Origin of the sequence: Dongia rigui (assembly GCF_034044635.1) — a bacterium.
Lineage (GTDB): Bacteria > Pseudomonadota > Alphaproteobacteria > Dongiales > Dongiaceae > Dongia > Dongia rigui.
Genome location: NZ_JAXCLX010000001.1, coordinates 1,760,129 through 1,873,141, shown reverse-complemented (window position 1 = coordinate 1,873,141; position 113,013 = coordinate 1,760,129). Strand labels below are relative to the sequence as shown.

The 113,013-nt window shown below is 62.9% G+C and carries 108 protein-coding genes and 1 tRNA gene (1 of these 109 running past the window's edge); 49 read left to right on the top strand and 60 right to left on the bottom strand.

What is annotated here, in order from left to right; all coding sequences use genetic code 11:
- Window positions 1-173 precede the first annotated feature (173 nt).
- The gene (locus tag SMD31_RS08760; RefSeq protein ID WP_320500432.1) at window positions 174-749 is read right to left on the bottom strand and encodes an NUDIX domain-containing protein; all 576 of its coding nucleotides are present in this window, start codon (window positions 747-749) and stop codon (window positions 174-176) included.
- 110 nt (window positions 750-859) lie between these two features.
- Between SMD31_RS08760 and SMD31_RS08755 the strand changes: the two genes are divergently transcribed.
- Window positions 860-3,970, top strand: coding sequence for a phosphorylase family protein (locus tag SMD31_RS08755; protein ID WP_320501019.1), 3,111 nt, complete (start codon window positions 860-862; stop codon window positions 3,968-3,970).
- A 6-nt stretch (window positions 3,971-3,976) separates the two neighbouring features.
- Here the strand turns inward: SMD31_RS08755 and SMD31_RS08750 are convergent, their stop codons facing one another.
- The 4 genes from SMD31_RS08750 to SMD31_RS08735 form a co-directional block, all read right to left on the bottom strand.
- The gene (locus SMD31_RS08750) at window positions 3,977-5,035 is read right to left on the bottom strand and encodes a dipeptidase (RefSeq protein ID WP_320500431.1); all 1,059 of its coding nucleotides are present in this window, start codon (window positions 5,033-5,035) and stop codon (window positions 3,977-3,979) included.
- Window positions 5,036-5,310: 275 nt separating this feature from the next.
- On the bottom strand, window positions 5,311-7,149 hold the full coding sequence (locus SMD31_RS08745; RefSeq protein ID WP_320500430.1) for an ABC transporter ATP-binding protein: 1,839 nt from the start codon (window positions 7,147-7,149) through the stop codon (window positions 5,311-5,313).
- Between the two features lie 495 nt (window positions 7,150-7,644).
- Window positions 7,645-9,234 (bottom strand): ABC transporter substrate-binding protein, encoded by a 1,590-nt coding sequence (locus tag SMD31_RS08740; RefSeq protein ID WP_320500429.1) that lies wholly within the window; start codon window positions 9,232-9,234, stop codon window positions 7,645-7,647.
- A gap of 89 nt (window positions 9,235-9,323) precedes the next feature.
- Window positions 9,324-10,154, bottom strand: coding sequence for a hypothetical protein (locus SMD31_RS08735; RefSeq protein WP_320500428.1), 831 nt, complete (start codon window positions 10,152-10,154; stop codon window positions 9,324-9,326).
- A gap of 132 nt (window positions 10,155-10,286) precedes the next feature.
- Here SMD31_RS08735 and SMD31_RS08730 point away from each other — a divergent pair, with 132 nt between their 5' ends.
- On the top strand, window positions 10,287-11,468 hold the full coding sequence (locus SMD31_RS08730) for an amidohydrolase family protein (RefSeq protein WP_320500427.1): 1,182 nt from the start codon (window positions 10,287-10,289) through the stop codon (window positions 11,466-11,468).
- A gap of 7 nt (window positions 11,469-11,475) precedes the next feature.
- Here the strand turns inward: SMD31_RS08730 and htpX are convergent, their stop codons facing one another.
- The gene (htpX, locus tag SMD31_RS08725) at window positions 11,476-12,417 is read right to left on the bottom strand and encodes a zinc metalloprotease HtpX (protein WP_320500426.1); all 942 of its coding nucleotides are present in this window, start codon (window positions 12,415-12,417) and stop codon (window positions 11,476-11,478) included.
- A gap of 116 nt (window positions 12,418-12,533) precedes the next feature.
- On the opposite strand from htpX, the gene SMD31_RS08720 reads away from it, so the two are divergent.
- From SMD31_RS08720 to SMD31_RS08710, 3 genes are read left to right on the top strand one after another with little or no spacing between them, the layout of a single operon-like run.
- Window positions 12,534-12,692, top strand: a complete 159-nt coding sequence (locus SMD31_RS08720; protein ID WP_320500425.1) for a succinate dehydrogenase assembly factor 4 — start codon at window positions 12,534-12,536, stop codon at window positions 12,690-12,692.
- Window positions 12,693-12,752: 60 nt separating this feature from the next.
- A complete protein-coding gene (locus tag SMD31_RS08715) occupies window positions 12,753-13,712 on the top strand; it encodes a DUF1223 domain-containing protein (protein WP_320500424.1) in 960 nt (319 codons plus the stop codon).
- Window positions 13,709-13,909 carry a DUF1653 domain-containing protein gene (locus SMD31_RS08710; protein WP_320500423.1) on the top strand — a complete coding sequence of 67 codons (201 nt, stop codon included), beginning with the start codon at window positions 13,709-13,711 and terminating at the stop codon, window positions 13,907-13,909. The genes SMD31_RS08715 and SMD31_RS08710 overlap by 4 nt, the downstream gene beginning before the upstream one ends.
- A 130-nt stretch (window positions 13,910-14,039) precedes the next feature.
- Here SMD31_RS08710 and SMD31_RS08705 read toward each other — a convergent pair whose 3' ends face one another.
- From SMD31_RS08705 to tsaB, 6 genes are all read right to left on the bottom strand, one after another.
- Entirely contained in the window at window positions 14,040-14,858 is an 819-nt protein-coding gene (locus SMD31_RS08705; protein WP_320500422.1) for a lysophospholipid acyltransferase family protein, read from the bottom strand.
- A 36-nt stretch (window positions 14,859-14,894) separates the two neighbouring features.
- The gene (locus SMD31_RS08700; protein ID WP_320500421.1) at window positions 14,895-15,713 is read right to left on the bottom strand and encodes a GNAT family N-acetyltransferase; all 819 of its coding nucleotides are present in this window, start codon (window positions 15,711-15,713) and stop codon (window positions 14,895-14,897) included.
- Window positions 15,710-16,189: a Fur family transcriptional regulator gene (locus SMD31_RS08695; protein ID WP_320500420.1), complete on the bottom strand. Its 480-nt coding sequence runs from the start codon at window positions 16,187-16,189 to the stop codon at window positions 15,710-15,712. Before SMD31_RS08695 ends, SMD31_RS08700 begins: the two co-directional genes overlap by 4 nt.
- A gap of 333 nt (window positions 16,190-16,522) precedes the next feature.
- Window positions 16,523-16,999 (bottom strand): MucR family transcriptional regulator, encoded by a 477-nt coding sequence (locus tag SMD31_RS08690; RefSeq protein ID WP_320500419.1) that lies wholly within the window; start codon window positions 16,997-16,999, stop codon window positions 16,523-16,525.
- Window positions 17,000-17,173: 174 nt separating this feature from the next.
- A complete protein-coding gene (locus tag SMD31_RS08685; RefSeq protein WP_320500418.1) occupies window positions 17,174-17,671 on the bottom strand; it encodes a GNAT family N-acetyltransferase in 498 nt (165 codons plus the stop codon).
- Between the two features lies 1 nt (window position 17,672).
- Complete coding sequence (tsaB, locus tag SMD31_RS08680) at window positions 17,673-18,353, bottom strand: tRNA (adenosine(37)-N6)-threonylcarbamoyltransferase complex dimerization subunit type 1 TsaB (protein ID WP_320500417.1); 681 nt, start codon at window positions 18,351-18,353, stop codon at window positions 17,673-17,675.
- A 93-nt stretch (window positions 18,354-18,446) separates the two neighbouring features.
- Here tsaB and ddpX point away from each other — a divergent pair, with 93 nt between their 5' ends.
- Window positions 18,447-18,998 carry a D-alanyl-D-alanine dipeptidase gene (gene ddpX, locus SMD31_RS08675; protein WP_320500416.1) on the top strand — a complete coding sequence of 184 codons (552 nt, stop codon included), beginning with the start codon at window positions 18,447-18,449 and terminating at the stop codon, window positions 18,996-18,998.
- Window positions 18,999-19,116: 118 nt separating this feature from the next.
- Here ddpX and SMD31_RS08670 read toward each other — a convergent pair whose 3' ends face one another.
- The 5 genes from SMD31_RS08670 to SMD31_RS08650 form a co-directional block, all read right to left on the bottom strand.
- Complete coding sequence (locus SMD31_RS08670; RefSeq protein ID WP_320500415.1) at window positions 19,117-20,652, bottom strand: DHA2 family efflux MFS transporter permease subunit; 1,536 nt, start codon at window positions 20,650-20,652, stop codon at window positions 19,117-19,119.
- A gap of 153 nt (window positions 20,653-20,805) precedes the next feature.
- Complete coding sequence (locus SMD31_RS08665; RefSeq protein ID WP_320500414.1) at window positions 20,806-21,915, bottom strand: HlyD family secretion protein; 1,110 nt, start codon at window positions 21,913-21,915, stop codon at window positions 20,806-20,808.
- A gap of 10 nt (window positions 21,916-21,925) precedes the next feature.
- Complete coding sequence (locus SMD31_RS08660; protein WP_320500413.1) at window positions 21,926-22,414, bottom strand: MarR family winged helix-turn-helix transcriptional regulator; 489 nt, start codon at window positions 22,412-22,414, stop codon at window positions 21,926-21,928.
- A gap of 104 nt (window positions 22,415-22,518) precedes the next feature.
- Window positions 22,519-23,217 carry a hypothetical protein gene (locus tag SMD31_RS08655; RefSeq protein WP_320500412.1) on the bottom strand — a complete coding sequence of 233 codons (699 nt, stop codon included), beginning with the start codon at window positions 23,215-23,217 and terminating at the stop codon, window positions 22,519-22,521.
- A 16-nt stretch (window positions 23,218-23,233) separates the two neighbouring features.
- The gene (locus SMD31_RS08650; protein WP_320500411.1) at window positions 23,234-24,166 is read right to left on the bottom strand and encodes a LysR substrate-binding domain-containing protein; all 933 of its coding nucleotides are present in this window, start codon (window positions 24,164-24,166) and stop codon (window positions 23,234-23,236) included.
- Window positions 24,167-24,263: 97 nt separating this feature from the next.
- On the opposite strand from SMD31_RS08650, the gene SMD31_RS08645 reads away from it, so the two are divergent.
- Window positions 24,264-26,702, top strand: a complete 2,439-nt coding sequence (locus SMD31_RS08645) for a GcvT family protein (protein WP_320500410.1) — start codon at window positions 24,264-24,266, stop codon at window positions 26,700-26,702.
- A 13-nt stretch (window positions 26,703-26,715) separates the two neighbouring features.
- On the opposite strand, the gene SMD31_RS08640 is transcribed toward SMD31_RS08645, so the two are convergent.
- On the bottom strand, window positions 26,716-27,303 hold the full coding sequence (locus tag SMD31_RS08640) for a malonic semialdehyde reductase (protein WP_320500409.1): 588 nt from the start codon (window positions 27,301-27,303) through the stop codon (window positions 26,716-26,718).
- Window positions 27,304-27,459: 156 nt separating this feature from the next.
- Window positions 27,460-28,011, bottom strand: a complete 552-nt coding sequence (locus SMD31_RS08635; RefSeq protein WP_320500408.1) for a NifU family protein — start codon at window positions 28,009-28,011, stop codon at window positions 27,460-27,462.
- 242 nt (window positions 28,012-28,253) lie between these two features.
- On the opposite strand from SMD31_RS08635, the gene SMD31_RS08630 reads away from it, so the two are divergent.
- Both SMD31_RS08630 and SMD31_RS08625 read left to right on the top strand, forming a co-directional pair.
- On the top strand, window positions 28,254-29,702 hold the full coding sequence (locus tag SMD31_RS08630; protein ID WP_320500407.1) for an adenylate/guanylate cyclase domain-containing protein: 1,449 nt from the start codon (window positions 28,254-28,256) through the stop codon (window positions 29,700-29,702).
- 216 nt (window positions 29,703-29,918) lie between these two features.
- Window positions 29,919-30,134 (top strand): DUF1127 domain-containing protein, encoded by a 216-nt coding sequence (locus SMD31_RS08625; RefSeq protein ID WP_320500406.1) that lies wholly within the window; start codon window positions 29,919-29,921, stop codon window positions 30,132-30,134.
- Between the two features lie 54 nt (window positions 30,135-30,188).
- Here the strand turns inward: SMD31_RS08625 and SMD31_RS08620 are convergent, their stop codons facing one another.
- From SMD31_RS08620 to SMD31_RS08595, 6 genes are all read right to left on the bottom strand, one after another.
- Window positions 30,189-31,175: an aldo/keto reductase gene (locus tag SMD31_RS08620; RefSeq protein ID WP_407652105.1), complete on the bottom strand. Its 987-nt coding sequence runs from the start codon at window positions 31,173-31,175 to the stop codon at window positions 30,189-30,191.
- A gap of 124 nt (window positions 31,176-31,299) precedes the next feature.
- Entirely contained in the window at window positions 31,300-31,932 is a 633-nt protein-coding gene (locus SMD31_RS08615) for a DapH/DapD/GlmU-related protein (protein ID WP_320500405.1), read from the bottom strand.
- Between the two features lie 122 nt (window positions 31,933-32,054).
- Window positions 32,055-32,597, bottom strand: a complete 543-nt coding sequence (infC, locus tag SMD31_RS08610) for a translation initiation factor IF-3 (protein ID WP_320501017.1) — start codon at window positions 32,595-32,597, stop codon at window positions 32,055-32,057.
- A gap of 151 nt (window positions 32,598-32,748) precedes the next feature.
- Window positions 32,749-34,674, bottom strand: coding sequence for a threonine--tRNA ligase (thrS, locus tag SMD31_RS08605; protein ID WP_320500404.1), 1,926 nt, complete (start codon window positions 34,672-34,674; stop codon window positions 32,749-32,751).
- 100 nt (window positions 34,675-34,774) lie between these two features.
- Window positions 34,775-36,214, bottom strand: a complete 1,440-nt coding sequence (locus SMD31_RS08600; protein WP_320500403.1) for a sensor histidine kinase — start codon at window positions 36,212-36,214, stop codon at window positions 34,775-34,777.
- 53 nt (window positions 36,215-36,267) lie between these two features.
- Window positions 36,268-36,945: a response regulator transcription factor gene (locus SMD31_RS08595; RefSeq protein WP_320500402.1), complete on the bottom strand. Its 678-nt coding sequence runs from the start codon at window positions 36,943-36,945 to the stop codon at window positions 36,268-36,270.
- Window positions 36,946-37,105: 160 nt separating this feature from the next.
- Here SMD31_RS08595 and hrpB point away from each other — a divergent pair, with 160 nt between their 5' ends.
- Window positions 37,106-39,592 carry an ATP-dependent helicase HrpB gene (gene hrpB / locus SMD31_RS08590; RefSeq protein ID WP_320500401.1) on the top strand — a complete coding sequence of 829 codons (2,487 nt, stop codon included), beginning with the start codon at window positions 37,106-37,108 and terminating at the stop codon, window positions 39,590-39,592.
- 110 nt (window positions 39,593-39,702) lie between these two features.
- Here the strand turns inward: hrpB and SMD31_RS08585 are convergent, their stop codons facing one another.
- Together SMD31_RS08585 and SMD31_RS08580 are read right to left on the bottom strand one after the other, a co-directional pair.
- Entirely contained in the window at window positions 39,703-40,458 is a 756-nt protein-coding gene (locus tag SMD31_RS08585) for a GNAT family N-acetyltransferase (protein WP_320500400.1), read from the bottom strand.
- Complete coding sequence (locus SMD31_RS08580; protein WP_320500399.1) at window positions 40,455-40,997, bottom strand: NUDIX hydrolase; 543 nt, start codon at window positions 40,995-40,997, stop codon at window positions 40,455-40,457. Before SMD31_RS08580 ends, SMD31_RS08585 begins: the two co-directional genes overlap by 4 nt.
- 73 nt (window positions 40,998-41,070) lie before the next feature.
- Between SMD31_RS08580 and SMD31_RS08575 the strand changes: the two genes are divergently transcribed.
- Together SMD31_RS08575 and SMD31_RS08570 are read left to right on the top strand one after the other, a co-directional pair.
- On the top strand, window positions 41,071-41,871 hold the full coding sequence (locus tag SMD31_RS08575; protein WP_320500398.1) for an AzlC family ABC transporter permease: 801 nt from the start codon (window positions 41,071-41,073) through the stop codon (window positions 41,869-41,871).
- The gene (locus SMD31_RS08570) at window positions 41,871-42,194 is read left to right on the top strand and encodes an AzlD domain-containing protein (protein WP_320500397.1); all 324 of its coding nucleotides are present in this window, start codon (window positions 41,871-41,873) and stop codon (window positions 42,192-42,194) included. Before SMD31_RS08575 ends, SMD31_RS08570 begins: the two co-directional genes overlap by 1 nt.
- Here the strand turns inward: SMD31_RS08570 and SMD31_RS08565 are convergent.
- The 4 genes from SMD31_RS08565 to SMD31_RS08550 form a co-directional block, all read right to left on the bottom strand.
- Complete coding sequence (locus SMD31_RS08565) at window positions 42,191-43,195, bottom strand: cupin domain-containing protein (protein ID WP_320500396.1); 1,005 nt, start codon at window positions 43,193-43,195, stop codon at window positions 42,191-42,193. The genes SMD31_RS08570 and SMD31_RS08565 overlap by 4 nt on opposite strands.
- Before the next feature lie 70 nt (window positions 43,196-43,265).
- Window positions 43,266-43,676 (bottom strand): hypothetical protein, encoded by a 411-nt coding sequence (locus tag SMD31_RS08560; RefSeq protein ID WP_320500395.1) that lies wholly within the window; start codon window positions 43,674-43,676, stop codon window positions 43,266-43,268.
- Window positions 43,673-44,881 (bottom strand): phosphoglycerate kinase, encoded by a 1,209-nt coding sequence (locus SMD31_RS08555; protein ID WP_320500394.1) that lies wholly within the window; start codon window positions 44,879-44,881, stop codon window positions 43,673-43,675. Before SMD31_RS08555 ends, SMD31_RS08560 begins: the two co-directional genes overlap by 4 nt.
- A 131-nt stretch (window positions 44,882-45,012) precedes the next feature.
- On the bottom strand, window positions 45,013-46,140 hold the full coding sequence (locus SMD31_RS08550) for a dimethylsulfoniopropionate demethylase (RefSeq protein ID WP_320500393.1): 1,128 nt from the start codon (window positions 46,138-46,140) through the stop codon (window positions 45,013-45,015).
- Window positions 46,141-46,245: 105 nt separating this feature from the next.
- Between SMD31_RS08550 and SMD31_RS08545 the strand changes: the two genes are divergently transcribed.
- Window positions 46,246-47,220, top strand: a complete 975-nt coding sequence (locus SMD31_RS08545; protein ID WP_320500392.1) for a LysR substrate-binding domain-containing protein — start codon at window positions 46,246-46,248, stop codon at window positions 47,218-47,220.
- Window positions 47,217-47,993: an SDR family NAD(P)-dependent oxidoreductase gene (locus SMD31_RS08540; RefSeq protein WP_320500391.1), complete on the top strand. Its 777-nt coding sequence runs from the start codon at window positions 47,217-47,219 to the stop codon at window positions 47,991-47,993. Before SMD31_RS08545 ends, SMD31_RS08540 begins: the two co-directional genes overlap by 4 nt.
- Window positions 47,994-48,090: 97 nt before the next feature.
- Here the strand turns inward: SMD31_RS08540 and SMD31_RS08535 are convergent, their stop codons facing one another.
- Both SMD31_RS08535 and secB read right to left on the bottom strand, forming a co-directional pair.
- Entirely contained in the window at window positions 48,091-48,681 is a 591-nt protein-coding gene (locus SMD31_RS08535; protein ID WP_320500390.1) for a Smr/MutS family protein, read from the bottom strand.
- 28 nt (window positions 48,682-48,709) lie between these two features.
- The gene (gene secB, locus SMD31_RS08530) at window positions 48,710-49,237 is read right to left on the bottom strand and encodes a protein-export chaperone SecB (protein WP_320500389.1); all 528 of its coding nucleotides are present in this window, start codon (window positions 49,235-49,237) and stop codon (window positions 48,710-48,712) included.
- Window positions 49,238-49,447: 210 nt separating this feature from the next.
- Here secB and SMD31_RS08525 point away from each other — a divergent pair, with 210 nt between their 5' ends.
- The gene (locus SMD31_RS08525) at window positions 49,448-50,137 is read left to right on the top strand and encodes an SDR family NAD(P)-dependent oxidoreductase (protein WP_320500388.1); all 690 of its coding nucleotides are present in this window, start codon (window positions 49,448-49,450) and stop codon (window positions 50,135-50,137) included.
- 63 nt (window positions 50,138-50,200) lie between these two features.
- Here SMD31_RS08525 and SMD31_RS08520 read toward each other — a convergent pair whose 3' ends face one another.
- From SMD31_RS08520 to SMD31_RS08510, 3 genes are all read right to left on the bottom strand, one after another.
- Window positions 50,201-50,716 carry a GNAT family N-acetyltransferase gene (locus SMD31_RS08520; protein ID WP_320500387.1) on the bottom strand — a complete coding sequence of 172 codons (516 nt, stop codon included), beginning with the start codon at window positions 50,714-50,716 and terminating at the stop codon, window positions 50,201-50,203.
- A gap of 151 nt (window positions 50,717-50,867) precedes the next feature.
- Window positions 50,868-51,422 carry a histidine phosphatase family protein gene (locus SMD31_RS08515; RefSeq protein ID WP_320500386.1) on the bottom strand — a complete coding sequence of 185 codons (555 nt, stop codon included), beginning with the start codon at window positions 51,420-51,422 and terminating at the stop codon, window positions 50,868-50,870.
- Window positions 51,419-51,922 carry an FxsA family protein gene (locus SMD31_RS08510; RefSeq protein WP_320500385.1) on the bottom strand — a complete coding sequence of 168 codons (504 nt, stop codon included), beginning with the start codon at window positions 51,920-51,922 and terminating at the stop codon, window positions 51,419-51,421. The genes SMD31_RS08515 and SMD31_RS08510 overlap by 4 nt, the downstream gene beginning before the upstream one ends.
- 339 nt (window positions 51,923-52,261) lie before the next feature.
- On the opposite strand from SMD31_RS08510, the gene SMD31_RS08505 reads away from it, so the two are divergent.
- From SMD31_RS08505 to SMD31_RS08475, 7 genes are all read left to right on the top strand, one after another.
- A complete protein-coding gene (locus SMD31_RS08505) occupies window positions 52,262-53,050 on the top strand; it encodes a Tim44/TimA family putative adaptor protein (RefSeq protein WP_320500384.1) in 789 nt (262 codons plus the stop codon).
- A 35-nt stretch (window positions 53,051-53,085) separates the two neighbouring features.
- Window positions 53,086-54,261 carry a murein transglycosylase A gene (gene mltA, locus SMD31_RS08500; RefSeq protein WP_320500383.1) on the top strand — a complete coding sequence of 392 codons (1,176 nt, stop codon included), beginning with the start codon at window positions 53,086-53,088 and terminating at the stop codon, window positions 54,259-54,261.
- Window positions 54,262-54,267: 6 nt separating this feature from the next.
- A complete protein-coding gene (locus SMD31_RS08495; RefSeq protein ID WP_320500382.1) occupies window positions 54,268-55,065 on the top strand; it encodes a (Fe-S)-binding protein in 798 nt (265 codons plus the stop codon).
- Window positions 55,066-56,496, top strand: coding sequence for a lactate utilization protein B (locus SMD31_RS08490; RefSeq protein ID WP_456077527.1), 1,431 nt, complete (start codon window positions 55,066-55,068; stop codon window positions 56,494-56,496).
- Complete coding sequence (locus SMD31_RS08485; RefSeq protein WP_320500381.1) at window positions 56,493-57,164, top strand: LutC/YkgG family protein; 672 nt, start codon at window positions 56,493-56,495, stop codon at window positions 57,162-57,164. Before SMD31_RS08490 ends, SMD31_RS08485 begins: the two co-directional genes overlap by 4 nt.
- Window positions 57,164-58,030, top strand: a complete 867-nt coding sequence (locus SMD31_RS08480; RefSeq protein ID WP_320500380.1) for a helix-turn-helix domain-containing protein — start codon at window positions 57,164-57,166, stop codon at window positions 58,028-58,030. The genes SMD31_RS08485 and SMD31_RS08480 overlap by 1 nt, the downstream gene beginning before the upstream one ends.
- A gap of 74 nt (window positions 58,031-58,104) precedes the next feature.
- On the top strand, window positions 58,105-58,491 hold the full coding sequence (locus SMD31_RS08475; RefSeq protein WP_320500379.1) for a VOC family protein: 387 nt from the start codon (window positions 58,105-58,107) through the stop codon (window positions 58,489-58,491).
- A gap of 110 nt (window positions 58,492-58,601) precedes the next feature.
- Here SMD31_RS08475 and dnaQ read toward each other — a convergent pair whose 3' ends face one another.
- The 3 genes from dnaQ to coaE are packed head-to-tail and all read right to left on the bottom strand — an operon-like array spanning window position 58,602 to window position 60,790.
- On the bottom strand, window positions 58,602-59,291 hold the full coding sequence (dnaQ, locus tag SMD31_RS08470; protein WP_320500378.1) for a DNA polymerase III subunit epsilon: 690 nt from the start codon (window positions 59,289-59,291) through the stop codon (window positions 58,602-58,604).
- Entirely contained in the window at window positions 59,284-60,159 is an 876-nt protein-coding gene (locus tag SMD31_RS08465; RefSeq protein WP_320500377.1) for a glutamate racemase, read from the bottom strand. The genes dnaQ and SMD31_RS08465 overlap by 8 nt, the downstream gene beginning before the upstream one ends.
- Before the next feature lie 22 nt (window positions 60,160-60,181).
- A complete protein-coding gene (gene coaE / locus SMD31_RS08460) occupies window positions 60,182-60,790 on the bottom strand; it encodes a dephospho-CoA kinase (RefSeq protein ID WP_320500376.1) in 609 nt (202 codons plus the stop codon).
- Window positions 60,791-60,949: 159 nt separating this feature from the next.
- On the opposite strand from coaE, the gene SMD31_RS08455 reads away from it, so the two are divergent.
- The 4 genes from SMD31_RS08455 to SMD31_RS08440 all read left to right on the top strand — a co-directional run bounded on the left by SMD31_RS08455 (window position 60,950) and on the right by SMD31_RS08440 (window position 67,355).
- The gene (locus SMD31_RS08455; protein WP_320500375.1) at window positions 60,950-63,430 is read left to right on the top strand and encodes a cation:proton antiporter; all 2,481 of its coding nucleotides are present in this window, start codon (window positions 60,950-60,952) and stop codon (window positions 63,428-63,430) included.
- A complete protein-coding gene (locus SMD31_RS08450) occupies window positions 63,423-64,421 on the top strand; it encodes a DMT family transporter (protein WP_320500374.1) in 999 nt (332 codons plus the stop codon). The genes SMD31_RS08455 and SMD31_RS08450 overlap by 8 nt, the downstream gene beginning before the upstream one ends.
- Before the next feature lie 159 nt (window positions 64,422-64,580).
- Window positions 64,581-66,095 carry an aldehyde dehydrogenase gene (locus SMD31_RS08445; RefSeq protein ID WP_320500373.1) on the top strand — a complete coding sequence of 505 codons (1,515 nt, stop codon included), beginning with the start codon at window positions 64,581-64,583 and terminating at the stop codon, window positions 66,093-66,095.
- A gap of 138 nt (window positions 66,096-66,233) precedes the next feature.
- A complete protein-coding gene (locus tag SMD31_RS08440; protein WP_320500372.1) occupies window positions 66,234-67,355 on the top strand; it encodes a tetratricopeptide repeat-containing serine protease family protein in 1,122 nt (373 codons plus the stop codon).
- A 10-nt stretch (window positions 67,356-67,365) separates the two neighbouring features.
- Here SMD31_RS08440 and SMD31_RS08435 read toward each other — a convergent pair whose 3' ends face one another.
- From SMD31_RS08435 to SMD31_RS08420, 4 genes are all read right to left on the bottom strand, one after another.
- Entirely contained in the window at window positions 67,366-67,974 is a 609-nt protein-coding gene (locus SMD31_RS08435; RefSeq protein ID WP_320500371.1) for a GNAT family N-acetyltransferase, read from the bottom strand.
- A 381-nt stretch (window positions 67,975-68,355) separates the two neighbouring features.
- Window positions 68,356-68,790 carry a universal stress protein gene (locus SMD31_RS08430; RefSeq protein ID WP_320500370.1) on the bottom strand — a complete coding sequence of 145 codons (435 nt, stop codon included), beginning with the start codon at window positions 68,788-68,790 and terminating at the stop codon, window positions 68,356-68,358.
- Between the two features lie 69 nt (window positions 68,791-68,859).
- Complete coding sequence (locus SMD31_RS08425) at window positions 68,860-69,858, bottom strand: NAD(P)H-dependent glycerol-3-phosphate dehydrogenase (RefSeq protein ID WP_320500369.1); 999 nt, start codon at window positions 69,856-69,858, stop codon at window positions 68,860-68,862.
- Window positions 69,855-70,877: a proline racemase family protein gene (locus SMD31_RS08420; RefSeq protein ID WP_320500368.1), complete on the bottom strand. Its 1,023-nt coding sequence runs from the start codon at window positions 70,875-70,877 to the stop codon at window positions 69,855-69,857. Before SMD31_RS08420 ends, SMD31_RS08425 begins: the two co-directional genes overlap by 4 nt.
- A gap of 117 nt (window positions 70,878-70,994) precedes the next feature.
- Between SMD31_RS08420 and SMD31_RS08415 the strand changes: the two genes are divergently transcribed.
- The gene (locus tag SMD31_RS08415) at window positions 70,995-72,005 is read left to right on the top strand and encodes an ABC transporter substrate-binding protein (protein WP_320500367.1); all 1,011 of its coding nucleotides are present in this window, start codon (window positions 70,995-70,997) and stop codon (window positions 72,003-72,005) included.
- 5 nt (window positions 72,006-72,010) lie between these two features.
- Here the strand turns inward: SMD31_RS08415 and SMD31_RS08410 are convergent, their stop codons facing one another.
- The 4 genes from SMD31_RS08410 to SMD31_RS08395 form a co-directional block, all read right to left on the bottom strand.
- A complete protein-coding gene (locus tag SMD31_RS08410; RefSeq protein ID WP_320500366.1) occupies window positions 72,011-72,463 on the bottom strand; it encodes a hypothetical protein in 453 nt (150 codons plus the stop codon).
- A 133-nt stretch (window positions 72,464-72,596) separates the two neighbouring features.
- Window positions 72,597-73,730: an ABC transporter permease gene (locus tag SMD31_RS08405; RefSeq protein WP_320500365.1), complete on the bottom strand. Its 1,134-nt coding sequence runs from the start codon at window positions 73,728-73,730 to the stop codon at window positions 72,597-72,599.
- Window positions 73,727-74,671 (bottom strand): ABC transporter ATP-binding protein, encoded by a 945-nt coding sequence (locus SMD31_RS08400; RefSeq protein WP_320500364.1) that lies wholly within the window; start codon window positions 74,669-74,671, stop codon window positions 73,727-73,729. Before SMD31_RS08400 ends, SMD31_RS08405 begins: the two co-directional genes overlap by 4 nt.
- Window positions 74,668-75,657: an HlyD family secretion protein gene (locus tag SMD31_RS08395; protein WP_320500363.1), complete on the bottom strand. Its 990-nt coding sequence runs from the start codon at window positions 75,655-75,657 to the stop codon at window positions 74,668-74,670. Before SMD31_RS08395 ends, SMD31_RS08400 begins: the two co-directional genes overlap by 4 nt.
- A 119-nt stretch (window positions 75,658-75,776) precedes the next feature.
- On the opposite strand from SMD31_RS08395, the gene SMD31_RS08390 reads away from it, so the two are divergent.
- Window positions 75,777-76,508: a GNAT family N-acetyltransferase gene (locus SMD31_RS08390; RefSeq protein WP_320500362.1), complete on the top strand. Its 732-nt coding sequence runs from the start codon at window positions 75,777-75,779 to the stop codon at window positions 76,506-76,508.
- Window positions 76,509-76,520: 12 nt separating this feature from the next.
- On the opposite strand, the gene gstA is transcribed toward SMD31_RS08390, so the two are convergent.
- Entirely contained in the window at window positions 76,521-77,129 is a 609-nt protein-coding gene (gstA, locus tag SMD31_RS08385) for a glutathione transferase GstA (RefSeq protein WP_320500361.1), read from the bottom strand.
- Window positions 77,130-77,268: 139 nt separating this feature from the next.
- Here gstA and SMD31_RS08380 point away from each other — a divergent pair, with 139 nt between their 5' ends.
- A complete protein-coding gene (locus SMD31_RS08380; protein WP_320500360.1) occupies window positions 77,269-77,742 on the top strand; it encodes a MarR family winged helix-turn-helix transcriptional regulator in 474 nt (157 codons plus the stop codon).
- A gap of 58 nt (window positions 77,743-77,800) precedes the next feature.
- Window positions 77,801-77,877, top strand: a tRNA-Arg gene (locus tag SMD31_RS08375).
- Window positions 77,878-77,956: 79 nt separating this feature from the next.
- Here SMD31_RS08375 and SMD31_RS08370 read toward each other — a convergent pair.
- From SMD31_RS08370 to SMD31_RS08360, 3 genes are all read right to left on the bottom strand, one after another.
- The gene (locus SMD31_RS08370; RefSeq protein ID WP_320500359.1) at window positions 77,957-78,280 is read right to left on the bottom strand and encodes a type II toxin-antitoxin system RelE/ParE family toxin; all 324 of its coding nucleotides are present in this window, start codon (window positions 78,278-78,280) and stop codon (window positions 77,957-77,959) included.
- On the bottom strand, window positions 78,267-78,512 hold the full coding sequence (locus tag SMD31_RS08365) for a type II toxin-antitoxin system ParD family antitoxin (protein ID WP_320500358.1): 246 nt from the start codon (window positions 78,510-78,512) through the stop codon (window positions 78,267-78,269). The genes SMD31_RS08370 and SMD31_RS08365 overlap by 14 nt, the downstream gene beginning before the upstream one ends.
- 92 nt (window positions 78,513-78,604) lie before the next feature.
- On the bottom strand, window positions 78,605-80,740 hold the full coding sequence (locus tag SMD31_RS08360; protein ID WP_320500357.1) for a heavy metal translocating P-type ATPase: 2,136 nt from the start codon (window positions 80,738-80,740) through the stop codon (window positions 78,605-78,607).
- A gap of 48 nt (window positions 80,741-80,788) precedes the next feature.
- Between SMD31_RS08360 and SMD31_RS08355 the strand changes: the two genes are divergently transcribed.
- Complete coding sequence (locus SMD31_RS08355; RefSeq protein ID WP_320500356.1) at window positions 80,789-80,932, top strand: hypothetical protein; 144 nt, start codon at window positions 80,789-80,791, stop codon at window positions 80,930-80,932.
- A 276-nt stretch (window positions 80,933-81,208) separates the two neighbouring features.
- Complete coding sequence (locus SMD31_RS08350; protein ID WP_320500355.1) at window positions 81,209-81,664, top strand: MerR family transcriptional regulator; 456 nt, start codon at window positions 81,209-81,211, stop codon at window positions 81,662-81,664.
- A 59-nt stretch (window positions 81,665-81,723) separates the two neighbouring features.
- On the opposite strand, the gene SMD31_RS08345 is transcribed toward SMD31_RS08350, so the two are convergent.
- The 3 genes from SMD31_RS08345 to SMD31_RS08335 all read right to left on the bottom strand — a co-directional run bounded on the left by SMD31_RS08345 (window position 81,724) and on the right by SMD31_RS08335 (window position 83,977).
- A complete protein-coding gene (locus SMD31_RS08345; RefSeq protein WP_320500354.1) occupies window positions 81,724-82,767 on the bottom strand; it encodes an ABC transporter permease in 1,044 nt (347 codons plus the stop codon).
- 13 nt (window positions 82,768-82,780) lie between these two features.
- Complete coding sequence (locus SMD31_RS08340; RefSeq protein ID WP_320500353.1) at window positions 82,781-83,521, bottom strand: ATP-binding cassette domain-containing protein; 741 nt, start codon at window positions 83,519-83,521, stop codon at window positions 82,781-82,783.
- 288 nt (window positions 83,522-83,809) lie between these two features.
- Window positions 83,810-83,977: a hypothetical protein gene (locus tag SMD31_RS08335; RefSeq protein WP_320500352.1), complete on the bottom strand. Its 168-nt coding sequence runs from the start codon at window positions 83,975-83,977 to the stop codon at window positions 83,810-83,812.
- A gap of 96 nt (window positions 83,978-84,073) precedes the next feature.
- Here SMD31_RS08335 and SMD31_RS08330 point away from each other — a divergent pair, with 96 nt between their 5' ends.
- The 3 genes from SMD31_RS08330 (at window position 84,074) to SMD31_RS08320 (ending at window position 88,275) form a co-directional block, all read left to right on the top strand.
- A complete protein-coding gene (locus tag SMD31_RS08330; protein ID WP_320500351.1) occupies window positions 84,074-85,063 on the top strand; it encodes a substrate-binding domain-containing protein in 990 nt (329 codons plus the stop codon).
- Between the two features lie 280 nt (window positions 85,064-85,343).
- Window positions 85,344-86,114, top strand: coding sequence for a FadR/GntR family transcriptional regulator (locus tag SMD31_RS08325; RefSeq protein WP_320500350.1), 771 nt, complete (start codon window positions 85,344-85,346; stop codon window positions 86,112-86,114).
- Window positions 86,115-86,445: 331 nt separating this feature from the next.
- Window positions 86,446-88,275, top strand: a complete 1,830-nt coding sequence (locus tag SMD31_RS08320) for an IlvD/Edd family dehydratase (RefSeq protein WP_320500349.1) — start codon at window positions 86,446-86,448, stop codon at window positions 88,273-88,275.
- A gap of 81 nt (window positions 88,276-88,356) precedes the next feature.
- Here the strand turns inward: SMD31_RS08320 and SMD31_RS08315 are convergent, their stop codons facing one another.
- Window positions 88,357-89,631 carry a cystathionine gamma-synthase family protein gene (locus SMD31_RS08315; protein WP_320500348.1) on the bottom strand — a complete coding sequence of 425 codons (1,275 nt, stop codon included), beginning with the start codon at window positions 89,629-89,631 and terminating at the stop codon, window positions 88,357-88,359.
- 197 nt (window positions 89,632-89,828) lie between these two features.
- Here SMD31_RS08315 and SMD31_RS08310 point away from each other — a divergent pair, with 197 nt between their 5' ends.
- The gene (locus tag SMD31_RS08310) at window positions 89,829-92,003 is read left to right on the top strand and encodes a catalase (RefSeq protein WP_320500347.1); all 2,175 of its coding nucleotides are present in this window, start codon (window positions 89,829-89,831) and stop codon (window positions 92,001-92,003) included.
- A 57-nt stretch (window positions 92,004-92,060) separates the two neighbouring features.
- On the opposite strand, the gene SMD31_RS08305 is transcribed toward SMD31_RS08310, so the two are convergent.
- Both SMD31_RS08305 and SMD31_RS08300 read right to left on the bottom strand, forming a co-directional pair.
- On the bottom strand, window positions 92,061-93,155 hold the full coding sequence (locus tag SMD31_RS08305; protein ID WP_320500346.1) for an asparaginase: 1,095 nt from the start codon (window positions 93,153-93,155) through the stop codon (window positions 92,061-92,063).
- A gap of 87 nt (window positions 93,156-93,242) precedes the next feature.
- Window positions 93,243-93,851, bottom strand: coding sequence for a CGNR zinc finger domain-containing protein (locus tag SMD31_RS08300; RefSeq protein ID WP_320500345.1), 609 nt, complete (start codon window positions 93,849-93,851; stop codon window positions 93,243-93,245).
- An 83-nt stretch (window positions 93,852-93,934) separates the two neighbouring features.
- Between SMD31_RS08300 and SMD31_RS08295 the strand changes: the two genes are divergently transcribed.
- The 8 genes from SMD31_RS08295 to SMD31_RS08260 all read left to right on the top strand — a co-directional run bounded on the left by SMD31_RS08295 (window position 93,935) and on the right by SMD31_RS08260 (window position 101,251).
- Entirely contained in the window at window positions 93,935-94,795 is an 861-nt protein-coding gene (locus SMD31_RS08295; RefSeq protein WP_320500344.1) for a DMT family transporter, read from the top strand.
- A gap of 40 nt (window positions 94,796-94,835) precedes the next feature.
- Window positions 94,836-95,408 carry an RNA methyltransferase gene (locus SMD31_RS08290; protein WP_320500343.1) on the top strand — a complete coding sequence of 191 codons (573 nt, stop codon included), beginning with the start codon at window positions 94,836-94,838 and terminating at the stop codon, window positions 95,406-95,408.
- A gap of 127 nt (window positions 95,409-95,535) precedes the next feature.
- Entirely contained in the window at window positions 95,536-96,069 is a 534-nt protein-coding gene (locus SMD31_RS08285) for an invasion associated locus B family protein (RefSeq protein ID WP_320500342.1), read from the top strand.
- 34 nt (window positions 96,070-96,103) lie between these two features.
- A complete protein-coding gene (rlmN, locus tag SMD31_RS08280) occupies window positions 96,104-97,258 on the top strand; it encodes a 23S rRNA (adenine(2503)-C(2))-methyltransferase RlmN (RefSeq protein WP_320500341.1) in 1,155 nt (384 codons plus the stop codon).
- 48 nt (window positions 97,259-97,306) lie between these two features.
- On the top strand, window positions 97,307-98,335 hold the full coding sequence (locus SMD31_RS08275; protein WP_320500340.1) for a tetratricopeptide repeat protein: 1,029 nt from the start codon (window positions 97,307-97,309) through the stop codon (window positions 98,333-98,335).
- A gap of 535 nt (window positions 98,336-98,870) precedes the next feature.
- Window positions 98,871-99,392, top strand: coding sequence for a hypothetical protein (locus SMD31_RS08270; protein WP_320500339.1), 522 nt, complete (start codon window positions 98,871-98,873; stop codon window positions 99,390-99,392).
- A gap of 240 nt (window positions 99,393-99,632) precedes the next feature.
- The gene (locus tag SMD31_RS08265) at window positions 99,633-100,844 is read left to right on the top strand and encodes an argininosuccinate synthase (RefSeq protein ID WP_320500338.1); all 1,212 of its coding nucleotides are present in this window, start codon (window positions 99,633-99,635) and stop codon (window positions 100,842-100,844) included.
- An 86-nt stretch (window positions 100,845-100,930) separates the two neighbouring features.
- Window positions 100,931-101,251 carry a heavy metal-binding domain-containing protein gene (locus SMD31_RS08260; protein ID WP_320500337.1) on the top strand — a complete coding sequence of 107 codons (321 nt, stop codon included), beginning with the start codon at window positions 100,931-100,933 and terminating at the stop codon, window positions 101,249-101,251.
- 4 nt (window positions 101,252-101,255) lie between these two features.
- On the opposite strand, the gene SMD31_RS08255 is transcribed toward SMD31_RS08260, so the two are convergent.
- On the bottom strand, window positions 101,256-103,136 hold the full coding sequence (locus tag SMD31_RS08255; protein WP_320500336.1) for a sugar-transfer associated ATP-grasp domain-containing protein: 1,881 nt from the start codon (window positions 103,134-103,136) through the stop codon (window positions 101,256-101,258).
- Between the two features lie 360 nt (window positions 103,137-103,496).
- Here SMD31_RS08255 and SMD31_RS08250 point away from each other — a divergent pair, with 360 nt between their 5' ends.
- The 5 genes from SMD31_RS08250 to SMD31_RS08230 are packed head-to-tail and all read left to right on the top strand — an operon-like array spanning window position 103,497 to window position 110,279.
- Entirely contained in the window at window positions 103,497-105,407 is a 1,911-nt protein-coding gene (locus SMD31_RS08250; protein ID WP_320500335.1) for an LTA synthase family protein, read from the top strand.
- Entirely contained in the window at window positions 105,404-107,209 is a 1,806-nt protein-coding gene (locus SMD31_RS08245) for an LTA synthase family protein (protein WP_320500334.1), read from the top strand. The genes SMD31_RS08250 and SMD31_RS08245 overlap by 4 nt, the downstream gene beginning before the upstream one ends.
- Before the next feature lie 55 nt (window positions 107,210-107,264).
- Complete coding sequence (locus SMD31_RS08240; protein ID WP_320500333.1) at window positions 107,265-107,759, top strand: GNAT family N-acetyltransferase; 495 nt, start codon at window positions 107,265-107,267, stop codon at window positions 107,757-107,759.
- Window positions 107,760-107,802: 43 nt separating this feature from the next.
- Window positions 107,803-109,275, top strand: a complete 1,473-nt coding sequence (locus SMD31_RS08235; RefSeq protein WP_320500332.1) for a sensor histidine kinase — start codon at window positions 107,803-107,805, stop codon at window positions 109,273-109,275.
- On the top strand, window positions 109,272-110,279 hold the full coding sequence (locus SMD31_RS08230; RefSeq protein WP_320500331.1) for a glycoside hydrolase family 5 protein: 1,008 nt from the start codon (window positions 109,272-109,274) through the stop codon (window positions 110,277-110,279). The genes SMD31_RS08235 and SMD31_RS08230 overlap by 4 nt, the downstream gene beginning before the upstream one ends.
- Here the strand turns inward: SMD31_RS08230 and SMD31_RS08225 are convergent.
- Window positions 110,254-112,122: a HAMP domain-containing sensor histidine kinase gene (locus tag SMD31_RS08225; protein ID WP_320500330.1), complete on the bottom strand. Its 1,869-nt coding sequence runs from the start codon at window positions 112,120-112,122 to the stop codon at window positions 110,254-110,256. The genes SMD31_RS08230 and SMD31_RS08225 overlap by 26 nt on opposite strands.
- Before the next feature lie 66 nt (window positions 112,123-112,188).
- On the bottom strand, window positions 112,189-113,013 hold the 3' portion of the coding sequence (lpdA, locus tag SMD31_RS08220) for a dihydrolipoyl dehydrogenase (RefSeq protein WP_320500329.1). The gene runs 579 nt beyond the window's last position; 825 of the gene's 1,404 nt are visible here — the last part of the coding sequence; its start codon lies off the right edge, out of view; it ends in the stop codon at window positions 112,189-112,191.

The window sequence follows — 113,013 nt, the reverse complement described above, 5'->3', positions numbered from 1 at the left end:
ACCCGTCATCCCCGCGAAAGCGGGGATCCCTGGGTGTGACGGCGACACCCCCTCACCCCAACCCTCTCCCCGCTATCGCGGGGCGAGGGAGTTCCGGCCGAGCCTGGCGTCTTGCCCCTCGCCCCGCTTGCGGGGAGAGGGTTGGGGTGAGGGGTTTCTGAAGCGACGGGCCTTTACCCCATCACGCCATTCAGCGCCGCATACTGCAGCAGCATCACCGTCTTCGCATCACAGATGCGCCCGTCCTTCACCTGGGCCAGCGCTTGCGTCAAGGTCATCTCGATCACCTCGATATCCTCGCCCTCATGTGCCAGGCCCCCGCCATCGCCGGTGCGCATCTCGGGCGTGTATTCGGCGATGAAGAAGGTCAGGCGCTCGGTGACCGACCCCGGGCTCATGAAGCATTCAAACACCCGCGTCGGGTTGGTGACGGTGACACCGCATTCCTCCGCCGCCTCCTTGACGATCGCCGTCTCCGGATCATGCTCATCCAGCAACCCCGCGCATACTTCAATGAGCGGCTCAGGATGCCCATTCACATAGGCCGGAAAGCGAAACTGCCGCGTCAGCAGCACGGTCTTGCGCTTGGGGTCATAGAGCAGAATGCAACACCCATTCCCCCGATCATACGTCTCCCGCGTCGTCGTCACCCAAGACCCGTCGCGGCGCTGAATCTCGAAGGTGGTTTTCTTGAGGAGATAGTAGTCGTCGGATAGAACGCGGGAGTCTTTGATGCGGATTACCGTCATTGCTTTCACTCGCCGTTAATTTAAGATAGCATTACAATATGGTGTTTCTTCTTTAAAGAGAGGCTGCTTTGGGTGCTTCTGCAAGAGGTGTGGATCGCGCATACGTGGATATGCTCGTCGTCATCCCACTCGAGGAAGAGCTACTGCAATTTCAGCAGGCCTTCGGAGTGCTTGAGGATATGTGTACAAGCACGACCGTGCGATATCGCTTTTCAACACCGTCCGAGGAGCTCAAATGCATAGTCATACTGCAGGAGGAGATGGGAAAGAGTTCTGCAATTCATGCTGTAGAGAGCTTTCTTGCAGAATATGAGGTCGGTCTAATTGTTTGCTTGGGAATCGCGGGAAGTGTTTCTGCCGATTTGGGCTTGGGCGACGTTTGCTACTCCGGTAGCATTATTGACGTCTACGACAATAATAAAGCGCTCGATACCACCCACGGAACTATCGATATAGAGTTCTCACCGACGAACTATCAAACGCCGCGTAATCTAACAGCAGCTTTCAATATGGTGCGGACGCGTCCAGCGCTTCAGGGAAGTTATGCAGAGTGGCGTAAAGACCAAAAGCAGGCTTTTAAATCCATATGTGCCGATCTTGCACTCGATCTCGACGTAACCGATTTAGTGCAAGAAACGAAAGCACTAAACGGGATTGTAGCATGTGGGGTCGTAAGCAAGAGTTCCGCTTACAACGCGAAGCTCCGGTCTGTAAATCGCAAAGTACTAGCAATAGATACTGAATCGGGAGGCATCTTCCATGTCGCGGGATCTCACGAGATACCGGCAGTAACAATTCGGGGAATTTCGGACCGAGCAGACGGAGACAAATCCGCTTTAGAAGAGCGAACTAAAGGTGCAGTCAGAAAAATTGCAGCCTTGAATGCTGCTACTTTTCTAAAGCTCCAATTTCTAAATCCACAGTTCAAGAACTTCCTTGCAGATCGGCGAAGCTTTAAGGGAGCCAACGGGCAGATTGTCAGCCTTTCCCTCTCGTCTGATCAAGACGAGATTACTTCTCTAGTAGTTCGATCTGGTCAGTTGATTGATGAGAAGCTCCGGGAATTGTGTCCCGAAATTCGCCTTCAGCCTAAAGGATACCACCTCCCCACGCCACGAATGCGTCAATACGATTTCGCAAGTGGAGTCGGAGAAGAGTTAGAGTCTGACCCAGTCGATGTTTGCGACGCCTTGCGCGATCGCCAGGTGATTTTGATCAACATTCCGAGGACGTATCCCGACCAAAGCATAGCCTGGGTCATCGCCGATGATGTATTGGCGACAGTCATTGAAGATTTGCAGGCATTGCCAATAGTGATCGACGGAGAGTCTTTGCGGCCACCAAGCCGCGGCCTGATCGAGCTGGCCCAACGCGAAAGAATAGATCTAAGGCCCGATTTATCGGCGAAGATAGTTTTTATAGTCGATAACTTACCCTTCGCTTCGAAGAGCAATCTTGCATTCTTAATCGACCAGATAAAGGTATTTCCAAATTCAAAGTTTGTTTTTCTGTCACGCGTTGATGCAAATCTTGTTCGCGAAAGCGAATTTCTAGATTCCGTTCCAGCGGACACATTCGAGCTGTGTAAGATTTCGTTTGAAGAAATAGCGAATTTTCTCGAGAAGAATTTCGCGATGTCCGGATCCGAAGCCGGAGTAGTCGCCTTACGGCTTCACGAGACGTTCGATCAATTTGATCTCTCTGCACATCCAACATATTTCGCTGGAATCCCACGTGAGACTCTAGCCGCGCTACTTCAAGCAAATCGCCGCTCAGAACTTATACAGCTTGCTGTGGACGGATTCCTGTCGTTCGTGGTTGCAGATGATCCTTCAAATATCAATCTAAGCCGTACAACGCGCTCACGGTTCCTAAAGAAGTTAGCGGTATCTATTAATGTTCAGAAAATGAACTTTGGCCAAGAAGAGCTAGTCGGGTACACGAGAGAATTTGCGACGGCTTTCGATTTCAATATTAATCCACTAGTCTTCATCTCAGCATTCGTACAAAAGGGCATCCTTCACTTTGAAGGTGATAGAATTGCTTTCACATTACCCTTTATCGAGAGATACCTTCTGGCCCTGTCGCTATTAGATGACGAAGCTCTTGCCCTAAAATACTTCAACTTTGACGACCCAGACTTTGATTTTCCCACGTTCGACATCTATGCCGAAATAGGGGCGTCATCGAAAATAGTCGACAAGCTCAGGCAGCGCATTGCTCACTGCGCGAACCAATTGAGGCCGTCGCAAGCTGAGAAGCACATTCTGCTTTCCGATAGCGTCTTGCCGACAATGATGGGTAAGCCAGAGAGGCTACACTCTCTGCAAACTCGTCTTCGAAAAGCGATAGAAAATGTCCAGTCCAACAGGGACGATAAAAAGGAAAAGCAACGTCTCCTGGATATCTCCGACAAGATTCGTCGGCAGGCCTCCAAGAAAGCTAGAAGTTCGTCGGGAGACGCTAAGAAAACTCGCGACCAAGAGGTCGAGAGCTTGGAAGCAGCTGTTCAGATATGGAATCTCGGGACTGTCCTGTTGGGATCAGGAGCAGAGCATCTGAATGCGGAAACCAAACAGGAATTGGCGAGAGAGTTGATCGAATTTGCGACCACAATAATGCACTCCTGGACGCGTTTGAGAGCGGCAACAAATTTCGCAGAAGTTAAAGCTGAGCTTACCAAGGACTCTTTTGTCAGAGAGTTCATCGACAACAATGGCTCGAAACAATCGTTCGAGGAGACTAGAACGCTAATTGCTAGCTTAGTCGATGTCTTGGAGTACGGCTATTTATGTGAGCCGTTTAGACGGGTGGTCCATTCGCTATGCGAAGGCGCGCGGCATAAGGTTCTGGCAACTAGCGTAGAGAAAGCCAAAGTAGATTCGCTAATGGAAAGGGTAGTGCATGGCTCTTGGTTAGCGGATATCGACACTAGGCGGGGTCTAACGCTACTACGCGAGACAGTGAAGTCCCTTCCAAACTTGCCTTTCCTTAGGATTAATCTAGCCAATCATCTTTTGACTCGAGTGTACTGGAGTCAGTGGAGAGCTGAAGATCGTCTTGCCCTGCTTGACCTCGCAAATGAAACTATACAGCCAATTAAGGTCTCCGATGATCTTCGAGCTGGCAGCCTATCCTTCAATAAGACAAAATTGGCACGGATCATTAATCCGGGCTCCAAAAAGAAACGAAAGCGGACCAGAAAGCGGAAGACCAAGTAAAATCAATCAACTCCAGCACGCCTCCGCAACGCGCATGAAGTTGCCGCCCATGATGGCGGCCACATCCGCGTCCTTGTAGCCGTGCTTCAACAGCCCCGCCGCGATATCCGGCAATCGTTCGGGCGAGACGAAGCGCACGGTTGAGAAGTCGAAATCGACGCCTTGGACCTTGGGCCACCACAAAGCCGGGTCTTCGCCTTCGGGGAGGTCGCTGTGGTCCTGGTCGAAGGAATAGTCGATGCCGATGCCGACATGCGCCACGCCGATCTTTTCCACCATGTAATCGATATGGCGGATGATGGTGTCGGTGTCGATATCGGCGCCTAAGAACGGGCCGATGCCGGTGACGCAGACCATGCCGCCGGTTTCGGCGGCGCGTTTCATCTGCACGTCATCGATGTTGCGTGGGTGATCGCACAGGGCCTTCGCGTTGCTATGGCTGAAGACCACGGGCTTCGATGACACTTCCATCACGTCGAGGCTGGTCTGGCGCGCGGAGTGCGAGCAATCCATGGTGATGCCCACCCGGTTGCATTCCTTCACCACCTCGCGGCCCAGATCGGTGAGGCCCTGATTCTTGCCGAAGCAGCCGCCGGCGATATTGTTGTCGCGGTTATAGGCGAGATGCATCTGCCGCACGCCGAGATCGCGATAGACGCCCAGCATGGCGAGATCGTCCTCGATCATGGCCGAGCCCTCAAGGTCGAAGGCGACGGCAAGCTTCCCCTCGCGCTTGGCGCGGCGCACGTCGTCGAGCGTGTCGACCATGATGTAATGGTCGCTGTGCTTGCCGATCCAGTCACGGAAACCGGCGATGACGCGGATGCATTGCGCGAGCGGATTGAAATCCATGCCGACATTGACCGAGACGAAAGTGGCGCCGGCGGCGCGGTGCCGCTCCAACGCACTGCAATCGTAATTGGGGAGGAGCGGCAGGCAGGCATGGGCGTCCCAGATGATGCCGTCCTTGAACACCTGCGGCCAATCGCTTTTCGGCAACAAAGGTTCCGTTGCTTGCGTGCCCTTAGGCGCGAGAGTCGTCTGCGTCGTCACCGGCTTATTCATATTGGCAGCTCCAATCTTGCGTGCCGGCATCATAGCGGGGGTGTGGGCGAGGAGAAAGGTCAGCATGGGTGGGTTGCGCTCGTTGGATGGGTTTCTTCAGTCGCTCCCCCTCTCCCTAACCCTCCCCCACGTTGGGGGGAGGGAACTCCAGCGGGGTGAGTTCGGGCAGAGGAGCAAACTGGGTAGAACCCCCTCCCCCCGCCCGCCGACGAATGTCGGCATTCGCCGACGGTGGGGGAGGGTGGGGGAGAGGGGGTGGTTGGGCTGAGTCGGCTCTACGCCGCCTCGGTCTCGTCCTCGTCGATCAGTCCCAGCACCTGGCGGTCGAAGAGGCGGCGGTAGATGCCGGTCTCGTTGCCGATGAGGGTGGCGTGGCTGCCTTCCTCGACCACGCGGCCGCGGTCGAAGATGAGGATGCGCTCGAGGGCCCGGACCGTGGAGAGGCGGTGGGCGATGACGATGGCCGTGCGGCCTTCGATCAACCGCGCCGTCGCTTCCTGAATGAGATGCTCAGATTCCGAATCGAGACTCGAGGTCGCCTCATCGAGGATCAGGATCGGCGCATCGGCCAGGAACGCCCGCGCCAATGCGACACGCTGCCGCTCGCCGCCTGAGAGCTTCACCCCGCGCTCGCCGACAAGGGTCTGATAGCCCTTGGGCAAACGCTCGATGAAGTCATGGGCGTTGGCCAGACGCGCCGCCTGTTCGATCTCGGCCAGCGTGGCACCGGGCTTCGCATAGGCGATGTTCTCGGCAAGCGACCGGTGGAACAGGATCGGCTCCTGCTGCACCAGGGCAATCTGCGAGCGGAGACTCGATTGCTGCGCCAGCGCCACATTCTGCCCGTCGATGCGGATCTCACCCTTCTGGATGTCGTAGAGCCGCTGCACCAGCTTGACGAAGGTCGTCTTGCCCGATCCGGAGAGGCCCACAAGCCCCACCTTCTCGCCCGCTTTGATGGTGAGCGAGAAGTTCTCATAGAGCGGTGTGGCGTGACCCGCATAGTGGAAGGTCACGTCGTCGAACACGATCTCGCCCTTTGTGATGGCGATCGGCCGCGCCCAATGGCTGTCCTTGACGCCGAAGGGTGTCGCGTTGATCTCCACCAGTTCCTCCATATCGTTGACCGAACGCTGCAGGTCGCGGATGTAGAAGCCGATATCAAAGAGATAGCCGTGGATGACCAGATAGGCGGTCAGCACATAGACCACCTCGCCAGGTGTCGCGCGGCCTTGCCACCACAGCATCAAGGCCATGCCGATGATGCTGACACGGAACAGCAGCAGCATCGTCGCCTGGATCGTGCCGTTATGCGTCATGCGCATCCAGGAGCGGCGGCTGCGGCGCTGCCATTTGGCGATGACCTTGCCAAGGAGCGCGTCCTCGCGCGCCTCGGCGCCGAAGCTTTTCACCACGGCGTTGCAGGTGATGGAATCGGCCAAGGCGCCACCCATCTTCGTGTCCCACTGGTTGGAAAGCGATGCCGCCGGCCCCACGAATTTCAGCGACAGCGTCACCACCATGGCGACGTAGAAGACCGATCCCATCAGCACGGCCAGGCCCATCAGCGGCCAATGCCAGGCGAGCAAGGCGCTCGATCCCACCAGCACGACGAAGGCTGGGAAGAGCGCCAGCAGCACCGTGTCGTTGAGCGTATCCATCGCCCACATGCCGCGCGTGATCTTGCGCACGGTCGATCCGGCGAAGGTGTTGGCATGCCAGTCGGTGGCAAAACGCTGCACGCGCCAGAAGCTGTCGGCCACCATCCGCGACATGATGCGTAAGGAAAGGCGCACGATGCCGAGGAAGCCGAGGAAGCGGAAGGCGACGGCGACGATGCCAAGCCCGACGATGCTGGCGAGTGCCGTTATCGCATTGTCGAGCGAAGCCTGGTCGCGCGTCTCGCTCACCGCATCGATGAGATGGCCCGCGAAGACGGGGATGGCGATATCCATCAACGTCGCCGCCATCATGGCGCCGGCGGTCCACAACGCGCGCAGCCATTCACGCCGCCAATAGATGGCGGTGAACGCTGCCACCGCGGCAAAAGCGCTGCGTTTGCGGGGTTTCTCATGGGTCGCCGCCGGTGCGGGCGACAGGGCAAGGTCGGTCATGGTTTTGTCGGCAAGCTCTGCGCTCACCGCCTCTTATTTGTTTCCGGAAGGAAAGCGACGGGGGCGATGCGGAATCGCGGGCGCTTGAGCGCGGCGGCGATGGACCGGATGCAAAACCCCGAAACGCGATGGTTCCGGCTATATCAAACGCAAATTGGGAATGGAGAAGGCACAGGCCGTCTGACGGCCTGTGCGTCGGTGCTGGGACCTAGTGGAAGGACCGCATCGACGACAGGCCGGGAATGGCGTCTTGGAGCATGTATGTCATGCAAGCCTCCCGGCGTGTTGGGTTGAGGCGCACACTGTAACGCGCCTGCGACATTTTGGCAAGAGGGCGCGCGCGCGATGCGTGTGGGGAGTGCAAGAGCTCGTACGCTATCACTCTCTAAAGTGCGTCATGCCCGGGCTTGACCCGGGCATCCACTCTCGAAAGCGGCACCAGTGGATCCCCGGGTCAAGCCCGGGGATGACGGCATCAAATGCGACCATTCCAATTTAAGCAAACCACCAGCGTTCGAAGATATAGCCGCCGTCATGGTCGTAATTCGAATTGAGATCGCCGTGCGCCACCTTGTCGGAATGGGCCGAGGTGAAGTTGTTGAACATCAAGACCATGATGCCGCCATCGTCATGGAGGATCTGCTGCATTTCCTTGTACATGGCGGCGCGCGACGGCTCGTCGGTTTCGGCGCGGGCCTTGAGCAGAAGCTCGTTGAAACGGTCGTTCTTCCAGAAGGTGTCGTTCCAGGCGGCGTCCGCCGCATAGGCCGTGGTGAACATCCAATCGGCCGTGGGCCGGCCGCTCCAATAGGAGAAGCACCAGGGCTTCTTCATCCACACTGCGTCCCAATAGCCGTCATTGGCTTCCTTGATGACGTTGATGTCGATGCCGACCTTGGCGGCCGAATCCTTCATCAGCACAGCGGCATCGACGGCGCCGGCAAAGGCCGCGTCCGAGGCCGAGAGATCGACCGAGAGGGATGAGAGACCGGCTTTTTTGAGATGGAACTTCGCCTTGTCCGGATCATAGGAAAAGACCGGTTCGGGCTGGGTCGCGAATTTGATCGAGGGGGCGAGCGGGTTGTCATTCCCCGGCGTGCCGTGGCCGAGCAGCACCTTCTTCACGATCTCCTCGCGGTCGATCGCCCATTTCAGCGCCAGGCGCACATCGACATTGTCGAAGGGCTTGGCGCGCACATCCATCGGCGCCACGTAATGCGAGAAGCCGGTGATGTCGGTGATCTTGAGGCCGGGATTGCGCTGCAGCAGGCCCAGCGTCTTCAGATCGACGCGGTCGATGTAATCGACGTCACCCGTGATGAGGGCGTTCTGCCGCGCCGCCACGTCGACGATGGAGAGAATCTCGATCTCGTCGAAATAGGGACCGTCCTTGTGGAAATTCGGATGCCGCTTGCCGGTGAATTTGACGCCCGGCTGGTAATTCTCCATCACGAAGGGGCCGGTGCCAATGCCCGATTTCCAATCGATGCCGCCGCCATCGAGCGCGGCGAAGATCGGCAGGTGGTAATCGGTGGTGATATAGGGGAAATCGGCGCTGCCGGCCTTCAGGGTGAAGACCACCGTCTCGTCGCCATCGGCCTTGATGTCGGTGATGTCGGCCAAAGCGGGCTTGGCACCCGATTTCGAATTCTCGTCGCGGTGATAGTTATAGGTCGCCACCACGTCGGCGGCCTTCAGTGACCGGCCGTTATGGAATTCGACGCCCTTCTTCAGCTTGAAGACCCAGGTCTTGGCGCCGTCCGACGGCTCGAAGCTTTCCGCGAGATCGGGGATGACATTGTTCTTCTGGTCGATGCCGGTCAGGCAGGAGCCCAGCACGAAGCCGACATCCGCTGAAAAGGCATTGGCCCAGGTCGCGGGATCGAGACTGTCCGAGGTCTGGCCATGGCCGAGACCGGCGCGGAACTTGCCGCCTTTCTTCGGCTCGGCACGGGCGGCATTGGCAAAGAGCGTCTCGGCAGCCGTCACGGTGATACCGGCCGCCAGCGCCATCTGGATGAAATCGCGCCGGCCCATGCGGCCGCGGCCGGCCAGGGATTGCATCGTCTTGAGATCCATCGCCATCGCTTAAGCCCCTTTCGATCGCCATCTTTCCGGGAATGATCCGCCAGCGACGTTAACTTCTATGGCAATGGGCGCTCAACGTTTTTAATTCAAACACCTGGCGCCGGCAGGGCGGGGGCCAGCACCGTCATGCCGGGGAGGTGATGGCGCGCGGCATCGCGCAGGCGAGCCGGGTCGCCAAGCGTCGCCAGCCACAGCACGCCCTGGCGGCGTTGGCGCTTCACCGCATGGCGCGACATGGCCTCGGGCGAATCCTCGGCGATCACGACCGCCGGGGTGATGCCCCGCTCAGCCAGGACGGCAAGGGCGATCTGGGCCATCTCGCCCTTGCCATAAAGAACGATCTCGGCCCCCGCATACTGTGCGAGATAGCTCTCGAAGCTGGCCCGCAGGTAACGATAAAGCCGCAATTGTTCATGGGCATAGGCCTGGGTCAGGTCGCTGAGCTGGGCTTCTCCGACAGCGGTGAGGACATATTGAAGCCCGCTGCCGAGGCCCGCGGGCCGGTCGAGCTTGGCCAGCGCCCCTTGCGCCGATGCCCTGGCGGTATAGGCGTTGACGACCGCCAGCGAGACGTCCAATGCCGCGCCCAAGCGCCGTTGCGAGAGCAGCGGATCGGCCCGGTAGGCCGACAGGATCCGCAAGGCCAGTTCCCGCTCCACATGGCGCTTTTCCTGCCGGATCTTGGGCAACCCCTCTGGCCGAAGCAGGGGCGGGTCAGGGGGCTGAGGGCACAGCGTTTCGAGAAAGGCCAGCGCCCAGGCCTTGGCGGGTTCGAGGTCATCCTGGCCGGTGCTTTTGACCAGCGGCCGGGCGTTTCCGGGGCGGCGGAAGGCCGCCTGCCAGAAGCGCGTCGGCCGATCGGCACGCTTGAACAGCCGCACCGCCCGCCCGGCGAGGAAGACCGAGGTCTCAGTCATGGGTGTGTGCAAGGTGTGTGCATGTGGGCGAGAATATCAGATCGGACATCCGCCGCAATCGGTCGAAGGCGTCTGGCAAGCGCGGTTGTCATCGATTAGAAACAAAGCAGAACAAGGGGAAAAGGGAGCGCCATGTCCGGGGATTTGCTGCTGCGCAGCGTTAGGCTGACGAACGGCGAAACGGCCGATATCGCCATCCGCGGCGGCCTGGTCGCAGCGATCGGTCGGGACCTTACCGGCGACCAGGTGATCGAGGGGCGGGGCAGGTTGGCACTGCCGGCCCTGGTCGAGGCCCATGCCCATTTCGACAAGACGCTCTGGGGGACGGGGTGGCCCAGCAACAGCGCCGGGCCGACGTTGCGGGACTATATCGACAATGAGCGGCGCATCTTGCGCGATGTCAGAACCCCCATTGCCGACCGGGCGGGGAAGCTCATTGAAACCTGCATCGCCAAGGGCTCGCTGCATTTCCGCTGCCATATCGACGTCGATCCGGAATTCGGCCTCAGCCATGTCGAAGCCATGATGCGCCTGCGCGAGAAGTACCGTGGCATCATCACCATGGATTTCGTCGTCTTCCCGCAGACCGGGATGCTGATCCGCCCCGGCACGGTGGAGATCATGGAAGCGGCGCTCAAAATGGGGGTCGAAAATGTCGGTGGGCTAGACCCCTGCGGCATCGACAACGACCCGGTCCGGCATCTCGAAACGGTGTTCGGCCTCGCCCGGAATTATGATCGCGGCGTTGATATCCATCTCCACGACAAGGGCGAGCTTGGCCTGTGGCAAATCGAGCGCATCGCCGATTTCACGGTAGCCTACGGGCGGCAGGGGCGCACCGTCATCAGCCATGCCTATTGCTTAGGACAGGCGACGTCGGCGCGGCTGGAGAAGATCGCGGCGCGTCTTGCCGATAACGGCATCAGCATCATGACCACGGCACCGGCCGATACGCCGGCCCCGCCCGTCCTCGACCTGCGTGCGGCCGGGGTCAATGTCTGCATGGGGTCGGATGGCATCCGCGATGCCTGGTCGCCCCTGGGCACCGGCGACATGCTGGACCGGGCCCTGTTCCTCTGCCTGCGTTTCGACCTCGCCAAGGATGCTGAACTGGCCGCGGCCTTCGATTGCGTGACGGAAGGCGGTGCCCGCGCCATCGGCCTCAAGGATTACGGGCCGGCCGTCGGGCATCCGGCAAATCTGGTGCTGGTCGAGGCGGGGAATGTCGGCATGGCCATCGCCGAACGCCGCAGCGACCGCACGGTCATCGCGCATGGACGGGTTGTGGCAGAAAACGGCGCATTCCTGGGGTAAGCGCGTCTCAGCTCCACGGACCCTTCGGGCGATTAACGGTCGGGATCGAGGAACGGCGGGTTGCCGGACGCGGTGCTGCCGTGGTGGCCGAGAAGCCCGTGGCGATGCCGCCTGATTCCATCGCCAGTAGCCGCTCGATGCGGTTGGCGGTGGCGGGATGGGTCGAGAACAGGCTGTCGCCGGCGCGCCCATGCAGCGGGTTGACGATGAAGAGATGTGCCGTCGCCGGATTGCCTTCCGCCACCTCATTGTCGATCACCTCGGCGCCATGGGCGATCTTGTTGAGGGCGCTGGCGAGGGCCCGCGGCTGGCCGCTGATTTCGGCGCCGACACGATCGGCTTCATATTCGCGCCCGCGCGAAATCGCCATCTGCACCAGCATGGCGGCGAGTGGGGCGAGGATCATGACCACCAGCGCGCCGATGCCCCCCAGCGGGCTGTTGCGCTCATCGCGACCGCCGGCCAAGCCGATGAACATCAGCGAATTTGCCAGCATGCCGATGGCGCCGGCGAGAACAGCGGTGATGGTCATGGTAAGCGAATCGCGGTTCTTCACATGGGCCAACTCATGCGCCATGACGCCGGCGATCTCATCGCGGTTCAACATGCGCAGCAAGCCTGTCGTCGCGGCGACCGCCGCATTCTCCGGGTTGCGGCCGGTGGCAAAGGCATTGGGCTGATCGTTGTCGATGATATAGACCTTTGGCATCGGCAGGCCGGCGCGGCGCGCCAGATCGGCCACGATGCCTTCCAGCGGATGTCCGTCCGCCGGCTGCGCGCGGTACATGCGCAGGACGATCTTGTCGGCGTTCCAATAGGCGAACAGGTTCATCACCAGCGCCAGGCCGAAGGCGAAGACCATGCCCGTCTGCCCGCCGATGACATAACCCACCGCCAGGAACAGGCCGGTCATGGCGGCCAGAAGCAAAGCGGTTCGCATATAGCCCATAGTGCCGATCACTCCTTGCGATACACGGTGTCTAAAACCATGAGCGCAAGATTGTTATCAGCACTTTCCGAATCAAGACCTTGACGGCGCCGGTCGACGCTCTATCGTCCTAAGTCATGACAAAGCCTGAAGAAAAACCAGCCGCACCAACGACCCCCAGTCCTGCCGAGGCTCCCAAGGCGAAGCCGACACCCAAAGAAGTCGGTGGCCCCACAGGCCCGGAGCCGACGCGCTATGGCGATTGGGAGCGGAACGGACGCGTCAGCGACTTTTAAAGCGATACCGGCACGGGAAAGTGAGTGGCCGAGGCATCCCCCAGGCCTTAATTTAACAACATGATGCCTCGCCCGATCATCACCGCGCTGCTGGCGCTCTTTCTGGCCCTGCCCGTCCTGGCGCCCCCGGCGCTGGCGCAGAGCAGCGAGGGCTATATCCAGCCCTTTTCCAGCCCGAACGGCGGTGGCGCCGGCTTCGGCTTCGCCCCCAATGGTGCGCCCGGCGGCAATGCCGTGCCGGAGCTCGGCCTGCCCGAGACCGCACCACCCACGACCCTGCCGAGTGCGCTGAACCCGGCCATGCCGGTAGCGCCGCTGCCCGGTCCGGTCCTGACGCCGATCTCGCTTGAGACGCCGCCGGCGCCGATCGTGGTCGAGTTCTTTACCTCGGAAGGCTGCGCCACCTGCCTCCCGGCCAGCGACTATCTCAGGGAGTTGGCACAGCGGCGCAATATCCTGCCGCTCTCCTTCCATGTCGATTACTGGGATTATACCGGCTGGCAGGACCGCTTCGCCGACCCCGCTTTCGCCGCCCGCCAGCGCGCCTATGCCGCGGCCCGAGGCAAATCCATGATGTATACGCCGCAGATGGTCATCGCCGGTGCCATCGAAAGTCTGGGCACCGATCGCAAGGCGGTGGAGAAGGGCTTGAAGAAAGCCGACCGCCGCCACGCCATGTATACGCTGGGCCTCTCGAAGGATCCCAGTGGCGGCATCCATCTCAATCTGCCGCAGGCGACACTGTCCGTGCCGGCCAGCCTCTGGCTCGTCACCTATGCGTATGAAGGGGTAACCGACATCCAGGCCGGCGAAAATCGTGGCAAACGCATGGTCTCGGCCAATGTCGTGCGATCTTTGCGCAAGGTCGGCAATTGGACCGGCATGGCCGAGGACCGCCTGATCACCCTCACCGCCGACGAGATCGCGCGCAAACCCGATGCCTGCGCCATCATCGCCAACGAGGCCGAATTCGGTCCCGTCGTTGCCGCAGCGGCCTGGGATTTCAAGGATCTGTGGTGAGCGATTTCAAGGCGACCCACCGCCACTATAAGGGCGGCCTCTATCAGAAACTCTTCGACGCCACGCATAGCGAGACGGAAGAGCTGCTGACCATTTACCTGACATCGGATGGGAGGCCTTTCGCGCGGCCGAAAGCGATGTTCGATGGCCTCACGGATGACGGCCAGAGGCGGTTCGCGCCGATTGAGGAAGGTTGATTTTTTCTCGTGGGTGGTCGGCATAGGCCGACCACCCACGAGTTTGCGTTTGTCGGATACTACTTCGCTTCATAGAAATTCGTGGATGGTACGCCTTCGCGTACCATGACGATGGGGGTACTGGCAGCGACTAGCCCAGCTTCCCATGCAGCGCATCAGCCACACCGCCGGAGACGCGGGCGTAGCAATGCTGGGTCAGTTCCTTGCGCGAGCGGAAGTCGGCGATGGTGATGGGGTCGTGGAATTCCACCACGACACGGGCAGGACCCAGCCGCGCGAAATTCCACAGATGGTCGCCCAAGGTCATGTCGCCATACCAGGCGAGATAGGCACGGTTGCCGTAACCCATCGGCAATGAATTGAGCTTGGTATAGGTGACGGAGACTGGTTGCACGACGAGCTTGCCGCCCTTGGCCTCGCGTTCGGCGACGCTGAGAAGGGCCGAGCGGAACGGCAGCACACGATTGCCGTCGTTCGAGGTGCCTTCCGGGAACAGAACCAAATTATCGCCCGCGTCGAGACGCTTCTGCAGATCGTCGCGCTGCCGATGCGTGGTGCCGCGGCGCCGGTCGACATAGACGGTGCGCTGCATCTTCGAAAGCCAGCCGAAGACCGGCCAGGATCCGACCTCGGTCTTGGCCACAAAGCTGCCCTCGATGAGCGAGCCCAGCACCGGGATGTCGAAATAGGAGCTGTGGTTGCTGACGAAAAGCGTCGGCGTGGCCGTTGACATGCGACCGCGGATTTCGACGTCGAGGCCGATGATGCGGCAGGTCAGGCGATGATAGAGGCGCGGCAGTAGATGTCGCCCCCGCACGCGCAGCAGCAGGAATAGGAGCTGAACCGGGCTCAGAGCCACTGTGACGCCGAGATAGCCGGCGAGACGCAAGGCACCCCAGAAACTGGACCCAGCGTCGAGTTCGAAATGCCGGGCCGGACGGCGAGGCATGGTTAGAACTGGGACATGGCTATAGAGGCGCCATTGTCACGAATCGCCGCCGTAATCCGGGCGCGTGTAGTGTTTCATGTATTTGTCGGTGACCTCGGCGGTCACCACCACGATGGAAACGTCGACCGAGCCGAATTCGTGATCGATCACCGCGCCGTCGCCGACATAGCCGGAGAGGCGCAGATAGCCCTTGATGAGCGGCGGCAGCGAGGCGAGTGCGCGCCGTTCGTCGATATCGGCGAGCGGCATCATGTTCATGTCGACATAGCGCCCGGCCACGGCCCTGGGCCGAACCTGCGGCGGCGCCAGATGCCGGTGATGGAGATAGGAAAGCGCCATCCGGTGGGCTTCAGGGTCCGTGCCGGGGAAACTTGCGCAACCGAACATCACCTCGACCTTATGGAAGAGGATGTAGTCGGTGATGCCCTTCCACAGCAGCTGCATCGCCATCTTGTTGCGATAGGCGGGATCGACGCAGGAGCGGCCCAGTTCCAGGATCTCGCCCGGCCGGTTCACCAGCGGTGCGATGTCGTATTCGGCGATCGAATAGAAACGCCCGGCACGCCGTGCCGCTTCCCGGCGCAGCAGGCGATAGGTGGCGACGATGCCTTTGACGCCGGAGCCGCGCGTGCGGTCGACGACGATAAGATGGTCGCAATAGGGATCGAAGGAATCGAAATCGCGCCCCAGCTTGGTCATCTCGGCGCTGGGGATGGCCCCCGTCTCGCCATAGAAGACCCGATAGCGCAGTTCCTGCGCCGCCAGGATTTCAGCTTCGGTTTCCGCAAGCCGCGCTTCGAGATCGCCGACGATGACTTCGACCGGCCGCTCGCGCCGGGCCGCAGCGACAATCATTTGTCGCTGCCTCCTGCCGGCATGGCACGCTTGGCACGGCCGGACAGCGCGGTCTCGTCATCATTGTCCTTGGAGAGCGGCACGGCGTAGAGCTCCAGCCGGTGGCCCACCAGCTTGTAGCCGAGCTCGGCCGCGACACCCTTCTGCAGCTTTTCGATCTGCTCGTTGGTGAACTCGATCACGCGGCCGGACTGGATGTCGATGAGATGGTCGTGGTGGTCGTCCTTGGCCTCTTCATAGCGTGCGCGACCGTCGCCGAAATCATGGCGCTCCAGGATGCTGGCTTCTTCGAAGAGGCGCACGGTGCGATAGACGGTGGCGAGCGAAATGCCGGAATCGATCTGGGCCGCGCGCTTGTGCAGCAATTCGACGTCCGGATGATCCTGCGCTTCAGAGAGCACGCGCGCGATGATCCGACGCTGGTCGGTCATCTTCAGCCCTTTTTCGATACACAGCCGTTCCAGCCTTGATGGCACGCTTGCCTCACCTGTGTTTAATGTTTTCGTCAAATCCCTGACATCCCGTTTTGGGGCGGATATGGCGCTGCCCCGTTTCCGCTCAAGAGCCCTGATTTCAGAGCCGATTTCAGGGACCCGGTTTAACAGGACTGGCCGGCTGGGACCAGCCTGCTTGCATCTGGACAGGGACGCCGGTTCACCCAACCAATGGCCTCGTGTTGGGCTATTGTGCCTTGGTTAACCGCCGGTCGCCAAGGGCCTTGCTCATCCCAGGGGAAAAGAAACCATGACAAGGGGTTAGCTGGCGGCCCGCGACAAAGGGCCGGTTAATGACGGAATGAAGCGGGGATTCTAATTGCGGCGCCGGGTCGCACGTTTGCGGCCACCGCGGCCAAGGCCGAATTCGCGCGCCAGGGAGGAGCGCTTCTTGGCGTAATTGGGTGCCACCATCGGGTAATCGGCCGGCAGGCCCCAACGCTCGCGATATTGCTCGGGCGTCATGTCATAGGCCGTGCGCAGATGGCGCTTCAGCATCTTCAATTTGATGCCGTCCTCGAGGCAGATGAGGTAATCGGGTGTCACCGATTTCTTGACCGGGACCGCGGGTTCCCGCTCGGCGCGCAAGGTGCCATGACCCGCCGAAGGCCGCGCCAGATTGGCACCGCCCGGCAGCGTGCCGGCGGCATTGCCGCTATTGGCCAGGGCGGCCCGCGTCTCGGCGATAAGGCGCGGAATATCATTCATCGCAACGGTGTTATGTGACAGGTAGGCGACAACGATCTCTGTCACCAGGGGCAGCAGGGGATCGCTCTTGAGCGTGTCGCTCATGTCATTCCGTTCCTTATTTTAACGATGGATCGGTGGTGCTGAATGCCAGGCCTAAAGCCAAGCCGATGACCTGCGCCCGGCCCGCAAAAAGTGGCTGTGGATACATAGCCAGCGGCCCGAACATTGGCAATCAAACCAAGCTTATTATTTGCAATTCTCACACATATTTCAGCGTTATTGATGGCTTTTGTCATCAATACGGCACGAATTCAGGGCTCTCTCGTAAAGAATGGCGTCGGTTGGCCCTGGGTAATATTGCTTGCGGCGACCACAGATTGTGAAGCCGACCTTGGTATAGGTAGCGATGGCGGCGCGGTTCTCCGCCGCCACCTCCAGCAAAGCGCGCGCAGCCCCCCGTGACGCCGCCGCCGACAGCAAGCTGTCGAGCAGCATGGGCCCCAGCCCTGCCCCGCGTGCTTCCGGCAAAACGCCGATCAGCAGCACGTCGACCTCATCGACCGCCTGCAAGGTGATGCCGAAACCGACCGGTGCATCGCCGACGCTGAGAATCTGCCCCGCCGCACCCGGCATCGCCAACACATCGGCAAAGGATTTGGCGTTCCAGGGCCGGTCCCAGATCGCGGTAAAGCAGCGGTGGTGCAATTCGGCCAGAAGATCGACATCGAAAGGGCCGATCGGTTGCAGCACCGGCCCTGTCCTGTCAGCGGTCATGTCAGGGTGCCTTGGGCGCCGAAACGTCGGCGGGGCGCAGATAAAGCGGATCGGGCTTGGCGCTATATCTTTGGGCGGGATCGGCCGCGAGCGCAAGAATGCCGAGAGCATCGGCCGCGGCCGGGTGCCGCCCGGCGCCCGCGGGCCAGACGCCTTGCCACAGGCTGGTCCCGTCGCCGGTGATGACGGAAGGCGGATGCGCCGCCAAGTCGGAAGCGATTTCTGCAAGCGTCATGAAGCGCGGGGCGGTTTTGAAGAGAAGATCGGGATCGAGCCGCGCGACATAGGGTTCTTCGCGCCGGCTGTCGATCATGACCAGGATGTCGCCGTCTAATGGCCGCTGGTCCATCGGCAGCTGCCTTGCCGCAGCCTGGAAATTGCTGACGCCAAGGACTGGCTTCTCCAACGCCAAGCCCAGGCCGCGCGCCGTTGCCAAAGCGATGCGCAGCCCGGTGAAGCCGCCAGGCCCGTTGCCGACGGCAATCGCCGACAGATCGGCAAAGATGCGATCGGCCTGCGTCATCACCTTGTCGATCATCGGCACCAGGGCCACCGCATGGCCATGCTTCATCTCGGTCTTCTGCGACGCCAGCACGTCGAGGCCGGCATCGCTGGCACGGCCCAAGGCGACCGAGCAACTGTCCCCGGCGGCATCCATGGCAAGGATGAGGCGATCTGGCATCAGGAATTCCCGAACTGGCTGCTGGCCGGGCCTTGGCGGGCCGGCTGTCAATCTGCTAAAGGCGGTTTAGAACGCGCAAGGAGCGGTGGCAAGATGAGCCTTGTTGAAATTACCCCGGCGGAATACGACGTCGATATCGACCTGGTCTATGGGACCAAGGACAATTTGAGCGGGCACGTCATCTATCAGACGCCGCATTGCTACCTGCATGAGCGCGCGGCCGAGGCGTTGCGCCAGGCGGTGCATCTGGCCCGGCCCTTGGGATTGCGCTTCAAGATCTTCGACGCCTACCGCCCGTCGGAAGCGCAATGGGCACTGTGGAACGCGCTGCCCGACCCCGAATTCGTCGCCGATCCGCGCCGTGGTTCGCCGCATACCCGTGGTGTCGCCATCGATTTGACGCTGATCGACGACCAGGGGCGGGAGTTGGAAATGGGCACCGGCTTTGATGAGGCGATCCCGCAATCGCATCATGGTTCCATCGAGGTCTCGGTAACGGCGCAGCAAAACCGCTTTACCCTGCTCGGAATCATGATGGCGGCCGGCTGGGACAATTATAAAAACGAGTGGTGGCACTACCAGCTGTTCAACAGCCGCGATTATCCGCTGATCGAGCAGGCGCAATTGAAGCGCCCGATGATGTAAGGCCGAGCACCTACTTTATATCGTCATCCCCGGGCGAAGACCCGGGGATCCACTGATTGCCCGGATAGACTGGATGCCCGGGTCAAGCCCGGGCATGACGGTTCGTAGGTTGGTGCCCTTAGTCCGCCACGGCATGGAGTGCCGGCGCCGGCGTGCCGGCGACAGCGCGGGGTTTCCTGAGCAGCAGCAGCAATGGGACGGCGCACAGCGTCACCCACATCATCAGGACGAAATCGTCGATATAGGCGATGCTGGCGGCCTGCCGGTTGACCTCGGCATCAAGGGCGAGGAGGCCGGTCGTGGTGTCGAGTGACCAGCTCGGCGGCAGATAGGGGGCATGCATCAGCGGGTTGAAAATGCTGACATGCTCGCTCAATCCCGCGTGGTTGATCTGCGAATTGCGCGACAGCAGCGCGGTCACGATCGATATGCCGATCGAGCTGCCGATATTACGCATCAGGCTGAACATCGCCGCCGCTTCGGTCCGCAAGTGTGGCGCCAGGGTCGAGAAAGTGATCGTACTAAGCGGCACGAAAATGAGGCCAAGCCCCAAGCCCTGGATGACGCCGCTCTCCACCAGCATGAATTCGGTGACGTCGAGGCTGAAGCGCCCCATCTGCCACAGCGACAGCGAGGTAAGCGCAAGGCCGGCGAGGATCAGCAGGCGCGTGTCGATCTTTCCCATCACACGGCCGACCAGCATCATCGAGACCATGGTGCCGATGCCGCGCGGCGCCAGCAGATAGCCGGTGGTGACGACCGGATAGCCTTTGAGATGCTGCAGGAAGGGTGGCAGCAGCGCCATCGTCGCCAGCAGGATGATGCCGATGATGAAGATGAAGACGAGGCCCGTGACGAAATTGCGGTCGACGAAAAGATGCCGGTCGAGGAACGGCCGGTGATGCGTGAACATGTGGGCGATGAACATGTAGAGCGCCAAGGCAGCCACAAGCCCTTCGATCACGATCTCAGGTGATTCAAACCAGGCCTGCAACTCACCGCGGTCGAGCATCATCTGCAAGGCACCGATGGCGATGGCCAGAAATGCGAAGCCGAGGAAATCGAACGGGCGGTTGGGATCCTTGGGCGTTTCCGGCACGAAAGCAAGGATGCCGGAGAGCGCCAGGATGCCGAAGGGCAGGTTGATCAGGAACACCCAGCGCCAGTTGTAATATTCGGTGAGGAGGCCGCCCAAGGTCGGCCCCAAAATCGGGCCGATCATGACACCGACGCCCCACATGGCCATCGCCTTGCCGTGCTGCTCGCGCGGGAAGGTGTCGAGCAGGATCGCCTGGCTCAAGGGCACCAAGGCCGCACCGAAGACACCTTGCAGCAGGCGATAGAGCACGATCTGATTGAGCGTGAAAGCGGCGCCGCACAGCAATGAGGCCAGCGTGAAACCGATCACCGACCAGACGAACAGCCGCTTGCGCCCAAAGCGCTGCGACAGAAAGCCGGTGGCCGGCGTCATGATGCCGGCGGCGACGATGTAGGACGTCAGCACCCAGGAAATCTGATCCTGGGTCGCCGACAATGTCCCCTGCATATGCGGCAGGGCCACATTGGCGATGGTCGTGTCCAGCGCCTGCATGATGGTCGCCAGCATCACCGAGAAGGTGATCAGCATGGGTGATGATTTGGCGGAAATGGTCATCTGCGTGAACTCAGATCTCCCCTCACCCCAACCCCTCTCCCCGCAAGCGGGGCGAGGGGCTTTGGAGCGAGGCTCGCTAGAAACTCCCTCGCCCCGCGATAGCGGGGAGAGGGTGGGGGTGAGGGGCTAGACGCACGCCCTTAAAGCGTTGAACTACTCCACACCCACCCAGGCGGCGGCGGATTTGACGAAGCCTGGCAGGACGCGGTGATGCTCGGTGTCGATATCGACGACGACGCTCATGCCGGCGCGCAGTGGCGTGTCAGTGCCGTTGTCGGTGGGTTCGATATGGAGGCGCACCGGAATGCGCTGCACGACCTTCACCCAATTGCCGGTGGCGTTCTGCGGCGGCAGGGCGCTGAACTCGGCGCCCGTGGCGGCACCGATGCTGTCGACGATCGCCGTGAATTCGGTATCCGGATAGGTGTCGACGCTGATCTCGGCCTTTTGCCCGGGGCGGACATAGGTAAGGTCGGTCTCCTTGAAATTCGCCTCCACCCACAGCCCCTCTTCCGAGATCAGGCTGAACACCGGCCGGCCGGCGGTTGCGTAATCACCGGGGCGCAAATTGTCGATCTGCGAGATGATGCCGGTATCGGGCGCCAGGACTTCAGAGAGGCGCAAGTCACGCAAGGCTGAGTCGACTCTGGCCTGGGCGGCGCGGTATCTGGGATGGTCTTCGGCCTTCACCTCCGGATTGCCACCCAGCTCGGCCAGGATGCGCTGCATGTCTTCGCGAATGCCGGAGACCTGGCGCTGCGCCACGTCGCGCTCGTTGCGTGCGGCGTCGAACTCCGATTCCGAAATGACCTTGCCGGCGACCAGCTTCTGCCGCCGCTGATATTCGCGCTGCGCCATGCCAAGGGTCGAACTGGCGGCCTGCAGATCCTCCTCGCGCTGGCGATAGCTGGCCTTGAGGGCGGTAAGATCGTTGCGGACGGTCTCGCGATCGGCCTCGGCCTGTGCCAAGGCAATGTTGAGCGGCTCGGTATCTAGGCGCAGCAAGGGCGTGCCGGCCTTCACCACGTCGTTCTCATGCACCAGCACTTCCATGACGCGACCGGAGATGTCGGTGCTGACCTGAACCTTATGCGCCTTCACATAGGCATTGTCGGTATCGACGAAGCGCCCGCCGGTCACATAGACGTAGCCGGCCCCCACCACCACCAGCGCCGGGACGACGCCCAGCAGCAGGGTGCGGCGATAGCGCCGCCACAGGGCGGGCTTCGGCGCCATCACATTGCGGTCGTTGGCTTCGGACATTTGATTTCCATCAGGCATTTTCAGCTTCCGGGTAGACCTCTTCCGCCTCGGCGGGTTTGGTCGAACTGGTCAGATTTGCGCGCATGCGCAGCAGGTGTTCATACATCGTGGCCTGTGCTGCTTCGGGGATGCCGGCCATCATCACGTCGCGGGTCTCGGCACCCAGCTCCTGCATTCTGGCGAGGATCGGGTGCGTCTTCTCGGTGAGGTAGATGAGCCGCGCGCGGCGATCCTTGGGGTCCATGCGCCGCTCGATCCAGCCCGCTTCCTCCAGCCGGTCGAGGAGACGCACCAGGGTGATCGGCTCGACATCGAGATGATCGGCGATCGAAGCTTGGTTGGAACCTTCGTTGCGCCTGAGATGCGCCAGCACCGACCATTGCGCCCGCGTGAGGCCCAGCGATTTCGCGCGCCGGTCGAAATCCCGCCGCATCAGCCGCGCCGCGTCATAAAGCAGGAAGCCGAGGCTCGGCTCTTTAGCGTCGAATGGCTTGTTCAAAGGGCACCTCGTTACTAGTCGAGGTATAATATAAGCTAGCTTATTATATATTCAAGCACCTAGATAGCTTTCGCCTAACTATTTGATATTATGAAAATACCTCACTAAGGAGCGGACTGCTTGGCCTTGCAATGACCGATAAGGCGGGTCGTGCGGGACTTGTCCCGATTGCCATAGGAATCAAACTTCTCGTAGACCGCTCGCCAACTTTCCCGTGACCGGTCCCTGAGAAAGATGTCGACTGGCGCGCGCAGTTCAGCCGGCAATGTCCGCCAGTACTCGTCGATCGAGCACTCCACGACCTCCTGCGGATATTCGGCTATCTCGATGCCATCACGCTCCGCCACCACTTTCAGCAAGGTCATGCTGAAATCGCGATAGGTGCCGACGTCTCTGAATTGGTCGTAGAGGGCGTCAAAATAGATCGGCTCGCATTGGTGGAGGGCCGCTTCGACGGGGGCGGATGTCCAGATGGAGGAATGTGGATGGCCCAAGGCTGCTGCAATGGCGTTAAAGTTCTGCGTGTGATTGGCGCGAATGAAGGCGGCCACGGCAGCGTGCAGCTCGGGCGTTGAAGTCTTGATCATCTCATCTGCAAAGCAGGATTTGAATGCTGGCGGAAATCCAGCGCCCCGCTTCGGATTCCCTTCATTGGTCACTTCGAATGCCTTCACCCAGTAGGCGTGTTCATCCTTGAGATTGTTGAAAACACCTATGGTCAGCGGCGGCGACGGCGTGCTCGTGCAGGCAGTCCCCGCCAGTGCGAGGAGTGAGCCGATAATGACAAGCTGCATCAGCTTCATGGTCTGAAATCGCCTTTCATGCATGGAAGAATGCAAGCGCTGTGTCCGGTTCCTGAGCCAATAGCCAGTCGCGCAGGAGTTCGGCGCCGGGCTTGGGTGGACGGCTGGCGGGCATGACCAGATAGATGCTCTGGCCGGTCTTGTGGCTGACATCGAGGGGGCAGATGAGGCGACCGGCGGCCACATGGTCGCGCACGAGATGCTTCCAGCCCAAGGCGACACCCTGGCCCTGGACGGCCGCCTCGATCGAGGCGAGGGCGTCCGAGAAGACGAGATCCTGACGCAACCGGTCGGCCGAGACACCCTGCAGGCGCAGCCATTCGCGCCAGCCGATCCGCGTGCGGTAGCGCTCTTCGAAATGCAGCAATGTGCAGTCGGTAAGATCGCCCGCGCGGCGGATGGCGCCATGCTCCTTGAGATAAGCGGGGGAGCAGACGGCGAAGATCTCTTCCGTCACGAAATGCCAGGCATTGAGGCCGGGCCACTTGCCGTGCCCGAGCCGCGCCGAGAGGTCGATATCCTCCTGCTCGAGATCGGCGACATCGCGGCCGCTTTCCTCCACATGCAGTGCGACGTCAGGATGCGTTGCCTTGAAGTCCTTGAGGCGCGGCAGCAGAAAGAACTGCACGAAGGAGGCGGAGAAGGAGAGGCGCACGGTATCGCGCGAGTGTTTGCGCCGGAGGGTCGAGATGACCATGTGCAGCTGGTCGAAGCTTTGCTGCGTTTCCTGATAGAGCCGCCGCCCCTCGGCCGTGAGGTCGAGGCGGCGATGGTCGCGGTGGAAAAGCTTCAGGCCCGTCGCTTCCTCCAGAAGCCGGATCGTCTTGCTGACCGCAGGTTGGCTGATATTGAGTTCCTCGGCCGCCGCCGTGAAGCTTTGGCGCCGCGCCGCCGCCTCGAAGACGAAGAGGTAATTGGCGGACGGGACGAAGGCGCGCAGGCGATGCATAACTTCAGATTATGAAAAGCGGCAGCTTTGTCAATCTTCTGCCTAAATACCGGCTCTTTGTAATCTGACAACCAAAGCATTCTTGGGGGGAAAAGTTATGCAGAGTCACGCCCGGGCGGTGGTTATCGGCGGCGGTTGCGTCGGTGCCGGCATTCTTTATGGCCTGGCCAAGCGCGGCTGGCGCGACATCGTCCTGCTGGAGCGCACGCAGCTGACCGCCGGGTCGACCTGGCATGCGGCGGGCCTCATCCCGTCTTACGCCCGCAGCATCAATGTCGGCCGCATGATCGCCAAGAGCATCGAGATCTATGAAGGGCTACAGGCCGAAACCGGACAGAATGTCGGCTGGCATAAATGTGGACAGCTGCGCATCGCCAACACGCGCGAGCGCCTCGATGAATACAAGAGCTACATGTCCGTGGCCGCCGTCCAGGGCATGCGGGCTGAATTGCTGACGCCGGACGAGGCGCGGAAACTCTGGCCGCTGCTCCAGAACGACCACATGCTGGCCGCCCTCTACCATCCCGATGACGGCCATATCGCCCCCGCAGACGTCACCCAGGCGATGGCCAAGGGCGCCCGCGATCTCGGCGCCAAGGTCGAGCTCAATACCGAGGTGAAGGGGTTTGAGCAGCTCCCTTCCGGCGAATGGAAGGTGAAGACCAACAAGGGCGACATCATCTGCGAGCATGTCATTTCGGCGACCGGCAATTACGCGCGCCAGACCGGCGCCATGCTGGGCCTCGAGATCCCGGCCATTCCCATCATCCATCAATACTGGATCACCGATGCCGTGCCGGAAGTGGTGGAGCGCAAGCGTGCCGGCCGTCCGGAAATGCCGATCCTCCGTGACGAAGGCTTCGAAGGCTACCTACGCGAAGAAGGCGACGGGCTGATGTTCGGCCCCTATGAGCGGACCGAGAAGCTGAAGCTCTTTGCCGAGGACGGGGTACCCGCCTGGTTCGGCGCCGACTTGCTGGAAGAGGATTTCGAATCCGTCGCGTGGAATTGGGAACAGGCGATCAAGCTCGTCCCGCAATTGGGCCGCGTCGGCATCAAGGCCAATGTGCGCGGGCCGTTCCAGATGACGGCCGATGAATTGCCCCTCATGGGGCCGGCCTGGGGCTTGAAGAATGTCTGGCTGGCGGAAGGCGTGCCTGGCGGCATCCTCTGGGGTGGTGCCATCGGCTATTATCTGTCCGAGCGCATCGTCGAGGGTGGCAACAGCCTGGATACCTCCGAACTCGACCCGCGGCGCTTCGGTACCTATGCCAACAAGAACTGGACGCGGGAAAAGGTGCGCGAGGCCTGGGGCACCCATGCCGAGCTGCATTTCCCGGGGCAGGACATGCCGGCAGCAAGGCCGCAGAAGACGGCACCGTCATATGACCTGTTGACGGAGATGGGCGCCGTCTGGGGCGTCCTCAACGGCTGGGAGGTCCCCAACTGGTTTGCGCCCGAGGGTGTCGAGGCGAAGGATCGGTGGAGCTGGCGCTGGGCCGACAGGGGTAAATATATCGGTGCGGAAGCGACGGCCGTGCGCAATGGCGTCGGCCTCGTCGAAATGTCCTGCATGACGAAGTTCGAACTCAGTGGACCAAAGGCGGCTTCCTGGCTCGATCGCGTCTTGGCGAACAGCCTGCCCAAGATCGGCAAGGTGAAGCTCTGTCATCATCTGACGCTCAAGGGCGGCGTGCAGGCGGAATATGTCGTGGCGCGCCCGGCCGAGAACGACTTCTATTTGATCTCAACGCCGCGCGCCGAACGCTGGAATCTCGATGACCTCTCGCGCCTCCTCCCCGATGACGGCAGCGTCACGCTGCGCAATGTCAGCGACGAGCGCGGTTGCTTTACCGTGGTTGGCCCGAAGGCGCGCGACGTGCTGCAGCCCTTGACCGAAATCGATCTTTCCAACGAAGCCTTCCCGTGGTTCGGCATTCAAACCGGCACGGTGGGATTGGCCAGCGACGTGCGCATCTTGCGTGTCAATTACGAAGGCGAGCTCGGCTGGGAGCTTTATCACCCCATGGTCTATCAGCGGCATCTGCTGACGCTGATCCTGGAGGAGGGGAAGAAACACGGGCTGCGGCTTATCGGTCTGCAGGCGCTGGAACCCTTGCGCCTGGAGAAATCCTATCGCGCCATGTATCGCGACATGAATCCGGAACTCTCTGCCTGGGAGAGCGGCCTCGACCGCTTCATCAGCCTCGACAAGGGCGATTTCATCGGTCGCGATGCCTTGCTGGCGCAGAAGAGACAAGGTGTCGCCCGGCGCCTCTTCCCCATCGCCATCGATGTGACGGATGCCAGCGCCTTCGCCCATGAAGGCGTCTATCACCAGGGCGACCTGGTCGGGCGCATTACATCCGGCAGCTACTCCTATACCTTCAACCACGACATCGCGTTCGCGCTGTTGCCGGTAGCGCTGGGGAAGCCTGGGACCGCGCTTGAAGTGCCGATCCTGGGTGAGCGCTGCAAGGCGCGCGTGCTGAGCGAGTCCCCCTATGACTCACAAGGATCACGGGGGCGGATGTAGGGTCGATCGATCCTTAGGCGATCTTGCAGCTCTCCGCAAAATCGAGGCGCGGGTTGCGGGGATGCAGAGCGGATTTGTCGCCATAGCCGATATTGCAGATGAAGTTCGAGCGCCAGGTGGTGCCGCTGAAGAAGACCGCATCCGTCTTCTGCTTGTCGAAGCCGGACATCGGTCCGCAATCGAGGCCCAATGACCGACAGGCCAGCATGAAATAGGCAGCCTGCAGCGTGCTGTTGCGGAAGGCGGTTTCCTCGATCGCCGCGGGCTTGCCGGCGAACCACGAGCGCGCGGTCGGATCGTGGAAGAGGCGCGGCATCAACTCATAGAATTCCATGTCCATGGCGAAGATCGCCGTGGCGGGTGCGGCCATGGTCTTGGCGCGGTTGCCTTCGGAAAGGCAGGGCTCGAACTTCTTCTTCGCTTCCGCGCTCGTCACGAACAGGATGCGCAAGGGCTGGCAATTGCCGCTGGTCGGTCCCATGCGCGCCAGCTCATAGGCTTGGCGCAGCAGGGCATCAGGCACTGGCTTCTCAAGCCATTTGGAATGCGTGCGCGCCTCGCGGAAGAGAAGGTCGAGGGCGGCATCGTCAGCGCGTTCCATGTAAAGACTCCATCTCTATTGTCATCCCCGCGAAAGCGGGGATCCATCGATCCAGCGGCTCGTTCCATGGATGCCCGCTTTCGCGGGCATGACAGGCGTGGTGAGAATCAAAAAGGGCGCCCTTTGGGCGCCCTTTATGGGTGACAATTGCAGGGATCAGACCGGCCGGACTTCGAGCACTTCCGGCACGTAATGGCGCAGCATGTTCTCGATGCCCATCTTCAAGGTCGCGGTCGAGCTGGGGCAGCCCGAGCAGGAACCCTGCATGTGCAGATAGACGACGCCGTCCTCGAAGGAATGGAACACGATGTCGCCGCCGTCCTGGGCCACGGCCGGGCGCACGCGGGTCTCCAGCAGTTCCTTGATCTGGATGACGATCTCGTCGTCATCGTCGTCGGCTGCCGCGGGGACGCTCTCGCCTTCGCCCAGCATGACCGGCTGGTTGGTGGTGAAATGCTCCATGATCACGCCGAGAAGGGCCGGCTTCAGCAGCGCCCAATCCTTTTCATCCGCCTTTGTCACGGTAACGAAGTCGCCACCCAGGAAGACGCGCTTGACGCCCTCGACACCGAACAGGCGCAAGGCCAGCGGCGAACGCTCGGCACCCTCCGCCCGGGCGAAGTCGGCGGTACCCTCACCCATGACGGTGCGGCCGGGCAGGAATTTGAGGGTCGCCGGGTTCGGCGTCTCTTCGGTCTGGATGAACATGGCGGAACTCCGCTAAGCTGAATGGGTGAGAAGCGTCTCTGCTGTCCAAGGTAGCGCGGGATCGCGCGCCTTCAACCCTTTTTTCCGCAATAGCTTTCATCCCCATGTTGCGTAGGGGTTCGAGGAAGAAAGGTGATAAGATGGCGAAGTAAGGTATAATTGCCCAGGACGACCTTTATGGCTGGCGCTTTTTACCCCATATACCGCGCTGCCAAGCGCAATAAGCCCGAACAAGACCGATAATGGCCACATCGCCACGACCGCATTTCCCTGCCAATGACGACGACCTCAGCGACGGTATGCCGCGCGCCGATGCCGTGCGCGCGGGCGTGCAGGCGGCGCAGTTGGATTCAGCGCAGGGCAGCCTTGCGCAGCGCGCAGAGGCAAGAAGCGGGGAATCGCGCGCGCGGCGCGAGGGCGATGGCCAGCCGCATGCCGACCCCGGCATCGCCGGACCCATGGTCGTGCCGCTGGTCGCGCGCGCCATGGCGGGCGAGGCGTGCCTGGGTTGTCCCGCGGTCGAGGCTGCCTTTCAGTGGCTGCTCGATGAGGGGCGGTTGATCGGCGATCTTGGGGAAATGGTCACCTCATTGGCCCACCTTCTGACCGACAAGGGATTCCCGCTGCTGCGCTTCTTTGTCTCGGTGCGTACGCTGCACCCGCAGATCGCCGCCATCGGCTATGCCTGGAGCCGCGGCGATGCAAAGGCCAAGCGTGTCGCCCGCGATCATGCCGTGCTCTCCAGCCAGGAATTCCTCACCTCGCCCTTGCGGGCGCTCTATCACGGCGATGAGCGCGAGATCCGACGGCGCCTGACCGGCCCGGACGCACGCTTCGATTTCCCCATCCTCGAGGACATGAAGAAGGCCGGCGCCACCGACTACGCCATCTTCGCCATTCGCCTGCCCGGCGGGGTGCGCTCATCCGTTTCGATCACGACCGATGCGCCGGACGGTTTTCTCGACGTGCAGATGGATGCCTTCCGCACACTCATCCCGCTCCTCAGCCTCATCATCGAGGCGCGGGAGTGGGCCTATATCGCGCGTTCCTTGATGCATGTGTATCTCGGCCAGGGTGCGGGCCAAGCCGTGCTGTCGGGCCAGATCCAGCGCGGCGACGCGCGCACGATTGCCGCTGCCATCTGGTATTGCGACTTGCGCAACTTCACGCAGATGTCGAACGAGCTGCCGCGCGATCTGGTGATCGCCACCTTGAACGACTATTTCGACACCATCGCCAAGCCGGTGGTGGAACGCGGCGGCGAGATCCTGAAATTCATCGGCGATGCGATGCTGGCGATCTTCCCGATGAATGACGATCTCGACCGCGACAACAAGATTCGCGTGGCACTTGATGCCGCCATAGGGGCACTTGAAGGCCTGCGCGACCTCAACGAGCTCAGGCTGGCGACGGGCCAGGCGCCGCTCCATGTCGGGATCGGGCTCCATGCCGGTTCCGTCTCCTACGGAAATATCGGTGCCGCCCATGGCGAGGATGCGCGCCTCGACTTCACCGTCATCGGCCCGGCGGTCAATCTGGCGACGCGGCTCGAAGGCCTCTGTCCGCTGCTCGACCAGCCGCTTCTTGCCTCGCGCCAGTTCGCCTCGGTCTGCGGCTCGCGTCTCAAATTTCTCGGCACCCATCCGGTCCGTGGGTTTGCTGACCCGCAGGACGTTTTCGGCCTGCCATAACAAGTTAACTCATATTCAGTTAACTTGCAGATTTGCTGCAACGCGGCATATTCCTTAACTATTTATTTACATGAATTCATATATTTAGCTGCCTGTGTCCACGGCAGAAACGTCAGCAACGCAGATTCATATTGCACTGCGGCAATTGTCTGACTATATTCTTCCCAGGTTCTGGGAGGCTGCTGAATGAAAAACCCAGTTTCAAGGATCAGTCACATGCAGCTTCTGTCTACGCTTGATCTCGCTTTCCGCCGCTGGCAGCGCTACGGCGAAGTGCGCCGTGAATTGGCGACCTATACCGACCGCGAGCTCGAGGATATGGGTCTCAACCGCAGCGACATCCCCTCGGTCGCGCGCGAAGCAGCCGCCCTCGTGCGCCCGGCCGCCGGTGTCGCCGGCCAGCCGCGTTTCGCCAAGGTCGCCCACTCTTAAAAAAAACCGGTCGCAATCTGCGACCGGCTTTTTTGTGGCAGTCATCGTCGACCGTCAGCGGTCGACCAGGCTCGCATGCATCGCGCCATAGCGCGGACCGGCGACACTGCCGGGTGACAAGGCGCCATCGAGTGCCGCGACATCTGCAGGCGCCAGCCTGATGGATGCGGCGGCGATATTCTCCATCAGGTAGCGCAAGCGCTTGGTGCCGGGAATGGGGACGATGAAATCACCCTTGGCCAGCAGCCAGGCAAGCGCCAACTGACCGGGCGTCGTGCCCTTGGCGGCCGCCATATCCTGCACCTGCTTCGCCGCAGCCATGTTGGCGTCGAAATTGGCGCCCTGAAACCGCGGATCGCCGCGCCGGAAATCACCTTCGGGATAGCTTTCGGCGCGCTGCGCCGTGCCGGTCAGGAAGCCGCGCCCCAGCGGGCTGAAGGGGACCAGGCCGATACCCAGCGCCTGCAACGTCGGGATGATCTCCGCCTCCAGGTTGCGCTCCCACAGCGAATACTCGCTCTGCAATGCCGATACCGGGTGAACCTTGTGCGCCCGCCGGATCGTGTTCGCGCCAGCCTCAGACAGGCCGAAATAACGCACCTTGCCGGCCTTCACCAACTCGCCCACCGTGCCGGCGACATCCTCGATCGACACGGCCTTGTCGACGCGGTGCTGATAGAGGAGATCGATATGGTCGGTCTGCAGCCGCTTCAATGAGGCATCGACCACGGCGCGGATATGCGCCGGCTGGCTGTTGGTGCCGTTGATCTTGCCGCCCTCGATATGAAAGCCGAATTTGGTGGCGATCGTCACCTGGTCGCGTCTGCCCTTCAGCGCGCGGCCCAGCAGTTCTTCGTTGGTATAGGGGCCGTAGACTTCGGCGGTATCCAAGAACGTGCAGCCCTCGGCAATGGCACGGTGCAGGACGGCAATCGATTCCTGCTCATCCGCCGGTCCGTAAGACTGGCTCATCCCCATGCAGCCAAGGCCGATGGCCGATACCTCGAGACCTTGCGAACCCAGTTTGCGTTTGGGGATCATCAGCGCACCTCCGCGGAAAAAATGAAACGTGCCGATCATATCTGACGGCACGTGGGCGGTTATTTTGGCGCAACGCGGCGCCGGATCAAGATCGCGTCCTTGCCCGAAACTCGCTGGCTTTGGCCTATTCCTGCCGCAGCGGGATTGCATTGGCCGGATGCTGGTCGACCAGCTGCAATCGGCCGATGAGGGTATCGGGTTTCAGGAAGGCGCCCGGTGCGATCACCGCATTGGCGCCGATGCGCACCCGGTCGCCGAGAACGGCCCCCGCCTTGTCGAGACCGGTATCGACCACGCCGGCAGGTGTCGCGATCAGGATGCGCTTATTGGCCATCTCGTTGCGGTAATTGGCGACGATGCTGCCCGCCTCCAGATTGACGCCTTCGCCCAGGATCGAATCACCGACAAAGTTGAAATGCGCCAGTTTGCTGCCCGCGAACATCAGGCTGGTTTTGAGTTCCGCGCCCGGGCCGATGATGCAGTTCTCCTCCAGCCACACGCCGCCGCGCAAGTAGGCGCTGCTTGCCACGAAGCAATGCGGGCCGACGATGGCTGGGCCCTTCACCACGGCGCCCGGCTCGATCTCGGCCGTCTCATGCACCGCGATATCGCCGTCCAGGCGATAGCCCGTCGGCAGGGCGCGCAGCTTCGCACGCAGGATCTCGGGAATCGCCGCAATGACGGGCCAGGGCGACGCAGCGGGGAGGAAGAAGGACGCATAGCGCGCTGCCCGGGCGACGTAATCGGTCAGTATCATGGCCGTCTCATTCCCTTCATGTCGTTGCCGTCACGCCATGCCGTCATCGGGATACCCGAAAATGAAACAGCGCGCCCGCTGGGAAGCGGACGCGCTGTGCCTTGCTCCTGACCTGCTGCCGGTTATTTCGGCGCGATGGTCATGATCATCTGGCGGCCTTCCAGCCTGGGATGGGATTCCACCTTGATCAGGTCTTCAAGCTCGACGCGCACCTTATCCAGAACTTTCATGCCGAGTTCCTGGTGCATCATCTCGCGGCCACGGAAGCGCATGGTGACCTTCACCTTGTCGCCTTCGCCAAGGAAGCTTTTGATCGCGCGCATCTTCACTTCGTAATCATGTTCTTCGATGCCGGGGCGCATCTTGATCTCTTTGACCTCGATGACCTTCTGCTTCTTCTTGGCTTCGTTCTTGCGCTTCTGCGCTTCGTATTTGAACTTGCCGTAATCGAGAATCTTGCAGACCGGGGGCACGGCCGTGGGCGAAATCTCGACCAAATCGAGGCCGGCATCGGCCGCCATGGTCAGTGCTTCGCGGGTGGAAACGACGCCGAGCATCTCGCCGTCTTCCTTCACCAGGCGCACCTCGCGCACGTTGATCTGATGATTGACGCGGGGGCCCTTGTCCTGGGTGGGCGCAGCTTCTTGGGACGGGAACCTAGCTATGGTCTTCTCCTGTCGTGGTTTGCCAGTATTGGCTTGAGGTTGCCCTTTAAAGGCAACGCACCCGTCGATGTTCCCATCGACGGGTGTATGCAGGTGATTATGCCAATAGAATCTTCATTTCGGCAAGATGCGCTGGGCACCTTCCTGCCGATTACCGGTCAAGCGGCGACTTTGCCTCTTGTTTCAGGGCGGCAACCGCCTCGGCCAGGGGGAAGGTTTTCTGTCCTTCTTCCCCTAAGCGGCGAATCGCCACGGTCCCAGCCTCTTCGTCGCGCTTGCCGACCGCGATGATCACGGGCGTCTTGGCGAGCGAATGTTCGCGGACCTTGTAATTGATCTTCTCGTTGCGGAAATCCGTTTCCACCACCAGACCGGCCGCGGTCAGCTGGCGCACAACTTCCTTGGCATAGGGTTCGCTGTCCGAGACGATCGGACATACCACCACTTGGGTGGGTGCCAGCCAGAGCGGGAACTTGCCGGCATGATGCTCAATGAGGATGCCGACGAAACGCTCCAGCGACCCGAAGATGGCGCGGTGCAGCATGACGGGGCGGTGCTTCTGCCCATCCTCGCCGACATAAGCGGCATCGAGGCGCTCCGGCAGCACGAAATCGGCCTGCAGCGTCCCGCATTGCCAATCGCGGCCGATCGTGTCCCGGAGGACGAATTCCAGCTTCGGCCCATAGAAGGCGCCTTCGCCGGGGTTGAGGGTGAATTCGAGGCCGGCGGCGGTCGTCGCCGTCTTCAGCGCATCTTCGGCCTTGTCCCAGATGGCGTCGGCACCGGCGCGTTTTTCCGGCCGGTCGGAGAATTTGACGCGCACGTCGTCGAAGCCGAAATCCTTATAGACCGACAGCAGAAAGTCGCAGAAGGCCTTGGTCTCGTCGACGATCTGATCCTCGGTGCAGAAGATATGGGCGTCGTCCTGCGTGAAGGCGCGCACGCGCATGATCCCATGCAGCGCACCCGACGGTTCGTTGCGATGGCAGGCGCCGAACTCGGCGAGGCGGATCGGCAGGTCGCGATAGCTCTTGAGGCCCTGGCGGAAAATCTGCACATGGCCCGGGCAGTTCATCGGCTTCAAGGCCAGCTGCTTGTCCTTGTGTTCATCATCGGGGATGACGAACATCGCCTCGCGGAACTTCTCCCAATGCCCCGATTTTTCCCAGAAGGAGCGGTCGAGGATCTGCGGGGTTTTCACTTCCTGGTAGCCGTTGATTTCAAGACGGCGGCGGATATAGCTCTCGAGCTTGCGATAGAGCCGCCAGCCCTTTGGGTGCCAGAAGACCGATCCCACCGCTTCTTCCTGCTGGTGGAACAGGTTCATCTCGCGCCCTAAGCGCCGATGGTCGCGCTTCTCGGCTTCCTCGAGCTGCGTCAGATAATCCTTGAGCTGCTTCTCATCGGCCCAGGCGGTGCCATAGACGCGTTGCAGCTGCGGGTTGTTGGCATCACCGCGCCAATAGGCGCCGGCGACCTTCATCAACTTGAATGCCTTGCCGAGCTTGCCCGTAGAGGGGAGATGCGGGCCGGTACAGAGATCGAACCACTTGCCCTGGTGATAAAGCGAGATGTCCTCATCGGCCGGAATCTCGTTAACCCATTCCGCCTTGAAGGTCTCGCCCAGCGCCTTGAAGCGCTTCACCGCTTCGTCGCGTGAGACGACTTCGCGCGTGATCTTCTCGTCGCGGTCGACGATGTCCTTCATGCGCTGCTCGATCGCCGCGAAGTCCTCCGGCGTGAACGGCTCGGCGCGGTGGAAGTCGTAGTAATAACCGGTCTCGGTGGCCGGGCCGAAGGTGATCTGGGTGCCTGGGAAAAGCTCCTGCACGGCTTCAGCCATGACATGGGCGGCATCGTGACGGATGAGATCCAGGGCATCGGGATGCGTTCGGGTGACGATCTCGACCTTCGCATCGCTGGTGATGACGGTTGCAAGGTCGCGGACCTTGCCGTCGAATTTGATGGCGAGAGCGGCCTTGGCAAGGCCGGCGCCGATGGAAGCGGCAAGTTCGGCGCCCGAAACCGGGCCCGGAAACTCGCGCTTGGCGCCATCCGGCAACGTGATCGTCAGCATGATACCCTTGAAACCGTTGATTTGGGTGGATTCCGGCCAAGAAATGGCCCGGAACGGGCGGACTTTAGGGGGATTTAGGGGGCTGTCAAGGATCGGCGGTCTATCCGAGGGGCATCGGCGCGGCCAGCGACAAAGGCGTCGGTTTGCCGCTGACCTTCCTCAGCATCAGGGTAAAGCGGGCACCGCCGCCCGGATTGTCGCCGATGCGCAGCGACCCGCCATGGGTTTCAGCAAGGCGCTGGGCGATGGCAAGGCCAAGCCCGGCGCCACCGCTGCTGCTGCTGTCGCGCCCCTGGCTGTCGCGCGGGCGCCGGCGCTTCCCTTGCCAGAAGCGGCGAAAGAGGACTTCACGCTCATCTGCCGGCACGCCGGGGCCGTGATCGCTGACCGAGACGCCGCCATCCTGGTCGACGGTGATCTCCACCTCGGTGCCGGGCGGCGTAAAGCGCAGGGCGTTCTCGACCAGGTTGCGGAGCGCCTGATGGATGGCGTCGCGATTGCCGCGCACGATGACCGGCTGCTCGGCACCGCTCACCCCCACGCTGCGCTGGCGCCGGATGGCAAGCGGCGCGAAGAGGGCCGCAAGGTCGATGGCGATATCCGAGAGATCGGCCGTTTCGCTGGCATCGATGGTCAGTGATTCGAGTTGTGCCACCAGCAGCAGCTGGTTGACCAGCCGCGTCATGCGCTCGACATCGCTCTTAAGCGCATCTGTTCCCTGGCCATCGCTGCCCTGGCTGCGTGGCAGGGTATCAAGATGCGCAGAAAGAATGGCAAGCGGCGTGCGCAATTCATGCGCTGCATCAGCCAGGAAGTCGCGCTGCGCCTGGAAGCCATGATCGAGGCGGTCGAGCGCGCGGTTGATGGCGAGCACCGGCGATTGCAGTTCCGAAGGCAGGTCATCCGTCGGCAGGCGCAAGCCCGTCTGCTGCGGGCCGATGCGGGCGGCAAGCCGCCGCAGATGCTCAAGCGGCCGCAGGGCCGAGCGCAGCGACAGCGTCAGCGCCACAACCAGCACGAGGAGCAGCGGTACGCCGACGGGCACGAATTCACCCAGCCATTCATAGGCCAAGGCATAAAGGCCGGAATCGGTTGGCGTGTCGATGTCGGCAAATTCCAGGATCAGGGGCCGGCCCTGGACGACGAGCGGGACCGAGATCAGATAGATGTTGTCCTCGGTCTTCTTGTCGATGAGCCAGGTCAGGGTGTAGCTGCCGGTGGGCATCGTCGTGACGCTGCGGGCCGCCGACAGCGTTTCGATGGCCGCCAGCGTATCCTTGTTGCCGCCACGCTCAATCTCGCTGCCGTCGGGCCGGCGCAGAATATAGGCCTTCTCATCGTAAAGCGTCAGGTCAGCGACGGTGAATTCGCCGTTCGGCCGCAGCACGATCTTGGGCGTGATGAAATCGATGTAGCCCAGCAGGCTGTCGGTCGGCAGCTCGGTATCGTCGGTGCGCGACAGCAGGAAGGTGGCAAGACCGGTGAGGAGGAAGGCAAAGATGAACACACCGAGCAGGCGCACGGTGAGTCGCGATTGCAATGATGAACTGGTCCTCGCCATGCGCGAGACTAGCGCCGTTGGGGCTTGCGAATCTAGTTGGCGGGTTCCATCACCATGTAGCCGACGCCGCGCACGGTGTGAAGGTTGATGTCCGCCCCCAGCCCGCCCAGCTTCTTGCGCAAGCGCGATACCAGCACTTCCAAAGCGTTGGAGCCCACCTCGTCGCTGAAGCTGTAGAGCCCCTCCTCGATGGCGCCGCGGGCGATCACCTTGCCGGGGCGGCGCAGAAGAATCTCCATCAGCGCCAATTCGCGGCGGGTCAGTGTCGCGGTACGCCCATCGATCATGAAACTGGGACCGGCGGTGTCGAGACAGATGTTGCCAAGCGTCAGCTGCACGCCCAGGGCAGCACCCGGGCGGCGCAACAGCGCTTTGACGCGCGCCACCAATTCCTCCATGGCGAAGGGCTTGGCGAGGTAATCATCGGCACCGGCGTTGAGTCCGCCCACCCGGTCGGACAAGCCGTCGCGGGCGGTGAGGATCAAGACCGGCGTGCGGTCGCCCCCCGACCGGCGGTCTTTGAGCAAGGTCAGGCCGTCGCCATCGGGGAGGCCGAGATCCAGGATCACGGCATCGAAATGGCTGGCATCGAAAGCGGCCGCCGCCTCGGCAAACGTGCCGGCCCGGTCGACCGCAAAGCCCGCATCGCTGAGGCCCTTTTCCAGGAATTCCGACAGGCGGTCATTGTCTTCGATCAGGAGCAGGCGCATGGCTTTGGTACTCTTCGAATCCGTCGCGGGGGCTGGGGAACGACTGCACCCTATTTCCCTCCGCTGACAGGAACCTGACAAGTTGACAGAATGTTGCCGCGTCACCGGCGCGTTGACATTTGTCGTGTCAGAATAGGCATTTAGGTGGTATTGAGCGGGCATGATCGCGCGTTTTGATCCCCTTTTGCCTATTGCCGAGGTGCTGGCCGAGATCGGCCGGGCGCTCGAGGCCGGCCCCAATCTGGTGCTGGAAGCCCCGCCCGGCGCCGGCAAGACGACGCAGGTCCCCTTGGCCCTGCTCGATGCCTCCTGGCGCGGCGACGGCAAGATCATCCTCCTCGAACCGCGGCGCCTCGCCGCCCGCGGTGCCGCACATCGCCTGGCAGCACATCTCGATGAAGCGGTCGGCGAAACCGCCGGCTACCGCGTGCGGCTGGATCGGAAGATTGGCCCGAAGACACGGATCGAATGTGTCACCACCGGTCTCTTCCTGCGGCAGCTGCAGGGCGACCCGGAGCTCAAGGGTGTGGCGGCGCTCATCTTCGACGAGTTCCACGAACGCAGCGTCGAAGCGGATCTTGCCTTGGCCTTCGCTCTCGAAGCGCAAGCGAGCCTCAGGCCGGATCTCCGCCTTGTCGTCATGTCGGCGACCCTTGATGGTGCGGCGATCGCTGCTCTGATGCCGACGGCGCGCCGCATCACCAGCGAAGGCCGCGCCTTCCCGGTGACCACGCATCACTTAGGAGATGACAGCGCCACCTGGATCGAGAAGCAGATGGCCGCCGCCATCCGCCGCGCGCTCGCCGACGAAGCCGAGGGCGACGTCCTGGCCTTCCTGCCGGGTCTTGGCGAGATCCGCCGCACCGAGCGTGAACTGGGTGGCTTAGCGGATGCCATCGTGCTGCCGCTTCATGGCGACCTGCCGCTCTCTGACCAGGACCGGGCGATCCAGCCGGACCCGCAGGGCCGCCGCAAGATCGTGCTGGCGACCAGCATCGCCGAAAGCTCGCTCACCATCCAGGGCATCCGCATCGTCATCGACAGCGGGCAGCGCCGTGTCGCGCGCTTCGATCCGGCCACCGGCATGACGCGGCTGACGACCACGAAAGTATCACTCGCCAATGCCGATCAGCGGCGGGGTCGCGCCGGTCGCTTGGGGCCGGGCACGTGCTATCGCCTGTGGAGCGCCAACAGCGAACGAGCGCTCGCGCCGCAGCCAGCCCCCGAGATTATCGAGATCGACCTTGCCCCGCTGGCCTTGGAGCTTGCCGCCTGGGGCATCGACGACCCGTCGAACTTGCCCTTGCTCGACCCGCCGCCCGCCGCCGCCCTGGCGCAGGCGCGTGAACTGCTGCGCGAATTGGGGGCGCTTGACCCGTCGCACCGCATCACGGCGCATGGTCGCGCCATGGCGGAACTGGGCCTCCATCCACGTTTGGCACATATGCTGCTGATCGCAAAATCGCGCGGGCTGGGCGCTTTGGCCTGCGACATCGCGGCGATTCTCACTGAGCGTGACATCATCGGCGGCCCCGGCCGCAGTGCTGATCTTGGCGAACGACTGGAGTTGCTGCAATCGGGTGGCGGCGATCGTGGCGCCCGTGCCCGCATCCAGCAAGCGGCCAAGGATTGGCGCCGGCAACTCGGCATCGCCGCCGAACGCGATGGCAGCCGCAGCGAGGCCGGCAGCATCGTGGCGCTTGCTTATCCTGACCGCCTGGCGCAGCAGCGTGGCGGCAAGGGGCAGTACCGCCTCGCTTCAGGTCGCGGCGCTGAACTGGCCCTCGATGATCCGCTGTCACGCGAATCCTATCTTGCCGTGGCGACGCTCGATGCCGGGCAGAAATCGGCCCGCATCTATCTTGCCGCGCCCATTTCGCTGGCCGAGATCGAAGTGGATTTCGCGAGCCTCATCACGAGCGCCGAGCAGGTCGCGTGGAATGCGCGCGAGGAATTCGTCGAGGCCAAACGCGAAAGGCGGCTGCTTGCCTTGGTGCTCGAAGAAAAACCGCTGCAGAAGCCGGATCCGGATCTGTTGCGCGCGGCGACGCTGGACGGCATCCGACAGATGGGGCTCGACGTTCTGCCCTGGAGCAACACGGCGCGAACGCTGCGCGCGCGTGTCGCCTTCCTGCGCCGCGTGCTGCCGGAAAAGGATTGGCCCGATTGGTCCGACGATGCGTTGCTGGCATCGCTGCCCGATTGGCTGGGGCCGCATCTTACCGGCATGTCGCGCCGCGCCCATCTCGACCGGCTGGATCTGCATGCAGCCCTTACCGACAGCCTCGACTGGCAGCAGCGCCAGGCGCTGGAGCAATTGGCGCCGACGCATCTCGACGTTCCCTCCGGCTCGCGCGTGCCGCTGGATTACGAGACGGCCGAACAGCCGGTGCTGGCCGTGCGCCTTCAGGAAATGTTCGGCGCCACCGAAACGCCGCGCATCGCCGGCGGGCGGGCACCGGTGCTGCTGCATCTTCTCTCACCCGCGCGCCGCCCGGTCCAGGTGACCCAGGACCTCGCCAGTTTCTGGAAGGGCGCCTACAAGGCGGTGAAATCCGACCTCAAGGGCCAGTATCCGAAACATTACTGGCCGGACGACCCGCTCATCGCCGAACCGACGGCCCGCGCGAAGCCACGGCCGCGGTAGCGAATCTGCCTTTGATCGTCATGGTCGGCGAAGGCCGACCATCCACGAGTTTGTTGGCTCCTGATGAAAGAAACTCGTGGATCCCACGCCTTCGCGGGGGATGACGGTTATCACGGGGCAGATCGCCAATACCGGTACCGATAGAGCTCGCGCGAAAATCCCATGCCGCGATAGAGGCGGATCGCGGGTTCATTGTCAGCGACGACCTGCAGACAGGCACCCTCGACACCCTGGGTGATGCCGAAGGCGAGCATGGCGCCCACCAGGCGCTTGGCATGGCCTTGCCCGCGATGCGCCGGATCGGTGATGAGCGATTCGATGCACAGCAGCCGATCGTCGATCGCAACGAACCCCATCGCCACCAGCGCGCCGCCGATATTGAGTGCCATGAAGGCAGATGGAACATCGAGTGCGGCGACGATGGCGCGATAGGTCGCGCGGTCCTTGGCACTGAGGTCTTTCAAGGCCCAGATCCGCTGCAGCCAATCTTCCGTCGGCGCCGGGGCGATCAGGACATCCGGGTCGCGCCGCATATGCCCTGGCGGCAGATCGCAATAAAGCGTCAGCGTCTCGCCTTCCGAGGCGAAGCCGCGCGCGGAGAGGTCTCGTTCGACGCTGGCATCGAGCAATGCTGGCACGCGCACCAGCACCGGCAATCCATGGCGCGGGTAGGCCGCATCCGCCGCTTGCAGCATGGCGGAAACGTCATCGGCCTCCGGTCCCAGCGGGTTCGCCGAATTGCCGCGGCGGCTGAGGCCGTTCGAAAAGCGGAATACCCAATCGCCATGCCTCTCTTCATCGAGAGACGGCCAGGCATGGTGGCAGAGGCGCTCGACGCGCCAGTTCAACACCGCATCAACGCTCAAGGATGATGGTCCCCGGTTTCGCCCGGTGGGTTGCCGAAGGCGGGAAAGACGCTGAGATGCCGCACGCTGGCGAATTGGGTGAGCGCCCAGTTGACCGATGGAAAGGCGAGCTCGTCCCAGGGAATGTCGGCATAGTCGAAGAGCCCCACTTCCAGGCTCTCGACGCCTGCGCTGATCGCCGGGTCGATGAGGCGGGCGCGGTAGATGAGCTGCACCTGGGAAAGGCGCGGGATGGTATAGGCGGCGAGCAGCGCCTCGATCTCGATCTTCGCATTGGCCTCTTCAAGCGCCTCGCGCGCGGCACCTGTTTCGGCGCTTTCATGCAGTTCCATGAAGCCCGCCGGCAGGGTCCAGAAGCCTTTTCGCGGATTGATGGCGCGGCGGCACAGCAGGATCTTCTCGCCCAAAGTCACCACGGCACCGACGACGACCTTCGGGTTCTCATAGGCGACGAAGCCGCAATCGGTGCAGACCTGGCGCAGCCGGTTGTCACCTTCCGGTATGATCGCTGCAAAACTGGGGTCTTTGCTGGTCGGCATGGCTGTCATTCTTGAATAGGAGCCTGAATTCTCATCTGCGTTTCCGTCATGGCTCAACTGTGGCGGAAGGCGGGTGACGCCGCAAGGTGTCCTCGCCTATCTTGCCCGCGCCATGACCACACCCCTTCCCGATACGACCGCCAGCGCCGCTTGGACCGAGGATTTCGGCTCGCCCCAGGGTGCCTATCGCGCCGCCATGCGCGCGGCCATTGGCGCGCCGGCCCTGGTGCTGGGGGCAAGCTATGTCGGTTTCGGCGCTTTCGTGCATCAGTCGGGCCTCACCCTGTTGCAAGGATTGGGCTCCACCGTCACCGGCTGGGCGCTGCCTGGCCAGATCGCCCTGGTCGAGATCTTCGCCGTGGGCGGGTCGATCCTCGCTGCCGCCATCGCCGTGGGTCTTGCCAATGCGCGCCTGCTGCCGATGGTGGTGACACTTCTCCCTATCCTGCGCCAGGGCGATGGCCCCGCGAAGCCACGGCTCATCCATTATATCGCCGCCCATTTCATCGCGCTGACCGGCTGGGCGGTCGCCATGCAGCGCGCGCCTGACATGCCGCCCGAGCAGCGCCTGCCCTTCTTCCTCGGCTTCACGACGGTGATCTGGTCGGCGACGGTGCTGGCGACGGCCTTGGGGTTCTTCCTGGTGGGCGTGCTGCCGACACCCGTGACGCTGGGCCTCGTCTTTCTCAACCCGCTCTATTTCATGCTGCTCTTTGCCGGCGACCTGGTGCGCAAGGAACGCGGCCTTGCCTTGGTTATCGGCGCCGTGACGGGGCCACTGTTCCATCTCGTCAGTCCCGAATGGGGATTGCTGGTGACTGGCATCGGCGGTGGTACCGTGGCCTTTCTCATCATCCAGCGCGGGCGGGCCTGATGTCGAGCGCGTGGTGGTTCATCCTGGTGGGCGCTCTGGTCACCTATGCCTGGCGCGGGGCGGGCGTGGCCCTTTCCGGCCGCATCGATCCCAATTCGGCCCTGATGCGCTGGACCTCCTGCGTCGCCTATGCGTTGCTTGCCGGCCTCATCGCCCGCCTCATCGTCTCGCCGCAAGGTGCCGTTGCCGCAACGGCGCTGTGGATGCGCCTCAGCGCGGCGGGGGTGGCGGTCATTGTCTATCTGCTGTGCCGCCGCTCGATCCCCTTTGGTGTCGCGGCAGGGGCCGGCTGGTTGATGCTGATGAGCGCGCTCGTCCCTTAAGTCTTCGCCTCGCCGTCCCAATAGCGGCGGCGGGCCGCCATATCAAAGACGCAATCCTCGCTGCGCAGGGCGTTCAACGCCATCTTGTTGGAATCGGGGTACACGCAGACATCATGCGGGCTGCGTTCGCCGACCATCAGATAACGGCAGGGGCCGCTGCCGATATTCATGAAGGAATGGCCGATCTCGACCCCCGCCGGAAAGAAGACATAGTCGCCAGGCTTGAGGTCGTGCTGCCTGTCGCCCAGCAGCAGGCGCACCTCGCCCTCCAGGATCAGCGCCTGCTCCTCTTCCACCATGTGATAGTGGCGTGGTGCCAAACGCTGGCCCGGACCCGGCGCCTCGATCATGACGCCGACATGGTAGCTGCGTCCGACGGCCGCCATGGTCAGGTGCTTCGCCTGGCCGCCGAAACGCGCGTCGATCTGCTGATCTTCCCAGGCGATATCGCGCATGTTGATCGGCGGATGCGGTCTATCAGCTGATTGCAAAGCGGGCGCCGGCGATGCCTGCGATCTTTGTCCTGCCGGCAGGCCGGTGTCCTCGCCATCCCAATAGTGACGGCGCGCGGAAAGATCGAGCACGCTCCGTTCCAGCGCGCGCACCAGGACCTTGTTCGAATCGGGATAGACGCAGACCTCGTTCGGGTTGCGCTCACCGATGACGACGTAGCGGCAGGTTGCGTCGCCCTCATTGATGAGGCAATGCCCGGCCTTCTGCCCCGCCGGAAAGCAGACGTAATCGCCGGGCGACATCTCGTATCGCGCCATGCCGAGGCGCAAGGTCACCCTGCCTTCCAGGATGAAGAGATGCTCTTCCTCCAGAATGTGATAGTGAAACGGTACACTGCGCATGCCTGGCGGCAATTCCTCGATCGCCATGCCGACATGATAGTCGCTCCCGGTCGCAGCGCGCGTCAGGTGCTTATAGCGGCCGGTAAAGTTCGGGATGTCAGTCCATTCCTCCCATGCCATGTCTTGGGTCGAGATGGGCGTTGGCATGCTGCGTTGATCCGACGGCATCTATCGGTATCCTCCGTGGCCTGACCGCTACGCTTCTGATCCTTGGCGCTCAGTCGCTCTCCAGCAGATCGCCGGCGTCGTCCATCTCCATCGCCGCGAAATTGGCGGTAAGATGCCGGTTCTTCCCGATGCCGCCGATGTTGAACTCGACCTCCAGCCGGAACGGTCGCTGCGCATCATCTGTTTCCGTCACGCGCAATTCGGCGATGCGCAACCCGTCGCTGATATCGACATCCCAGCGCAGGCTGCCGGTGTTGTAGAAAGTGAAGAAGCAGGGCCGGGCGCCCGGATAATCCGGCCGCCCTTCGAGATTGGCATAAAGATCATCGATCATGATCTGCAGGATCTGGCTGGTCGCCTCGACGACCAGGTGATCGACCACGGCATCGTTGAGATGGCCATGGGCGCCGAAGAAGCCGACGGGATCGTCGATGCTTTCGCTCTCTGCTTCGAAACTCATGATTTGAGCGCCGTCACGTTGAGTGCTGTCACGCCTGGCAATTCCTTGCCTTCGAGCCATTCGAGAAAGGCGCCGCCGGCCGTCGAGATGTAGGAGAAGTCGCCCTCCGCCCCGGCATGGGCGAGCGCCGCCACGGTATCGCCGCCGCCTGCCACCGACAGCAGCTTCTTTGCTTTCGACAGCGCCGCCGCATGTTTGGCGACCGCGACGGTGCCCTTGTCGAAGGGGTCGATTTCGAAGGCACCCAAGGGGCCGTTCCAGACCAGCGTCTTCGATTCATCGAGATGCCGGTTGATCTCGGCGATCGATTTCGGCCCCACATCCAGAATCATCTGGTCGCTTGGCACGGCCTTCACATCGACAACTTTGTTGGCGGCACCGGCTTTGAATTCGCCGGCGACAACCGCGTCGATCGGCAGAACGATGGTGCAATTGGCGGCCTTGGCTTTTTTCAGAATGTCGCGCGCCGTGTCGGCGAGATCCCGTTCGGCCAGCGACTTCCCGACCTCGATCCCTTGGGCAAAGAGGAAGGTGTTGGCCATGCCGCCGCCGATCACCAGCCGATCGACCTTGGTGACCAGATTGCCGAGAAGGTCGAGCTTGGTCGAAACCTTGGCCCCGCCCACCAGCGCCGTCACCGGCCGCTGTGGCTTTTCAAGGGCCGCCCCCAGATGATCGAGTTCCTCCTGCATCAACCGGCCGGCCGCCGCCGGCAGCAGATGCGCGATGCCTTCCGTCGAGGCATGGGCGCGGTGGGCGCAGGAAAAGGCATCGTTCACATAGATGTCGCCAAGCTGGGCCAGGGCTGCCGCGAAGCTCTTGTCATTGGCTTCCTCGGCATCGTGGAAGCGCAGGTTCTCCAGGAGCGCCACCTCGCCGTCCTTGAGGCTGGCCACCACGTCCTCGGCCGCCTTGCCGATGCAATCCTCGGCGAAGGCGACGTGTCTGCCCAAGGCCTTCGCCAACGGCTCGACCAGCGGCTTGAGCGAGAACTCCGCCGCGCGCTTTCCCTTCGGCCGGCCGAAATGCGACAGGATGATGACCTTGGCGCCCTTCGACGACAATTCCTTCAGCGTGGCGGCGGAGCGCTCGATGCGGGTTGCATCCGTCACCTTGCCGTCCTTCATCGGCACATTGAGGTCGCAGCGCACGAGCACGCGCCGGCCCGCGAGTTGAAGGTCGTCAAGGGTGCGGAACTGGGGCATTTGGATATGGGTCCTCAGGGTTGCTGGGAACGGTGAAGCACATGGCTGTGAGGTGCCATAGCTCCATCCCGAATGCAACCCGGTCCCCGGTTCGCCGGTCACCGGCCACCCGTCCGGCGCCGGCCGGCGCGCTACGATCTGGCGAAGGGCAGGGGCGATATCACACCGCGCCGCAGGCCGGCCGGTGTCTCGACCACAACCACGCCGCCCGGCTCCCAATGGCCGCGTTCCAGCATCGCAAAGGCCAGGCTGGCGCCAAAATCGGGCGAATAGGCTGCGGACGTCACGATGCCGACCTTTTTGTCCTCGACGCGGACAGGCCACGGCGCGACACAGGCCGGCGGCGCGCCACCCTCCAGGCGCAGGCCCATGATTTTTCGTGCAGCACCCTCAGCCGCGATGCGGCGCAGGGCGTCGCGACCGATGCAGGACGTGGCGGAATCCAACTGACAGTATTTATCAAGGCCGCATTCCAGCGGGTTGTTGGCGATTGTCATGTCATTGCCATAGGAGAGAAGGCCGCTTTCGATGCGCTCAATGAGATTGGGGCAGCCCGGGCCGACGTCGAGATCAGCGCCTGCTGTCATGCAGGCATCCCACAAGGGCAGCCCCAGATCGGCACGGTCGAGATAGATTTCGAAGCCGCCTTGCTTGCTCCAACCCGACCGCGCAACGATCAGCGGGTGCCCGTGAAAGGTGAGGGTACGGAAGCGGAAGAAGCCGATGCCGCGCACCTCCTCGCCGAAGATGCGGCTCGCGAGAACTTCCGCCTTCGGTCCCTGGATGGCCAGCGGCCACACATCCGGCTCGCTGACCACGACGTCAAGCCCGCGGCCAAAGGCCAGTCCCTTGGTCCACAGCAGCACGTCCGAATCCGCAACCGATATCCAGAAACGATCCTCGGCCAGTTTCAGGATGACCGGATCGTTGAGCAGCATGCCGTCTGCGTCGACCAGCGGGGCGTAAAGACATTGCCCGATCTTTGCTTTGGAAAGATCGCGCGGTGTCATCATTTGCACCAGTCGCGCGGCATCCGGTCCTTTGACCTCAACCTGTCGCTCGCAGCCCACATCCCAGACCTGCACATGGGTTTTGAGATGCTGGTAATCGGCCTCGACCGAGCGGAAGGCGGTCGGCAGCAGCATGTGGTTGTAGACGGTATAGCCCTGGACACCCGAAGCCTCGACGCGCGGCGTGAAAGGCGTCGATCGCGTGCGCCGCGAGATGGCGAGAATGGGGCGCGGGGTGGGCGACGGCATGGGCAGGGGCCTTTGATCAATTGATTTTAGGCATGATCATCGGTTTGACGGCCCGTAAAAACGGGCATAATGTTGATACGTTCATCAATTAAATCGATGATAAAAATGCGCCACCTGCCACCCTTGCGGGCGATCCGCGCCTTTGAAGCCTGCTATCGGCTCGGCAACTTTACCCGCGCGGCAGCGGAGCTCAATGTCGGCCAACCGGCGATCAGCCATCAGATCAAGTTGCTCGAAGAAGATCTCGGTGCGGCGCTGTTCGAAAAGCGGGGACCAGCTTCACGGCCGACCGCCATCGCCGATGAATTCTATGGCCAAGTCGCCTTGTCCCTCTCGAGCCTCGCGGAAGCGAGCCGCCGGATTCGCCGCCGGGGCGCGCAAGACATGTTGACCATCGCGACCTATCCAGGCATCGCCGCCTTCTGGGTTCTGCCGCGCCTCGCCGCGCACCGCACCGGCGCCGATCCGGCCGATCGTTCCGCCCTCTCTTGCCGCGTGGTGACGGCCGAGCGCGACGCCGATATCGACATTACCGAGGTCGACGCAGCGATCCTCTTTGGCGAGGGCAACTGGCCTGGGTTCGAAAGCCGCCTGTTGCTCCCAGAGCGCGTCGTGCCGGTGGCAAGCCCCAGCTTGGCGCAGCAGCTCACCTCAAGGAGCGCCGCTGACCTGCTGCAGGCCGGCCCGCTCATTCATCTCGAAGACCCCGAACAGCGCTGGTTCACCTGGCGCGACTGGCAGAAGCGCTTTGCGCCGAAAGCGCGATCGATCGACCACAGTCTTGTCGTGACCAATCACGGTGTCGCCATCTATCAGGCCTTGCAGGGGGCGGGCATTGCGCTGGGCTGGCAGGGCGTCATTGCCGACCTCCTTGCCAGCGGGCTACTCGTGAGCCTCCATGACGACGTCCTCGACTCACCGCGCGGCTATCATTTGGTGAGCCGCCCAGGTTGGCTCGATGGGCCGGTCGGCCGTCGCCTCCTTGCCCAGCTTGCGCCGCAGCCCCATAAAAGTTGGCCAGCTTCTGATTCTGGCCTAGACTCACCAGCCAATATCCGCGGTGGAAAAGAGCTTTCATGAGCTATCAATCTGCCCTCATCACCGGGGCGTCCTCAGGGATCGGCAGGGCCTTTGCCCGCGCTTTGCCGCGCGCCACCGCCTTGCTGCTCCATGGCCGCGACCGTGACAGTTTGAACGCGCTCGCCCAGGAACTGGCCTTGAACGGTCGCCAGGTGCGGACCGTGGTGGCCGATCTTACTGACCCGGAAGGGCGCCACGCCGTCATCGGCGCGGCGGAAATGGCGCGGGTCGATCTCGTCATCAACAATGCCGGCATCGGGCAGCTGGGTCGCGTCATCGACAATTCGGAACTGCGCGAGATGGAAATGGTGCAGGTGAATGTCGCGGCACCGGTCGAAATCACGCGCGGCCTTTTACCCATGCTGCTGCGCCACGCGCATGAGGGTGCGACGCGTGCCGGCATCATCAATGTGGCGAGTACCGCGGCCTTCGCGCCGATGCCGCTCTTTGCCACTTACGCCGCCACCAAGACCTTCCTGCTGAACTATACCGAGGCGCTGGCCGAGGAACTGGCACAGGAGCCGATCGATATCCTGGCGCTTTGCCCCGGCGCCACCGAGACGCGCTTCTTTGAGCGCGCCGGTGCCGGCAAGCCCAGCATGACGACGATGCACAGCGCCGAACGCGTGGCACAAGAAGGCCTGCGCGCCTTGGGTCAGGAACGCGTGCATGTGGTGGGGCCCACCAATTATCTGGCCAGCATCGCCATGCGCCTGCTGCCGCGCCGCTTCGTGACCGCCGCGGCGGAAGCGACCTTGCAGAAGTGGAAGTAAGTCGACGTCGTCATGTCCGGGCGAAGACCCGGGCATCCAGTCTCTCAAGTGTTAGCAGTGGATCCCCGGGTCTTCGCCCGGGGATGACGAATGGCAATTACTTCTGCCGCTTCAGCAGCACATAGAGCGCGCCTTCGCCCCCATGTTCGGGGCGGGCCTGCGAGATCGCCAGCACCAGGCGGCGGAAGACCGGCTCGTTGAGCCAGCGCGGCACATTGGCTTTCAAGATGCCCGATTTCGACTGCGTCATGCCCTTGCCCGTAATGACCAGCAGCTGACGCTTGCCGTGTTTGAAGGCGCGCTCCAGGAAATGGAGCAGGGCGTCATGCGCCTCGGTCTGCGTGCGGCCATGCAGGTCGATCTTGCCCTCGATGGCGAGCTGCCCGCGGCGGAAGCGTTCGGATTGGCGCTTGTCGATTCCCGGCATGGTGCCGGGGGCGGGATAAGGGGTGAGCGGCGGCAGCTTGGGCGCCGCCGTGGCCACCGGTTTGGGCGCTGGTGGCGGCCCTTTGGGCGGCGATTTGGGACGCTTGGCAGGTGGCTGGGGGCCGGCCGGCTTGGTTTCCGCCACCGCCTCGGCCTTGAGGGCCGCCTTCTTCTGGCGTTTGGGCTTGAGCGGCGTCACCGTCGTTGCGACAGCCTGCCACAAGGCAAGCTCCTGCTCGGTGAGACGCCGCTTCCCAGCCATCAATCGGGGGCCACGGTTGGGGCGGAAATCAGCTGGCGGCGCCGGCCGCCTTCTGCGCTTCGGCCTGCTTCAGCATTTCCTCGCGGCGCTCGCGGTACATGGCGACGAAATCGACCGGGTTGATGAGGAGCGGCGGGAAGCCGCCGGCTGCCACCGCATTGGCGATGATCTGGCGGGCGAACGGGAACAGCAGGCGCGGCGCCTCGATCATGACCAGCGGCAGCACGTGTTCCTGCGGCACGCGGCCCAGGCGGAAGGTGCCGGCATATTCGCATTCGGTGAGGTAGACCGACTTGTCGCCGATCTTGGCATCGACCGACATGAACAGCACGACTTCGATGTCGGGCGGGGTCAGGGGCTTTACGCGCACATCGACCCGGATCATGCCGGTGGGGGCTTCGGTCAGCGCCTTCGGGGTGTCGGAGCCAAGCGGGTTCTCGAAGGAAAAATCCTTGAGGAACTGATGCATAACCACCAAGGCCGGACCCGAATCAGCCTGGGCATCCGCTGCTGCATCGGCGCCGTTTGCGGCCGGGTTCTGGTTCTGGTCGGTCATGAAAGGCTCCTATAGGGCATAGATCGAAAGAAAAGGTCGGCGTTCCGCTACCATCCTTTGCCAGCCCAGGCAACCGTCAAGCCAGGCGGCGCGGAAACCCAGCGCGCAATCGTTGTGACCGTTCCGCGTCATCACGTCATATGCTAGACCCTGAAGATGGGCCTTGCGCAATCTGGGGCGCCAACGGCGAATGAAGGAAAACCCCGACACATGACACGGTATGCGATCATCGTCGGCGCCGGCAGCGGCCTCTCCGCCGCCATCGCCCGGGCCGCCGCCGCCGATGGATTCAAGCTGGTCCTGGTCGCGCGCGATATCGCCAAGCTGGCCCCCATGGTGGCTGAACTGGGCGCCCGCGCCATCGCCTGCGACGCCTGCGAACCGCATGCGGTCGAGCGCCTGTTTGCGGTGGCCGAACGCGATTTCGGCGTGCCGGAACTGGTCGTCTTCAATGCCGCCTACCGGGCGCGGGGATCGATCATCGATATCGACCCCGCCGAGGTCGAAGCGGCGCTGCGCAACAATGCGCTGGCCGGGTTCCTGGTGGGGCAGGGGGCGGCAAGGCTGATGCTGCCCGCGGCCAAGGGCTCGATCTTCTTCACCGGCGCCACGGCCGGGGTCAAAGGCTTTTCGGGTTCCGCCCCCTTCGCCATGGGCAAGTTCGCGTTGCGGGGCCTTGCGCAAAGCATGGCGCGTGAGCTCGGCCCCAAGGGCATCCACGTCGCCCATTTCATCATCGATGGCGGCATTGCCGGCACGCGCGGATCGCGCGCCGTCAATGAAGACGACGTGCTGCTCTCGCCCCAGGCGATCGCCGAGACCTATCTCAGCGTCCACAAGCAGCACCGCAGCGCCTGGACCCAGGAGATCGATTTGCGGCCCTGGAACGAGAGTTTCTAGGGACGCTTCCTGCCCCTTGGTCTTGGCACTCTTTCTCCGTCAAGCCCGGGGATGAAGTCTCGCCTAAGCGCCGCGTTGCTTTCTCAGGGCCAGATAGACGCTGTCGAACGACTTGCCGCCGATCTCGAACGTATCCTTGGCAAAGCCTGTGCGGATGAAGCCGTTGCGCGTCAAGAGGCGCAATGAGGATTCATTGTCGGGATCGACATCGGCCGTGATCTCGTCGAAACCCAGCGTGTCGAAGGCATAGGCGATCATGGCCTTCAGCGCTTCGCTGGCGAAGCCCTGCCCCTGACAGGCGGGATCGAAGAAGAAGCCGATCTCCGATCCTTGCCAGAACGCCATGCGGCCGACAACTTTGCCGTCATGAAGCACGGCGAAATCATGGGCCGCTCCTTCCGCCTGCGCCTCGACGCTGACGCGTATCCAGGCCTCCGTCTCCGCCAATTCCTTATGCGGCAAGGTCGACCAGAAGCGCATGACCTCGGGATCGGACATCCAAGGATGTAGCGCCGGCGCGTCTTCCATCGCCAGCGGCCGCAAGGTGAGGCGTCTTGTTTTTAGTGTGGGCAATGGCATGCAAGTGGACTCCGAAGGCCCCTCACCCCAACCCCTCTCTCCTGAGGGGCGAGGGGCTTGAAGCAAGTTCGGCCAGAAGCCCCTCGCCCCGCCCCGCCGACGAAGGTCGGCATTCGCCTCCAGGCGGGGAGAGGGGTTGGGGTGAGGGGTCTTACGCTCTGACCCGCGCTTTCCGTTCCTGGGTGGGGTCGAAGGGCACCAGTTCGGCATTGACGGCGGAATGACCGGTCAGCTGCAGGATGAAGCCCCAATGGCTCACCACCGCGACATGCTGCCAATCGGGCAAGGCGGCGGCGCGGCGGTGAAAGATCTGGCAGCGCTGTTCCACCTGGTCGCGTGTCTCGTTGAGATTGGGCCACCATGTCTCGTCGATGTGATCGAAGGCAAGAGTCGGCCAACGCTCCTTCAGCCGGCTGCGCGGGGTGCCGATGTCGCAATGGTAATGCGCATGCTCGTGTACGCTGTGCTCGATCTCGATCGGCACGCCCAATGTGCCGGCCACGATCTCGGCGGTCTGGATGGCACGGGTATAGGGGCTGGCAAGGACACGACGGATCGGATGCGCGTGGCCCTTGAGCTTCAGCGCGGATGCTTCGACCTGCCGGCGCCCCAATTCGGTCAGCTGCGGGTCGGGAATGCCGGGGTCGCGGCCCGTGAGGTCGTGATGGGCGTTGAATTCGGATTGGCCGTGGCGGATGAGGATCATGGGTTGTCGCTGCGCTGGTCGATGATGAGCGGGTTGGGTCGGTTCGTTTGCGGGCGCTCCGAGGTGTCGTCGGGCTCGACAATCTCGTATTCGCCCTCGATGACGGTCGTGCGGGTGCCGCCTTGGGGGCCGGAACGATAGACGCGGGTGTCGAAATGATGCGCCGCATGCCGCAGCAGGAAATTGCGGCTGAAGGGCAGCAGCAGGATGAGGGCGAGGATATCGCTGACGAAGCCGGGGACGATCAGCAGCAGGCCAGCCGTGACCATCACCGCCCCGTCGATCAGCGTGTGGCCAGGCTCGCGCCCTTCCTGCAAGGCCGTCTGCAGCTTGATGAGCGCATTGAGCCCGCCATGGCGGATGAGCGCCATGCCCGCCATGCCGGCCGCCAGCAGCCAAAGCAGGGTGAAGCCGAGGCCGATCCGGCCGCCGATCACCACGAAACCGGCGATTTCCAGCAGCGGCAGCGCGCAAATGAGGGCGACCAGCACCCGCATCATGACTCGCTGCCCCTCAAATCGGCAAAATCGGCGTTAAACCAGCCCTTTGCCGGCCGGATATGGGTTAAAATGCTCACGTTTCGCCTTGTCTGCCCGACCTGATACGGTCGGCCGCTACCGCGACTTGCTGTAACTGCACCGACTTCCTATGTAGAATGCCGTATCAACGCTTTAGCCCAAGGTCGGGAGCCGGTCCAGCCATGCTGTGCCACCTCAAATCGCTGAACCATCAGGCGGCCATCGGGTTTAAGGCGACGTGGGTTTAATTAGGTGACTAGGTGGTGGGCCAGCGCCAAGGGCGCAAGGTCGGCAGCCGCCAGGCAACGAGGATTTGGGTTCTTGCAACATCTCGATATCGTCTTTTTCGCCATCGTCGCCGTTGTCCTGGGCTGGAAGCTCTATTCCGTCCTCGGCCGCCGCACCGGCAATGAGCGCCGCGTCGACCCGTTCGCCAGGCCCGACCCCAAGGATCTCGCCAGCCGTCGCGGGGGCCCCCGCGACGATGCCGATGCGCCGGTCCAGATCGGCACCCGCCGCCCGACCATCGTCCGGCCGGAAAGCGATGCACCGGCGGAGGCTCCTGCCGCCAATGGCCAGCGCGATTACAGCGGCCGTAATGGCATGTCGCCGCGCGAGCGTCGCCAGATCGAAGCCGATATCGCCCGCGCGCCCGATGACGTGCGCGATGGGCTTGCCGCCATCGCCAAGGCGGATCCCAGCTTCAATCCGGCAGATTTCATCGGCGGTGCCAAGATCGCCTTCGAAATGATCGTGCAGGCTTTTGCTGCCGGCGAAACCAAGGCCCTGCAATCGCTGCTGGCGCGCGACCTTTATGAAAGCTTCGCCGCTGCCATCGCCGACCGGCAGGGCAAGGGCTGGAAGCAGAAGACGGTCGTCATCGGCATCACCCAGGCGCAAATCATCGCGGCCACCCTCAGCAACAAAGAGGCGCGTGTCACCATGAAACTGGTCAGCGAACAGACCAGTGTCACCGAGGATGCCGGCGGCAATGTGATCGAGGGCGACGCCGCCCATGTCGACAGCATCATCGACATCTGGACCTTCGCCCGCGACACCAGCTCGCGCGATCCCAATTGGCAATTGGTGCAGACCGACCAGCCGAGCTAAACGCACAATTGGGCTTCGGGGGAAGCAATCAGGGGATGCGGGGGATATACAGGAAGCAACGGCATGGCATTGGCGCCTGGTCGCGCCATGCGGTCGCCTGCCTCAGCCTCGCCTTCCTTACCGCCTGCACGCCGCCCGAAGTGCCGCCGGGCCTCAAGGTAAGCCCGGCCAGCTATTCCATGTTGCCCGGCTGGGGTGACGACACGCTGGAGGGCGTGCTGCCGGCCTTGCTCAATTCCTGCAAGGCGATCGGCAAGCAGCCCGATGATGCGCCGGTGGGGCCCAAGGCCCTGGCCGGCAATGCCGGCGATTGGCGCGCACCCTGCGCTGCGGCCAAGGAGGTCGCCACCGGTGCCGATGCGACTGTCGTGCGCAGCTTTTTTGAGCGCTGGTTTGTGCCCTTCCAGGCCGAAGATATGCGCGGCAATACCGGCCTCTTCACCGGCTATTACGAGGCGGAGCTTGAAGCCTCGCGCACGCCGGATTCGCTCCACATGTACCCGCTCTACCGCGCACCCAGGCAACCGACGCGTCTTACCCGCGCCGAGATCGAGGCCGGTGGCTTGCGCGGTCAGGGTCTTGAATTTCTCTGGGTGAAAGATCCGGTCGACGCCTTCTTCCTGCAGATTCAGGGCTCGGGCATCGTCAAGCTCACCGACGGCTCGGAAATCCGCGTCGGCTATGCGGGCAATAACGGCCAGGCCTTCGTGGCGATCGGCAAGCTGATGATCGCTGAGGGCATCATCGACAAGAACAGCGCCTCGATGCAGTCGATTCGCACCTGGCTCCGCGCCAATCCGGCTGAGGCGCGGGTGATGATGAACCGCAACCCGCGCTTCATCTTCTTCCGCGAGGTCAAGGAAAATGGCCCTGTCGGCGCCATGGGCGTGACGCTGACGGCCGGGCGCAGCCTTGCCGTCGATCCCGCTTTCGTGCCCTTGGGCCTGCCGCTGTGGCTCGATACCACCTGGCCGGTGGGGCATGGCGTGATTAAAAAAGGGGCACCGCTTCGCCGCCTGATGCTGGCCCAAGACGTAGGGACGGCGATCAAAGGCCCGGTCCGTGGTGATTTCTTCTGGGGCAGCGGCGAGGAAGCGCTGGCTTTCGCTGGCGCCATGAAGAATCCGGGGAAATGGTTCATGCTCTTGCCAGTGACCGCTGCAGCGCGCAAAACTCTCGACGTCGTCGATATCGTCAGCAGCCTGAAGTGAGTACGCGTGTCCAGCCAGCCTGAAACGGCCCAGCCAAGAGTGCAACCCGGCGCCAATGTCGCCCTGTTCGTCACCTGCCTCGTCGATCTCTTCCGCCCCAGCGTCGGCTTTGCCGCGGTGAAGCTGTTGGAAGAGGCCGGTTGCCGGGTGCATGTGCCCGAGGCGCAGACCTGCTGCGGGCAGCCCGCCTATAATTCCGGCGATCGCGAGATGGCGGTGGAACTGGCCAAGCAGACCATTGCGGCGTTTGAAGGGTTTGACTTCATCGTGGCGCCCAGCGGTTCATGCGGCGGCATGATCAAGCATCACTACCCGCAGCTCCTTGCCGAAGACAAGGAATGGGGGCCGCGCGCCAAGGCGCTGGCCGCACGGACCTTCGAACTGACGCAGTTCCTGGCCGAGCAATGCGGCCGTGTCGATTTCGGCGCGCAGCTCGACGGTCACGCGACCTATCACGATTCGTGCTCATCCTTGCGCGAGATGAATGTGAAGACGGCGCCGCGGCAATTGCTGTCCAATGTGGATGGCCTGACGCTGACCGAGATGCAGGAAACCGATGCCTGCTGTGGTTTCGGCGGCACGTTCTGCATCAAGTTCCCGGATGTCTCCAATTCCATGGCGGCGCGCAAAGTGGCGACGATCAACGAGACCGGGGCCGACTTGCTGCTCGCCGGTGACATGGGCTGCCTGATGAATCTCGCTGGCAAGATGCAGCGCGACGGTTCGAAGGTGAAGGTGCGTCATGTGGCCGAAGTCTTGGCCGGCATGACGGACGAACCGGCGATTGGTGAGGAGACCCGCTAGATGAGCATGGTCCCCACCAGCAATGCCTTCAAGGACAATGCGACCGGTGCGCTCAAAGACGCACCACTGCAGGAAGCACTCGGCATCGCCCGCTCGCATTCCATCCAGACGCGCCTCAACACGGTGGCGAAGCTGCCGGAATTCGAGCAGTTGCGTGACATCGGCCGCGACTTGAAGAATCACGTCATCGCCAATCTCGATTCGTATCTGCTGCAGTTCGAGCAATCGGTGATCGATCGCGGCGGCCATGTGCATTGGTGCCCGGATGGTGACTCGGCGCGCGCCAAGGTGCTGGAGATTTGCCGCAGCGTGAACGCCAAGACCGTCACCAAGGGCAAGACGATGATCGGCGAGGAGATCGGCATCAACGATTTCCTCTTTTCCAACGGCATCGAGCCAGTCGAAACCGATCTAGGCGAATACATCATTCAGCTGAGGGGCGAGACGCCCAGCCACATCATCGGCCCGGCGCTCCATGTCACCAAGGCGCAGGTCGAGGAAACCTTCCGCAAGGCCCATACCGAGCTTGACCCCAACCGTAATCTCGACGACGCCGCGACCCTGATGGCCGAGGCGCGGGAAAAACTGCGTGCCGGTTTCTTGAAGGCCGATGTTGGCATCACCGGCGCCAATTTCCTCATCGCCGACGAAGGGGCGACGACCATCGTCACCAATGAAGGCAATGGCGATCTGACGCAGACCCTGCCGCGCATCCATATCGTGCTGGCCTCGATCGAGAAGGTGGTGCCGAGCCTCAAGGACGCGATGACCCTGCTGCGCATCCTGGCGCGCTCGGCCACCGGCCAGGAACAATCGGTCTACACCACGTTTTCCAGTGGCCCGCGCCGGCCGGACGACCTCGACGGGCCGGAAGAATTCCACGTCGTCCTCATCGACAATGGCCGCTCGTCTTACCTCGGCACCGAGTTCGAGGAGATGCTGCGCTGCATCCGCTGCGGCGCCTGCCTCGATCATTGCCCGGTCTATCATTCGGTCGGCGGCCACGCTTATGGCTGGGTCTATTCCGGTCCCATCGGCTCGCTGCTGACCCCCGCCATCATGGGCGTCGAGAACGCCAAGCCCTTGCCCCATGCCTCGAGCCTGTGCGGGCGCTGCGAAGCCGTCTGCCCGATGCGCATTCCGATCCCCAAGATGCTACGGCATTGGCGCGAGACGGAATTCACCCGCGCCATCACACCACCCACGGAACGCTCCGGCATCCGCTTCTGGGCCTTCGTGGCGCGTCGGCCCAAGCTCTATCGCCTTGCCACCCGTATCGGCGCGCGCGTGCTCAAAGGCATGGCGGGCTCTCGCGGCCGGCTCGTTTCGGCACCGCTGGCCGGCGGCTGGACCAAGCACCGCGATCTGCCCGCCCCGCAGGGGAAGACCTTCCACGACCTCTGGAAAGAGAAGCAGGGAGACCGCGCATGACGACTGGTACAGGGCGCGACCGCATGCTGGCCTCGATCAAGGCCGGTATTTCCCGTCAGGCCGAACGCCGTCATGGCTCGGCGGGTCCCGCCAAGCCCGCACCGATCATCCCGGCACGGGCCACGGCACCCGGCGTCGATGTGGTGGATCTCTTCCGCACCATGCTCATTGCCGCCAAGGCGACGCTGGATGAGGTGAAAACCCGCGACGACGTGCCGGCAGCGGTGCAGAAATATCTCGCCGCCAACAATGCCGAAGCCCGCATTCGCCTCTCACCCGACAAGCGCGTCAGTTCCATAGCCTGGGACAAGGTGCCGCTCCTCGAAATCTCCAGCGGTCGCTCGCATGGCAAGGACCCGACCAGTGTGACCCCCGCTGTCGCCGTGGTCGCCGAAACCGGCACGGTGATCCTGCAATCTTCGAGTGAGACGCCGACCACGCTTCATTTCCTCCCCGACCAGCATGTGGTCGTCGTCGCGAAGAGCCAGATCGTCGGCACCTATGAAGATGCCTTGGCGCGCGTGAAGCGCGGCCCCGACGGCGGCCTGCCGCGGACGGTCAATTTCGTGACTGGCCCATCGCGTAGTGCGGATATCGGCAAGATCCTGCTGATGGGCGCCCACGGCCCGAAGAAGCTCCACGTCATCGTGGTGGATGAGGAACTCTGATGGGGCAACGCCTCCGCAGGCTCGGTGGGGCGACGCCTGGCGGGTCCTGGGAGGCGGTGTTTGCCACACCCGATCCGCGCCTCAAGGCGGTCGTGCTGGGGGATTACGCCGGCTGGGTCGAGCGCGGTAATCTCCCCGTCCTGCGCCGGCATCTGCCCAATGTCATGGTGCCAGTCATTTTGAATTTGGGGCCATTGTGGCGGGTCACCTCGCCGGCGCTCGCGGATGGTGAAACCGTCGCGGTCGATTCCTTCCTCGCTGGCATGCATGACCGCTTCGCCACCAGCTATTCCGACGGCAACAGTTTCTGCCTGCAGATCAATTTCACGCCGCTCGGTGCCCATCGCCTGTTCGGACTGCCGATGGCAGAACTCACCAACACCATCGTCGATTTCGTCGATCTGCTGGGCAAGGATGCCGCGCTGTTGCTGGCGCGCCTGCGCGACTGTGATGATTGGGCGGCGCGTTTCACGATCCTCGAGACCTTTCTCCTTCAGCGCTTCGCCGATGGACAGGAAGGGCGGCGCGAAATCGCCTGGGCGCTGCGGCAGCTGGAGCGGAGCGGCGGCTCTGTGCCGATCGGCGACCTAGCAACCGAAATCGGCTGGAGCCGCAAGAAACTCATTCACAGCTTCCAGCGGGAGACGGGGCTTGCACCCAAGGGCATCGGCCGCATCTATCGCCTCAACCGCATGCTGTCGCTGCTGCAGGGCGCTGCCCGGTCCAGCCTCGCCGAACTGGCGCAAGAAAGCGGCTATTATGACCAGGCCCATTTCAACCGCGATTTCCGCGACTTTGCCGGCCTCACCCCACGCGATTACCTCGCTGAAATCGCGCCGGACGCTTTGCGTGGTGCTGCCGGCTAGCGTCGGGAAAATTCGTCCAAGACCGGAAGCCGGGCTTCCCGCTAACGTCCTCTCATCACACATCGGAGGACGACATGACTGCCAAAATTTTCCCCGCCATCAAGTATGACGATGCGCCAGAAGCGCTGGGTTGGTTGAAATCCGCCTTCGGCTTCGAGCCCCATGCCGTGCACAAGGACGATGCCGGCGATATCCAGCATGCCGAGATGAAAATGGGCGAGGCGATGATCATGTTCGGCGGCAAACGCGCGCCGGACAAAACCAATCCCTGGTGCACCGAGCCGATGGGCGTCTATGTCTGCGTCGACGACATCGAGGCGCATTACGCACGGGCGAAGGCTGCAGGCGCCGAGATCGTGCGGCCCTTAGCGGATACGTTCTATGGTTCCCGCGAATATTCCGCGCGCGATTGCGGCGGGCATTTGTGGTCCTTCGGGACCTATGATCCGTGGAATGTTTGAGTTGTTGTCTCTGCCGTCATGCCCGGGCATGACCCGGCCATCCACTCTCTCAACTGCACCAGTGGATCCCCGGGTCTTCGCCCGGGGATGACGGTAAAAATCGCGGGGACTTACTGCAGCCAGATCGCGTCTTTGAGCTTGCCGATGAAGCTCTTATGCGCCGCCAATTCGTCGTCGGTCGCAACATGCGGGCGCGGTTCGCGGATGGGGCGGTTGCCGGCGGTGGTGCGCTTGGCAAAGTTGAGGTCGCTGCTGGAAGCCGTCTCGGCCGCCAGCACCAGGCCGGTTTGTCGGCCACCCAGCAATTCCATATAGACATCGGCAAGGAGCTGCGCATCGAGGAGCGCCCCGTGCAGGGTGCGGTTCGAATTGTCGATGTTGAAGCGTTTGCACAAAGCGTCGAGTGAGGCGGGCGAGCCTGGAAATTTGGTGCGCGCCATTTTCACCGTATCGATCGCGCGCTGGAAGGGGATCGCCTTGCGACCGTTCTTCTCAAGCTCATAATTGATGAACTTCATGTCGAATTCGGCGTTGTGGATCACCAGCGGTGAATCGGCCACGAATTCGAGAAACTCGTCCATGATGGCGGCGAATTTCGGCTTGTCGGCCAGGAAGGCGGTGGAAAGACCGTGGATGCGGAAGGCCGCGTCCGGCACCTCGCGCTCCGGGTTGAGATAGCGGTGGAAGTTGCGGCCGGTCTGGATGTGGTTCTCAAGTTCGATGCAGCCGATTTCGACCAGGCGGTCGCCGGTCACCGGATCGAAGCCGGTGGTTTCGGTGTCGAGCACGATTTCACGCATGATGTCGGATCCGGCTGGAGTGATTGGGCAGTGACTGCCAGGGAAGATGCCGGGGAAAGAACCGGCTGGCAAGCTGGCCGACCAAGGTGGGATCGCCCGTCGTATAGGCGCGGATTTCGGCCGGCAGGGTCCCGAAGCGCTTCATCTCCGGATGGCGGAAGAGATAGGCGGTGAGCGCCTCGGCCGTGCGCAAAGGCTGCGACAGGATGCGCACATTTTCCGGCAGGTGGGCGCGGAACAGCGGCTCAATCAGCGGGTAATGGGTGCAGCCCAAAACGACACTGTCGAGTGGCGCACCATCCAATTGTGCCTGCAGATCGGCGACGTATTGCGCCACCATGGCGTCAAGTTCGGCTTCATCGGCGCCGGCTTCGATGCGCCCGGCAAGATCCGGGCAGGCCTGCTGGAAGATGCGCACGCGCGGCGCCCGCTTTTCGACCTCGTGGCGATAGGCGCCCGATGCCACCGTGGCGCGGGTCGCGAACACGCCCAGGGTCTCAGGTGCGCGCGCCCAATCGCTGGCGGTCGCCTCGGCATGCCAGGGATTGTGCGCGATCTCCTCGACCATGGGGACGAGGACGCCGAGGCAGCGGTGATGCGGGAAATGCTGCGGCAGCCAATCCTGCTGCAGGCGACGCAGTGCCACGGCCGCCGCCGTGTTGCAGGCAAGGATCACCAGCGTGCAGCCCAGCGCAAAGAGGCTCGCCACCCCGTCCTGCGTCAACTGATAGATTTCGTCCGGTGAGCGCTGGCCGTAAGGCGCGTTGCCATGGTCGCCCAGATAGATGAAGCCCTGGCGCGGCAAGCGGTGATGCAGGGCATCGAGGATGGTCAGGCCGCCATGGCCGGAATCGAAAACACCTATCATCGCTTTTGTCGATCAAACCCCATTATCGTGATCGATTAAATCGATCTGACTTTAGCTCCCGCACGACGCGCGCCAAGGCGGCCAGTGTTGGCCGGCGCCCGAGCCCCGTATCCACCACCCAATCCGCCCGGCGCCGCTTCTCGGCATCCGGCATCTGGCTCTTGAGGATCTGGCGAAAGCGCTCGAGCGTCATGCCCGGCCTCTTCAATACCCGCTGACTTTGGAGGAATTGTGGCGCGGTCACGACCACGACCCCATCGCAGCGTTTTTCGCCGCCGGTCTCAAAGAGCAGGGGGATATCGAGCACGACGACGTCATGCCGCTCCTGGCGGCATTGTGTCAGGAAATCGCGCTCCGCCCGGCGCACCAGCGGATGCAGGATGGCCTCCAGGCGCTTCAGTTCGGTCTTGTTACCGAAGACCTTGGCACCCAGCGCTTTGCGATCGACGGCGCCGTCCTGGACGACGCCGGGAAAGGCCCGCTCTACCGCCGTCACCGCCTTGCCGCCCTGGGCCAGCAGGTTGTGGACGGCGGCATCGGCATCATGCACCGGCAGACCTAAGCTCCGCAGCATTTCCGCCGCGGTCGATTTCCCCATGCCGATGGAACCGGTAAGACCCAGAATACGCATCTTCTCCGATTGGCCCGCCGGCTGAGTCGTGTCAAGGCGGGCCGTATTGTGCCAGCCGTCACCAAACCTGCGGAAGGCGTTTGGACCCGGCGCCGATTCATGGGCTATAAGGGGCGGAAACCTGCCGATTTTGCCCCTTCGTAAAGGCGTCCAGCGTTTATGACCTCCATCGGTCTCGTTGTCTTCGGCCTCGTCAGCTTGCTGGCGCTGATGAGCCTGCTGCCGCCCTTGGCCGGCCGGCTGCGGCTGCCCTATTCGGTGCTGCTGGCGGTCGTGGGCGTGATATTGGGCCTGGCGGTGACCCTGCGGCCGGACCAGGCCATCCCCTCGCCGGCGCTCCATGATATTTTCGATGCGCTGGCCAGTGTCGAGATCTCGTCCGAATCCTTCATCCTCATCTTCCTTCCCACGCTGCTGTTCGAGGTGGCGCTGGCGATCGACGTGCGGCGGCTGCTGGACGATATCGCCCCCGTCCTCACCATGGCGGTGGTGGCGGTCGTCATCTGCGCGCTAACAGTCGGATTCACCCTGTCGATGGCCTCACCCGTGGGCGTCATCGCCTGCCTGCTGCTGGGCTCCATCGTTGCGACCACCGACCCTGCGGCCGTCGTCGGCATCTTCCGCGAGGTGGGTGTCCCCAAACGCCTCACCACACTGGTCGAGGGCGAGAGCCTCCTCAACGATGCCGCCGCCATCGCGCTCTTTGCGTTGCTGCTGCCGATGTTGCTCTCAGGGGGCGAGGGCAGCATCTCGGGCACCGTGCTCCGGTTCCTGATCAGTTTCGGCGGTGGGGCGCTTGCTGGCTTCGTCATGGCCTGGGCGGCCTGCATGCTGTTTCCCGTCCTCAATGGCTGGCCCAAGGCGGAAATCACCCTCACCATCGCATTGGCTTACTTGAGCTTCACCTTGCCGGAACATTATTTCCACGTCTCCGGCGTCGTCTCCTGCGTCGTCGCAGGCCTGGTCCTGGGCTCGGCCGGCAAGACGCGCATGCGGCCCGGGACGTTCGAACAGATGGAAGGTGTCTGGGGCCAGTTGGGCTTTTGGGCCAATTCGCTGGTCTTTCTGCTCGCTGCGATGTTCGTGCCGCGCATCATGGAAGGCACCAGCCTTATCGAGATCGGCTTTATCCTGCTGGTCTATGTGGCGACCCTCACGGCCCGCTTTGTCACGGTCTTTGCCCTGCTGCCGCTGCTCACCCATCTCGGCCTCATGCAGCGCATCAACAACCGCATCAAGACGGTGATCGTCTGGGGCGGCCTGCGTGGTGCCGTCTCCTTGGCGCTGGCCTTGGCCGTCATCGAGAACGAGGCGGTCCCTGCCAATATGCGCGATTTCATCGCCACCTCGGTCACCGGTTTCGTGCTGATGACGCTCTTTATCAACGGCATCACCCTGCGGCCGCTGGTCGGCTTCTTTCGCTTGAACCGTCTCAACCCCGTGGCGCGGGGTGTGCGCGACCGGGCCAAGCTGATGACCTTGACCGATGTTGCCAATGACCTTGCCGAGATCGCGCGGGCCGAGGGCATCGACCGCGATATCGCCGACAAGACCCTTTCCAGCATCGAGGCGCGCCTGGGTGTCGCGCGGGCGCGCTCCCATCGCGGCGTCGAGTTGATGGCCGACGAGATGGTCAAGGTCGGCCTCACCGTCGCCGCCGCCCATGAGGTCGAGCGCTGCTTCGACCTCCTCAACGAACGCATCGTCGACCGGCGCATTGCCGAAATGCTGCTGCGCGAGGCGCAGCATGTGCGCGAAGCCGTGCGCGGGACGGGGCGCAAGGGCTATGTGATGGCCGCCGAACGCGGCCTCGGCTTCGGCCCCGCCTTCCGCTTTGCCATGTGGGTGCAGCGTACGATCAGGTTCGAAAAGCCCCTGGCGGCAGCGCTTGCCGACCGGTTCGAATTCCTGATGATGCAGCGCCAGGTGCTGTCCGACCTCGTCCCCTTCGCACGAGACCGCTTGCAGCCTTTGATCGGTGAGGAAGCGGCGGATGAGATCATCAAGCTGACGGCGCGGCGCATCGAGGCGGTCGACCAATCGCTCCTCGCCTTGAAGCTGCAATACCCCGCCTATGCCGCCGACCTGCAGCGGCAATATCTGGGGCGCATCGCGCGGCAGCGGGAAAGTGCCGCCTATCAGGCGCTGGCTGCCAATCTGGTGGTGAGCGGCGAGGTGGAGCGGGAACTGACCGCAGAACTGGAACGGCATTGGACCGGTCTCGACGGGCGACCCAGGCTCGATCCGGAACTCTCCGCTATCGATCTGGTGGCGCGCGTGCCGATCTTCCGCGACCTCGACATCAAACGGCAACAGGCCATCGCCCATCTTCTGACGCCGCAATTGGCGCTGCCGGAAAGCGCCGTGGTGCGCCGCGGTGACAAGGGGGATGCGATGTATTTCATTGCCTCGGGCGCCGTCCGCGTCGTGGTGGAGCCCAGCGTCGAATTGGGGTCGGGCGATTTCTTTGGCGAACTCGCCCTCCTCACTGGCCATCCCAGGAATGCCGATGTGGTGGCCCTGGGCTTCTGCAAGTTGCTGGCATTGAAAGCGCGCGACTTCCAGCGCTTGCTCGCCCAGGATGCGGGCCTTAAGGCCCGCATCGAGCAGGTCGCCAAGGAGCGCCTCAACCTTGGCTGACAAACCCCTTTCCGCGGGGGAGAAGCAGATCGCCGGCGACCGCCCGCTTTTCGGCATCCTTTGCCTGGTCACCGCCGGTTTCGTCTTTTCCTTCTTCAACGCCATCGTCAAACATCTGAGCACCAATGGCATGCCGGTGATGGAGGTGGCCTGGGGCCGCTATGTCTTCCATCTCCTCTTCGCGCTGGTTTACGCAGGTCTCGCGCGGCATATCGAGCGGCCGGCGGTAGCACCAGTGCAAACCTATTGGTGGCAGCCCTGGCGCGAGATGCTGCGGGCGCGCAAGCCCGGCCTCCAATTCCTGCGCTCGCTCCTCATGCTGGCCACCACGCTGCTGTTCTTCCTGGCGGTCAGCCATATCGACCTTGCCTCGGCCACAGCCGTCGCCTTCGTCGAGCCGATGGTCATTACGATCCTCTCCTTCTTTCTGCTGAAGGAGCAGGTCGGCGTGCGCCGGTGGAGTGCCGTCGCCATCGGGTTCATCGGCGTGCTCATCGTCATTCGCCCCGGTTTCGGCATGGTCAGCCTCGCCATCCTGTTGCCCGTCTTCTCCGCCTCGACGGGCGCCACCTATAACGTGCTGACGCGCATTGCCGCGCGCTATGACAGCAATGTCACCTCGCTGTTTTATGCGGCGCTCGTTGGCTGCCTGGTCTTGAGCGCCTTCATGCCGCTGGTCTGGCAGGCGCCAAGCGTCAACGAATGGCTGTTGCTGGCAGCACTCGGGTTTTCAGGTGGATTGGCGCATACCCTTGTCATCCGCGCCTTCACTTTCGCCTCCGCCTCGATCATCGCGCCCTTCATCTACCTGCAACTGGTCTGGGCGACTGCCATCGGCTATGTCTGGTTCGACATGCTGCCCGCGATCACGACCTGGATCGGTGGCGCCGTCATCATCGCCACCGGCATCTACACCGCGCACCGTGAGCGCATCCGCGGGCGGGAAAAAATGGCACCCGTCTTGGCGACCGACATATCCCCCAAGGGATAGGCGTTTTGCCGCAGCCGGCGAAAGGCGGCGCCCCTGGCGGCAAAAATGACCGCGGTGGTATGATTTCTCCGAAGCCAAGGCTGCCAAAGAACGGTGAGAAGCCGCTAGCCAACATGATGGGCCTGAAACGACCGGGCCGCCAATGGAGGAGATGAGGCCATGAACCTCGAGCAAGCAAAGCAACTCGACAAGAAGGCGTTCAAGAAATACGCCGACAAGCTGAAATTCGAGACGCGCAACTTCATCGACGGCAAGTTCGTCGACGCCAAGAAGGGCAAGAAGTTCGAGACAATCAACCCGGCGACCGGCGAGGTCATCACCTCGGTCGCACGTTCCGACGCGTCCGATGTCGATCTCGCTGTGAAGGCTGCCAGGAAGGCGTTCAAATCGGGCGTCTGGTCCCGTATGGCGCCGCGTGATCGCATGACGGTCATCTACAAATTCGGCCAGCTCATCACCGACAATGCGCTGCAATTCGCACTCCTCGATTCGACCGACATGGGCAAGCCGATCAGCGAAATGCTGAACATCGACATCCCGGGTGCGGCGATGACGTTCCAGTATTTCGGCGAGACGATCGACAAGATCGAAGGCACCGTCACCTCGACGGCACCGACCGAATTCCACTACATCCTGCGCCAGCCTTTGGGCGTCATCGGCTGCATCGTGCCGTGGAACTATCCGCTGATGATGGCCGCCTGGAAGATCGCCCCGGCTTTGGCCGCCGGCAATTCGGTCATTCTGAAGCCCGCCGAGCAATCGCCGCTCTCTGGCAATCTCCTTGCCAAGCTGTTCATGGAAGCGGGCGGCCCGGCCGGTGTGCTCAATGTCGTGCAAGGGCTCGGTGAAGAGGCCGGGAAGGCGCTGGCGCTTCATATGGATGTCGACAAGATCGGCTTCACGGGTTCGACTGAAGTCGGCAAGCTGATGATGATCTATGCCGGCCAGTCGAACATGAAACGCGTCACCACGGAATGCGGCGGCAAGACCCCGCAGATCGTCACCGCCGACGCGCCCGATCTCGACACCGCCGCGCAATATGCAGTGAACGGCATCTATGGCAACCAGGGCGAAGTCTGCAACGCCGGCTCGCGCATCCTGGTCGATGCCAAGATCCATGACGCCTTCGTCGAAAAGTTCCTGGAGAAGGCCAAGGCCAGCTTCAACCCCGGCGATCCGCTGGACCCCGCCACCACCATGGGCCCGCTGGTGACCAAGGAACAGCAGAAGCGCGTCCTTGGCTATATCGACATCGCCAAGAAGGAAGGCGCCAAGCTCAGCCTTGGCGGTGCTGTGCCCAAGGGGCTGGAGAAGGGCTGCTATGTGACGCCCACACTCTTCACCGGCGTCAATAACAAGATGCGCATCGCTCAGGAAGAAGTGTTCGGGCCGGTCGGCACGATCCTGCCCTTCAAGAAGCTCGACCAGGCGATCGAGATCGCCAATGATTCGATCTATGGCCTTGCCGCCTCGATCTGGACCTCGGACGTTTCCGTCGCCCACAAGGCCGCGCGCGACATCGAAGCCGGCATCGTCTGGGTCAATTGCTTCGACCATGGCGACATGACCTCGATCTGGGGTGGGTTCAAGCAATCCGGCATGGGCCGCGACAAATGCCTGGAGACGCTCACCACCGTCACCCAGACCAAATCGGTCTGGATGCATCTGGGCTGACGGCGAGGTCTCTCTTTGCAAGCGGCAAGAGCGGCGGGGCAACCTGCCGCTCTTTTTCTTTGCGCGCGATCCGCGCCTGCGCCATAGAATTACTGGTGGCGCGGGTGGGGTTGCCCGCAATCAAAAAGGATCGTCAGCTTGTTCCGTAACGTTGGTGCCAGCGCGCTTGTCCTCACCTTTGTCGCGTCTTTCGCCGTTCCCGCCACAGCCGATTCCGCCACGCAATGCCTCTCGGGCCTTGGCTCGGACGGCAAGCTGCAGAGCGGGGCCGATGCCGCGAAGGTCGCCGATGCCTGCCTCAACGCCGCCGGCGCCGGCGACATGCAGGCGCTTTACCGCGCCGGGCTGGTATTGGAACAGGGTATCGGCCGCCCGAAAGACAAGGCGAAGGCGGAAAACTGGTATCGGAAGGCCGCCGGCAAGGGCCTGGTCGATGCCCAATTGGCTTTGGGGCGCCTGGCCGAGGCGGAAATGAAACCCGATCAGGCGCTGGCCTGGTATGGCCGTGCTGCTTTGAAGAACAACAAGCCGGCCCTTCAAGCCCTGCAGCGCCTGCGCGTCGAAAGACCGAAGGCGATGTGGGATGCCGCCGAATTCACCCTCGAGATCGATCCCAGCCTGGGCACGGATGCGCAATTTGCCAAATCCGGTTCGGGCATCGTCATCGGGTCGGATCTGGTGCTGACCAACGAGCATGTCGTCTCCGGTTGCACGCAGATGGCGGTGGCGCCCGGCCTGCCGGCGCGGGTGCTGGCGAGCGATGCCGGGAAGGACCTCGCTGTCATCAAGACGACGATCCCGCTTGGTTCGCCGGTGCCGTTCGCGCCCGGCAAAACGCTTGCACCAGAGATGACGCTCTATACCGGCGGCTATCCTGGCATCGGCAGTGACGCCCCGACCTTCGTCATGACCACCGGGCAGCTCTCCACCCGCAAGATCGGCACGGACGATGCGCCGGATTACTGGCTGCTCAGCAACCAGATCAATCCCGGCAATAGCGGCGGGCCGCTGTTCGATGACAGCGGCCGGGTAGTGGGGGTCGTGGCGGCGGAACTGCCGGTGACCGGTATCGTCAAGAAATCGGCACCCAAGGGCGCCCATGAGGGCATGGCGGTGCGTTCCGAATGGGCGCGCGCCTTCCTTGACCAGCACCATATCGCCTACACCACGGCGGAAACGGGGCCGGTCAAGGATGCAGCGGCAGACATGGAACGCCATGCCGCCGCCGCCACTGTGCTGGTGGAGTGTTTCGAGAAATAGGGGCTGTCTTTTAGCGCGCGTCGAGCTGTGCGCCGTCGGCCTGTGCCGCCCCAAGGGGCGCCAAGGCTGGGTCGATCGCCGCCGGCGCGATGCTGCGGCCGTGGATATGGCGAATATCGCCGCGCACGACGCCGAGCAGGCCGCGTTTCAGCGGCGCCACCTGCAATCGCTCGGGCCGCTTCTCGCCCGGCATGACGAAGCCATGCGGCGTCGCCGGCACGAAACCGAAGCGCTTGTAATAATCGACATCGCCGACCAGCAGCACCAGATCGTGGCCCATCTCGGCCGCGACTTCGAGCGTGCGGAAGGTGAGGGTGCGACCGATCCCCTTGCCGGCCAGGCGCGGCGTGATGCCAAGCGGGCCCAGCAGCAACGCGGGATGGTTCGTGGGGCCGACATGGACCGGCCAATAGCGGATGGTACCGACCACTTCATCGCCGAGCATGGCGACATAGGAGAGTTCCGGCACGGGGTCGACGCCGTCTCGGAACAGATAGGACGCCTTATCTAACCGCGTCGGCCCGAAGACGTAATCGAGCATCTGCTCGACCGCCCCGGTCAACGCGGCCGGTTCAGGCTTGATGGTAAAGTTCAGGGTCGGGGTGTTCTTGTCGGTCATCTTGCAAGAGATCCTTATGGAAAAGCGGTGTGTGGTTGAGTGCAGGCCGCGGTATCGGCCTTGCGTTCCGCTTCGGATCTCAGTGGGTGTCAGACACCCACTTGCCTCCTATGCCTCTCGCGCAGCCGATTCCGCCAGCCGCTGGGAGCGAAGCCCGGCGGTGGTCAGCGATCGTCGTCGGAGACACAGGGTGGACATGGAATAGCCTGTCGGCTGTTGCAAGTGACAGGTTACATAAGACACCTTGCCCCCTGAATCCATAGAAAATTCATGGCGGCAAAATGACATTTCCGTGCGTGGCATATTTGCAGCAGCCGGTGTGGCGCCCCCTCACCCCAACCCCTCTTCCCACTGCGTGGGGTGAAGGGTGTTCTGAAGGCTCTAGCGAACCACAGTGACCGGGCAATGCGCGAGGTTGACGACATCCGCCGCCACCGAGCCGATCAGGAAGCGCCTGGCGCCGGTGAGGCCGGCCGAGCCCATGACGATGTGGTGGTAGGAGTTCTTTTCGGCGTAATCGACGATGGTCTTGGCAATCTCGCTGCCCGGCGCCCGGACGGCGGCGATCCGCCGCAAGCCAGCCTTCAAGGCCTGTTCGATGGCGAGGATCAGCGGCTTGTCGACCGGCATCTTGCCGGCGACCAGCGCCTCGGCATCCCAGATCGTAGGCGTTTCGCCCTCATCCGTGTCGACCACGGTGACGAAGGAAAGCGGCAGCGCCAAGCGCTGCGCCAGTTCGATCGCAAAGGTCACCGTCTTGGCCGAGGGGGCCGAGCCATCGGTGGCGCAGAGGATCTTGTCCATGGTCACGGTCATCGGCTGGCTCCGTTCCTCAATCTGGTCATTCGCATTCGCAACGCTGCCTATTCGCTTTCGCGCCGCAGTCTATTCACTTTCACGACGCAGGGGCCGCGACAGCAGGGCGCCGACTTCCGCATCCAACCGGCTGCCCTGGTGCAGGATCCGGTTGACTGCCTCGGCGATCGGCATTTCGACACCCAGCGACCGCGCCAGGGTGACCACGGCGGAGGCGGTTGTCACACCTTCGGCAACGCTGTGGCGCTGGCTGAGGATCTCGGCCAGGGTCCGACCCTGGCCCAATTCCTGCCCCAGCGACATGTTGCGCGATTTGGGTGAGGAACAGGTTAATACAAGATCGCCGAGTCCGGCGAGGCCCATCAGGGTCTCCGACCGGCCGCCTTTGGCCAGCACCAAGCGCGAAACCTCGGCAAGGCCCCGGGTGATGAGTGCCGCCCGGGCATTGTCGCCGAGGCCCGCCCCCATCACCATGCCGCAGGCGATGGCCAGCACGTTCTTGACCGCCCCCGCCACCTCGACCCCGGCGAGGTCATCCGAGCCATAGGGGCGGAAGGCGCCGTGGCTCAAGGCCAGCATCAGATCGTCGACCAGGGCGCCGTCGGTGCCGGCAATGGCGACGGCGGTGGGCAGCGAACGCGCCACATCGATGGCAAAGCTGGGGCCTGACAGGGCGGTGACCCGCGCTGACGGCAGCTCACTGGCCGCGATTTCATGCAGCAGCAACCCGCTTTGCTGCTCGATCCCCTTGGCGCAGAGCACCAGGGCGGCATGGCCCGGCCAATGCGGCCGCGCCGCACGGCAGAAGCCGCGCAGATGTTGCGCCGGCTGGGCGTAAAGGATGGCTTCCGCCTGCAAGGCGTGGGGCAGATCGCTGGTAAGGGTGATCGCCTCCGGCAAGGCGATGCCGGGCAGGTAATCAGCATTCTGGCGCTGCGCTGAAATGTCGGTGGCCAGTTCCGCCCGGCGGACGAACAAGGTCGTCTGTCGGCCGGCACGGGCAGCGATCAGGGCCAGTGCCGTGCCCCAGGCACCGGCACCGATGATGGAAACCCGTTCGATGCTCATCGCAGCAGGAACCCGGCGGCGAGCGGATCTTCGGGTTCGACCGTGAAGACGGATTGGCCGGTATAATAGGCGCGGCCGGCGACTTCGGCCCGGATGGCCGCGAAGTTGCCCGTCTTCAGTTCGGCGGCAACCCGGCCCTCAAAGATGCTGCCGGTGACGCTTTCAAACCGGCGCCATTCGCCCATCGCCACCTGCCGACGCGCCGCCAGCAAGGCCAGGCGCGCAGTCACGCCGCTCCCCGTTGGAGACCGATCGACTTCGTCCGCCGCGAAGACACAGATATTGGCCGAAGGTGCGGCGGCGCCATCGCCACCATCGGTCAGAATCGTGCCATAGAGGAAGGCGAGGTCGGCGTCATCGGGATGATCCAGCTTCACTTGCGCCTTGACGGCTTCGGTGACGGCACTCGCTGCCGCCACCAGATCCTTGGTACGCGAGCGCTTCACGTCCAGCCCAAACTCGCTGGCCGGCAGGAACGCATAGAACGCGCCGCCATAGCCGATATCAAGCGTGATGCGTCCCTTGCCCGGCAGGTCGATCTCGCGGTCGAGCGCGAAGGCGAAAGCCGGCACGCTGAGGAAACGGGCGCGGCCGTCCTGCTCCACGCTGACCTCGACCAGGCCGCAGGGGCATTGCAGCTTCAGCCGCGCGATCCCGTCGGCGCCGGCTTTGATCAGCCCCTGGTCCAGCGCATAGCGGCCAAGAGCGATGGTGGCATGGCCACACATCGTGCTGTAGCCCTCGTTATGGATAAACAGCACCGCCATGTCGGCACCGGGAATATCGGGTTCGACGGGCAGCACGCCATACATGTCGTAATGGCCGCGCGGTTCGAACATGATGAGGCGGCGGAAGGCATCGAGTTGACGCATCGCGAAGCGGCGCTTTTCCAGGATCGTCCCGCCGGAAATCGTCGGATAGCCCCGGGTGACGATGCGCACCGGCTCGCCGCCGGTATGCATCTCGATCGTTTCGATCCGCGTACCCGCATCGGGCCTTGCAGCATCGGCAGCCGTCATGTCGAGGTCGTCCCCTCAATTTGCGCAAACACCTTACCGCCTGTAATCTGCCGGCACGTGATAATCAAGCCTTCGCCCGCGTTGCACCCCCAAGCCGTCACTCTCAGGCGTTCACCCATGATCCTGCGTCCCCTTCTGCTGCCGGTCGTACTCGTGGTCTTTGGCACCCTCGCCGCCAGCGCCCTCCCGGCCGCGGCGCAGACGACCCGGATCCCGCTGAAGGTGGCGCTGCCGGAAGGGCCGGATACGCGCGCGGCCGGCTTTCTCATCGCCCAGCAGCGCGGCTACTTTGCCGATGCGGGGCTCGATGTCACATTCCAGAAGCTGGGCTATGGCCGCTCGCCGATCGATCCTTTGAACGACGCCAAGGCCGACCTCGCGGTCGAGATCATGCCGATCGCGCTCGCCAAGCGCGAACGCGGCGCCGACGTCGTGCATGTGGCGCAGATCTTCCAGCGCGCGACGCTCGCACTCTATTGCCGGGCGACGATCGATCAGCCGGCCAAGCTCGCCGGTCACAATGTTGGTGTCTGGCTCGACGGGTGGGAAAGCCCCTTCTACGCCTGGCTCGGGCGCTTGGGGCTCAGTTATTTCGCGACCGGCAGCGGCGTCACCATCGTGCGCCAGGGGACCGATGCCGAGATCTTCGTCGAGAACGAGGTCGACTGCCTGACCACGACGACCTACCGGGCGCCCCTTGCCCTTGGGGCGGATGCGGTGACGGAAAAACACCTCATCCCCTATCGCTATCAGGATCTCGACCTCGGCGTGCTGGAAGACGGGCTTTATGCACGCGCGGCCGACCTCAAGGACCCGGTGCGCATCGAGACCTTCCGGCGCTTCCTTGCCGCCGCCGCGCGCGGCTGGCAGAGCCTGCATGATGATCCGAGCGAGGCCGAGCGACTGATCATGGCCCTGCCCGACAGTGCGAGGCTCGATGCGAAAGCCGTGGCGGAATCGCTTGCCGCCGTGTCGGAAGCGGTGGGCGTCGACAATATCGATCTTGGGACCCTGGACGATGCCGCCTACGACCGCACGGTTCTGCTGCTGCTGACCGGAGCACCCGATCCCACGCTGGCTGCGGCCCCGTCCGGGGCCGTCAGTGCGGTCCTGCGGCAGGTCCCCTAGCCGCTTCAGCGATTCATGATCGGCAGTTCGTTGGTCGGCACGCCGCGCTTGATGCCGTGGCGACCGATGACGCCTTTCGTCGTGGCGATGGTATAGGCCATGCGCGGATCCTGGGCGACGTAGAACAGATAGCAAGGCTGGCCGCTCAAGGACTCGCACTGGCGCACGGCGATGCTGCCGAAGAGCGAGGGCGTGCAGGCGATGTCCGGGCAATAGAAGGTATAGGAATTGGCCCCGTCCATGCTGACGGCAAAGGCACCGCGCTGGTTGGGATAGATCAGGCCCAGATATTTCTGCAAGGCGGTGTTGGTCGACTGGCTGATGACCAGCGGGTCCTGGCCGGCGGCCGGCGCCGGTCGCGTCTGCGCGCAGGCTGTGACAGCGGCCACAGTCAAGGCGAGGGCCGTCGTGGTGGCGGTGCGGCGCAGCTTGGTCAGCAAACGGGTGTTGGTACGCATCTTCGTGCTCCTCCTGGAACAAGTGTTGATCAGTAGGTAGCAGATCGGCGGCGCCAGACAAGTGACACAGTTCACATGTGCTGATTCGGCCTCCCCGCTGCCAGATCCCTGAAAACGCTTCAGAAATTGAACCTCAATCGAGGGTGCGACGATAGCGCAGCAGAGCGAGGATCGCGGCCCCGGCCAGGAAAACCAGGATCGGCCACAGATCTGGCCAGATATCGGGCAGGCCGTTGCCTTTGAGCAGGATGCCGCGCACCACGCGCAGGAAATGCGTCAGCGGCAAGGCCTCGCCCAGGACCTGCGCCCAGGCCGGCATGCCGCGAAACGGAAACATGAAGCCGGAGAGCAGCAGCGATGGCAGGAAAAAGAAGGTCGACATCTGCATCGCCTGCAGCTGGTTGGTGGAGAGTGTCGAGAAGGTGAAACCCACGGCCAAATTGGCGGCGATGAAGATGATGGCGGCCAGGCTGAGCAGAGCCAGCGATCCCATCAGCGGCACGGCAAAGAGATAGCGCGCCGCGACGACGATGATCGTCACCTGCACATAGCCCACGGCGATATAGGGAATGATCTTGCCCAGCATCACCTCGCCAGGTCGGACCGGCATGGCGAGCAGGTTCTCCATCGTGCCGCGCTCGCGCTCGCGCGTGACCGCCAGCGACGTCATCATCACCATGGTCATGGTCAGCACCACGCCCATGAGTCCGGGCACGATGTTGTATTGCGTGATTCCTTCGGCATTGTAGCGCTTGTGGAGGCGCACCTCGAAGGGTGCCACGTCGTTCTGCAGCTTGGCCAAGGGTCCTTTCAAATCGTGGACCAGCGCCGAGGCGTCCAGCCCCTGCAGTGCCGAGAGCGCATTGCCGGTGGCGACCGGATCCGTTGCGTCCGCTTCGACCAGCAGGGCCGGCATGCGGCCGCGCACCAGGTCTTGGGCGAAATCGGGCGGGATATGGACGGCGAATTGCACATCGCCCTGGCGCAGCATCCTGTCCGCGGTCGCCGCATCGACCGGTTCGCGGATGAAATGGATATAGCCGGTCTTCTCCATGGCGCTCAGAAGCGAGCGGGCGAAGTTCGACTGCTCGCCCACGACGGCCACCGCCGGCAGGTTCTTGGGGTCGGTATTGATGGCATAGCCGAACAGCAGCAGCTGCATCAGCGGCACACCCATCATCATGCCGAAGGTGAGGCGGTCGCGCCGCATCTGGATGAATTCCTTGGCAAGGATCGCCAGGAACCGGCTGACGGAGAACAGCCTCATGCGGAAGGCTCCGGCGCTTTTCCGGCGCCATTGGTATCGAGCCCCGACATCAACTGGATGAAAATGTCCTCAAGGCTCGGGCTGGTGCGTGCCCAGGTGAGGTCGGGGCGCAGGCGATAGGGGGCGATGCCGCGCTCCAGCAACGCCGCATCGCGGCCGCAGACATGCAAGGCGGTGCCGAAGGCGGCCACCGTGTCGATGCCGGGGGTCCGCTGCAATTCCTGCGACAGCAGATAGAGGTTCGGTCCCGTGACCGACCAGGTCGCAAGATCGTGCTGGCTGATGACATCGGCGATGGTGCCGCGCGCGATCAGCTTGCCATAGGCGATGTAGAGAATCTCGTGGCAGCGTTCGGCCTCGTCCATGTAATGCGTGCTGACCAGCACGGTGAGGCCGGCCCCGGCCAGGGCATGGATCTGGTCCCAGAAATCGCGCCTTGCCTTCGGATCGACCCCGGCCGTGGGTTCATCGAGCAGCAGCAGTTCCGGTTCATGGAGGATGCAGGCGGCCAGTGCCAGTCGCTGCTTCCAGCCGCCCGACAACTGCCCCGCCAGCTGCTTCCGGCGACTGGCAAGACCCAGGCGATCGAGTGCCGCATCGACGCGGCTCTTCAGCTTGTCGAGGCCATAGACGCGGCCGACGAAGTCCAGATTCTCGCGGATGGTGAGATCTTCATAGAGGCTGAATTTCTGCGTCATGTAACCGGTGCGGCGCTTGATCTCGGCCGATTCCTTGCGGATGTCGAAGCCAAGGCAGGTGCCGCTGCCGGCATCGGGCGTCAGCAACCCGCACAGCATGCGCAGGGTCGTGGTCTTGCCGCTGCCATTGGGGCCGAGGAAGCCATAGATCTGCCCCTTGCCGACCTGCAGCGACACATCGTCGACGACGCGCTTGTCGCCGAAGGTCTTGACCAGGCCATGGACGTCGATCACAGCCTTCATGAAGCGGGGCTTGCCGCCTGGGGCGGCGCCAGCGGCCGCGCTTCCACCGGTTGGCCCGGGTGCCATTGGAAACCGGCCGGCGCCGAAACGGGCCGCGCCTCCACCAGGAAAACGAGCTTGGCGCGGCTGGTATCGCTGTAGATGACGGGTGGCGTGTATTCGGCCGATGCGGCGATGAAGTCGATGCGCGCGGTGAGATCCGGCGGGCAGCCGTCGCAGGTGACGGCCAGTTCCTCGCCGATCTGGTAGTGGCCGATCACCGGTTCCGGCACATAGATCTTCAGCTTGATGTTCTCGGGCGGCAGGAGTTGCAGCACCGCCTGTTCCGCCGCCACTTCCTCGCCCGGACGGAAATAGACGTCCTGGATGCTGCCACCAGCCGGGGCCACGGCGCGCCGCTCGTCCAGCGCCCATTGCGCCGTCGTGATGGCGCTCCGGAAGGCATCGACCGCAGCCTCCTGCGCCGCGATCTGTTCGTCACGGCCAGGCAGCCTTGCGGCGGCGAGGCGCGCGGTGTATTCGGCGATGCGCCCGCGATCCTCCAGGATCGAGGCTTCGGCGGAATCGAGGTCTTCGGTACCGACGATGTTGCTTTTGACCAATTCACGCCGCCGCTTGACGCGGGGTTCCGACAGCATCAGCGAAGCGTTTGCCGAGGCGAGCTGTGCCTCGATGATGGCCAGTTCCTCCGGCCGCTCGCCCGTCTTCAAATCAGCCAGCTTGTGTTCGGCCTCGAGAAGGTCGGCCTTGGCGCGTGCAAGATCGGCGGCGGCGGTCGTGTCGTCCAGCCTGAAGAGCACGTCGCCGGCCGCGACCTGGTCGCCGCGCTTCACCGCGATCTCGGCAAGGCGCCCGGCCGATGGCAGCGCCATATAGACATAGTCGCCCTCGACATAGCCCAGCAGCCGATCATCGGCCGGCTTGTCGCAACCCATCAGGGTCACGGCAATGAGGGATGCGCCGAGGCAGGAACGGGTGACGCGCATGAAACATGTCTCCACCGAAAACCGCGTGGGGCAGCTGTCTTGGCTGTTGGTGCCAGGATACTATAAGGTTCCGCCCGTGAAATGGCGAAATCCACAAGCAGATCAAGGTGTGGGCGAGAATGACCGGCAGCGACCAGAACACAACCAACGACCTCGGCCAGAAGATCGGCTTTGCCGTGCCGGGCTGGACGGCGCGACCGCGCCCGCCACGGACGGCAATGGAAGGCCGCTTCGTGCGCCTCGAGATGCTGGATGCCGACGCGCATGCCGCCGACCTTTTTGCCGCCAATGCCGCGGATACCGAAAACCGCATCTGGACCTATCTGCCCTATGGTCCCTATCCGGAATTCGGCCCCTATCGCGACTGGGTGGCCGCCATGGCAAAATCGGAAGACCCGCTCTTTCACGCCATCATCGACAAGAAAAGCGGCAAGGCGGTGGGTGTTGCCAGCTTCCTGCGCATCGAGCCGGCGGTCGGCGTCATTGAAGTGGGGCACATCAATTATGCCCCGGCGCTCCAGCGCAGCACGGGCGCCACGGAGGCCATGTATCTCCTCATGAAGCGCGTCTTCGACGAGCTCGGCTATCGCCGCTATGAATGGAAATGCGATGCGCTGAATGCGCCGAGCCAGTCGGCCGCCGGGCGCCTCGGTTTCATCTATGAGGGCACGTTCTGGCAGGCCACGATCTATAAGGGCCGCAACCGCGACACCGCCTGGTATTCGATCATCGACAAGGACTGGCCCAAGATCCGCGCCGTCTATGAGGCCTGGCTGGCCCCGGAAAATTTCGATGGGCAGGGCAAGCCCCGCCAGCGCCTCTCGCTGATGATGCAATCGGCGCTGGCCTAGAGCGCTTGGCGCTTACTTCGTCAGGCCTTCGGCCTTGAGGGCCGCCTGCACCTGCGGGCGTTCGGCGACGCGGGCCATGAAGGCGGTGAGATTGCCAAAGGCGCTGAGATCGACGCCGACGAACTTCGCCCAATTGCTGACCGTAAAGAGATAGGCATCGGCCACGGTGAAGGTGTCGCCCAGCAGATATTTCTTGCCGGCAAGCTTGCCGTCAACGAAGGCATAGCGGTCGGCAAGCTGCGCCTTGGCGACCGGCTTGTAGTCGTCAGGCGTCGTCGGCTTGAACAGCGGGCTATAGCCCTTGTGCAGTTCCGATGTGATGAAGTTCAGCCATTCCTGCAGCTTGTAGCGCGCCTTGGTGCCATTGCCGGGGGCAAGGTTGCTGGCCGGGGCGAGGTCGGCAAGGATCTGTGCGATCACCGGGCCCTCGGTCACCACGTCACCGTCATCCAGGACCAGCGTCGGCACCTGGCCCTTCGGGTTGATGGCCAGGAAGTCGCTGCCGTCTTCCAGCTTCTTGGTCTTGGTGTCGACCTTGATCAGGGTCACGTCGAGCCCGGCTTCAAGGGCGGTGATGTGCGGCGACAGCGAGCAGGCGCCCGGCGAGAAATAGAGCTTCATGAATGGTTCTCCTCGAAATGCCGGCGGCGGGGGTGGTCCCGACCAGGAATCGGGTCGGGGAAGGGCCGGCCGGTCCGGGGCAGAATTAAATGCAGTTGCATCTATTGTCAAGATTTATGCAGATGCATATAATTCCCTCATGGAAACCGCTCCCGCTCTTGCCGCCGCATCTGCTGATCACGACGCCGCGCTTTGTCCCTTCGTGGTCCAGGCCTGGGCGCGGCTGCTGCAGGTGGCGCCGACCTTGCTGGCCACCGTCGAGGCGGAATTGAAGCAGGCGGGCCTGCCGCCAACCCAGTGGTATGACGCCCTGGCGGCCCTCGAACGGCAGCCCCAGCAATCGCTCTCACCCGGCGAGATCGAGCAGCAATTGCTGCTCACCCAATGCACGACCTCGCGCCTCATCGACCGGCTGGTGGCGGAAGGCTATGCGCTGCGGATGGTCAACCCCGACGACCGGCGTCGGCAGACCGTGCATTTGAGCCCCGCCGGCCAAGCCCTCATCGCCCGCATGTGGCCGGTCTATGCCGCGGCCATCAAGCGCCATGTCGGTCGCAAGCTCGCCCCCGATGATGCGCAAGTGCTGATCCGGATCCTCGAAAAACTGGCCTGATTGCGGCCTTTCGAGCATTTTGCCTTTGCGTTCCAGCGTTGCTATAAGCACCAGCAACGTCCCCGTAGCTCAGCAGGATAGAGCGCCGGTTTCCTAAACCGTAGGTCGGAGGTTCGAATCCTCTCGGGGACGCCATTCATTTGTGAAGTCGAACGCGGATCCTCAGTCCGTTGATTTCGACGGACAGGTCGGTCACCTGATCAAGGATCGCGCGTCATTGCAGATCCGCGGCCTTGAGGATGGCAGCCCAATCCTGCCGGCCCCCAAGCAGGCGCAGGATGGCGATATGATCGTCGGCAATCAGATAGACAATCAGGTGGCTTTCATGCACATGAATGCGCACCGGCGGCGAGAACTCGCGACGCTCTTGCGCCAGTGCCGGCATGGCTGCGATCGCCTCGAACACGCGTACCAAAGAGTCGATGTAACGATCCGCCTGTTCGATAGACCAAGTCTCTGCCGAATATCGCCATATGTCGTCGAGATCCGACAGCGCGCGAGGTACAAGCCGATACGGCTTCACATCACCGGACGACATGTTTCTCCCGCATGCGAAGCTTGAATGCGGCCGCATCGAAGGGCTGTGCGTCTCCGCTTTCGATGCCTGCCGTGATGGCGGCTTGCAAGGTCGCAACCGCGTCCTTCCGCACCTGGTCCTTGCGGATCAGGTCGCGGATATAGTCGCTGGCATTGCCATAGAGACCGCTTTCGGTCTGACGCTCGACCCACGCCTTCATCTGCTCAGGCAGTGAAACATTCATCGTCGCCATAGTGGCCTCCCGTCAAAAGCGAGCTTGCGGGCAAATATATATCCCATGGCAAAGAATATGGCAATCTTTGCCATGTCTGGTGCCCTGATCCCTCACGTCCGCGCGTTCAGTAGCCGCAGCGCGTTGACCACCACCAGCAGCGAGGCGCCGACATCGGCGGCGATGGCGCCCCAGAGGCTGGCCATGCCGGCGAAGGTGAGGACGAAGAACACGGCCTTCACGCCGAGCGAGAAGATGGTGTTCTGACGGATGACACCCAGCGTGCGCGAGGCATGCCGGATGAGCCAGGGCAGGCGCGAGACGTCATCGGTCATGAGAGCGACATCCGCCGTCTCGATCGCCGCGTCGCTGCCGATGGCGCCCATGGCGATGCCCATGCTGGCCCGCGCCAAGGCCGGCGCGTCGTTGACGCCGTCGCCCACCATGCCGACATAGGTGTATGTGGCGACCAGCCGGTCGATCTCGCGCACCTTGTCCTCGGGCAAGAGCTCGGCGTGAACCTCGTCGATGCCGACCTCACGCGCGATGGCTTCGGCCGTAACGCGGTTGTCGCCGGTCAGCATGACGACGCGCGCGATGCCGGCGCGGTGCAGCTCGGCGACGATCGCCTTGGCCTCCGGGCGGATCGTGTCGGCGACGGCGATGAGGCCGCAGACATGCCGTTCATTGCCGACCACCAGCACAGTCTTGCCATCGGCTTCCAGTGCCTCGGCCGCAGCAACCGTCTCGGGCGTATCCTGGTCGCGCTCGACGACATAACGATGCGAACCCAGCCAGAAACGCTCGCCCTCAAAGAGGCCGGTGAGGCCACGGCCTTTCAAGACCTCGACATCCTCGGCCGGCGTGAAGGCGATGGTCTTTTCCTGCGCATAGCGGATGACGGCGCGGGCGAGGGGATGTGTCGAGCGCGCCTCGAGCGCCGCCGCCCGCGCCAGCAGCTGATCCTCGGTATGACCGTTGAGGGGTACCACGCGCACCACCACCGGTTCGCCGCGCGTGATGGTGCCGGTCTTGTCGAGCGCCAGCGCCTTGAGCCGCGCCGGCAGTTCGATATAGGCCCCGCCCTTGACCAGCACGCCGGCGCGCGCCGAGGCAGCAAGTGACGCCACGATCGAGACCGGCGTCGAAATGACCAAGGCGCAGGGGCAGGCGATCACCAGCAGCACCAGCGAGCGATAGAGCCAATCAACCCAGAGTCCGCCGAACAGCAAGGGCGGCACCACGAAGACCAGCAGCGCCAGGACCATCACCACCGGCGTATAGATGCGGGCGAACTTCTCCACCCATTGCTCGGTGGGCGCCCGGCGGGCATGCGCTTCCTCGACCATGCGGATGATGCGGGCCAGGGTCGAGTCCTCGACTGCCTTGGTGGCTTCGACGGTCAGCGTGCCGTCGCCATTGATCGTGCCGGCATAGACCTCGCTGCCCGAGCTCTTTTCCACCGGCACGCTTTCGCCGGTGATCGGCGCCTGGTTGACCGCGCTGCTGCCGTCGATGACACGGCCATCGAGGGCGATGCGCTCGCCACCGGGGACGATGAAATGCGCCCCAGGTTTGAGGTCGGCAACCGGCACCTCGACATCGGATCCGTCGGGCAGCAGCTTGCGCACCGTCGGCGGGGCGAGGTTGAGCAAGGCGGCGATGGCGCGGCGCGCGCGGCCGACGCTCCAACCTTCCAGCGCCAGCGAGAGCGCAAACAGGAACGAGACCGTCGCCGCTTCGAACCACTCGCCAATCGCCGCGGCGCCGATTACCGCCACGATCATCAGCAGGTTGATGTCGGGGCGCAGGTTCTTGGCGGCATACCAGGCCTTGATCACGACGAAGCGCGCCCCCAGCAGGGCCGCCGCGACATAGGCCGCGATCTCAGGGAACGGCATCACCTCGGCATCATGCGACACCAGCAGCTTGAGCCCGGTCAAGATATCGGCGGAGAGATAAAGATGGATGGCGATGCCGATGGCGACGAAGGCACCACTCAGCGCGGTGAAGATCACCTGCTGCCGGCGGTGATTGTCGGTGCCCTGGTCGCGGGCACCCTTCTGCCAGGGTGTGGCGCCCATGCCGGTATCGGCGACGGCCTTCATGATGGCGTCGTCGCTGACATGCTTGGCCGCGTCCGCCAGCATCATGCGGCCGTTGAGCACATCGAAGGCGAGATTGTCCTCGCCGCCGACCAGGCCCCCAAGCGCCCGTTTCAGCACCGCCACTTCCTCGGCGCAATCCATGCCGCGCACCTTGAACGCACGGCTGCAGGTGGAAGCCGGCGGCTCCGCATGTGCCGCGTGATCGTGACCGGCATGATCGTGACCGGCATGATCGTGACCGGCATGATCGTGGTCGGCATGATCGTGGTCGGCATCATTGTGGCCATCAGCATGGCTGTAACCGGCGCCTGTTTTTGGGCACTCGTTGGATAGGCGGGCCATGCAGATCTCGCTTTGGGTTGGAATTTGGGTTGGAATCGCGGCCGTCCGAAATCCCTTCCGGCCCAATCTGGGTCCTATAGCAACTATAGCTTCAAGAGGGTTTCGGCTGCTGCGGCATCGTCGCTAAGCGACTGAAAAATCGCCGCTATAGTATAACGTGGCAAATATCTGTTGCTTGAACGCGGGGGCTGCGGACCCCATTTGAGGACTGCGTTCGCTTGAATGGCCAGTGACGCGATGTGCAAGGCCTAGGCTGCGGGACAGGCAATGACTGAACTTTCGATTGGTGCGCTGGCGGCCGAAACGGGCAGCAGCGTGCAGACCATCCGCTACTACGAGAAGATCGGGCTTCTGCCCACGGCGGCACGGACGAATGGCAATCAGCGGCGCTATGGTCCGGCGCATAGCGGCCGCCTGGCTTTTATCCGGCACAGCCGCGAACTGGGTTTTTCGATCGAGACCATTCGTGCGCTGCTTGATCTGTGCGATGCGCCGGACAGTGATTGTGGCGCCGCCGACAACATCGCGCGCCAACAACTGCGGGCGGTCGAGGCGCGCATCAAGCAACTGAACGCCCTGCGTGCGGAATTGAAGCGCATGATCGGCGAGTGCAGCGGAGGTCGAATAGCCGCTTGCCACGTGATTGAAGTTCTGGCCGACAAGTCGCACGCGCATTGCCGCGCCCATCACCATGGCATGCCGGAACCCACAGCCGCCGCTTAAAAGAAAAGGCCGCATCGAGGGTGCTCGATGCGGCCTTTCTTCTGCGCCGTCCGCAGGTCTCAATCGCTCTGGCGGAAGTTGCGGATGCGGTCGAAGAGGACCGCCAGCACGATGGCGCCGCCGATGAAGGCACCCTGCCAGAAGGCATTGATGCCGAGGAGCCCAAGGCTGTTGCGGATGACCTCGATGAGGGCCGAACCCACCAATGCGCCCAGTGCCGTGCCAATGCCGCCGGCAAGATCGGCGCCGCCAATGACGGCGGCGGCGATGACCTGCAGCTCCATGCCGGCACCGATATTGGTGGTAACGGCACCGAGCCAGCCGGTCTGGATGATGCCGGCAATACCAGCGGTCAATGCCGAGATCATATAGACGGCGACCTTGATCGGCTTCACCGGCACGCCGGTGAGCACCGCTGCCTTTTCATTGCCGCCGATGGCAAAGACGTGGCGACCGAATCGGGTCCAGCGCAGCACGAAACCGGTGAGGGCGGCGAGGATCAGCATGTAGAGGACCGGGTTGGCAATGCCGAAGACCCAGGCGCCGCCGCCCAAGGCCAGCAGCTTGTCGTGATCCGGCCCGAATTCGAACACCACCGTGTTGTTCGAGGCCACCATGGCCAGGCTGCGGGCGATCGACAGCATCCCCAAGGTCACGACAAAGGGCGGAAAGCCCAGATAGGCAATGAGAATGCCGTTGAAGGCGCCCACCGCCAAGGCCGTCGCAATCGCGGCGAGGATGCCGATCTCGATGCTGTAGCCGGCATGCATGGTGACGGCCAGCACCATGGAACTCAGGCACAAGACCGAACCCACGGAGAGGTCGATGCCGCCCGAGATGATCACGACCGTCATGCCAAGCGCGATGATGGCGACGAAGGTGACGTTGCGCGTGATGTTGTAGAGGTTCTTCGAGGTGGCAAAGGAATCGGTCGCCACCGACAAATAGAGGCAGGCAAGGACGACCGCCAGGAAGACCCAGAAGGTCTGGCTGGCGAACAGCGCCGAGAGGCGGCTGTGCTGCTTCACGGCCAGGCGTTGCTCCATGGTGCGGTCGGTGGTGGATTGTTGTTCGTTGCTGCTGTGCATATCGGCGCTGGTCATTGGTTTTTCCTGATCAGGCGGCTTCGATGGCGCCGGTGATGAGGCCGGTCACTTCTTCCGGCGAGCTCTGTGCGATCTTCTTGTCGGCGACCTTGCGGCCGCGCCGCATGACAATGACCCGGTCGGCGACGGTGAAGACGTCGGGCATGCGATGGCTGATGAGGGCCACCGCGATGCCATGGTCGCGCAGGCGCCGGATGAGGTTCAAGACCTCAGCCACCTGCCGCACCGAGATCGCCGCCGTGGGCTCGTCCATCAACACGATCTTGGCATCGGTGAGGCGCGTGCGGGCGATGGCCACCGCCTGGCGCTGGCCGCCGGACATCGACTTCACCAGGTCGCGCGGGCGCGTTTCGGATTTCAGTTCGGTGAAAATTTGCGCCGCGCGCTTATACATCGCCGGATAATCGAGCACGCTGAACGGGCCGAAGCCGCGCTTGAGCTCGCGCCCCAGAAACACGTTCTCGGCAGCGGTGAGGTTGTTGCACAGCGCCAGGTCCTGGTGGACGATTTCAATGCCGTGGCGCCGCGCCTCGACCGGCTTGTGCATGACCAGGTCCTGCCCGTCCATGCGCATGGTGCCGTGGCTGGGGCGGAAATTGCCGGCGATCATCTTGACCAGCGTCGATTTTCCAGCCCCGTTATCGCCCATCAAGCCGACGACTTCGCCGGCTTCGAGCGAGAAGGACACATCATTCACCGCCTGGATGGCGCCGAAATGTTTCGAGATATTCTGAAGTTCTAGAACTGGCACGCGACCGTCGCCCCTCCCAAGGCATCTATCACCCCGGCGTCCATCGCCGGGCCGTCTCGCCGGTTTGATCCGGCTTGGTTGATGTCGTCGACTGTGATGTCGCCGACGCTGATGTTGCGATGCAGTTTTGCCGCGCAACACTATGCAGCACGGGCCCTGAGCGTCAATTGATGCGCTCAGAATCGTTGCACTGCAAAAACCTCAAACACCTCAATCGTTAATATTATCGTACAAAAGATTTCATTTTGTACGACAAAATCGTTGACGGTTGCAAACCATCGTTATTAGCTAATCGCGGAAGAAGAAAACAATTCCGATGAAGACACCGAATGCAAACATTCGGGCGGCGTCGGAAGAAAGGGAGGATGCGCGCCGGCCGGCCGACTGATGGCTGCTTTGGCGAACCAATTCTTGTGATCTGTGTGAACTGTCGGAGCAGATGATGGCATCGCGCATGATGCACGATCATCCGTCTTTGCTCTGATGACGAAAGACTGAATGCAGTCGCGAATGGCGGGTGAGAAACGCCCGCTTCAACTTGGGAGGAATGGAATGAATAAGTTTTCGGTACTCGTTGCCGCCGCCGCCTTGGCCCTGAGTGCCAGCCCGGCCTTGGCGAAGAAGCAGTTGGTCATCGTGGTCAAGGGCCTCGACAACCCCTTCTTCGAAGCCATCAACCAGGGCTGCCAGAAGTGGAACAAGGAAAACCCGACATCGGAATATGAGTGCTTCTATACCGGCCCCGCCTCGACCTCTGACGAAGCCGGCGAAGCGCAGATCGTGCAGGACATGCTCGGCAAGGCCGACACGGTCGCGATGGCGATCTCGCCGTCGAATGCCAAGCTCATCGCCCAAACCCTGAAAACGGCGGCGCCGTCGATTCCGATCATGACGCTCGATGCCGATCTTGCCGCGGAAGACTCGGCGCTGCGCAAGACCTATCTCGGCACCGACAATTATCTGATGGGCTATCGGATCGGCGAGTACATCAAGGAGAAGAAGCCCAATGGCGGCACCTTCTGCTCGATCCAGGGCAATCCGGGTGCGGATAACATCCTGCGCCGCGCCCAGGGCACGCGCGATGCGCTCTCTGGCCAGAAGGGCCTCCCGGCCTTGAAGGGCGAAGGCGGTTGGACCGAAGTCGACGGTTGCCCGATCTTCACCAATGACGACGGCGCCAAGGGCGTGCAGGGGATGACCGACATCCTCGCTGCCAACCCGAAGCTCGATGCGTTCGCGATCGAAGGCGGCTGGCCGCTCTTTGGCGCACCGCAGCCCTACCGCGATCTGGTCAAGCCGCTTGCCGACCGCATCGCCAGCGGTGACTTCGTCATCTCCGCCGCCGACACGATCGGCGACGAAGTGGCGATCGCCAAGGAAGGCCTGGTGACGGCGCTGGTCGGCCAGCGTCCGTTCGAAATGGGCTACAAGGCGCCGAGCGTTATGATCGACCTCATCGAAGGCAAGAAGGTCGATGATCCGGTCTTCACCGGCCTCGATGAATGCACCAAGGATACGGTCGACACCTGCATCCAGAAGTAATCTAGCTGACGGAAAGGGCGCGCTGTCATGGCGCGCCCTTTTTGCGTCGCGCCACACTTATGTTCCCAAGCTTATGTTCTTGTGGCGGGCGTTTGCTCGGCCCTTCGGCCAGGTCCTTTCGCGGGCGCGAAAGGTCTAGCTGATCGAGGCCTTGCCGCAGGCCGGGCGGAACGAAAAATGTGGCCGCGCCGCCCTTGTTCGCCTACATCCTGCTGCATAGAATTCTTGTTTACCTGTCGGCACATGGTTCCGAGGGTGCGAGGGGGAGCATGTGATGATCGTGGCGCAGAACAGATATCGGCCGATCCGGACCACCGCGACGCGGACGGCCGGCGCCCGCATGGGCCAGGAACAGATCGTCCGCGCCATGGGTGTCGCCATCCTGCGCGGCGACTATCCGGAAGGTGCCCTGCTGCCGGCCGAGGCCGACCTGATGGCCCAGTTCGGCATCTCGCGCACGGTGTTGCGCGAAGTGCTGAAGACGCTGGCCGCCAAAGGGCTCGTCGTCTCCAAGACGCGCGTCGGCACCAAGGTGCGTGCCCAGGTCGATTGGAACATGTTCGATTCCGATCTCCTTGGCTGGCGCATCGATCTCGGCATGGATCTCAGATTTCTCAACAGCCTTTATGAAATCCGCCTCGCCGTCGAACCGGCGGCAAGCGCCCTGGCGGCATTGCGCCGCAGCGACGAAAGCCTTGCGCGCATGCGCGCTCTCATTGACGAATTCCGCCAGCCCGGCCATACCCGCTCGACATTCGCCGAAGTGGATCTGGCGCTGCATCTCGAAATCGCCGCGGCTTCTGGCAATCCCTTCATGCGTTCCGTGGGCGCCATCATCGAGGCGGCCTTGATGGCAAGCTTTGTCGATTCGGCACCCGTGGCTGACCAGACGCGCCTCTCGCATTCGACCGAGGACCATGCCGCCATTGTCGAGGCCATCGCCAAGGGCGACGCGACCGCCGCTGCGGCTGCCATGACGGCCGTGATCGAAGACGGGCGCAAGAACCGAGCCTTGCTGCTGCAGCAAGGTAGCGGCGCCAAGCCGGCCTGATGAAAATGCCTTGCAGTCACCGCAGGACAAGCGTTCAGGCCAGCCGTTTTGGCCATATTGTATTATAATATGCCTTCCAAAAACGACGGCGCTATGCGATGCATACGGTGCCCTGGTTGCGATCAAACTGGCGCGCTCAGTTTCGCCCTAGCGCTCATCCTGCCGCTGCGTCCTGGTGACGCGTCTGGCGGCCGATAATGCTGCAAGTGCGAATGGAGCGACCCGCGATTGCCGGGCATGACTCACATGCCGCTTAAGCGCGGCAAAACATATCTGATAGAACCCAGTCGACAGGTTGTCCCCGTCGACAGGCCTGCCAAGGAGTAGCCCCATGCCATCGCGAGATCACACCCCCGGCCAGCACGCTCCCGCCGAGAGCGGCCGCAAGATGCGCTCCCGCGCCTGGTTCGACAATCCAGACAACGCCGACATGACGGCGCTCTATCTCGAGCGCTATCTGAACTACGGGTTCACGCGCGAAGAACTGCAATCGGGCAAGCCGATCATCGGCATCGCCCAGACGGGTTCCGATCTCTCGCCCTGCAACCGCCATCACCTGGTCCTGGCCGAACGCCTGCGCGACGGCATCCGTACCGCGGGCGGGATCCCCATCGAATTCCCGGTGCACCCGATCCAGGAAACCGGCAAGCGCCCGACCGCGTCGCTCGACCGCAACCTGGCCTATCTCGGTCTCGTCGAGGTGCTCTATGGCTATCCGCTGGACGGCGTCATCCTCACCATCGGCTGCGACAAGACGACGCCCGCCTGCCTCATGGCGGCGGCGACGGTGAATTTGCCGGCCATCGCTTTCTCCGTGGGGCCCATGCTGAACGGCTGGTACAAGGGCGAGCGCACGGGTTCCGGCACCATCGTCTGGAAAGCGCGGCAATTGCTGGCGGCGGGCGAGATCGATTATCAGGGCTTCATCGAGTTGGTGGCGTCCTCGGCCCCCTCGACCGGCTATTGCAACACGATGGGCACGGCGACGACGATGAACTCGCTGGCCGAAGCCTTGGGCATGCAGCTCCCCGGTTCGGCCGCCATTCCGGCGCCGTACCGTGAGCGTCAGCAGATGGCCTATGAGACCGGCAAGCGCATCGTCGAAATGGTGCGCGAGGATTTGAAGCCCTCCGACATCCTCACCAAGAAGGCCTTTCGCAACGCCATCCGGGTCAACTCGGCGATCGGCGGCTCGACCAATGCGCCCATTCACATCAACGCGATTGCCAAGCATATGGGCGTCGAAGTGACGGTGCAGGAATGGCAGGATCTCGGGCGCGACATTCCGCTGCTCGTCAACCTGCAGCCGGCCGGCGAGTATCTGGGCGAAGACTATCACCATGCCGGCGGCGTGCCGGCCGTGGTGAAGCAGCTGATGAATGAGGGCCTCATCGACGAGGACGCGCTCACCGTCAACGGCAAGACCATCGGCGAGAATTGCCGCAACGCCACCATCGAGGACGACAAGGTCATCAAGACCTTCAAGAACCCGATGGTCGACAAGGCCGGTTTCGTCGTCTTGAAGGGCAATATCTTCGACAGCGCCATCATGAAGATCAGCGTCATCTCGGAGGAATTCCGCCAACGCTATCTCTCGGATCCGAAGGACAAGGACGCCTTCGTCGGCACCGCAATCGTGTTCGACGGGCCGGAAGATTATCATCACCGCATCGACGATCCGGCGATGAAGATCGACGCGCAGTCGGTCCTGGTTATCCGCGGTGTCGGCCCGGTCGGTTATCCGGGTGCGGCCGAGGTCGTCAACATGCGCCCGCCCGCTTATCTCATCAAGCAGGGCATCTCATCGCTGCCCTGCATCGGCGATGGCCGTCAATCCGGTACCTCGGGTTCGCCCTCGATCCTCAATGCAGCACCCGAAGCGGCCGTTGGCGGTGGCCTTGCCATCCTCAAAACCGGCGACAAGATCCGCGTCGATCTCAACACCGGCGAGGTCAACATGCTGGTTGAGCCGGCCGAACTGCAGGCGCGTCGCGACGCGCTCAAGAAAGCCGGCGGCTATCCCTTCCCCGAGCATCAGACCCCCTGGCAGGAAATCCAGCGCGGGATCGTCGATCAGCTCAACGAAGGCATGGTGTTGAAGCCCGCCGTGAAGTACCAGCGCATCGCCCAATCCAAAGGCCTGCCGCGCGACAATCACTGAGGCTGTCGTTTCGCCGTTATTCTGATTGTCATGCCCCGGCCAAGCCGGGGCATGACAATTAAGTCTGTCCTCGACTTCCACTCACACCTTCTCCAGCGCACCCTCCAGATCCGCAATCAGGTCCTGCGGGTTTTCCAACCCCACTGACACGCGCACCAGCGCATCGGTGACGCCGACCTTGTCGCGGATTTCCTTGGCGACACCTGAATGCGTTGTCGAGGCTGGGTGCGAGATGAGCGATTCCGTGCCGCCGAGACTGACGGCCAGCGTGAAGAGATGTAAATCGTTCAGGAACCGGAAGGCGCCGGCCTCGCCGCTCTTCAGCGTGAAGGAAAAGGTCGACCCCCCGGCTTGTGCCGATTTCTTGTAGGCGCGCTGATAGGCCGCGTCCTTGATGAAATCCGGGTGATAGACCGCAACCACCTTGGGGTGCGTGCTCAAATAGCGCGCGATCTCGGCCGCTGAGTTGCTGGCGCGTTCCATGCGCAGATGCAAGGTCTCCAGCGACCGCCCCAGCATCCAGCTGGAATGCGGATCGAGTTGCATGCCGAAGGCCGAGCGGATCTTGCGGATGGGGCCGAGATTGGCGGTGCTGCCGATCACGGCACCGGCCACCAGATCGCTATGCCCACCGACATACTTGGTCAGCGAATAGACGATGATATCTGCGCCGAATTGCAGGGGTTGCTGGAAAATCGGCCCCAGCATGGTGTTGTCGACGACGATCAGCGGTCGCGAGCCCTGCCGCTTCTCGATCACGTCAGCGGCCCGCGTCATCAGTTCGAAATCGACGATGCCGCAGGTGGGATTGGCCGGGCTTTCGACATAGATGATGGGCACTTTGGTACCCTCGCTGCGTTTCACCGCATCCATCACCGCTGCTTCATGCAGCCCATCCATGAAACCCTGCGCCTTCAAGCCGAAGGGCGCCAGCGTCCCCACCAGCAAGGTTTCCGTGCCGCCGTAAAGCGGTTGGCTGTGGATGATGGTGTCGCCGGGGCGTGCGAAAGCGAGAATCGCCGCCGTGATCGCAGCCATGCCGCTGGCAAACATCAACGCGCCTTCCCCGCCCTCAAGCACGGCGAGACGTTCTTCGACGATCTGCAGATTGGGGTGGTTGAAGCGCGAATAGACGAGGCCGGCGTCCTGGGCATTGGGGGGCACGCGGCGGCCGGAAACGTAATCAAAGAAATCCTTCCCGTCCTCGGCCGATTTGAACGCGAAGGTCGAGGTGAGAAAGACGGGCGGCTTCACCGAACCCTCCGACAGGAAGGGGTCGTAGCCGTAGCTCGTCATCAAGGTTTCTGGGCTGAGTTTGCGATTGCCGATCGATCCTTGCCGATAGCTCGACTTCATCTGATCTCTCCTTGGGGCAGTTTTGGCTGGCATCATGTCACCGCCACCTGGGGCGAGCGACCGCAAACTTTCTTGCGCCGCAACATGTCGCTCATCGCATCTATCTCCGAATAGCGCCTGCGCCGGAACGGGCGCCGCGCCAGCGGGTTGCGCGAGTGAAGATTAGAACAGTTCCATAAAAGCAAGGATGCCCGCCCATGGCCCCCAGCAAGACTTCGAAGAATGCAGCCGCGAAGCCGTCTGCTAAGACTGCATCGGCAAAACCGAAAGCCTTCGGCGCCAAAGGCGATGCGGATGCCTTGCGCGGCTCAATCGGCCAGGGTGGCGAAACGCATCAACGCGCTGCTGGGTCCAATTCGCGCCTCACCAGCAACCAAGGCACGGTGATCTCCGACAATCAGAACTCATTGCGCCAAGGTGACCGCGGACCCAGCCTGCTCGAAGATTTCATCCTGCGCGAGAAGATCACGCATTTTGACCATGAGCGCATTCCGGAGCGCATCGTGCATGCACGCGGCTCGGGCGCGCACGGCACCTTCCAGGTCTATCAATCACAGGGCCATGTGACCAAGGCTGCCTTTCTGCAAGACCCGAAGGTGAAGACGCCCGTTTTCGTGCGCTTCTCGACCGTGGCGGGCGGCGCCGGGTCGATCGACACCGCGCGCGATGTGCGTGGCTTTGCGGTCAAATTCTATACCTCGGAAGGCAATTTCGATCTCGTCGGCAACAACATCCCCGTCTTCTTCATCCAGGATGCGATGAAGTTCCCCGATCTAGTGCATTCGGTGAAGATGGAACCTGATCGCGGCTTTCCGCAGGCGGCATCCGCCCATGACACGTTCTGGGACTTCGTCTCCCTGATGCCCGAAAGCATGCATATGCTGACCTGGGTCATGTCTGACCGCGCCATCCCGCGCTCCTATCGGATGATGGAAGGTTTCGGCGTTCACACCTTCCGTTTGATCGACGCGAAGGGAAAGGCGAGCTTTGTCAAATTCCACTGGCGGCCGCTCAATGGCAGCTTTTCCCTGGTCTGGGATGAAGCGGTGAAGCTCGGCGGCGCCGATTACGACTTCCACCGGCGCGATTTGTGGGAAGCGATCGATGCCGGCAACTTCCCGGAATATGAACTGGCCTTCCAGGTCTTCGACGAGAAGTTCGCCGACAGTTTCGATTTCGACGTGCTGGATGCCACCAAGCTCATCCCTGAAGAACTGGTGCCGCTGCAGGTCGTGGGCAAGATGACGCTCAACCGCAACCCCGACAACTTCTTTGCCGAGACCGAGCAGGTCGCGTTTCATCCCGGACATGTGGTTCCCGGCATCGATTTCAGCAACGACCCGCTGCTGCAGGGACGGCTCTTCTCCTATCTCGACACCCAGCTCATCCGTCTTGGCGGGCCAAACTTCCACCAGATTCCGATCAATCAGCCCAAATGCCCGTTCCGCAATCTGCAGCGCGACGGCCACATGCAGATGCAGGTCCCCAAGGGCCAGGTGAACTACGAGCCCAATTCACTGGACCCGGAGGCGCCGCGGGAATCGCCGACAGATGGTTTCGTCAGCCATCCCGATCCCTATCCCGTCGTGCAAAGCGATAAGGTGCGGGGGCGCGCCGAGAGCTTTGGCGACCACTACAGTCAAGCCCGGCAGTTCTTCCTGTCGCAGACCAAGCCGGAGCAGGACCATATTGTTGGCGCCTTCGCCTTCGAACTGGGCAAGGTCTCGCGCCCGGCGATCCGCGCGCGCATGCTTGCGCATCTCAACATTGTTCATAAGGACCTTGGTGCCAAGGTTGCAGAAGCACTCGGCATGGAGATCGATCCCGCCCTGGTCCGTGCCTTTGCCGAACCGAAGACTCTGAAGCCGTCGCCGGCCCTCAGCCTCCTCGCCAAGGCGCCGCAAACCATCAAGGGCCGGAAAGTAGGCGTGTTGGTGACCGAGGGTTCATCGGCGGCCCTCATCGCTGCCATCTACAAGGCGGCGATGAAGGAGGGCGCAAAGGTCGAACTCGTTGGCCCGCGCGTCAGCGGTGTAAGCGGCGATGACGGCGCCGAACTTCCGATCGACCACGCGCTATACGCGGCGCCTTCGGTCGTGTTCGATGCGGTGATCGCCATTCCCTCAAAGGACGGTGTCGCGGGGCTGCTCAGAGAAGCTGCCGCCATAGACTGGCTGCGCGATGCGTTCGGGCATCTCAAGGCCATCGGCCACAACGCCGCGGCTGCACCGCTCCTCACCAAGGCCGGCATTGAGGTCGACGAAGCGGTCGTCGATATCGAAGGCGGAGCGGGATTGAAGGCGTTCATCGCCGCCGCCAAGCAACACCGTCTCTGGTCCCGCGAGCCGAAGGTCCGCAGTCCAGGCGATTGAGGAGATGGGAGCGCGCTGTCGGCGAGAGGGGGTGGGTCGGCTGGAATCGGTCGCTGCTTAAAACGGTGCCGTCTCGTGCAGCAAAGGGGCTGGCGTGATCTTGCCAACGGCTGTCCCCGCCCAGTTTTTGAGCGTGGGGTTCAAAGACTGTTTCAACTGCTCCGCTTGATCCGCATCGATGATGTCGAAATGGCGCAGCAACTGGCCCATGACGACTTCGGCGCCGCGGCCGTTGCCGTCCTCGATCTTCAGGCAGAAGCCGAGGCCCAGTTCCGGGAAGGCGCCCATATAGACGCCCTCGGCGCCGGTCTTGATCGCGGCCTTGGTGCCGGTCACTTGCATGATGTCGGTGCAAAAGCGCGTCGTCCCCGCCACATACCACGGCTCATGCGACATCGCGGTGAGGATGCGGCTGCAAGCGGCGGCCCGTGCGGGCGGCAGATGATGTGGATCCGCCATTTGCGCCATGCCAAGCGCATGGTGGCCCACCGGAAAGGCGATGGTGGGAATGCCGCAGCCGTCGATGCCGCGCGGGACACCGGTCAAATCGGTGCCGCACATCTGCTCCAGAATGCCAACCAGGCGCTGCTGGACCTTGTGCTCGTATTGGATATAGCCCTTAGGTGCTTCGCCCAGATGCACAGCGGTGCTGAGAAACCCGGTATGCTTGCCGGAACAATTGTTGTGGGCGCGCGTCGGGGTGACACCACCTCGCAGCATGTCGTGCATGGCGGGCTCGTAATAAGGATAATGCGCACCGCATTCGAGGTTGTCTGCCGTGAGGCCGATCTTGCCCAGCCATGCATTCACGGCCTCGACATGGCCCGGCTCGCCGCTATGCGACGCACAGGCCAGGGCAATCTCTTTCTCGCTGAGGCTATAGCGGTCGGCGGCACCGGATTCCACCAGCGGGATGGCGAGCAACGGCTTGATCGAGGAGCGGCCATAGATCGGGCGGTCGATATCGCCCCAGGATTTCACCACGCGGCCATGGGCATCGACCACCGCCGCAATCGCCCGGTGCCGGCTTTCCACCAGATTGCCGCGCCACACCTCGACCAGGATCGGGCTGTCGCCTTGCGGCAGGTCGGCATGTGCGTGCGGCTGTGCGCGCGGGTGCGGATGGTCGTGGGTATGGCTGTGATCGTTCATGGGGCAGGTACTCTGTTGCGGCGGCTATTTTTGTCGGCATTTTTGGTGGGGGAGAATGCGCCGAAGGCCGCCTTCTGGCAACCGCCCCTAGAAGGCCGCCATGTGCCGACCGCGATAGCGGTTGACCTTGGCCTTCACGCCGCAATCCGACATCGCGCACCAGCGGCGCTTGCCGTTCTTGCTGGTGTCGAAGAAGAACCAGCGGCAATCCTCGGCCGGGCATTGCTTGATGCGGATGACATCGGGCCCGGTCAGCAGGGCGATGGCATCTCGGACGATTGCGTCCCTCAAGCTGCCAAGCGGGTCGAGATCTTGTGGCTGCGGCTCGGCGCGGTTCTCGGCGTCGTTCCAGGAAAGGTGCAGCGGCGGCGCCAGCGCGGCCAGGCGGTCGAGCGCCGCGGCATCGGGTGCGCGACCGGTGGCGAGCGCCGTGAAGATGACGCGCAGGATTTCGCGCACTTCCAGCAAGCCGGTAAAAACGTCCGGCGCCGGTGGGGCGAATGCCTTGAACCCAGCGCGGTCTGCCCAGCCCATCAAGGCGGCCGCATCCCCCAGCCGGTCGGCGGCATCGGGCAGCGCCACCGTGTTGCAGAAGGCGAGGCTGAGCCGCCCGGCCACGAATTCCGACTTCGGAACCCGTGCCGGCAGTGGGCTGGCGAATGGGGGAATAACGTTTGGGCTGTCGATCTGGCTCACAGCTGTAACCACTAAAACTCAATTGACTGGTTACAGTAGCACGCGGCATTGTAACCGCCAAACAGACTTTCAATGGTTACAGCATGCATCCCGCCCATCTGGCCCTTGGTTTGGGCATTTTGCTCTCCGGTTTCAGCCCCATCCTGGTGCGCCTGTCGCCGCTCGACCCCGGCTCGACCGCCTGCTGGCGGCTGCTGGTGGCGGCCATCCTGTCGCTGCTGTTTGCCCGGGCGCGCGTCGTCTTGGCGCCCAAGGTTTTGTTATGGGTGGTTTTTGCGGGCTTCCTGCTGGCCGCCGATCTGGTGCTGTGGAACATCGCCATCATGACGACGACCGTGATGGAAGCGGCGCTTCTGGTCATGCTCTACCCCCTCCTGGTGGCGGCGATCGAGATATTGTTCCTGAAACAGCGCCTGCGCTGGCAGTGGATCGCGGGCGGCCTCATCGCCTTTTCCGGCGTGATTTTGATGACGGTAGGACCCGGTTTCGGCTCATTCGGGACGGGCCATTCCAGCGTCACCGGCAACCTCCTTGCGCTCACGGCGGCGTTTTTTTATGCCGGCTGCCTCGTCATCACCGCGCGCCTTTGCCGTGACCAGGACATCCAGGCGGTGACCTTCTGGGAATTGCTCAGTGCCGGCCTCTTCTGCCTGCCCATGACCATCTGGGAAGCCCATGGCAGCCCGGCCGATCTCCGGCAGACGGGCTTCATGGCGCTTTACGGCCTCATCACCTTTGCCGGCTATTTCCTGGTCAACAAAGGCCTCACCAAAGTCGCCGCCAGTGTCGCCGCCATCCTGGGCTATGCCCAGCCAGTCATTGCCACGCTTATTGCTTTTTTCCTTTTATCTGAAGCACCTGGCGGCTTTGCGCTGGCTGGTGGCATCACGGTCCTGGCGGGCCTCGCCTTCGCTGCGCGCAATAAAACCCAAGGTGCGGGATAGCTGGCCTTTTTCGCCCCTGTTGGGTAGGTTCCGGCCCATCATGAGCCAGAATCCCGTCAATCGCGGCTATTTCGCCATCGGCGTCGAGGGTATCTCGAAGCCGATGAATCTGGGCGCCGTGCTGCGCACCGCCCATGCCTTCCACGCCAGTTTCTGCTTCACCATCGGCGCCCGCTTCAATGTGCGGGACGTGCTGGCCTCCGACACCTCCGTCGCCTTCGATTCCATGCCGGTGCAGATTTACGAGGATCTGGCGGCTTTCCAGCAGCCTTTGGGCGCCCGCATCGTCGGCATCGAGATCACCGAGGATGCGATCGACCTGCCCAGTTTCACGCATCCGCCGGCGGCCATCTATGTGTTGGGGGCGGAGAAGGATTCGCTCTCGCCCGAGATGCAGGCGCGCTGCGATTTCATCATCAAGATCCCGACGCGGTTCTGCGTCAACGTGTCGGTGGCCGGCGCCATCGTGATGTATGATCGCATGATCAGCCTCGGCCGCTTTGCCGAGCGCCCGGTCCGGGTGGGCGGACCGGCGAAGCCGCTTGCGGCACATAAGCGCGGATTACCCGTGTGGAAGCAGAAGCAGCTGAAAAAACAGCACAATTCTGATTGATCCACAGGCTTTTCGGCGGCCGGGGAGTGGATTTCGGCGCCGATCCTTGCTAGATGATGGCAGTGCCCGCGCGCCGATTGAAGCGCCCTTGCGCCCGATTTCCCTGTGAACCCGCGAAAGACAGTCCATGCGCCTTGATTGCCTCACTCTTGCCGGACGCCTGCTCTTGCCGTTTGCCCTCATGGCGGCGACCCTCTCGCCCGCTTTGGCTGCGGATACCCCGAAGAGCCTGGGCGCCTTCAAGAAATGGCAGGCGATGACCGCCGAGGCCGATGGCAACCGCTCCTGCTACGCGATGAGCCAGCCCACCGACCGGCAGGGCAATGTGAAGAACCGCGGCAAGTCAGCGGCGCTGGTGACGCATTTCCCCGAGATCGGCGCGCTCGACCAGGTCTCCATCGTGCTGGGGTTTGAGCCGCAGGCGAAGTCGCCGGTCATCGTCAAGATCGGCGGCTTCACCTTCAAGTTCACCGAGGTTGCCGATGATCGCGCCTGGGTCAAAAGCCGCGCCGACGACAAGGCGTTGGTCCAGGCGATGCGCAAATCCAACCAGATGGTGGTGACGGCGACGACGTCGAAGGGCCTCAAGGTCCAGGACACCTATGACCTTTCCGGTTTCACCAAGGCCTACCAGACCATGAGCAAGGCCTGCACGAGCTAAAGCCTGCACCAGCCAGCCAGATCGAGAAGACCAGATGAGCATCGAGAAGCACGCCGAATCCTTCGCCGCCCCGGCCGTCGACGCACAGGGGCGCCGCGACCTTATCGGTCTGTCGCGCGCGGAACTGGAAGCGCTGATGGGAGATGTGGGCGAGCCGAAATTCCGCGCCCGCCAGCTGTGGCATTGGCTCTATCACCGCGGCGAGCGCGACTTTGCGAAGATGAGCAATCTCTCGAAGGACTTCCGTGTCCGCCTCGACGAGAAGTTCTTCGTCGGCCGCCCGGATATCGCGGTGAGCCTCGCCTCGAAGGACGGCACCCACAAATGGCTGCTGGAGTTCAACGACCATCAGAAGGCCGAGACGGTCCATATCCCGGAAGAGGATCGCGGGACACTCTGCGTTTCCTCGCAGGTCGGCTGCACGCTCACCTGCAAGTTCTGCCATACCGGCACCCAGCGCCTGGTGCGCAACCTGACCGCCAATGAGATCGTCGGCCAGGTGATGATGGCGCGCGATCACTTGGGCGAATGGCCGAGCCCGCCGGATGGGCGCATGCTCTCCAACATCGTCATGATGGGGATGGGCGAGCCGCTCTATAATTTCGATCAGGTGGCGAAGGCCTTGAAGATTGTCATGGATGGCGAAGGTATTGCCATCTCGAAGCGCCGCATCACCCTGTCGACCGCCGGCGTCGTGCCGATGATCGAGCGCTGCGGTGCCGAGCTCGGCGTCAACCTTGCCATCTCGCTGCATGCCGTCAATGACGAACTGCGCAACGAAATCGTGCCGATCAACAAGAAGTACCCGATCAAGGAATTGATGGCGGCGCTGGAGAATTATCCGGGCCTCTCCAATGCGCGGCGCATCACGTTTGAATACGTCATGCTGAAGGGCGTCAATGACAGCCCGGCCGATGCGCGGGCGCTGGTGAAGCTGATCTCGAAGGTGCCGGCCAAGGTCAATCTGATTCCGTTCAATCCATGGCCGGGCGCGCCCTTCGAGCGCTCGACGCCGGCAGCCATCCGCGATTTCTCCGACATCGTTTTCGATGCGGGCTATTCCAGTCCCGTACGCACGCCGCGTGGCGAAGACATCATGGCGGCGTGCGGCCAGTTGAAGAGCGACAGCGTCAAGCAGCGCCGCTCCGACAAGGACCGCGCGAATCCTGCAGCGGGCGAGGCGGCCTAAGTGCATTGCATCGCGCGTGGGTTGATCGCTGCTTGGCTGGCGATCGGCATGATGGGTATGGCTGTCGCCCAGGATTCCGGCCAACAACCCAAGGCTCAGCCCAAGCCGACCAATCCATTGCTCTACGCTTGCTTGAAGCCGGGTGATACCCAATCGGTGGTGGTCGCTTGCACCACCGCCATCGAAAGCCGCCAGCTGCAGGGCGAGGCTCTGGCTGCGGCTCTTTTCCGCCGTGGGCTCATGCAGAGCCAGCGCGCGGAGATGCCGGCCGCTGCCAATGATCTCTCTGCAGCACTGAAACTGACGCCCAAGGCGACCGACGTGCTCTATGCCCGCGCCACGCTTTACAGCGCCATGAAGCGGTACGATCTGGCAATCGCCGATTACGACACGTTGCTGACGCTGGTGCCGGGTGATCCGGATTCGTTGTATCAACGCGCCTGGTCGCGGGCGGCGCTGGGGCGCGATGCGCTGGCGGTCGAGGACCTCACGGCGCTGCTGGCGCAAGCCAAGGGCGATGTCGATGCCTTGATGGATCGCGGCGGGCTCTATCTGCGGCTCGGCAAGTTCCTGGAAGCGGCGGCCGATTTCGGCACCATAGCGAAGCAGGACCCGAAGGCGGCGGCGGCCTTCTATAATCGCGGCCGGGCGATGTTCCTGAAGGGTGATTTGGCGGCGGCCGCCAAGGATTTCCAGCAGGCCGAGACCCAGCGCACCGACAACCCTTACGCCAGCCTGCGCCGCTATCTGGCGCTGGGCTTGGCGCCCAAGGGCAAGGCCGATGCAAAGATCCTCACCGACATCATCGCAAAAATTCCGCCGGAGAAGTGGCCGATGCCGGTGCTCGCGACCCTCGCCGGTCAAATGCCGGAAAAGGACCTGCTGTCCGCGACCGAGGTCAGCAACAAGAACGTGGCAAGACGGCTCGAAGCCGAGGCGCACTACTATCTCGGTGAAGCGGCGCTGCTGAGGAAAGATACCAAAGCCGCACGCGATCACTTCGCAGCGGCAGCCAAGGCCGATCGCAGCCTGCCCGAAGCCGTCGATGCCGGTTGGCGCCTGAAGCAGATCCAGTAGCTGTCGGAACCAGGATCAAGGGGAAGAGGGGCGCCCGGCAGGCCATCTGCACTATGGGGGGAGTGTGCAAACTCGATGGCCCGCCGGGAGCACTTGGCATCGATCCGGGGCTGCGGGTCGGCGCCAAGCAATCGATTGTGAGGCGCCCGCTCTGGTCAGAACGGGCAGGGCGCCTGAACATGCGCGCTGAAGTCTGGCTCACTAAAGGTACGGTGGGTGACGAACGGTGGACCACAATCAAGGCCCCAGCCGCCATCCGCATCCCGTCCTCGCGCGGCTGACAAGCGACATGTAACGGCACAATACACGCTTAAATATTACGAAAACCTGAAGGAAATTAGCAACATTGCGCAGTTTGGCGTGGCTGCGTTAACGTTTGCCCAGTAGAACCTGCCGAAAAACATTAACAATCGGGGCCAAACGCATGTTTCGTATCCAGATTGCCCGGCGGAAACAAATTCAGTGCCTTGGCCTTCTTTTCTCGGGAATAGCGTTTCTGGGCATATCCGTACCGGCTTTTGCCCAGAATCCGGGCTTGGACGCCTGCCTGTCCTTCGATCGGACTGCCTGTGACGGGGTGCTGAAGGCCGAGCCGGACAATTTGACGGCGCTTTTCATGCGCGGCCTGTCAGCCGAGCTTGCGGGCGACGATGCTGCAGCGCTCAAGGACTTTGACGCCACGGCCACCATCGAGCCGCGCCATTTCGGCGCGCAACTCTGGCGCCAAGTGGCGGCCGCCGGCCTCAATGACACCCGCGCGGAGGCGCTTGCGGCCTATCTCGCCAAAGCCCAGCAACTGCCACCCTGGCCGCGGGTGCTGGCCGAGCTTTATCTCGGCCGGGCCGATGCTGCCGCGGTGCTGCATTTGGCGGAAAGTCAGCCGCAAAACGTCCGTGCGGAGGCGATCTGCGCCGCCGAATATCATGTCGGCCGTTATGCCCGCCTGAAAGGTGATGCGGCGGGCGCCACAGCCCATTTCCGCAACGCCCTGGCGACCGGGGCGACCCATGTCTTTGAATACCAGGCGGCCAAGCGTGTGTTGAACGGCGCGCAGTAGGGTCGCTTAGAGAGAGCCATCGCTTCCGCCCCCCTCCCAGCCCTCCCCCTGAAGGTGGGAGGGTTTTGCATTGAGCTTGCGCCAATACCTCGTTCTAAACCTCCCACCTTCAGGGGGGAGGCAGGAGGGGGGCTGTAAGTGACGAGTCAATCCCGTCCCCCTGCGGCACCGCCCGCCCTTGCCACTAACGCCCATTTCCCCTAGGTTCCGCCCGCTTTTTTCCGTCATGCAAGGTGGTTCATGTCGCGCGATATCAAGAAGGTGGTCCTGGCCTATTCCGGCGGTCTCGATACGTCGGTCATTCTGAAATGGCTGCAGGACACCTACCGATGCGAGGTGGTGACCTTCACGGCGGATCTGGGGCAAGGCGAGGAGCTGGAGCCGGCGCGCAAGAAGGCCGAGATGCTGGGTATCAAGGAGATCTTCATCGAGGATCTGCGCGAGGAATTCACCCGTGACTTCGTCTTCCCGATGTTCCGCGCCAATGCGCTCTATGAAGGTCAATACCTGCTCGGCACCTCGATCGCGCGGCCGCTCATCGCCAAGCGCCAGATCGAGATCGCGAAGTTGACCGGTGCCGATGCGGTGGCCCATGGCGCCACCGGCAAGGGCAATGACCAGGTACGCTTCGAGATCGGCTATTACGCTCTCAACCCGGAGATCAAGGTGATCGCGCCGTGGCGCGAATGGGACCTGACGTCCCGCACCAAGCTCATCGAATATGCCGAGAAGCACCAGATTCCGGTCGCCAAGGACAAGCGCGGCGAAGCGCCGTTCTCGGTCGATGCCAATCTGCTGCACTCCTCCTCCGAGGGCAAAGTGCTGGAAGATCCGTGGCAGGAGCCCGATGAGATGGTCTACCAGCGCACCATCTCGCCGGAAGCGGCACCCGACAAGCCGACCTATATCGAGATCGGCTTCCTGAAGGGCGATGCGATTTCAATCGATGGCGAGAGGCTCAGCCCGGCGACACTGCTCACCAAGCTCAACGCGCTCGGCAAGGCCAACGGCATCGGCCGCCTGGATCTGGTCGAGAACCGCTTTGTCGGCATGAAGTCGCGCGGCGTCTATGAAACGCCCGGCGGCACCATCCTCCATGCCGCCCATCGCGGCATCGAAAGCATCACGCTGGATCGCGGTGCGGCGCATCTCAAGGACGAGATCATGCCGCGCTATGCCGAGCTCATCTATAACGGCTTCTGGTTCGCCCCCGAACGCGAGATGCTGCAGGCTCTCATCGACAAAAGCCAAGAACATGTCGAAGGAACGGTGCGCCTGAAGCTCTATAAGGGCAACGCCACCGTGGTCGGCCGCAAATCGGCAAAGTCACTCTATTCGCTGCAGCATGTGACCTTCGAAGACGACGCCGGCGCCTATGACCAGCGCGATGCCCAAGGCTTCATTAAGCTCAATGCATTGCGTCTGCGCCTGCAGAAATACGGCCGCAAGTAGGCGGCTGCCAGACGCGGTAGGCATTGTATCAACCCCTCATCCTGCAAATTGGATGGGGGGTTTTTCTTTGATAGGGAGGAAGATTGATGATCGTCACAACCACGTCCAATATCGAGGGCAAGCGTATTGTCGAGTATCGCGGCGTCATCGCCGGCGAGGCGATCGTCGGCGCCAATATCTTTCGCGATCTTTTTGCCTCGATCACCGACATCGTCGGCGGCCGGTCCGGCGCTTATGAAAGCGCGTTGAAAGGCGCTCGCGAGACGGCTTTCGACGAGTTGCGCGATGCGGCGCGCCGCGCGGGCGGCAATGCGGTGGTCGGTGTCGATATCGACTACGAAGTCGTCGGCAAAGCCGGCTCGATGCTGATGGTCAGCGTCAGTGGAACCGCGGTCGTGGTGGAATAAGCCCTCACCCCAGCAGCGCACCGCGCAGGTCGCGTTTCACATGCCAGGCCATCAGCCTGCCCAGGCGCGCGTTGCCGAGCGGCGCACGCGCGGTGCGTTGGATGATGTCGAGGTCCGGCGCACCATTGGCTTCGATGATGCAGGGGCCGTCTTCAAGAATGGCGACGTCCCAGCCGATAACGGCGAAATCGCTGAATGAGGGGTGCGCGCGCTCGACCAGCGCGCGCGCTTCGGCCCAGCGCGGCAGGATGCGGCCCTCGATGGCGGCGCCAGTGATCGGATGCGTGGCGAACCAGCCCGAATGGGGGGATAGGCCGAGATCGGTCGCAGCGCCTAAGCGGCCGCTCGTGATGTCGACCGCCGAGGCGATGCCGCCGGCGTGGAAATTGTCGACCGCCGAGCCGGAGACGCGCGGCATGCGGAAGGCGGCATTGGTCACTTCATAAGCGCCGCTTTCATTGCGGCAGGTGACGATGCGGATGGTGGCAAGGGTCCCGCAATTGATATCGGCCAATGCCGCATGATTGGTCAGCGTCTTTTGCACCAGCATATTGGTCTCGGCTGATTGGTCGATCACCGACTGGCGCAAGGCCGCAGGCGTCAAATGCTGGCCATCCTTATGGACGAAGATGCCCTCGGCATATTGCCATTTGACGGCACCGCGCCCGCCACTGCCTTTGCGCGGCTTGATGAAGAGATCGACCGGCGGCAATTCGGCAAGATCGGCAAAGGCGGCGTCAGGCAAGCCATCTGTCGCAGCGAAGACCACGGGTGCTGCCGGCAGGCCCAGTTCAAGGCAGCGGTTGTGGAATTCGAGTTTCTCGCTAAGGCGATGGCCGGTCGCCTTGTGCATGATCTTATAGGCAGAGGCCTTGGTTTCGCTGCGCTGCAGATACTGCCCGGCGACGGCGCCAAGCGCCGGATCGAACAGTTCGAACTGATAATAGGTCTTGGGCGCCAGGCCGAACTTCCACATGAAAGCCATCTGCTCGGCAAACTGCCGCAAGGGCGATTTGCCGGTGCGTCGCATGATGCTGGGGCCAAGGCGCCGCGTGAGGCGGATCCCGGCCGCCATGCCGACCATTCCGTCGGCAATGATCAGGCCCTCCATGGCGCGTTGCAGGCGTCGGCGGCTGAATTTCCGCGAGGTCAGTGTGGCCGTGGTAAAGGCCAGCTGCGCGGCGCGTAAGGTCACGGCGGGTTCAGCCGCTGTCTCTGCCGTGACGATCTGGCTCTGCAGGGCGTGACGCGCCGTTATCTCTGCCGCCAGGCCGATGAAGGCCAGCAGATAGAGCTGCAGGAAGGCAAACTCCAGCAGATCGGTGATGTTGTCATAGGTCTCGAGGCTGAGGCCGAAATGGTGCCGCAGATGCGGCTCGCCGACATCAAGGCCAAGGTCGATGCTTTGCAGCCCGAGGCCCAGGCCCAGCAATGGCACGATCGGCGTGATGAAGCGCGCCGCGCTGCCGGGATGGCGCGGTCGCAGGCGCGCAACCGTCAGCGTAAAGGTCACGGCCGCCAGCCAGCACAGCAGATCCCCGATCCAGAACGGCGAGACCTGTTGTTCGTAATGCTCGATGAAGCCGCCGAAGAGTTCGGAAAAAACGAAGACCAGGCAAATGACCGCGACCAACAGCCAGAAGGGGCGGCCAAAGGGATCGGCCAGGTCGCGCTCAAGCTCATCCTGGGCCTGATGACCCGCCTGGCGCGCCAGCGTCAAGGCCAGGATGGCGCCAAAGGCATAGACGATCGCATTCACGCTATCGACCCAGTCGTGATGCGTGATTTCGGCACCGATGAAGGCGATCAGCGCCAGCGGAATGAGCAGAGCCCAAAACAGGATCGAGCGGATGAGGTCGCGCGGATCGAGAACACGGGTGGTCATGGAAATCATCGGGTCGAACAACTCATCAGCTGGGGCGATCCTGTTTACGGCCACGGATCGGCCGTCTTGGGCGACACCGGCCTCACCTTGGCGCGTTCGCGCGGTGGGTGCCAGCGCAATGTGGTGATACGCGGCTGACAAAAAGATTACCACGAGCGGGTAAGGTAAAATATTGTTTTTCCTGCATTTGCAGGCCTTCCACTGCCCAGCCGCGGCAGCGACGCCGCGTCGGGCCGACCGCCCCAATCACGCAGTTTTGTTACCAGCATCGGCACCGAACCGAGACTCTTTTGTTAAATTCAGCTAGAAAAGCGCCTGCCGATAGGGCGGTGCATCTTATTTGGGCAATCGGTTGCGGATATGAGTCGATCGACGGGGAATTTGCGCCGGCAGAAGGCGGGGATTTGGCGACCGCAGGCGCTGGTCAAGACCTGGCGCATCCCGGTCCTGACCGTGGGCAGCTGCTATCTCGTCGCCTATCTGGTTTCGGGTCTTGCCTTTGGGGTCTGGGTCGAACCGCATCGCGCTCTTCTCGATCTTGCCCTCCTTCTCATCATCGGCCGCCTGGTTCTCAATTTTTCGCGCAAGGTCTGGGCGTTCACGGCACTGATGACGCTCCTCATCGGGGCCTTCTTTGTGGGTTCCAGCGCCAAGATCGCCATGCTGGGGCGCCCGGTCATGCCTGACGACGTCTACAGCGTGGTGGCGCTGGTGCGTATCATGGGCTGGCTGGGCTGGGTCGTGGTGGCGCTGCCGCTCGGCCTCATCGTCGCTCTCCTCATCGGCAACATGAAACTCGGCAGCCGGGCGGCGCAGGCATCCCTCGCGGCCATGGTGGCGCTGCCGATGGGCTGTGGCATCTTCGGCAATGCCGCCTTGCGCGGCGCCGATATCGTGGTCGGCAATCATCCCTGGGACCAGCGCGAGAATTTCACCATGCGCGGTCCGACCCTCCATATCCTGCAGGAAACCTTGCGCGCCTTTGCGACCAGGAAGCCCGCCCCCACCGAAATGGATGTCGCTGCCGCACTCGACCGCATCAATGCGCAGGCGGGCGACAACGGTTTGGCGGCCCTTGGCGCCGACCCCGCCGTGCGGCCGGTGGCGCTGGGCGGTGCGGCCCCCCGCAACGTGCATATCCTGCTGCTTGAGAGCTTCTGGGATCCGACACCGCTGCTGCCCAAGGATCATCCGGTGGCGAGCGACGGCCAGCCCATTCTCGACACGCGTTTTTTGAAGCTGTGGGACGAAACGGGCCGCTCGAGCGCGCTGTCGCCGACCTTCAGTGGCGGCACCGCCAATGCCGAGTTCGAGTTGCTATGCGGTTTTCCGGTCGATAGCTGGGCGGTGAAGTTCGAGCAGGGATTCAACACCGCACCCTGCCTGCCGGCATTGCTGGCGGCGCAGGGCTACCGAACGGTTGCCAGCCACCCCAATGCGCCGGGCTTCTGGAACCGCATCAACGCCTATCGCCGCGTCGGCTTCGAGACGTTCTGGTCGCAAGGCGATTTCAAGATGGACGACATGATCGTGTGGATGCTGAGCGACCGCTCGCTCTACCGGCAGATCGATGCGAAGCTGAAGGCCGAAGCCGAGGCGCGGCCGGTGCTCGATTTCATCGTGACGCTCTATGGCCATTGGAATTACGACATGGTGCCGGAACGGCCGGCCGTCATCCCGGTCAACCCGGCGCAGACCGAGCTTGGCCAATACGCCACCGCCATGCGCTACAAATCGACCGAGCTGATGGATGAGATCGAGCGCCTGCGGCGCGAGGATCCTACGTCGCTGATCATCGCCTTTGGCGATCACCTGCCCAATCTCGGCTATAATTGGGGCGAGTATAAGAACAACGGCTTCATCGCCGGCGGTTGGGGCGATTTCTCGCCCGAGATGTATCTGCGCTCGCGCACCACGCCGCTCATTGTCATCGACGGCAAGAACGGGCCGCTGAAGCTCGGGACCCAGCCGCTCTATCGCCTTAATCAGCTGGTGCTGGACCGGCTGGGGCTCGACATGCCCAATATTGGCGCGCTGGTGCCGCCGCCGGAACGCCTCACGATCCGCCCGGTGCCCGACACGGTCATCGGCTACGACGCGCATGCCAAGGCCTTCCTGTGCAATCCAGGTGCTGGCGGTGGCGCTTGCGATGCCGTGCAGCATTGGCTCGACGATGTGAAGCTGGTGGCACGTGACATCTTCGATGGCGACGGCCATGCCCTGGCGCTGTTGGAGCGGCATCGGCATCCCGTCGCGGCCAGCCTGAAATGATGCTGAAGCGGTGGCACTGGCTGCTGCCCGTCCTGTCGACGGCGCTCCTCTACGGCGTCGCCTATGGCATTTCCGACTATGTCTTCAACGTCGCCATTGTGACCCGGCGCATCCCGGCCGATTTTGCAGCGCTTCTCGCGCTGTCCCTGCTGCTGTTCGCCTTGTCGCGCCGGACGAGCCTGTTCCTGGTTTTGCAGGCGCTGCTGATCGGCACCCTCTATGTCGGCAGCGCCGCCAAGAGCGCCATCACCGGCCGCCCCTTGATGCCGGAAGACATCTACAGCCTCGATGCCTTCATCAAGCTGATGGGTCCGCTGGGCTGGCTGGTGGCGGGTCTGCCGGCGCTGCTCATCCTGGCGCTGTTCATTGGCAATCTGCGCTTTCGCGGCCGCTTGCGCCAATCGATCCTGCTCATCGCCTCGGGCCTGTTCCTCAGTGCCGGGGCGGGTTCGATCGGCCTGGTTGACTGGATGGATCATCTCTGGGGCGACAAGCCCTGGGACCAGCGGGAAAATTATGTCTGGCGCGGCGGCACCATCCATGTGCTGCAGGAACTCGTGCGCACAGTGGCACTCGCGACACCGGCGCCGACGCCTGAAGAAGTCGGTCAGGCGATCGCGCGGCGCCTTGCCGCGGCCGATCTCACCGCGCCCGCCGGCCACCGCCGCAACGTCCATGTTGTGCTGGAGGAAAGCTTCTGGGACCCGGCGCCGCTGACGGCGGCGGGCCTCCGGCAATCGCCGCTCGACCCACGCTTCCTGGCGCTGTGGCAGGCAGCCGGGCATTCGACGGCGATGTCGCCGGCCTTCGGCGGGCAGACCGCCAATGCCGAATTCGAGGTACTGTGTGGCTTCCCGCTGGCGCAGGGCGCCGTGCGCTTCGAACAGCCGATGAACGACAATCTCCCTTGCCTGCCGCGCGTGCTGGGGCAGGCCGGCTACCGGACGGTGGCGTCCCACCCCAATATTCCAGGCTTCTGGAACCGGCAGGTGAGCTATGCCCGCTTGGGCTTCGAGACATTCTGGTCGATCGGCGATTTCGTCCTGGATGACATGACCTCGATCTTCCTCTCGGATGCATCGCTGCACCGGCAGGTCGCCGAGAAGCTCAAGGCCAGCGATGATGGACGCCCCGTCTTCGACTACACGGTCACCTATTACGGCCATTGGATGTATGACGTCGACGATAAGCGCCCGCTGCTGGGCGAGGCGCTGAGCCATGTCGACGAGGTCAATCGCTATGTCAGCGTGGTGCATTGGAAGTCGCGCGAGATGATGGACGCGATCGAGCGCTGGCGGCGCGATGATCCAGACGCCGTCATCGTCGTCTTCGGCGATCACCTGCCGCTGCTGGGGAAGAACCTGGCGGGCTATGCCGAATCAGGGTTCCTCGGCGGGGAAGCCGATCATGTCTCGCCGCAGATCCAGGCACGCGCGACACAGACGCCACTCATTGTCATCGATGGCCGTCACGGGCCGCTGCCGCTCGGGTCATTGCCAATGTACCGGCTGCCCGCGCTGCTGCTGGCGCTGGTCGATGCGCCGCAAAAAAGCGTCGCGAATCTCGCCGCCGCGCCGGCCGGTCTCACATTGCGGCCGCTGCCGGGTCATGTCGTGGGCATCGATGCCGCCGGCCAGCCCTTCCTGTGTCAGGGTGACGACGCAAGCGGCCCTTGCAAAGAAGTGGCGCGCTGGCACGACGACATCGATCTGCTGGCGCATGACATTTTCGCCGGCAACGGGCATGCTGTGGCACGGGTCAGCGGTGATGCGGCGGATCTTGCCGCCATCGCCAAGCCATAAACGGGGCCGGTTGCAAAAACCGGCACAGACAACGGAACGAGGCACAGGTCGGCGCATGAAAGCGAATCCGAACGTGGCGGTTCGGGCGCTCAGCGCGGCCGACGTCGACATCGTCCAGGAGATGGTGCTGGAATTCGGCGCCTATCTCATCTCCCTCGGCGATACCTGGCAGCACAATTTCACGGCCGAGAAATACCTCGAGGACGGATTCGGCCCGCATCCGGCCTTTCGCGGCTTCATCGCCGAGAGGAACGGCCAGGCACTGGGCTATATCCTGCTGTCACCCAATTACGATGTCGATCGCGGCATGCGGATTGAAGTCATCATCGACCTCTGGGTGCGGCCGGCCATCCGGCGCAGTGGAGCCGGCCGGGCGCTGATGGCAGCGGCGGCAGCTAGCGCCGCGGCAAACGGGGCGCAATCTTTGTTATGGGCGGTTTATCGTCCCAATCGGCTGGCCTTCGATTTCTATCAGGCCATTGGCGGGCGGCTGGTGGCCGATCTCGACTGGATGTATCTCGACCTGCCGGGGCTGGAACAACGCGGCTAAGCAGGGTTTAATGGCGTGAACCGGAGCGCTGAAGAGGATCGTCTTGCCGCAATCCCGTGCCGCCACCACGCGCCTGGTGCGCCGTTTCGCCGTCACCGGTGCCGCGATCATGCTGCTGTCGGCGGCACTGGTGGCACCCATCCACTATTACATCGAACAGCGCGACATCAAGCAGTCGGTCGCCGATTATAATGAAAGCCTCGCCAATATTCTCGCCTTCCTGACGCGCGACCATGTCAAGGCGATCCTGGTGACGGCCGACGAATCCGAACACGCGCCGATCCTCCACGCCATCCGCGCCACGTTGGATGGAGCCTTCGAACATATCGATCCAGCGTCAAATCTGCTCAAGGTCAAGCTGTTCGATGCGCGCGGTGTGCTCATCTATTCGACCAATGCCGAGGAGATCGGTGAGGTGGGCGACAGCGACGACGATGGCTTTGAACGGGCCTTTCGTGACCATACCCAGCACACCGACCAGACCTACCGTGCAAAGATCAACGCTCTGCGCGGACCCCTGACCGATCGCTATGTGGTGGCTAGCTATGTGCCGATCTTCGCCGATCCCGACCGGAAGCAGATGCTGGGATTGTTCGAACTCTATAGCGACGTCACCGAGCGCGAGAGCGCATTCCGTCAGGCGTTGATCCTGGAGATGGTGCTGATCGTGGTCATCGTCGGCATCGGCTATGCCGGCCTGCTGGTGGCGATCTGGCTGGGCGCCCGGGACATGGAGCGCGCCCACCACATGAATCTTGAGATGAGCACCAAGATGGCAAGCCTCAGCGCCTCGGCCCAGGCGCGCACGCGCCTGCTGATGTCGATGAGCCATCATCTGAAGACGCCGCTCAATGCCATCATCGGTTTTTCCGAGATGATCGCCGAGGAACGGCTGGGCGCCCTGGGTGACAAGCGCTATGCCCACTATGCCGGCGACATTCTCGAATCCGGCCGGCATCTGCTGCAGGGCATCGACAACATCCTTGAGTATGTGCGCGTCGACAGCGGCAAGGTCACCATCAATCCGGACATGATCGCGCCACAGCACCTGCTGGCGGCAATCGTGCGTGACCTTGCCCCTGCCGCAGCGGCGGCGCAGGTCAGCGTCGTGGTGGCGCCGCTCAGCAGCGAACTTGCGCATATCGTCAGCGACGTGCGCTTCCTGCGCCAGATCCTGCGCAACGTCACCGACAACGCCATTCGCTACAACCGGCCGGGCGGGCATGTGTGGCTCGACTGCACGATCAGGGATGCGGGTCATGTCGCCTTCACCATCGCCGATGACGGGATTGGCGTCGCCGAAGCGGACCTTGCCGACATCTTTGAACCCTTCGGCACCAAGGCGCAGGTCTTGACCCAGGTGCAGGGCGGGTTCGGCCTGGGCCTGTCGCTGAGCCGGCGCCTTGCCCAATTCCTCGGCGGTACTTTGAGCCTGGAGCGGCGCGAGGCGGGTGGCGTATCGGTGACCCTGGTGCTGCCGCGGGAGATCGGCGCCGCTGGTGACGGTGCAGGATGAGGCGGCCACGAACCCTTTGGGCACCACCAACCCATTGGGCATTGGTGGCCTGGCTGGTGCTCTGTGGTATCCCGGCGGTGCCGGCGATGGCGCTGGACGTGCGTGGGCCCCATTTCGTCGATGGCGGCGAGATCCTGCGCCTCAAAGGCATCGCCATGGGCGATGTCGGCGATCTGCCTGCCGATGAGAATCCCTATCCCGAGATCGCGCGCGATTGGGGCGCCAATGCCGTGCGACTTTCCATCCATCCCGGTTCCTGGCGCGACGATTCGGTGGGGGCGCTCGCACGCCTCACGCAGCATGTCGAATGGGCGCGGTCGGCCGGACTTTACGTCATTATCGATTATCACGCGATCGGCTGGCCGGATGGCTATGCGCAGGACAAATTCGTGGCCAGCGACAAGACGACCACGGATTGGTACGACACACGCATGTCCCTGGCGCTCGATTTCTGGCGCGCGGTCGCCAGCACGTTCAAGGACGACGACATCCTTTTTGAATTGTGGAACGAGCCGGTTTCCGGCGCTGCCGAGCAGCTGCTGGGCGATGGTGCAAGTTGGCGCGCGCTGCAGCCTTTCTGGCAGCAGCTGACCCATCTCATCCGCGGCCAGGGCAACAGCAATGTCATCCTTGCCGCCGGATCGCATTGGGCCTTTGACTTGAGCGGCATCGCCGAATACCCGCTATCCGATCCCAATACGGCCTATATCTGGCACGTCTACCCGGGCGGCGACTTGGCGCCCCATGAGCCGGGCCTGGAAAGGCTCGCCGACAATCACGCGGTGATTGTCACCGAATGGGGCTTCGAGCCGGGGTCGTCAGAACATTGGGCCGGCACGGCGAAAAGCTTCGGCGAACCGTTCGTGGCGCTGCTGGAACGGTACAAGCTGTCCTATACGGGCTGGTGCTGGAACGTCGCCTATGGCCCATCCTTGCGCAATTCAGACGGACGGTCGCTGACGCCCTGGGGCGCTTTCCTCAAACGTTACCTGCACGCGAGCTGAGCCCGCCATCGGGCAAGTTCCCGCCCTGCGGCAATCGGATCGTCACCTTGGTGCCCTGGCCAGGCTTCGACGTGATATCGAGTGTGCCGCCATGCAGGTCGATCAGGGATTTCGCCAGCGGCAGCCCCAGGCCGGAACCGTCATGGCGCCTGGCATAGGCATTGTCGAGCTGCCCGAAAACAGTGAGGGCACGCGGGATGTCCGCTTCCGCGATGCCGATCCCGGTATCGGCGACGCTGATTTCCGCGCCGTCGCGGAACGCGCTGGCGCTGACGCGGATCTCGCCCCCCGCCGGGGTGAATTTCAAGGCATTGCCGATGAGGTTGACCAGAACCTGTTTCAGGGCCCGCGGATCGGCCCAGAGGTCGGCATCGGCAACATCGTCGGCAATCAAAGCAAGGCCGCTCTGATCGGCCTGCACCTGAACCAAGGCCAGCGTGTCGTTGATGAGGCCGCGCAAAGAGAAATGCTCGAGCTGCAGTTCCATGCGCCCGGCTTCGACCTTGGAAAGGTCGAGCACGGAATTGATCAGCGATAGCAAATGCTGGCCGCTGCGCCAGATGTTGTTGGCGTATTCGACATAGCGCTGCTCGCCGATTTTGCCGAACAGCTCCATCGCCATCGCCTCGGAATAGCCGTTGATGGCATTGAGGGGCGTGCGCAGTTCGTGGCTCATATTGGCAAGGAACATGCTCTTGGTGCGGTTGGCGCGCTCGGCGGTTTCCTTGGCGATACGGAGTTCCAGGGTGCGGGCGGCAACCTGACGTTCCAGTTCCTGGCGCACCCGCTCGGCCTCACTGTGCCTTATGCGTTCGCGGTCCACCTCGAGCCGCAGGCGGTCGAGCCGGATATCCGTCTGGCTGGCGACGAGACTCGATTCGAGCTGCCGCAGGGCCTTGAGATGCGCCAACGCCGTGGCAATGGCGCCCGCGCGCTCGCAGATCCGCGCCAGCTCGGTATGGCATTTCAGCGTCAGGTCCTGGATGCCGGCGGCGATGGCCGTCTCCAGGGCCTCGGTCACCAAGGCCTGGGCCTGGGCGAAATCGCCCAGCGCATCGCGGGCGCGGCCGAGATGCATCAAACAGCTGACGCGCTCATAGGGCGATTCGGCACGGGCCAGCGCATGACGCGCGACTGCGGCGGTAGCAAGGCTTGCCGCCCCGTCGCCATTGCGCGCCTGGGCCAGCGCCGCCATGCTGTGGCAGAACGCCTCCAGATTGCCGTTACCGATGGCGCAGACCAGTTCCAGCACGCTGCCGACGGTCGACAGGACGCGCGCATCCTCACCCGCCTCGATGCAGGCATCGAGCAGGCCGCAGCCCAGATGCGCGCGCGAGCGTGTGACGGCCGGTCCCGGCGGCAATTCGTCGAGCAAGGCAAGGCCATTCTCGAAGGCGGCGATGGCTTCGTCGTGATAGCCGCGCCGGCGCATGATGTTGCCGGTGTCCTCAAAACAGATGGCCCGGAAAAAGATATCGCCGGTTTCCTCGAACAGGGCGTGGGCCTGCTGGTTGCTCTCCAGCGCCTCGTCGAAGAGGCCCACCTCGTCATAGATTGCGGCATAGGTCCGCAGGACGATGCCTTCGCGCTGCCGGTCGCCGCAACGCACGAAGAAGCCGTGGCAGGCTTCGAGGTTGTCGAGCGCGTCGGCGTATTGGCACATGACACGCTGCTGTCGGGCGCATTCCAGCCGGCAGGCGGCAATCAAGCCCTCATCGTCGGCCTCGACAGCCAGGGCCAGCGCCTTTTGCGTGAGGCTGAGGGTCCGGGCATGGCCGCTCTCAAAGGCGGCATCCGCCTCCTCCAGCAACGCATCGATCCGGGCCTTGACGTCCTCGCTCACGTCGACGTCCTCGTTGGGGGGGCTGCATCGGGCGCCGGCAGCGTTTCGTCCGCCGGCGCCCGCGCGTTACATATGAATCGGCTTGCCGCCGACGGCCATCGCCGCTTCCTTGATGGCTTCGTTGTGGGTCGGGTGGCCGTGGAAGGCGCGCGCCACATCCTCGGCCGATCCCTGGAATTCCATCGCCATCACGCATTCATGGATCAACGTCCCGGCCCCCGGCCCCACGATATGGGCGCCGAGCAGGCGGTCGGTCTTGGCATCGGCCAGCAGCTTCACCTGCCCATCGGTATCGCCCGCAGCCTTGGCGCGCGAATTGACGCTGAAGGGGAACTTGCCGACCTTGTACTCGATGCCGGCAGCCTTCAATTCTTCCTCGGTCTTCCCGACCGAAGCCAGTTCCGGCGCCGTATAGACGATGCTGGGGCAGGTGTCGTAATTCACGTGGCCCTTCTGGCCGGCGAGCTGTTCGGCCAAGGCAACGCCTTCCTCCTCGGCCTTATGGGCCAGCATCGGGCCGACGATGACATCGCCGATGGCATAGATGCCGGGGACATTGGTCTGGAAATGACGGTCGACGGCGACACGGCCACGCTCGTCGAGCTTGACCCCCGCCTTCTCCAGGCCGAGGCCTTCAGTATAGGGGCGGCGGCCAACCGAAACGAGCACGACATCGGCGGTCACGGTTTCAGCGGCACCACCCGTGGCGGGTTCGACGGAGAGGTCGATCTTGGCCCCTTTGGTCTTGGCCCCGGTCACCTTCTGGCCGAGGCGGAACTCGATGCCCTGCTTGGTGAGGATCTTCTGGAACTGGGTGGCGATCTCGCCATCCGTCGTCGGGATGATGCGCTCGAGGAACTCGATCACGGTAACCTTGGCGCCGAGACGCCG

Bases quoted from the DNA above. Each gene is read 5' to 3' on its own strand.
- SMD31_RS08540 (WP_320500391.1), top strand. From the start codon at position 47,217: ATGAGCTATCAATCTGCCCTCATCACCGGGGCGTCCTCAGGGATCGGC.
- SMD31_RS08735 (WP_320500428.1), bottom strand. From the start codon at position 10,154: ATGACTGAGACCTCGGTCTTCCTCGCCGGGCGGGCGGTGCGGCTGTTC.
- SMD31_RS08640 (WP_320500409.1), bottom strand. From the start codon at position 27,303: ATGGAACGCGCTGACGATGCCGCCCTCGACCTTCTCTTCCGCGAGGCG.
- SMD31_RS08510 (WP_320500385.1), bottom strand. From the start codon at position 51,922: ATGATGCGGGTGCTGGTCGCCCTCATTTGCGCGCTGCCGCTGCTGGAA.
- SMD31_RS08395 (WP_320500363.1), bottom strand. From the start codon at position 75,657: ATGCGCGTCACCCGTTCCTGCCTCGGCGCATCCCTCATTGCCGTGACC.
- secB (WP_320500389.1), bottom strand. From the start codon at position 49,237: ATGACCGACCAGAACCAGAACCCGGCCGCAAACGGCGCCGATGCAGCA.
- SMD31_RS08715 (WP_320500424.1), top strand. From the start codon at position 12,753: ATGATGCCTCGCCCGATCATCACCGCGCTGCTGGCGCTCTTTCTGGCC.
- SMD31_RS08350 (WP_320500355.1), top strand. From the start codon at position 81,209: ATGACTGAACTTTCGATTGGTGCGCTGGCGGCCGAAACGGGCAGCAGC.
- SMD31_RS08650 (WP_320500411.1), bottom strand. From the start codon at position 24,166: ATGCATCGCCTGCGCGCCTTCGTCCCGTCCGCCAATTACCTCTTCGTC.
- SMD31_RS08490 (WP_456077527.1), top strand. From the start codon at position 55,066: ATGAGCATGGTCCCCACCAGCAATGCCTTCAAGGACAATGCGACCGGT.
- SMD31_RS08465 (WP_320500377.1), bottom strand. From the start codon at position 60,159: ATGATAGGTGTTTTCGATTCCGGCCATGGCGGCCTGACCATCCTCGAT.
- SMD31_RS08445 (WP_320500373.1), top strand. From the start codon at position 64,581: ATGAACCTCGAGCAAGCAAAGCAACTCGACAAGAAGGCGTTCAAGAAA.
- SMD31_RS08480 (WP_320500380.1), top strand. From the start codon at position 57,164: ATGGGGCAACGCCTCCGCAGGCTCGGTGGGGCGACGCCTGGCGGGTCC.
- SMD31_RS08405 (WP_320500365.1), bottom strand. From the start codon at position 73,730: ATGAGGCTGTTCTCCGTCAGCCGGTTCCTGGCGATCCTTGCCAAGGAA.
- SMD31_RS08620 (WP_407652105.1), bottom strand. From the start codon at position 31,175: ATGATCCCCAAACGCAAACTGGGTTCGCAAGGTCTCGAGGTATCGGCC.
- SMD31_RS08425 (WP_320500369.1), bottom strand. From the start codon at position 69,858: ATGAGCATCGAACGGGTTTCCATCATCGGTGCCGGTGCCTGGGGCACG.
- SMD31_RS08255 (WP_320500336.1), bottom strand. From the start codon at position 103,136: ATGACCACCCGTGTTCTCGATCCGCGCGACCTCATCCGCTCGATCCTG.
- SMD31_RS08740 (WP_320500429.1), bottom strand. From the start codon at position 9,234: ATGGCGATGGATCTCAAGACGATGCAATCCCTGGCCGGCCGCGGCCGC.
- SMD31_RS08570 (WP_320500397.1), top strand. From the start codon at position 41,871: ATGTCGAGCGCGTGGTGGTTCATCCTGGTGGGCGCTCTGGTCACCTAT.
- SMD31_RS08630 (WP_320500407.1), top strand. From the start codon at position 28,254: ATGGCCACATCGCCACGACCGCATTTCCCTGCCAATGACGACGACCTC.
- SMD31_RS08705 (WP_320500422.1), bottom strand. From the start codon at position 14,858: ATGCCTCGCCGTCCGGCCCGGCATTTCGAACTCGACGCTGGGTCCAGT.
- SMD31_RS08670 (WP_320500415.1), bottom strand. From the start codon at position 20,652: ATGACCATTTCCGCCAAATCATCACCCATGCTGATCACCTTCTCGGTG.
- SMD31_RS08415 (WP_320500367.1), top strand. From the start codon at position 70,995: ATGATCCTGCGTCCCCTTCTGCTGCCGGTCGTACTCGTGGTCTTTGGC.
- SMD31_RS08635 (WP_320500408.1), bottom strand. From the start codon at position 28,011: ATGTTCATCCAGACCGAAGAGACGCCGAACCCGGCGACCCTCAAATTC.
- SMD31_RS08390 (WP_320500362.1), top strand. From the start codon at position 75,777: ATGACCGGCAGCGACCAGAACACAACCAACGACCTCGGCCAGAAGATC.
- SMD31_RS08245 (WP_320500334.1), top strand. From the start codon at position 105,404: ATGATGCTGAAGCGGTGGCACTGGCTGCTGCCCGTCCTGTCGACGGCG.
- SMD31_RS08430 (WP_320500370.1), bottom strand. From the start codon at position 68,790: ATGACCGTGACCATGGACAAGATCCTCTGCGCCACCGATGGCTCGGCC.
- SMD31_RS08625 (WP_320500406.1), top strand. From the start codon at position 29,919: ATGCAGCTTCTGTCTACGCTTGATCTCGCTTTCCGCCGCTGGCAGCGC.
- SMD31_RS08720 (WP_320500425.1), top strand. From the start codon at position 12,534: ATGACAAAGCCTGAAGAAAAACCAGCCGCACCAACGACCCCCAGTCCT.
- rlmN (WP_320500341.1), top strand. From the start codon at position 96,104: ATGAGCATCGAGAAGCACGCCGAATCCTTCGCCGCCCCGGCCGTCGAC.
- SMD31_RS08475 (WP_320500379.1), top strand. From the start codon at position 58,105: ATGACTGCCAAAATTTTCCCCGCCATCAAGTATGACGATGCGCCAGAA.
- SMD31_RS08690 (WP_320500419.1), bottom strand. From the start codon at position 16,999: ATGAGCGACACGCTCAAGAGCGATCCCCTGCTGCCCCTGGTGACAGAG.
- SMD31_RS08265 (WP_320500338.1), top strand. From the start codon at position 99,633: ATGTCGCGCGATATCAAGAAGGTGGTCCTGGCCTATTCCGGCGGTCTC.
- SMD31_RS08305 (WP_320500346.1), bottom strand. From the start codon at position 93,155: ATGAACGATCACAGCCATACCCACGACCATCCGCACCCGCGCGCACAG.
- SMD31_RS08595 (WP_320500402.1), bottom strand. From the start codon at position 36,945: ATGCGCCTGCTCCTGATCGAAGACAATGACCGCCTGTCGGAATTCCTG.
- SMD31_RS08345 (WP_320500354.1), bottom strand. From the start codon at position 82,767: ATGACCAGCGCCGATATGCACAGCAGCAACGAACAACAATCCACCACC.
- mltA (WP_320500383.1), top strand. From the start codon at position 53,086: ATGCGGGGGATATACAGGAAGCAACGGCATGGCATTGGCGCCTGGTCG.
- SMD31_RS08355 (WP_320500356.1), top strand. From the start codon at position 80,789: ATGTGCCGCGTGATCGTGACCGGCATGATCGTGACCGGCATGATCGTG.
- SMD31_RS08330 (WP_320500351.1), top strand. From the start codon at position 84,074: ATGAATAAGTTTTCGGTACTCGTTGCCGCCGCCGCCTTGGCCCTGAGT.
- SMD31_RS08515 (WP_320500386.1), bottom strand. From the start codon at position 51,422: ATGATCCTCATCCGCCACGGCCAATCCGAATTCAACGCCCATCACGAC.
- dnaQ (WP_320500378.1), bottom strand. From the start codon at position 59,291: ATGCGTGAAATCGTGCTCGACACCGAAACCACCGGCTTCGATCCGGTG.
- SMD31_RS08665 (WP_320500414.1), bottom strand. From the start codon at position 21,915: ATGTCCGAAGCCAACGACCGCAATGTGATGGCGCCGAAGCCCGCCCTG.
- SMD31_RS08420 (WP_320500368.1), bottom strand. From the start codon at position 70,877: ATGACGGCTGCCGATGCTGCAAGGCCCGATGCGGGTACGCGGATCGAA.
- SMD31_RS08535 (WP_320500390.1), bottom strand. From the start codon at position 48,681: ATGGCTGGGAAGCGGCGTCTCACCGAGCAGGAGCTTGCCTTGTGGCAG.
- coaE (WP_320500376.1), bottom strand. From the start codon at position 60,790: ATGCGTATTCTGGGTCTTACCGGTTCCATCGGCATGGGGAAATCGACC.
- SMD31_RS08520 (WP_320500387.1), bottom strand. From the start codon at position 50,716: ATGCCATTGCCCACACTAAAAACAAGACGCCTCACCTTGCGGCCGCTG.
- SMD31_RS08365 (WP_320500358.1), bottom strand. From the start codon at position 78,512: ATGGCGACGATGAATGTTTCACTGCCTGAGCAGATGAAGGCGTGGGTC.
- thrS (WP_320500404.1), bottom strand. From the start codon at position 34,674: ATGCTGACGATCACGTTGCCGGATGGCGCCAAGCGCGAGTTTCCGGGC.
- SMD31_RS08545 (WP_320500392.1), top strand. From the start codon at position 46,246: ATGCGCCACCTGCCACCCTTGCGGGCGATCCGCGCCTTTGAAGCCTGC.
- SMD31_RS08410 (WP_320500366.1), bottom strand. From the start codon at position 72,463: ATGCGTACCAACACCCGTTTGCTGACCAAGCTGCGCCGCACCGCCACC.
- SMD31_RS08485 (WP_320500381.1), top strand. From the start codon at position 56,493: ATGACGACTGGTACAGGGCGCGACCGCATGCTGGCCTCGATCAAGGCC.
- SMD31_RS08360 (WP_320500357.1), bottom strand. From the start codon at position 80,740: ATGGATTGCGCCGAGGAAGTGGCGGTGCTGAAACGGGCGCTTGGGGGC.
- SMD31_RS08560 (WP_320500395.1), bottom strand. From the start codon at position 43,676: ATGAGTTTCGAAGCAGAGAGCGAAAGCATCGACGATCCCGTCGGCTTC.
- htpX (WP_320500426.1), bottom strand. From the start codon at position 12,417: ATGGGCTATATGCGAACCGCTTTGCTTCTGGCCGCCATGACCGGCCTG.
- SMD31_RS08700 (WP_320500421.1), bottom strand. From the start codon at position 15,713: ATGATTGTCGCTGCGGCCCGGCGCGAGCGGCCGGTCGAAGTCATCGTC.
- SMD31_RS08435 (WP_320500371.1), bottom strand. From the start codon at position 67,974: ATGACCGACAAGAACACCCCGACCCTGAACTTTACCATCAAGCCTGAA.
- SMD31_RS08380 (WP_320500360.1), top strand. From the start codon at position 77,269: ATGGAAACCGCTCCCGCTCTTGCCGCCGCATCTGCTGATCACGACGCC.
- SMD31_RS08455 (WP_320500375.1), top strand. From the start codon at position 60,950: ATGACCTCCATCGGTCTCGTTGTCTTCGGCCTCGTCAGCTTGCTGGCG.
- SMD31_RS08730 (WP_320500427.1), top strand. From the start codon at position 10,287: ATGTCCGGGGATTTGCTGCTGCGCAGCGTTAGGCTGACGAACGGCGAA.
- SMD31_RS08295 (WP_320500344.1), top strand. From the start codon at position 93,935: ATGCATCCCGCCCATCTGGCCCTTGGTTTGGGCATTTTGCTCTCCGGT.
- SMD31_RS08310 (WP_320500347.1), top strand. From the start codon at position 89,829: ATGGCCCCCAGCAAGACTTCGAAGAATGCAGCCGCGAAGCCGTCTGCT.
- SMD31_RS08240 (WP_320500333.1), top strand. From the start codon at position 107,265: ATGAAAGCGAATCCGAACGTGGCGGTTCGGGCGCTCAGCGCGGCCGAC.
- SMD31_RS08580 (WP_320500399.1), bottom strand. From the start codon at position 40,997: ATGCCGACCAGCAAAGACCCCAGTTTTGCAGCGATCATACCGGAAGGT.
- hrpB (WP_320500401.1), top strand. From the start codon at position 37,106: ATGATCGCGCGTTTTGATCCCCTTTTGCCTATTGCCGAGGTGCTGGCC.
- SMD31_RS08370 (WP_320500359.1), bottom strand. From the start codon at position 78,280: ATGTCGTCCGGTGATGTGAAGCCGTATCGGCTTGTACCTCGCGCGCTG.
- SMD31_RS08755 (WP_320501019.1), top strand. From the start codon at position 860: ATGCTCGTCGTCATCCCACTCGAGGAAGAGCTACTGCAATTTCAGCAG.
- tsaB (WP_320500417.1), bottom strand. From the start codon at position 18,353: ATGCCAGATCGCCTCATCCTTGCCATGGATGCCGCCGGGGACAGTTGC.
- SMD31_RS08550 (WP_320500393.1), bottom strand. From the start codon at position 46,140: ATGCCGTCGCCCACCCCGCGCCCCATTCTCGCCATCTCGCGGCGCACG.
- SMD31_RS08685 (WP_320500418.1), bottom strand. From the start codon at position 17,671: ATGACCGCTGACAGGACAGGGCCGGTGCTGCAACCGATCGGCCCTTTC.
- SMD31_RS08285 (WP_320500342.1), top strand. From the start codon at position 95,536: ATGCGCCTTGATTGCCTCACTCTTGCCGGACGCCTGCTCTTGCCGTTT.
- SMD31_RS08275 (WP_320500340.1), top strand. From the start codon at position 97,307: ATGATGGGTATGGCTGTCGCCCAGGATTCCGGCCAACAACCCAAGGCT.
- SMD31_RS08315 (WP_320500348.1), bottom strand. From the start codon at position 89,631: ATGAAGTCGAGCTATCGGCAAGGATCGATCGGCAATCGCAAACTCAGC.
- SMD31_RS08750 (WP_320500431.1), bottom strand. From the start codon at position 5,035: ATGAATAAGCCGGTGACGACGCAGACGACTCTCGCGCCTAAGGGCACG.
- SMD31_RS08260 (WP_320500337.1), top strand. From the start codon at position 100,931: ATGATCGTCACAACCACGTCCAATATCGAGGGCAAGCGTATTGTCGAG.
- SMD31_RS08400 (WP_320500364.1), bottom strand. From the start codon at position 74,671: ATGAAGGCTGTGATCGACGTCCATGGCCTGGTCAAGACCTTCGGCGAC.
- SMD31_RS08615 (WP_320500405.1), bottom strand. From the start codon at position 31,932: ATGATACTGACCGATTACGTCGCCCGGGCAGCGCGCTATGCGTCCTTC.
- ddpX (WP_320500416.1), top strand. From the start codon at position 18,447: ATGAGCCTTGTTGAAATTACCCCGGCGGAATACGACGTCGATATCGAC.
- SMD31_RS08655 (WP_320500412.1), bottom strand. From the start codon at position 23,217: ATGAAGCTGATGCAGCTTGTCATTATCGGCTCACTCCTCGCACTGGCG.
- gstA (WP_320500361.1), bottom strand. From the start codon at position 77,129: ATGAAGCTCTATTTCTCGCCGGGCGCCTGCTCGCTGTCGCCGCACATC.
- SMD31_RS08525 (WP_320500388.1), top strand. From the start codon at position 49,448: ATGACACGGTATGCGATCATCGTCGGCGCCGGCAGCGGCCTCTCCGCC.
- SMD31_RS08335 (WP_320500352.1), bottom strand. From the start codon at position 83,977: ATGCGCGATGCCATCATCTGCTCCGACAGTTCACACAGATCACAAGAA.
- SMD31_RS08745 (WP_320500430.1), bottom strand. From the start codon at position 7,149: ATGACCGACCTTGCCCTGTCGCCCGCACCGGCGGCGACCCATGAGAAA.
- SMD31_RS08230 (WP_320500331.1), top strand. From the start codon at position 109,272: ATGAGGCGGCCACGAACCCTTTGGGCACCACCAACCCATTGGGCATTG.
- SMD31_RS08250 (WP_320500335.1), top strand. From the start codon at position 103,497: ATGAGTCGATCGACGGGGAATTTGCGCCGGCAGAAGGCGGGGATTTGG.
- SMD31_RS08555 (WP_320500394.1), bottom strand. From the start codon at position 44,881: ATGCCCCAGTTCCGCACCCTTGACGACCTTCAACTCGCGGGCCGGCGC.
- SMD31_RS08320 (WP_320500349.1), top strand. From the start codon at position 86,446: ATGCCATCGCGAGATCACACCCCCGGCCAGCACGCTCCCGCCGAGAGC.
- SMD31_RS08565 (WP_320500396.1), bottom strand. From the start codon at position 43,195: ATGCCAACGCCCATCTCGACCCAAGACATGGCATGGGAGGAATGGACT.
- SMD31_RS08645 (WP_320500410.1), top strand. From the start codon at position 24,264: ATGCAGAGTCACGCCCGGGCGGTGGTTATCGGCGGCGGTTGCGTCGGT.
- SMD31_RS08760 (WP_320500432.1), bottom strand. From the start codon at position 749: ATGACGGTAATCCGCATCAAAGACTCCCGCGTTCTATCCGACGACTAC.
- SMD31_RS08290 (WP_320500343.1), top strand. From the start codon at position 94,836: ATGAGCCAGAATCCCGTCAATCGCGGCTATTTCGCCATCGGCGTCGAG.